Genomic DNA, 111,938 nt, shown 5'->3' on the forward strand with positions numbered 1-111,938 from the left:
CCGGTGCCGCCGACTACCACGATCTTCATGACGAACCTTTCTGTCCGCCGGGGCACCCTTGGCCAACCGGTCGCCTGCTAGGACAGGAAAGCCTCCGGACCTGTGACAGCCCCCAGCAGAGCGTCTTCGGGCTTCGCCTTCAGCGTCCCTCGTCCTGTCTCTCCTGCCACACACCCGGCGGCAAACTTTCAGCAACCGTCACCAACGTCCCTCCCTGCGGGACGTACAGCCGCGCGGCCATCGGCGACCCGAAGTGGGTCGACGCCATTCCCCTGGGGGCTGATGGTCGTGTGCCGAGCAGATCGTCAGGACCTGTGGATCAAGATCTTCTAGGCTGCTGCGGACGAGAGCTGGTGGGCGCGCTCGCGGAGGGGGATCGACATGCCTGACGGATGGCAGTGGGACAGCACGCTGTTCCAGGGAAGCGCGGCCTACTACGAGCGCGGCCGGTTGCCGTATGCCCCGGGCTTCGCCGAAACGCTGGCCACGGCCCTCGGCCTGGACGGCCGGGGCAGGCTCCTCGATGTCGGCTGCGGGCCGGGGATCGTGACCCTCGCCCTGGCGCGGCTGTTCATCGAGGCGGTCGGCGTCGACCCCGATGAGGACATGCTGGCCGAGGCCGAGCGGCAGGCCAAGCGCCGCGGGGTGGTCAACGCACGCTGGGTGGCGGCCCGCGCCGAGCACCTGCCGGCTGGTCTGGGTGAGTTCCGGGTCGTGGTGTTCGCCCAGTCCTTCCACTGGACGGATCGGGATCGTGTGGCCGAGATCGTGCTGGAGATGCTGGAGCCGGGAGGTGTGTTCGTCCACATGAGCGACCTCAAGAATCCGCCCGCCGAACCGGCGCCGCTGCCGCTGCCCGCTCCTCCGTACCCGCAGATCAGCGACCTGGTGCGTCGATACCTCGGCCCGGTGCGCCGCGCGGGGCAGGGAACACTTGTCAACGGCACGCCGGACCGGGAGGACCTCGTTCTGGCGCGGGCCGGGTTCGAGAGTTTCGAACGGCATGTCGTGCCGGCCGGGGAAGTGGTCGACCGCGCCGCGGACGACATCGTGGCGTGGGTGTTCTCCCGATCCGACTCCGCCCCTCATCTGTTCGGCGACAGGCTGGAGGACTTCGAGCGGGACCTGCGCGCGATGCTGCGACGGACATCACCTGACAACCGCTTCGCGGAGCGCCTTCCGGCAACCGAGATCATGACCTGGCGCAAGCCGCATGCTGGGCGGTGACTACAAGGTCGCGACGGCCTGCCGCCCGGCCCGGCGGTCAGCCGCGCCGGTGCCGCGGCAGCAGCAAGCTGACCACGGCGATGGCCAGGCCGAGCCCGGCCGCCATGAGGAAGACCAGGTCGTAGCCGACGGCGAGGGCGTCGACCGGGGAACGCCCGTCGGCCTCCGACGCGGCTGTGGTGCCGGCGGCCGTCGCGAGCACCGCCAGGCCGATCGACCCGCCCACCTGACTGGAGGTGTTCGCCAGGCCGCCGATGATCCCCGCGTCGCCTTCGGGAGCGTCGGCGGTCGCCGCGGCCATGAGGGTGGGGAAGGTCAGCCCGATGCCGACCGCGATGAGCAGCGTAGGCCCGAGCACGCTGGTGACGTAGCCGCTGTCGGCGTGGGCCAGGGAGAGCCAGCCGAAGCCGGTCAGGAAGCAGGCGCTGCCGGCCAGCACCAGGGGGCGCACACCGGTTCGCGGCAGCAGGGTGGCGGCCCATCGCGCGATCACCATGAACGTCACCGCCGCGGGTGTCTGCCCGAGGCCGGCTTGAAGCGCGCTGAAGCCGAGGACGTTCTGCAGGAAGAGCGACGTGAAGTACCACATCGCGATGGCAATGCCGCCGAACAGCAGCAGCATGGCGTTGCCGACGGCCACCCCCCGGATTCGGAACAGCCGCAGGGGCACCATCGGCTGGCCGGCGAAACGCGCCTCCACCACGGTGAAGACGACGAGCAGGAGCAGGCCCGCCGCTACCGGCCCGACGACCGGCCCGGACGACCAGCCGTGATCGGCGCTCTGCATGACCCCGTAGATCAGCGCGGCCAGCCCCGCCGTCCCCGTGAACGCGCCGGTGAGGTCGAGCGACTCCCGCCGGCCGGTTCGCGTGCCGGCCAGCGACATCATGGCCACGACGATCAGCACCGCGCCGATCGGCACGTTGATGAGGAAGACCCACCGCCACGACAGGCCGGTGGTGATGGCACCGCCCGCGACCGCGCCGGCCATCCCGCCCACACCGCCCGAGGCGGACCATGCGCCGAACGCCTTGGCGCGAGCGTTCGGCTCGGTGAACGACGTGTTGATCACGGCCAGCGTCGCCGGGGCCATCATGGCCGCTCCGATGCCCTGCGCGACGCGGGCCGCCACCAGGACCCCAGGAGCGGTCGCCAGACCGCCGGCCAGACTCGAGGCGGAGAACAAGAACAGCCCGGCGATCAGCATCCGGCGCGGGCCGAACAGGTCGGCGGCGCGGCCACCCAACAGCATGAAGCCGGCGAAGCTGAGCAGATAGCCGTTCACCACCCAGGCCAGGCCGGTGGGTGTGAATCCGAGCTCCTCGCGGACCGAGGGCAGGGCGACGTTGACGATGGACGCGTCCAGGATCACCATGAACTGGCTGGCACACGCCAATGACAGGACCAACCAGGCGGGGCCGGTGTGCGACCTGGCTCGCTGCGTTGTGCTGGTGCTTGTCATGACTGCCTCCTCTCTGATCCGCCGCTCACGCGGTCTGGGAGATCGTTCCGGCCATGGCTTCGCTGGAGTTCCCGTCGGCATCGGTGCCGCGGCCGCTCTCCAGCAGCCGGGTCGTGATCCGGGCCAGCCGCCGTCCCTGGTACCTGGCCGCTTCCAGCGCCGCGGCGTCCGGGCCGTCTCCGGTCGGGCCGGTCACGAACGACGTGCCGTAGGGGTTGCCGCCGGCGGCGTACACGACCGGATCGGTGAATCCGGGCGGGACGATCAGCGCCCCCCAGTGGTAGAAGACGTTGCCCAGCGACAAGATCGTGGCCTCGCTGCCGCCGTGCCGGTTGAACGCCGAGGTGAACGCCGTCACCGGCTTGTCGGCCAGCACGCCTTCCCGCCACAGGCCGCCGGCCTGGTCGATGAACTGCTTGAGCTGCGCGGCCGGCGCGCCGAACCGGGTCGGCGTCCCGAACGCGAACGCGTCGGCCCACGCGAGGTCCTCGACCGAGGCCTGGGCGATCGACGTGGCGGTGTCGGTGTGCCGCCGCCACAGCGGGTTCTGGTCGATCACGCTGTCGGGTGCCAGCTCGGCGACCCGCCGCAGCCGCACCTCGGCCCCGGCCGAGGCGGCGCCATCGGCGACGGCCTGCGCGAGTGCGTGCACGGCGCCTGTCGCGCTGTAGTAGATGACTGCGACCTTCACGGTCATGCCAGACTCCTCGAAGTCGTGTAGATTAGTTATGCGAATAACTATTATGCGCATAACTAATCTGTCAAGGAGAACTCGTGGACTTCGAGCAAGCCGACGCACTCAACCAGGCCATCCGCCTCCTGAGCCTGCGCCACCGGGCCAGGGCCGCGGCGCTGCTGGCCCCGCTCGGCCTGCACCCTGGACAGGAGGCGCTCCTGCTCGAGCTCGCCCGGACCGGCCCGACGATCCAGGCCCAGCTCAGCGAGGCGCTCGGCTGCGAGCCGCCCAGCGTCACGCTCATGACCCGCAAGCTCGAAGCCAGCGGCCACATCCGCCGCAAACCCGCCCCCTCCGACAAGCGCGCCAGCATCGTCGAACTCACCGACAGCGGAAGGGCCCTGGCCGAGCAGGTCAAGCAGCTATGGTGCGCCCTGGCGGAGGAGACCGTGACCGGCCTGCCCGCCGCGACGGTGGCGGAGCTGCCCGGCGTCCTCAGAACCCTGACCGGCAACGTGGACACCAGGCGCCCCCGCCACCCACACGGCGCCCGCGCGGTCTAGTCACGGAATCGCGACGAGCCGGGCACGTTGCGAGCGTGTCCGGCCGGGTCAGCGAGCACGTCGAGCAGATCGTGCGCACCGGCACGACCGACGGCGTCACGAGCAGCGGCCTGGCGAACACGCGCGAGACCGCCGCTCCGCCATGGGAGGTCAGCCGAACGCCGCCTGGGCGATCGTCAGGCCGACGAACACCGCGCCCAGGCCCGCCACCACCGAGGCGACGACGTTGGCGACGGCGAAGAAGACCGCGCCGGTCTCGGCCAAGCGCAACGTCTCGTAGGAGAACGTCGAATACGTGGTCAGCGCCCCGCAGAAACCGGTGCCCAGGAGCAACTGCAGTGCAGGACCGGCCACGCCGGACAGCGCCGCCCCGGCCAGCACGCCCAGGATCAGCGAGCCGACCACGTTGACGGCGAAGGTGCCCCACGGGAAGACGGTGTCGTGGCGGGCTTGGACGGCCCGGTCGGTCAGGTAGCGCAGCGGTGCGCCGACCGCGCCACCGACCAGCACCAGCAGCCAGTTCACCGTTCCTCCTGCTGATTGGTCTGCCGGCCGCGGTGGTGGACGACCTCGACCTCGTCCAGCACGGCCAGGCCCTCGATGAGCAGGTCGTCCAGCTGTGGCAGGAACGCGCGGATCCGCTCTTCCGCGTCGATGATCACCACGGCAACCGGCAGGTCGTCGGCCATCGACAGCAGCCGGGTGGTGTGCACGACCTGGGTGGCGCCGAACCCTTCCACGCCGCGAAAGACCGATGCCCCGGCCAGCCCGGCGGCGTGCGCGCGGTGCACGATCTCGGTGAACATGGGGCGGTGGTGCCAGGTGTCGGTGTCGTCGAGGAAGACCGTCAGCCGCAGCGCCCGTCCGAACATGATCATCGTGCTCTCCTCGCCGCTCGTCTCGCCATCCCGGCCGCCAGGACGCGGCGGGTGATCCACGTTCCGGCTGTGACCGCCACCAGCGCGGCGGCGACCGTGCCCGCCAGATAGGCCAGCGCCGGGCCCGGATGCCCTGCGGACACCAGGCGCTGGATGTCCACGCAGTAGGTGGAGAAGGTGGTGAACCCGCCCAGCACGCCCGTGGCGAAGAACGGCCGCACCCATCCCGGCGCGGTCCAGGTCTCGCTCACGACCACGAGGAAGACGCCGATCACCAGGCAGCCGACGGCGTTGACGCCCAGGGTGGTCCACGGAAACGCTCCGGCCGCGGTCGGCCACAGCAGCGCCGCCCCATACCGGGCGGCGGTCCCGATCATGCCACCCGCGGCGACGGCCGCCAGCACGCGGTAGTGCGAGCGGCGCAGCTCCCTGCGCTGGCGCGCATCCGACAGATCGACATCGGGGTCGACGGGCTCGGTCACTGCCGCGGGCCTCACCTCAGCTGAGCGCATGTCTCCCCTGCACGTGGGCGTCCGCCGGAGGCGGGCGCGAGCTGTCACGAGCAGGGACCGTTGGCGGCGGTACGACACCGCGGTTCGGGTACGGCGGGCCCCACCGCCGCAGGGCGCCTCGCGGCCCTCTCACCCGCGCGGCACCCTCACACCCGTTCAGCCTAGCGCCACATCACCCTCATCGACGCCGAGGACAAGATCCGCGCCTTCCTGCCCCAGCTCGACGATCTCGTGACCGAAGGACTGGTGGTCATGGACCAGGTCGAGGTGATCCACTACCTCGATCGGCCCGTTCAGCAGGCATCGCTGGACGCCACCGGCACCGGCGGCGCTTTCCCGCCCCACCCCTGACCTCGAACGTCACTCACCCGGCCGGTCCTGGCGCGGAAGGCCCTGGGCGGTGGGCGGGGGCCGGCCGAGGCCGCACCGTCCAGGCGTGTGGTCAGCCGAGCCGGGAGACCTGGTAGTGGCTGATGAGCCAGTCGTCGCCGATCCGGCGCACGATCACGCTGAGATTCACCGTCACCGCCGGCCGGTCGGTGAAGGAGAAGTCGACGCTGAGGTAGCCGAGGACCAGATCGTCGGCGAGGTGCCGGGTTTCCCTGATGTCGTACGAGGCGGACAAGCCGATGGGCTGCGAGTCGTAGTACGCGGCGACGCCCTCGGGGCCGACGCTGTACGGGCGCAGGCCCTGGAAGATCGCGTCTTCGGTGAACAACGACGCGACGCGTTTCGGGTCGTGGGCGTCGACGCCGGACTTCCACTGGTCGAGAACGGTTCGGAGGATCTCAGCTTCTGTGCCGGTCATGGGTGGCCTCCCTTGCTGGATGGGTGAGCGGGTGGGTCAGAGCCGTCCGGCCAGCCGGTTCATGATCGCTGCTGCCGGTTCGGCGGTGGCGTGCCGGAATCCCGTACCGGCCCACAGGTGTACGCGTTCGGGGTCGCCCGCGGCCGCGGCGGCTCTGCGCATGCCGCTGGTCAGGTGGTGCAAGGCCGGGTAGCCGTAGGGCGCGAGAGCGCTGTACCGGTCGGTGAACTCGTTGCGCAGCGCCCGCGCGGGCCGGCCGGTGAACGCATGCGTCAGCTCCGTGCCCGTACGGGCCGGGTCGGCGAGCGCGGCCTTGTGGATGGCCGAACTGCCGGCCTCGTCGCTGCGCAGCAGGACGGTGCCGACGGCGACGGCCTGCGCCCCTGCCCGGAGGGCGGCGGCCACGTCGTCCGCGGTCGCCAGGCCGCCTACGGCGATCAGCGGCAGGTCGACCGCGCGCCGAACCGCGGCGACGAGGTCGTTGATCGGGGTGTCGGCGATCGGCCGCGTCGGGGTGAACGTGCCGGAGTGGCCGCCGGCCGCAGCGGCCTGTACCGCCAGCGCGTCGACGCCGGCGTCGGCCGCGGCTTCGGCTTCGGCGACGGTGGTGACGGTCTGCACGAGCAGCGCCCCTGTGGCACGGAGCACCGCGAGGTCGTCACGGCTCGGAATGCCGAAGGTGAAGCTCACGACGGGCACGGGATGGGCGCGAAGGACGTCGAGTTTGTCGTGCCAGTGGTCGTCGTCCTCCGTCGGCGAGTCGGCGTCGAGCGCGATCCCGTAACGCTCGGCCTCGCCGGCGATGAGATCGGCGTAGCGGCGGAAGGCCGCGAGATCGACAGGAACCGGGTTGGGGACGAAGAGGTTGACGCCGAACGGCACGGAGTCCCCGGCCATGGCGGCGATCTCGTCGGCGACGGCCTGCGGGGTCTTGTATCCGGCGGCCAGGAATCCGAGGCCGCCGGCGCGGGCGGCCGCACGCACGAGAGCCGGTGTGCCGGGGCCGCCCGCCATCGGCGCGGCGATCACTGGAAGATCGAGACTGAGCATGCAGTCGAGTGTGATGGGCATCCGCGCTCAACTCCCGGCGAGGGTGGTGTGGGTCCGGCCGGCCTGAACCGGCGACGCTGTATCGCCGGATATCCCGTCCCACGGCGGGCGGGCCGGTGGCTTCGGGTGCGGACTCAGTGGCCGGCGCTCTGGCCGCCGTCGACGTGCAGGATCTCGCCGGTGACGAACGGGGCGTTCTCCAGATAGGTGATCGCGTCGACGATGTCGCCGATCTCGCCCAACCGGCCGACCGGGTGCAGGCCGGCGAGGGCTTCGTGGGTCTCGGGCGCGTGCATCGGCGTACGGATGACGCCCGGCGACACCGCGTTGACCCTGATGCCCCTGGTGGCGTACTCGATCGCCAGGGACTTGGTGACCGCGTTGAGGCCGCCCTTGGTCAGCGACGCCAGCGCGGACGGCACGTTCGCGTTGGCGTGGTCGACCAGGCTGGTCGTGATGTTGACGACGTGCCCGCCACCCTGGGCGAGCATCGCCGTGATGGCCCGCTTCGAGACCTCGAAGAACCCGCGCAGGTTCACACCGGTCACCAGGTCGTAGTCCTCGTCGGTGTAGTCGGTGAACGGCTTGGCCACGAAGACGCCGGCGTTGTTGACCAGCGTGTCGATGCGGCCGAACGCCGCCAGACCCTGCTCGATGACGCGGGCGCCGACGGCGGGGTCGGCGATATCGCCCGCGACGGTCAGGATCAAGGGGTCGTCGGACGGCGCGATGGAACGGGAGTTCGCGACGACCGCGTAGCCGAGCTTGCGGTACGCGGTCACGAGCGCTTCCCCGATGCCTTGGGACGCGCCGGTGATGACGGCGACTTTCTGCGGACTCATGGTGTCTCTTTCCTTCTCGTGCGGACGAGGGCGTGCGCCACCCGCACCGCTGTGATGCGGCGCCGCACGGGGTCTGCCTGTTCAGAAAGTGGTCGCCGCTCCAGGCGCGAGGCTCAGGAGACGGCAGGTCAGCCAGGTCGGCGGCTGAGGCCCGCCTAACTCGATCGACGCGGTGGGTCCGCCGATCGGAGGCATCCGCACCGCGGCCTTCCCCGCTGTGGTGCTCATACGTGAATGGTGCCCCCTACCAGGGGTTGTGCGCCACGACCTGGTCGCTCTCTGCTGAGAGGCGCTCTCTCCTACCGCACTAGGATGGGCGGGTGGAGCTACGCCAGCTGCGCTATTTCGTCGCGGTGGCCGAGGAGCTGAACTTCGGTAGGGCCGCCGTACGGTTGCGCATCGCAGGCCCTTCGCTCTCCCAGCAGATCAAGGCGCTGGAACGGGACCTGGGCGTACGCCTGTTCAACCGTGACCGCCGCTCGGTCACCCTCACCGCCTGCGGCGAGGCGCTGCTGCCGCGGACCAGGGCGCTGCTGGAGCAGGCCGACGAGTTGCGCCGTTCCGCGGCCGGCATGTCGGCGAGCGAACCGGTACGGCTCGGCTATGTCACCTGGTGCCCGGCCGAGCTGGCCGCCCGCGCGTCCGGCGTCGCGCACCTCGTCGGCGACACGTGGGTCATGCCCTCGCACGTCCAGGTGAGCAGGGTCGCCGACCGCAGCCTCGACCTGGCGATCTCCTGTGTGCGAGCCCAGGACCTGGTCACCTACGGCCTCGAGGCGCGGCTGATCGGCGTGGACCGGCTCTTCGCGATCGCCGCGGGGTCCGCCACGTCCGAGGTCCAGGCGAAGAACACCGTGGTACTGGTGGACGCCGACACCGCCACCTGGTCGTCATGGAACCTGTACGCGAAGGAGTTCGCCCGCGACACCGGCGCCCGCATCGTGGACATCAACGACGGCGGCATCACCGGCCCCGCCTTCTTCGATCACGTGCGCAGGCTCGGCCGCCCGGTCATCAACTCGCCGAAGGGCCAGACCACGCCGGTGCCGCCCGACCTCGCGCAGCGGCCGGTCGTGAACCCGTCGCCGTACTGGACGTGGTCCCTGGTGTCGCGGCGCGACGATACCCGGGCGGCCGTGCGGGCCACCATCGAGGCGCTCACCCGTGACGTCGGCCCGCTCCGTCTCGACCCCGACACGGCTTGGATCCCGGCGCATGACCCGTACCACCTCACCGATCCGGCCGGCCGGGGTCACTCGGGCGCGGTGACGACAGCGTGAGCGAGTCGTGCCGCTGCACGCTCCCTTCTGTACCCGGTCGAGCGTTCCGCGCCCGCCTTCCCGCGGGTGCCACGGCCGACTATCCGCAGATCTTCTGGCAGGCGCAGAGGGCCACGCAGAAGGCCCGCCGCCAGAGTGGCAGGCCTTCGCCTTCGTGAGGAGAACCACGTCTCAGCCGGGCCGTGGCTTGGCACGCGTGGGGGAGCAGGGCCGGGCACGCGCCGTGCCCGTCCGCTCGGCTCGTCGTGATGTTGCGCAAATGTGCGCACGATGAGTCTTGCTCGATCGTTTCCGCGCATGGTACGAATGGCGCAATATCGGTCTGGCCCGTAATCGGTCAGGCCTGGCTGTGCTCGTTCCAGAGAGGAACGCGTCATGCACCTGCGCCCCGCCTTAGCCCGTGTGCTCTGCCTGGCCGCCCTGCTCGCGACCGCCCTTGTCATCCCCTCCGCAGCCCGAGCCGCCGACATCGTGATCGCCAACCACGGCTTCGAGGAAGGAACCTCGTCGCTGACCGGCTGGACCCAGTCGCACGGCACCACGGGCGTCTCGCCCAGCACCGAGCGGGCCTGGCGCGGCGCGCGAAGCGCGCGCCTCACCGACGGCTCCACCGATGCCGCGGTCGGCCTGCAGAGCGGGCAGGTGCCCGTCACCGCGGGCAAGACCTACGCCGCCTTCGCCAAGGTCTACCTTGCCGCCGGACGCGCCGACCTCTACCTGCGCTTCTGGAACGGCGCGACGCTGGTGCACTCCGCCTACACCCAGGTCGCCGCGCCCCTGAACCAGTGGAGCGACGTGCGGGTCGTGGCCGCCGCGCCCGCGGGCGTCACGCGTGCGAGCGTTCTGCTCTACTCGGGGGTCGGCGGCACCGGCACCAGCTTCTGGGACGAGATCCTCTTCACCGCGCAGGTCACAGACCTCGGAGTCCAGGTGGAGAACTCCGCGCCCAACGGCACGACGTTCGGCGTCGGCCCCGATCAGGACAAGATCTACGCCATCTACACCGGCACCCAGAACGACACCCCGCAGCTCGCGGTGATCGACGCCGACACCGAGAACGCCGTACAGCGCGTGCCGATCCCCGGCGCCACCGGCGGCTGGGCGGCGACGACGGCCACGGACGGCACCGTCTACCTGGGCACCTACAGCAACGCGGGCGTCTACCGGCACACCCCGGGCTCCGGCACGGTCAGCCTGGTCGGCGAGGCGGCGGGCACCGCCTCGTTCGTGTGGTGCCTGACCCCAGGACGCGACGGCAAGGTCTACGGCGGCACCTACGACACCGGCGCGTTCTTCAAGTACGAGCCGGGCGACAGCGCGCTGACCCCCATCGGCTCCACGCCCATCCAGGCGGGCAAGAAATACGTGCGCAGCATCGCCTACGACACCGCCGCCAACGTCACCTACCTCGGCACCGGGACGAGCGCGGCGCTGGTGCGCTTCGACAACACCTCGGGCGCCAAGGCCGACCTGCTGCAGTCGCTGCCCGCGCGGCTGCGCGCCGGGTCCATGGTCACCACGCTGAAGCTCACCGGCGGCAGGCTGTTCGCCAGGATCGACACCACGCTGATCGTGCTGTCGATGTCCGGCGCCACTCCGACCCTGGAGGCCGAGATCACCGGCACCTCGGCCGACCTGTCCGACGAGCGCGACGGCAAGGTCTACTACGCCAAGGGCAGCGCCCTGTACGCCTACGACATCGCCTCGCGGACCGAGCACGCGGTCGGCGTCGACCTGGGCATGGACCCGACCGCCTTCGGCTGGGTCAAGCTCGCAGGCGACGCCGACCACACGCTGGTCGCGCTGGGCGCCGCCGCCAACAGGACCCGCCTGTTCAAGTACCGCCCGGCCGACGGCGTCACCCGCTCCGTCGAGGTGGCGGGCACGCCCGTGCTGCCCGCCGCGATCAACGCGATCGCAGGGGGACCCGACGGGAAGATCTACAGCGGGGCCTTCTTCACCGGCGGCATGGGCGTCCACGACCCGATGCGCGGCGACGACGACGACCTGCGCGCCGACCTGATGCACCGGGCGGGCTTCTCGCAGACCGACTCGATGCTGAACCACCAGGGCCGGCTCTACGTCGCCACCTATCCGGGCGCCAAGGTCTACGAGTACGACCCGGCGAGCCCATGGGACTTCGGCGCGAACCCCAGACTGCTGTTCGCCCTGGCCGGCGACCACCAGTCGCGGCCCTACGCGCTCGCGGGCGCGCCTGACGGCAGGATCTTCGTCGGCACCGTACCCGACTACGGGCGTTACGACGGCGCGCTGACGATCTACGACCCTGCCACCGGTTCCGTCACCGTCCACAGGAACATCGTCCCCGACCAGTCCGTGGTCACGCTCGCCTACCACGGCGGGCTGGTCTACGGCGGCACCTCGACCAGGGGCGCGCTCGGTACCGGCGATCCCCTGGCGGAGGCCGCGGTGTTGTTCGTCCACGACCCGGCCACCGGCGAGACGGTGCCGAAGCGGCTGCCGGGCGCCGCGGCCGACGCCACCACCATCACCGACCTCACCGTGGTCGACGGGAGGATTTGGGGCTTCGCCGAGGGCTATCTGTTCGTCTTCGACCCCGCCGTCGGCGACTTCGTCTACCACGCGAAGAAGTTCTCCGACGTCGGCACCGAGAAGTGGCGTGACGCCGACCTGCGCACGGTGGCCAAGGATCCCGCCCACGTCTACGGCACCGCGGGCGACCACCTGTTCAAGATCACGAGGTCGACCTACGCGGTCACCGAGCTGATCCCCAAGACCCCGGGGCTCGACGGTCTGGCCACGGACGACCTCGGCAACCTCTATTACAAGATCGTCGGAAGGCTGTACCGCTATGCCTTCTGAGCACCACACGAGAGGCACATCGATGAGAAAGACACGGTTCGCCGCTGTGCGGGCGACGGCGCTGGCGACGGCGCTGGCGACGGCGCTGGCCGTCGGCCTGACCTGCCTGCCCGCCTCGGCCGCCGCCGCGCCGGTGATCGAGGACCTCGGCCCCGCTTCGGAGGTGACCTCGATCAGCGCGGCCGAGTTCGTGGGAGACCGGCTCTACCTGGGCACCGGCGGCATCAAGCCGACCAGGATCGGCGCCTACGACCCCGCCCAGCGGAAGGTGACCTCGATCGCCGAACTGCCCACGGGCGACGGCACGTGGGCGGCGGCCGCCGTCGGCACCGACCTGTACGTCGGCACCTACACCCCCGGCGACATCCACAAGGTCGACACCCGCACTGGTACGGCGACGAAGGTCGCCGACGTGAAACCGGACAACTTCATCTGGTGCCTCGACGCCGCCCCCGACGGGAAGATCTACGCGGGCACCTACCCGCGCGGGCGCGTCGTCGAGTACGACCCCGCCACCGGGCAGACCCGCGACTTCGGCCAGGCGGTCGCGGGCGAGCAGTACGTGCGCAGCATCGCCGTCGACGAGACCACCGTCTACGCCGGCGTGGGCGCCAAGGCGCACCTGATCGCCATCGACAGGGCCACCGGCGCCAAGCGCGAGCTCCTGCCCGCCGAGCTGGCAGACCGCACCTTCGTCGGCACGCTGGCGCTGGAGGGCGGCCTACTGGCGGCCGGGCTGTCGGCCACCGGTGATCTGATGCTGATGGAGACCGCCGATCCGTCGCGCCACGTGCTGGTGGACGCGCCGGGCGACTCCTACGTCACGGCCATCGGGATCGACGCGCCCCACAACGACGTCTACTTCGGCACCAGGCCGTCGGGGACCCTCTACCGCTACGACCGCGACACCGCCAAGCTCGACAAGCTGGCTGTGCCGTACGACGGGGCGTCCTTCAACCGCATCTTCGTGGGCGACGGCAAGCTGACGGGCGTGCTCACCAGCTCGGTCGTGGAGTACGACCTGGCCACGGGCGAGCTGACCGGCGTCGACCTCACGCAGGCGGGCATGCCGCCCGCCCCCGAACTGCCCATGGCCGTCACGGCGACGCGCGACCAGGTGCTGGTCAGCGGCAAGGCGGGTGTCCAGGTGCACGACCTGGCCACCGGGGCGAGCACGCGCACGTTCCTGCCTGGCGAGGCCAAGGCGATGACGGTCGTCGGCAAGCAGGTCTACCTGTCGGTCTACACGCTCGCCTACCTGTTCGGGATGCGGCCCGACGGCAGCGACCTCAGGCGGCTCACCCGGGTGGGCGAGGAGCAGAACCGCCCGCTCGACGCCCACTACGACCCGCTGTCCGGGCGGCTGCTGGTCGGCACCCAGCCGGAGTACGGCCTGCACGGCGGGGCCCTGGCCCTCTACGACCCGCGCCGCGACAGGATCGAGACGTTCAGGAACGTCGTGCGGAACCAGTCGATCCGATCGGTGACCAGCATGCTCGGCACCGCCTACGTCGCCAGTGAGATCGCCGGCGGCCTCGGCACCACGCCCGTCGAGAAGGAGGCCGAACTCGCGGCCTTCGATCTGCTGACCAAGCGGGTCCGCTGGTCGACCGTGCCCGTGCCGGGCGCCACGTCGATCTCCGACCTCGTCGCGCACCGCGGCAGGCTGTACGGCATCGCCGACACCGGCGTGCTGTTCGAGTTCGACCCGTGGCGCAAGAAGGTGACCCGCACGGTCCAGGTGCCGATCAGCGCGGCGCGCAGCGGCACGCTCGTGGAGACGCGCGGACGCCTGTACGGCACCGACGGCAAGGCGATCTACCGGCTCGACCCGTCGGCCATGACGATCTCCACGGTGGTCGAGGGGCTCGACGCCCAGGCCTACGGCACCCAGCCGCTGCTGGCCGCCGCTCCCGACGGACGCGCCCTGTACGCCCTGCGCGCCAGGAACCTGGTACGCGTCACCCTCTGAAGGGCGATAAGTATGGCGGATGGATCCGCACCTGCTCAGAACTCTGGTCGCCGTCGCCCGCTGGGGGTCGTTCTCGGCCGCGGCCGAGGAGCTCGGCTACACCCAGTCGGCGGTCTCCCAGCAGATCGCCGCTCTGGAGGCCGATCTCGGGCTGCCGCTCCTGCACCGCCGTCCCGTCGTGCCGACCGAGGCCGGCGCGCGGCTGCTTGAGCACGCGGGGCCGCTGCTGCTGCGCGTGGAGGCCGCCCGAGCCGACGTGCGCCGCGCGGCGGCCGCCCCCGCCCACCGGTTGACGGTGGCCGCCTCGCCGCTGTCCGTGACTCCTTCGATCGCGGGACGGCTGGCCCGCGCCCGCGCCGCCCACCCCCGCCTCGACCTCACGCTGGTCACCTTCGACCGGGACAAGGTGGCGGGGGAGGTGGCGGCGGGACGTGCCGACCTCGGCATGGCCGACGGCATCGCGGCGCCCAACGACCCCCTGCGCCTGCCCGACGTGGGTCCGCTGACCGCCGTGGGGATCGCCGAGGAGAACCTGCTGGTCGCCCTTCCCGCCGGCCACCCGCTCGCCGACCGGGCGGGGCTGCGTCTTGCCGATCTGGTCGACGCGGTATGGCTGCAGACCACGCTGTGCCCGCTCGAACGGCTGCGCGACCTGCTGGGTGACGGCTTCCGTCCAGGTCTGGCCTACACCGGCGACGATGTGCACACCGTGCTGAACCTGGTCGAGGCGGGACATGGCCTGACCCTGCTGCCCGCCTCGGTGGGCCACGGCGTCCCCGTTGTGGCGCCGCGTCTGTCCCATCGCGTGGAGCTCCTCCACGGAACCCTGCCGCCGGGCCCCGCCGCCGCGGTGGCCGCCGCTCTCAGTCCTTCCCCTGCCGGGTGACCGGGCGCAGACGTTCGGCGGCCGACCTGGTCCTGTCCCGCATCGGACGGCGGCGCAGGGCCTCCAGGGTCTCGTCCACCAGGCGGCTGAGCGGGTAGGGCAGCTCGGACTCCAGTTCTTCCACGGCGGTGTTGACGGCCGCCCACTCCACGGCCATGGCCGGCAACAGGGACTCGGCCTTCGGCGTGAGGTGCACGATGCGCTGGCGGGCGTCGGCACCGGGGGAGAGGGTGACCAGGTCCTCCTTGGCCAGCTGCGCCACCGTCTGGCTGGCGGCCGAGTGCGTCACGCCGATCGCGCGGGCCAGGTCGCGGATGGAGCTCGGCCCTTCGGTGGCCAGGTTGCGCAGAACGGGCGTGTAGCGCGGGCGGAAGCCGTCCAGGCCGAGCGCGGGGTAGAGGGTCGTCACCCCGTCGTCGAGCAGGTCGAGCAGCAGCCGCAGGCGCGTGCCCAGCACCTCACGGGATTCCATGGCGCTAATATAACAGCGCTGTTGGATTTTTGACGGAGAGGACCCGGCGTGTATCCCCCTATCGAGCCCTATGACCATGGCCATCTCGACACCGGCGATGGCCACCTCGTCTACTGGGAGGTCTGCGGCAATCCCGAGGGCAAGCCCGCGCTCGTCGTCCACGGCGGCCCCGGCAGCGGCTGCTCGCCCAACCATCGCAAGACCTTCGACCCCGAGCGCTACAAGATCATCCTGTTCGACCAGCGGAACTGCGGCAGAAGCCTGCCCCACGCCGCCGATCCCGCCGCCGACCTCAGCACCAACACCACCCACCACCTCGTCGCCGACATGGAGCGGCTGCGCGAGCATCTCGGCATCGACAAATGGCTGCTGTACGGCGGCTCCTGGGGCTCCACGCTGATGCTCGCCTACGCCGAGGCCCATCCTTCACGCGTGTCGGAGATGATCATCGTCGCCGTGACCATGACGCGGCGGTCCGAGACCGAATGGCTCTACGAGGGCGTGGGCAGGTTCTTCCCCGAGCAGTGGCAGCGCTTCAGGGAGGGTGTGCCCGAGGCCGACCGCGACGGCGACCTGCTGGCCGCCTACGCGCGGCTGCTGTCCGACCCCGACCCCGACGTGCGCGCGAAGGCCGCCAACGACTGGGCCGCGTGGGAGGACGCGGTGATCTCTCTGGAGGTCAACGGCAAGCCGAACGCCTACAGCGACAGGCCGCCCGCCGCGCTGGTGGCCTTCGTCAGGATCTGCGCGCACTACTTCTCCAACCACGCGTGGCTGGAGGAGGGCGTCCTGCTGCGCGACGCGCACAAGCTGGCCGGCATCCCCGGCGTGCTCATCCACGGCCGCTTCGACCTGGGTTCGCCACTGGGGACCGCGTGGGAACTGGCCCAGGCGTGGCCCGACGCGCGGCTCGTGGTGGTCGACGACTCAGGGCACACCGGCAGTGACACCATGCGCAAGGAGATCCACGCCGCCCAGGACGCCTTCGCGGGCTGACGCCGCCCTCGCCGCTCCGCGCCCCTCCCGGGCGCGGAGCGTCCCGCGTCCTAAGCTTCCGCCGCGGCCTCGACGCCGTCCAGCAGGACGGCCAGCCCCGACCTGAACGCCTGCCGCGCCGCCCGCTCGAGGTACGGCTCGCCGCCATCGGCCTCCCACGACGTTTCGCCGCCGCTTTCCAGCCAGAGCGCCATCGGGAACCGGTCGGCGAAGTCGGGCGCGATCTCCTGCAGCAGCGCCGAGCGCGCCTGCCACCACTCCTCGTCCGACACGCCGGTCTCCGACGGCGCCCGCCGTGCCTCGGCGATCGTCCTGGCCGCCCCCCGCACCACGTCGAACAGGGCGGCCACGATCCCGCGCAGCACCTGCGGCGCCAGCCCCGTCGCCGCGAGGATCCGCGCGAGCGTGTCCAGGAGGGCGAACTCGTTGGGCCCGAGCACCGGGCGGGCCTGCGAGACCTGCAGCACCCATGGGTGGCGCACGTAGAACTCGCAGATGTCCTCCGCCCACCGCGTCAGTGCCGCCCGCCAGCCGTCCGACAGGTCGTAGCCGGTGGGCAGGCTCGCCAGCGACCTGTCGTACATCAGGTCGACCAGCTCGCCCTTGTTCGGCACGTAGGTGTAGAGGGCCATCGCCGTACGGCCGAGCCGCTCGCCCACGGTGCGCATCGACAGTGCCGCCATCCCCACTTCGTCGGCGACCGCGATCGCGGTCTCCACGATGAGGTCGACGCTCAGCCCCGGCTTCGGGCCCGGCTTGGCGCGGGCTTCGCCCTGCGCGCGCCATAGCAGCGCCATCGAGCCCTGCCCCGCGTACACCGTCACGCCGTCACTCCTGCTTCCGGGCCGACTCTTTATGGCATAAGGATATGGGGCCGCGGGACGCGACGCAGATCTTCTCCCTAACCCACAAAAACGGCATATACCGCATATCGGCACTTATAGCGCATAGTCACCGGACGGAGGGGCAGGTTTCCTCCTGCCAGGCGGAACACAAGGCTGGAGGGGGGAACCTGAGCCATGAATCCTGACGATTGGAGAAGGGGACTGGTCGACGCCTGGACGGCGATCGTCACCTTCGTACCCAAGTTCATCGCGTTCCTGGTGATCCTGGTGATCGGCTGGCTGATAGCCAAGCTGCTGCAGAAGGCCGTCGAGAAGGGACTGGAACGCGTCGGGTTCGATCGATGGGTCGAGCGCGGCGGCATCGGCCGGATGATGGAGCGCAGCCGCTATGACGCCTCGAGCCTCATCGCGAAGCTCATCTACTACGCGGTGCTGCTGATCACGCTGCAGATCTCGTTCTCGGTGTTCGGACCCAACCCGATCAGCGCGCTGCTCGGCGGCGTGGTGGCCTGGCTGCCCAAGGCCGCGGTCGCGATCATCATCGTCGTCGTGGCCGCCGCGATCGCCAACGCGGTCAAGGACATCGTCGGCGCGGCGCTGGCCGGCCTGTCCTACGGCCGCCTGCTCGCGACGATCGCGCAGGTGTTCATCATCGCCCTCGGTGTGATCGCCGCGCTCAACCAGGTCGAGATCGCCACCACCGTCACGATGCCGGTCCTGATCGCCTTCCTGGCCACGGTGGCAGGCATCCTGATCGTCGGACTCGGCGGCGGCCTGGTCAAGCCGATGCAGCAGCGCTGGGAGGGCTGGCTGCACAGGGCGGAGGCCGAGACCGGCGCCATCCGCACCGAGGCGGCGGCCTACGACCGCGGACGCCAGGACGCCATCGCGGGCACCGAGGCACCCGCCCGGCCTCCCGCCGGCGCCCGGACCGGCGCGCCGGAGTCGGCGCAGCCCGCACCCGGCGGCTACCAGTCACGCCCCGGCGAGGCCGGCGGCTACCAGTCACGCCCGGGGGAGCCGCCTCCTCTGTAACCGCTCCAGTGCCGCGGAAGGCGGCTCAGGTCAGGCGGCCTGCGCGGGCGCGAGCATCAGGCACACAGCGCTCATTCGCAGCGTCGCGAAATCGAGAGGGTGGCCGGGTTCGGGGGCCCGCCACCCTTTCTCGTGCGCGCCGTCCCAGAAGCCGATCAGGTAGCTGAGCAGCGACGTGTGGCCCACATGCGCACCGATGGAGCGGATGGCGTGCCGTACGGCCGCCACGTGCTGGTCGAGGAGCGCGCCGACACCGGGGTGTTCGGCGGGCAGCTCAAGCACCCAATGCGCGAACTCCGCTCGAATCCGCTCTACCCACGCAAGATCAGACACCAGACGCCCCGAATGATTTGCCGCACCGTTACTCCGTCAACCATAAACGCTGACACGAGCAGAAACTATTTGCCGTCCCCGATGCGGATCTGAAAGATATTGTCGGGTGATCCGAGTCGAGAGGTTGACCAAGGTCTTCCGCCGCCCTCGGACCTTCACCGGTCCGCTGGGCGCCATCCGCACACTTCTGACCCGCCAGTACGACGAACGCACCGCCGTGGACGGCATCACCTTCGACATCGCCGAAGGAGAGGTGGTCGGCTATCTCGGCCCGAACGGCGCCGGCAAGTCCACCACCGTCAAGATGCTGACCGGCATCCTCACCCCCACCAGCGGAGTCGTCGAGGTCGCCGGACGGGTGCCCTGGCGCGAGCGCAACGCGAACGCCCGATCCGTCGGCGTCGTCTTCGGCCAGCGCAGCCAGCTGTGGTGGGACCTGCCGCTCATCGAGTCGCTGCGCCTGGTCGGCGACCTCTACGACGTCCCTGCCCCCCGCTTCGCCTCCTCGCTGAAGAGGATGCGCGACCTGCTCGGGCTCGACGACTTCCTCGACACCCCCGTCAGGCAGCTGAGCCTCGGCCAGCGCATGCGCGGCGACCTGGCGGCCGCGATGCTGTACGAGCCTCCCATCCTCTACCTCGACGAGCCCACCGTCGGCCTCGACGTGCTGGCCAAGCAGGCGGTGCGCGAGTTCATCGTCGACACCAACAGGGCAGGGCGCACGACCGTGCTGCTGACCACCCACGACCTGGCCGACGTCGAGGCGCTGTGCAAGCGGATCATCCTGATCGACAAGGGCAAGGTGCTCTACGACGGCGGCATCGACGCCCTGGTCAGCGCCTACGCGCCGCCCCGCCGCCTGGTCGTGCACGCCGACGACGGCAGCCACGCCTACGAGCTCACCGAAGGGCTGGAGGTTCCCGACCTGCTGGCCGCGCACACCATCCGCGACCTGTCGATCGAGGAGCCCGACCTGGAGAGCGTGATCAAAAGGATCTACGCCGCATGATCCGGTCCTTACGCGGCATGGCCCGCATCGGGCTGCGCTTCCAGCTCGCCTACCGCAGCGAGGTCATCATGACGTCGCTGACGCTGATCGCGCAGGTCTTCCTCCTGCGCATGGTGTGGACCTCGGTGTACGGCCAGCGCCAGCAGGCCATGGGCCTCACGCTGGAGGCGCTGCTTGCCTACCTCACGCTCGCCAACCTGCAGACGTTCGCCACCATGCCGGTCATCACGCGGATCGCCCACTTCAGGATCCGCACCGGGATGGTGTTCTTCGACCTGGCCAGGCCCGTCGGCTACCTCCCGCAGATGGCGGCCTTCCAGGCGGGCCACACGGCAGGGGCGGTGCTGCTGCTCGCGCCGGTCGTGCCGGTGGTGCTGCTGGTCGGCTCGATCACGCCGACGGCGCACGCGCTGCCGTACGCGGTGACCCTGGCCCTCGGCTACGTCGTCGGCGTGCTGATGGCGCTGCTGATCTGCCTGATCGGCTTCTGGACGATGGAGACCGGCGCCATTTCGCTGCTGTACCGCCTGGTCAGCCAGTTCTTCGCGGGCACGATGGTCCCGCTGACATTCTTCCCGGGGGCGCTGCGCACGCTGGCGGAGGCGCTTCCGTTCAAGTACATGGGCTACGTGCCCGCCGCCATCTACGTCGGCCGGCTGTCCGGTGCGGAGATCGTCCGCGCGCTCCTGGTCGAACTCGCGTGGATCGCGGCGCTCAGCGCCCTGCTCTGGGCGGTGTGGCGGGTCGCGCACCGCAGGGTGGTGATCAACGGTGGCTGAGCTGACCCGCACGCTGCGCCTGTACTGGCGGCTGCAGCGCGCCACCATGCGCGGCGCCATGCAGTACCGGCTCAACACCGTCATCAGCATCCTGACCGGCGCGATCTACCAGGGCAGCGGCTTCGCCTTCATCTGGGTGATCATGCACACCTTCCCCGCGATGGCGGGGTGGAGCCTGCCCCAGATCGCCTTCCTGTACGGCCTGCGCCTGACCGCCCACGCGCTCTGCATGCTCCCGCTGAGCAGCCTGATCGGCATCGACTGGCTCGTGCGCGAGGGCGAGTTCGACAGGATCCTGCTGCGCCCGCTCAACCCGCTCGTCCAGCTCATGACCAAACGCATGGGTGTGGGACAGCTCGGCGACCTGCTGGTCGGCGTGGTCCTTCTGGTCGTCGCGGCCGACGCCGCCGACGTGGCGTGGACGCCTGGCCTCGTCGCCTTCTGCGCGGCCGCCCTCGTCGGTGGCGCGCTGGTGGAGGCCTCCTTCTTCCTGGCGCTGTCGTCGATGGCGCTGCGGATGCTCGACACGTTCGCGCTGAAGGTGTTCGTCGACGACGTGTTCAGCAAGTTCGGCTCCTACCCGATGAGCGTCTTCGGCGGCGTCACCCAGTGGCTGCTGACCTACGTGCTGCCCGTCGCGTTCGTCGCCTACGTGCCCGCCGGCGTCGTGCTGGGCAAGCTGGTCATGCCGCTCGCCTACGCCAGCCCCCTTCTGGGCGTCGCGCTGTTCGCGGTGGCCTACCTCATCTGGACACGCCAGCTGCGCCACTACCAAAGCGTCGGCACCTAGCCTGACCGCACCGATCACCGGACCGGTCTCCTCGAAACGCCCTGCCGGCCGTTCGCGCTCATCCCGAGTGTCACATTCCGTCCTCGCGAGACGTCTTGGAGGTAAACCCCCGAATCCAGCCGATGCGACCGGGAGACCGACTCCCCGACCGAGCCCATGTGGAGAGAACATGACGCCATCCGCCCTTCTCACCGGTGCGGGAGCAAGCAGCATGCACAGTGAGCCACGACGGGCGGGTCAGGGCCAGGGTCTCCTGCCCGGCGGCGAGAACGGCTCGCGGGCCTCCTGGAGTCAGGCGTTCACGAGGCCGCGTGCGATCGAGCGGCCCCGTGACCCGCGCGACGTGGTCCACTGCCCGGTCCTGGGCTGACACGCCATGCGGCCGCCACGTGTCGTGATCGTCGGAGCCGGGCTCGCCGGCTACCACGCCGCCTCCGCTCTGTCTCGCCGTATGCGGGACAGAGCGGAGGTGGTGCTGGTGAACCCGACCGACTTCACGCTCTGCCTGCCCCTGCTGCCCGACGTGGCCGCGGGGAACCTCGAGCCGAGCCGGGTCACGGTACCGCTCAGAACGCTGCGCGATGTGCGCGTCGTCCTCGGCACCGTCAACCGCGTCGACACCGCCTGCCGGCGCGTTCACTACGTCGACGCCGACGACGTCGCGGGCCGGCTCGACTACGACCGGCTCATCGTCACCGTCGGCAGCGTCACCAAAGTCCGGCCGGTCTCGGAGGTCTCGGCGCACAGCTTCGGCTTCCACGACGTCGCCGATGCCCTCGACCTGCGCGATCACATCCTGCGCCAGCTCTATCTGGCCGCCACCAGCGACAACGCCACCGAACGCGCCGCACGCAGCACGTTCGTCGTGGTCGGCGCGGGACACGCCGGCACGGAGATCGCCGCGGCCGGGCAGCTCATGTCCAGGCAGATCGCACGCCGCCACTCCCTTCTCGAAGGACGGTCGATCCGGTGGATCCTGGCCGAGCCCGCCGAGCACCTGCTGCCCGACATGCATCCCCACCTGTCCAGAACCGCGACGCGAGTGCTGCGACGACGGGGTGTGGACGTGCGGACCCGCACCTCGGTCGGACAGGTCACCACTGGTGGACTACGGCTGACCGACGGCGAGTTCGTCCCCACACGGACGATCGTCTGGAGCTTCGGCGTTCGGCCCGACCCCCTGATCAACGGGCTCGGGCTGGCGGTCGAGCAGGGGCGGATCAGGGTCGATGAGTACCTCACCGTGCCGGGCCACCCCGAGATCTCCGTCTGCGGGGACGCCGCGGCCGTCCCCGACCTCACCAGACCCGGCAGGATCACCCCGATGAGCGGCCGGCACGCCGTACGGCAGGGCAGGCTGGCAGGCCGCAACGTCGCCGCATCCCTCGGTTACGGCAGGCGCAAGCCCTACCGGCACGACAACCGCGGCGTCGCCGTGGACCTGGGCGGCCGGCAGGCGGCGGCAGACCCGCTGGGTATCCCGCTTTCCGGCATCGCCGCCAAAGCGGCGACCCGCGCCTACCGCCTGTTCACCATCCCGGCCAACCGCATGGCCATCGTCAACGACTGGCTCGTCAACGCGCTGCCGCCTCGGCGGAGCACCCGGCACTGGCCGGCTCCCGCGTCGTCGACGCCACTGCATCTCACCGAGGAGAAGCGATGAAGGCAAGCGGGCTGGCCAAGGCGCTGGACGAGCGGGTCGGCGGCGCGGGATGGCTGAACAAGGCGATGCGGAAGGTCTTCCCCGATCACTGGACGTTCCTGCTCGGCGAGATCGCCCTGTACGCCTTCCTCATCGTCTTGCTGACCGGCGTCTTCCTCAGCTTCTTCTTCAAGCCGAGCATGACCGAGGTGGTCTACGACGGCTCCTACGTGCCGCTGCGCGGGGTCGTGATGAGCGAGGCCTACGCCTCCAGCCTGGAGATCAGTTTCGACGTGCGCGCGGGGCTGCTGATGCGCCAACTGCACCACTGGTCCACCCTGGTCTTCCTGGCCGCGATCTGTGTCCACATGCTGCGCAACTTCTTCACCGGCGCCTTCCGCAAACCACGCGACCTGAACTGGGTGATCGGCGTCGTGCTGTTCACACTGGTGCTGCTCAACGGGCTGTTCGGCTACTCGCTGCCCGATGACGCTTTGTCCGGTGCGGGGCTGCGCATCCTGCACGCCACCATCCTGTCGGTGCCGCTGGTGGGCACCCACGCCGCGATGTTCCTGTTCGGCGGCGAGTATCCGAGCGACGACATCGTCTCGCGCCTGTTCAGCATCCACACGCTGCTGATCCCGGCCCTGCTGCTGGCCCTCATCCCGCTGCACGCGGTGGTGCTGACCTGGCGGCAGACGCACACCCAGTTCCGGGCCAAGGGCCTGTCCAACCGGGTGGTCAGGGGCGCGCCGTTCTTCCCCGCCTTCATCGCGAAGACGACGGCGTTCTTCCTGTTCACGTTCGCGGCCGTCGCCCTGCTGGCCACGCTCTTCCAGATCAACCCGATCTGGCTGTACGGTCCCGCTCGTCCCAGCGTGGTCAGTTCAGGCTCCCAGCCCGACTGGTACATGGGCTTCCTGGAGGGCGCCCTGCGCATCATGCCCGGCTGGGAGATCACCGTCTTCGGCCACACGCTGACGCTCAGCCTGCTCATCCCCGCGCTGATCGCTCCCGGCCTGCTGTTCACCGGCCTGGCCGTCTACCCGATGCTGGAGCGCCGCTTCACCGGGGACACCCGCGTGCACAACCTGCTCGACCGGCCACGTGACGTGCCGTGGCGCACCGGCCTCGGGGTCGCCGGCATCGTGTATTACGGCATCCTCTGGGCCGCCGGCGGCAACGACGTCCTGGCCTCCGCCTTCGGCGTCTCGCTGTACGCCACCACCTGGTTCTTCCGCGTCGCGATCTTCGCGGGACCGGTGCTTGGTCACCTGATCGCCTACCGGATCTGCCTGGGCCTGCAGGAGCGCGACCGGCACACCGTCACGCACGGGGTGGAGACCGGCGTCATCGTCCGCGGCACGCACGGCGGCTATGCCGAGCTCGAACGTGCCGTCACCGAAGAGGAAGTCGCGCTCCTGCTCGCCGGCCACCACAGCCCTGAACCTGGTTCGGACGCGCTGAGCAACGGGCCGGGCGATACGACGGCTCGATTGACGTAGGGCGCCCCCGCCGGCTGACGCTGAAACCGGGGCAAGTCACCACGGCAAGAACTTGCCGGTCGCGCATCTTTGCGCATCGCGCAAGATTGTGTACTGTGGTCGTGTGAGCATCGAGGGCGTGCGCGAAGGACTGCGCGAGCGAAAGAAGCGCGAGACCCGCATCGCGTTGAGCTGGGCGGCCATCCGCCTCTGCGCGGAGCGGGGGCTGGACAACGTCCGCGTGGAGGACATCGCGGCCGAGGCCGGCGTCTCGCCCCGCACGTTCAACAACTACTTCTCCAGCAAGGGCGAGGCGATCGCCTTCCGGCATCTGGAGCGCGCCCGGCAGATCACGGAGGAACTGCGCACCCGGCCGGCGACCGAGCCGCTCTGGGAGGCGATCGCCAATGCCGCCCTGACCCGGTTCGGGCTGGGACAGGAAGCCGACATGGAGGACGTCGACGTCCAGCAGTGGATCTCCGGGCTCCGCCTGATGTTCGCCGAGCCGGTCCTGCAGGGTGAGATCTACAAGGCCGAGGCCCAGGCCGAGGCCGAGCTGGCCGCCGCCATCGCGGAGCGCACCGGGACCGACCTCGTCCGCGACCTGTATCCCCACCTGGTGGCCGCCGCCGTCGGGGCCACCATCAGGGCGGTCACCGGTCACTGGATGCGCACCGGCTCCCTCGCCCCGATCACCGATCTCATGACCGACGCCCTCCGGCAGATGTCGGAGGGGCTGCCCGTCCCCTGACGCGAACCCAGCAAACGCACTGTGAGCAACCGGCACACCACCGGTCGATGCCCCATGCCCATTTTCAAGGAGGAATGCCATGTCTGCCGATGTCGTGATCGCCGGAGGCGGCCCGAACGGGCTGATGCTGGCCTGCGAACTGAGCCTCGCCGGCGTACGGCCGGTGGTGCTGGAGCGACTGCCCGAACGCACCAGGGAGAACCGCGCCAACGGCCTGGTCGGCCAAGTGGTGCGGGTGCTCGAACGGCGCGGCCTGTACGAGCGCCTCAGCGGCTCGAAGGAGCCGCCGCACCCCGCGCCGGGCTTCGTGTTCGGCGCGCTCCCGCTGGATCTGAGAGTACTGGAGGACAATCCGCTCTATCTGCTACAAGTGCCGCAGCTTCGCATCGAAGAGGTCCTGGAGGAGCGCGCGGTCGAGCTCGGCATCGAGATCCGCAGGGGACACGAGATCACCGGGCTGTCGCAGCAGGACGACACGGTCACGATCGAGGTCGCGGGACCGGCCGGACCCTACCGGATGGAGGCCGCCTTCCTGGTCGGAGCGGACGGCGGCGGCAGCCTGACGCGCAAGCTGGCCGGCATCGGCTTCCCCGGAGTGCGCAGGGACGCCACGGTCTCCCGCACCGTGCACGCCACAGTGCCGGACTCGATGGTCGATCCGGCCACGGGCGGGCTGAACGTGCCCGGCTACGGGCACATCCCGCCGTTCATGCACCACCGCACCGAGCGCGGGCTGTTCGTGTACGCCCCGTTGCCCGGCAAGCCGCCCCTGATGACCACGATGGAGTGGCCCCAGGACCTGCCCGGCGACGAGCGGCCGCCGACCCTGGACGAGATGCGTGCCAGCGTCCGCCGGGTACTCGACGCCGACCTGCCGCTCGGCGAGCCTGACGGCGAAGGCCCCTTCCTGCGGCGCACGTTGGTCGGGGGCAACACGCGGATCGCCGACCGGTACAGGGAGCGCAGGATCCTGCTGGTCGGCGACGCCGCGCACGTGCACAGCGCGATCGGCGGGCCCGGGCTCAACCTGGGTCTGCAGGATGCGGTCAACCTGGGCTGGAAGCTCGCCGCCGAGATCCGCGGCTGGGCTCCGCCCGGACTGCTGGACAGCTACGAGGCCGAGCGGCGGGCGGCCTCCGAACGGGTGGTCATGCACACGCAGGCCCAGTCGGCGCTGATCGCCCCGGGCGGCGAGGTCACGGCGCTGCGCGAGCTGTGGACCGAGTTGCTCGGCGACCGGCGCAACGTCCAGCACATCGCCGACATGATGTCGGGTGCCGACATCCGTTACCACACCGGAGCGGTCGACGGCCACCCCTTGGTCGGCCAGTGGGCCCCCGACCTGCTGCTGGACACCGAAACCTGGCGCGTCCGGCTCGCCGAGCTGACCAGGGACGCCCGGCCGCTGCTGCTGGACCTGACCGAGGAGGGATCGCTCGCCGGGGAGCTGCTCGGATGGCGCGACCGGGTGGACGTCGTCACGGCCCGCCTCCACGACCCGGTCACGGCACGCTCGCACGACCCTGCCCCGCCGGTCACCGCCCTGCTCCTGCGCCCGGACTGCTACATCGCCTGGGCCTCGGCCTCGCCCCGGCCCGGATCCGACGACCGCGAGGGCCTTCGCTCGGCCCTGTCGCGATGGTTCGGGGCACCGCTCGCGGCGTGATGCCGCCCCCACGGTCTGCCGGCGACCCCCGGCGGACGGCCGGCGGTGCCCCTTCTAGCTCCTGCCGTTGCGCCGCAGCACGTCGACCGCGTGGACGGTGATCGCGCCCCGCCAGTCCAGCGCGCCCGCGGGCGAGATGGTCGCGTAGTCGACCGTCCAGCCGCCGTCCTCCTGCTGGAGAGCAGCCAGCCTGTCCAGGTCGGCGTCCACCGACTCCTTCGTGAACAGCCGCCGCGACGGCAGATCCGGGTAGGGCGAGAAGTCCAGCGGGCGCAGCATCTCCGTCTCCGTGCCGCCTTCGACGTGCAACTCGCCGTCCGGCGGGACGAACGCGCCCAGCCTGTCGAGCAGTGCGGCGTGCTCGGGCTGGGTGTCGAGGAAACGGACGGCGAACGCCAGCACGTACGCGTGCGGCCGCTCGTTCAGGGACGCGATGGTCTCCAGGCAGTAGGTGGTCGCGCGGGCCAGCCACGGATGCCTGCCGACCACGCTGTCGCGGGCGGCCGCGCGCCACGCGGCGGCCGCCGTCACCGCCGTGATCTGCAGCGACGACGTCGTGGGGTCCGCGCCCCGCCACCACGGTGCGGTGGCGGCCTCGACCGTCAGCGGCAGCGCGAACGGCAGCCCGCCGTCGGGCAGCGTCACCGTCTCCAGCCAGTCGCACAGCTCGGCCGCCCGCGGGCTGGGCGCCTGCTCGAACACCTCGAAGGCGTGCAGTGCCGCTCCCGGTTGGCTCTCGGGCGAACGCAGGTCCGGTTCGAGCCCCCAGCCGTACCCTCCGTCGTCGTTGCGATACCCCTCCAGCGCGGCCAGGGCGGCCTCCGGCGAGCCCGTGCCGGTCAGCAGCTCGAAGCGGCGGCGATCGAGTGGCCGCGCATGACCGGCCATGAACGAGGTGATCTTGTCGATGTCCATGACTCCATCCTTCCCACGCACCCGGCCTTCGGTCTTGTACGGATCGGCCGCGCCCGCGACACTCCGCAACAGCAAAGGAAAACCACGATCAGCCATCGCAGATGTGATGAAGCTCCTCGGGCCTGCGCCGGCACTCCTTCACCGGCCCGCTGCTCCTCGACGTCGCCAGGGCCGCGCAGCCCCGCTTCGACCCGCTCGAGCGCAAGGACCGGCTGCGCTTCCTGATCTCGGCACCCGGCCGCGACGGCCACCACGCCGTACTGTCGTGGGGCGAGATCGACCCCGAGTTCGGCAACACCGCCGCCGTCCTCGGGGTCCACATGGACGGCGACGGCCTCGACGAGCAGGGCCCTCACCTGGTGGTGCCCGGCGACCGGTGCGGAGGCAGGCACATCAGCAGGATCGCGGAGATCAGGATCTGCGCCGACGACCATCTGTGGGGCCAGCTCACCGATCACACGCGCAGGCAGGCGGGGTGTCCGCCCAGTGCAGCGCGATGTACGGCTCGGCCTGCCCCACGTAGCGCACCCGCTCCTTGGTGATGCGGTAACGCGCCCGGATCACGGGCTCGGACGGCGACCGGCGGGGAACGACGACGGCCAGCGTGCCGACCTCCTGGTCGATCTGCGTCAGAAGACCGTGACACGGCCCGCCCAGGCAGATGGCGTTCATGCCCGGTACGCGTGGGTCTCCGTGGCCTTGACCGACGCCCAGATCCCCTGGCCGGGCGTCAGGTCCAGGTCGGCCACGGCGGCCGGGGTGATGTCGGCGAACGCGATGATCGGCCCGTCGAGATGGACGCGGACGTTGTCGCCGTGCCGTTCGATGCCCTGGATGCGGCCCTGCCACAGATTGCGCGGGCTGCCGTCGGGACGCGAGCGGTAGAGGGCCACGGCGGAGGGTGGGAAGGCGACGAAGGCGGGCCCTTCGAGCTGCTCGGTGGTGTTGAACAGCAGCTCGCCGACCTTGACCCGATGCCCTTCGGCCGCGCCGCGGTAGAAGTTGAGGCCGACCAGGCGCGCGACATAGTCGGTGCGCGGCCTGCGGGCCACCTCGGCCGGAGCACCTTCCTGCACGACGGCGCCGTCCTCGATGACCACGAGCCGGTCGGCCAGCACCATCGCGTCCAGCGGGTCGTGGGTCACCAGGACCGTGGCGCCGTCGAAGTCCGCCAGGTGGTGGCGCAGCTGGGAGCGGATCTCCAGCCGGGTGTGCGCGTCCAGCGCCGCGAGCGGCTCGTCGAGCAGCAGCAGACGGGGCCGTACGGCCAGCGCCCTGGCCAGGGCGACGCGCTGGGCCTGCCCGCCGGACAGCTGGCGGGGCCTGGCGCCGGCGTGCCCCGCCAGGCCGACGCGTTCCAGCCACGCGCGGGCCGTACGGCGGGAGGCGGCCTTGCCCTCGCCGCGGCAGCGCAGCCCGAAGGCGACGTTGTCCAGCGCGGACAGGTGAGGGAAGAGCAGGTAGTCCTGGAAGACCATGCCGATCGGGCGGTGCTCGACGGCCACGCCGTGCAGTGGCCGCTCGTCGAGCGTGATGTGCCCGCCGGCCGACAGGCCCGTCAGGCCCGCCAGGGCGCGCAGGGCGGTGGTCTTGCCGGCGCCGTTGGGCCCGAGCAGGGCGACGACCTCTCCCGCCGCGACCTCGAGCGGGAGGTCGAGGCCGAAGGCCGCCCTGGTGACGACCAGGCGCGCGCGCAGGGTCACGGGCTGCTCACCCACCTGTCACGAAGGCCGGCAAGGATGATCACCGAGACCGCCAGCAGGACGAGGCTGAGCACGATGGCCGCCTCCGGCTCGGTCTCCAGCGCCAGATAGACCGCCAGCGGCATCGTCCTGGTGGTGCCGGGGAAGTTGCCGGCGAAGGTGATGGTCGCGCCGAACTCGCCCAGCGCCCTGGCCCAGCACAGCACCGCCCCCGCGACGACGCCGGGCATGATCAGCGGCAGTGTGACGCGGCGGAAGATGGTCCAGCGGGAAGCGCCGAGCGTGGCCGCGGCCTCCTCGAAGCGCTGGTCGGCGGCCCGCAGCGCGCCCTCGACGCTGATCACGAGGAACGGCATCGCCACGAACGCCTCGGCGATGACGACGCCTGTCGTCGTGAAGGGCAGCGTGATGCCGAAGGTGGCATCCAGCCACTGCCCGATCAGGCCGCGCCTGCCCAGCACCAGCAGCAGGGCGACGCCGCCGACCACGGGCGGCAGCACCAGCGGCACGGTGACCAGGGCTCGCACCAGCCGCCGGCCAGGGAAGGAGACCCTGGCCAGCAGCCAGGCCAGCGGCACGCCGAACAGCAGGCACACGACCGTCGCGATCGTCGAGGTCACCAGCGACAGGCGCAGCGCCTCCAGCACCTGCGGCTCGGACAGGCGATCCAGCAGCGTCGGCCACGGCGCGCGGATCAGCAGACCGGCCAGCGGCAGCACCAGGAACGCGAGACCGAGCACCGCGGGTACCACCAGCAGCCATGGCAGGCGGCCGGTGGTTCGGCGTCGCTCGGCGCCCTGGACGGATGCCGTGGTGGTGGGAGTCATCGCGTCAGGGTGCCTCGAATCCGGCCTTCGTCAGCACACCCTTGCCCTCGGCCGACAGCACCAGGTCGACGAACTGCTTGGCCAGGTCGGGCGCCGGCGCCTTGGACAGCGTCGCCACCGGGTAGTCGTTGATCGCCTTGTCGGCCTCGGGGAAGGCGATGCCCTTCACCTTGCCGCCCGAGGCGATCACGTCGGTCTTGTAGACCAGGGCGGCGTCGACCTCGCCGAGTTCGACCTTGGTGAGCGTGGCCTTGACGTCCTGTTCGAGCGTGACGGGGGTGACCTTCAGCCCCGCGGCGTCCAGGGCCTTGACGGCGGCGGCGCCGCACGGCACCTGTTCGGCGCAGAGCGCCACCTTGACCTTCGCGTCCGTCAGGTCCTTCAGGTCGTCGACCTTGGCCGGGTTGTCGGCCGGCACGGCGATCTCCAGCTTGTTGCGCACGAACGTGGTCGGCGCGCTCGCCAGGCCCGCGTCGGTGACGGTCTTCATCGTGGCGGGGCTGGCGGCGGCGAACACGTCGGCGGGCGCGCCCGCGGTGATCTGCTGGGCCAGCGTGGCGCTGGAGCCGAAGTTGAACTTCACCGTCGTGCCAGGGTGGGCCGTCTCGAAGGACTTGCCGAGTTCGGTGAACGTGCCGGTCAGCGAAGCGGCCGCGAACACCGTGACCGTGGTGGCGCCGCCGCCCGCGGGCGAGGAGGGGGCGGAGGCGGCCGCGGAGGCCGCAGGCGCGGCGGTTCCGCTGGAACCGCAGCCTGACAGGCCCGCGAGAGCGACGACGAGGGGGAGGGCGACGGCCCACCTGGATTGACGCCTGAGCACCAAGGACTCCTTACTGACTCACAGTGCGAGTGTGGTCGGGGATCTCCACGACGACGTTGGTGGACTTGATCACAGCGACCGCCACCACCCCCACCTGAAGGTCCAGCTCGTCGGCGGCCTGGCGGCTCATCAGCGACACCACGCGGTAGGGGCCCGCGGCGATCTCCACCTGGGCCATCACCGCGTCCCTGATGACCTCGGTCACGATGCCGCGGAAGCGGTTACGCGCCGAGGACAGTCCAGAGCCGTCCTCCGCCTCGATCTGGGCGCGGGCGAAGGCGGCCAGCTCGGCGCCCTTCACCCGCCGGTGGCCGTTCTCGTCCCGCTCGGCCGCCAGCCGGCCCGCGTCCACCCATCGGCGTACGGTGTCGGAGCTGACCCCGAGCAGGGCGGCGGCCTCGCTGATCCGGAACGTCGTCACAAGCAATCACCATACCTTCGCAGATTCCAGCCTGGATACCCGGATGCCTCCGCAACAGCGGGACAATCCACGGTTATGTCATGGCATTCACGAGATCGACCCCGACCGCGGGACCGGCCGTGGCGGCCACTGCCGGGTCAGCCGGGCCCGGCCAGCGCGCGCAGGGCCTCGGCGGTGAACTCGTCGAGCGGATAGAACAACTCGATCGCCAGCTCCGACAGCGTCACGTCGGCCGGGGCGCCGAACGTGGCCATCGTGCCGAACATCGACAGCTCGCCGAACGGCGTGCGGATCCGCAGCGGCACCTCGAAGGGGCTCGACCCGAGCTCCGTGCCCTCCTCCTCGTCCGCCGGCGCGGGATAGCCGCGCACCTCCTCGTACAGCAGGCGCAGCTCGTCGTCGCCGGTGGCGTTGACCTGCCGTCGCAGCCGGTCGAGGAAGTGCGACCTGACCTCGCCCAGGTTCGCCAGATGCGGGGCGAGCCCCTCGGGGTGGAGGGTCAGCCGGAAGACGTTCGGCAGCGGCTCCTGCAGGTGGGGCGGGATGCCGGCCATGAGCACGGACATGGCGCGGTTTCCCGCCACCACGTTCCAGAGCCGGTCGACGACGACGGCGGGGTACGGCTCGTGCGCGGTCAGCATGGTGTCGAGCACGGCACGGACCGAGCCCATGTCCTCGTCGCTGAGGCGGCCCTCCCGGTAGGCGGGCGCGTAGTCGGCGGCCACCAGCAGGGTGTTGCGCTCGCGCAGAGGCACCTCCAACGCCTCCGACAGGCGCAGCACCATCTCCCTGCTGGGGCGCGCCCGGCCCGTCTCGACGTACGACAGGTGCCGGGCGGAGGTGTCGGCGAGGAGGGCGAGGTCGAGCTGGCTGAGCCTGCGCCGCTGTCGCCACTCCCTCAGCAGGACGCCCACGCGCGACGGCTGATCCTTGGTCATTGGCTGAAGGGTAGACCACCGGCAGGTCACGGCCGCCATGACCTGTGAGGTCATTGAGTCCATGAGCCACGGATGGCACCGTCTCCCACGACCTCGGCCCGTCATGGAGAAGGAGACCCTTGTGACCGACTCGAGCCTGCTGCGCACGATCCTGCGGATCGACGGCTGGAGCACCGCCGTCTTCGGCGTCGTCATGCTCGCCGGGGGCCAGGCGCTCAGCGGCCCGCTCGGCCTGCCGACCGCCTGGTCCGTCCCGTTGGGCGTCGCCATGCTGGGGGGAGCCGCCGCCCTGGGGCTCATCGCCGGCTATCCGAGGATCCCCGCTCGCCTGGGCGGGTACGTGGTCGCGGGCAACGCGCTGTCGTGCGCGGGCCAGCTCGTGCTCGCCTTCGCGGGCCTGATCCCGTTGACCGGTTGGGGTGTCGCGTTCATGCTGGCCGGAGCCGTGGTGGTCGCGGTCTTCGCGATCTTCCAGCTCGTCGGCCTGCGGCAGTCGTTGCGCGCGGGTGGAGCGGCGGTCGCGGCGTGAGGCTCACCGGGTTGTGCGGCCGCCGTACCTGACCGACCGGACGAGGCTCGATGAGCCGCGCTCACGCGCTCCACTCGCCGGGTCCACCGGGAATCGGCGCCCGGGGGTCGTACGGCTCCCGTGTGAAGATGAAGGTGTTCAGATCGAGGAACCCCTCGCCCACCCTGAGCACCTCGCCCGCGTAGTAGCCGTCCAGGCCCAGCCAGGTGCCGTCGTCCTGCGGCACGAACCGCGAGGCCCTTCCCTGTCCTGTCGCCGGCGTCAGCGAGAGTCCTCGGTCGGGCAGCAGCCTCAGCAGGTACGGCGCGGGCCCCCAGTGCCACAGCCCCGTCAACGCCAGCAGGTCGGGGTCGGCGGCGACCGGCTTCCACGGCTCGGGCAGGCGCGGCTCGTGCTCGTCGAGGATGGCCAGCAGCTCGACCAGCAGCGTGCGGCTCACGCCCGAGGTGGTGTTGGCCATGAACAGCACGCCCACTTTGTCGGCGGGGTCGGTCCAGACGGTGGCCAGGAAGCCCGGCATCGATCCCGTGTGTCCCGCCAGGCGACGGCCGCCGGCCCGCGCCAGTTGGAGGCCGAGGCCGTACCCGGAGGTCCACGCGTCGCCGTCGTCCACGGTGGCGGGCTCGCGCATCTCGGCCAGCGTCTCGGGCCTCAGCACGCCCCGCGTGGAGCCGGTCAGGAAGGCCGCCCACCTGGCCAGGTCGGCGGGCGTCGACCAGAGCTGGCCGGCGGGCGCCATCGACACCGCGTCGTGCTCGGGCTCGGGCAGCAGCACGTCGGCGAACGGGTGCACGGCGTAGCCGGTCGCGTGGGGGGCGCGCGGCCTGGGGGTGGTGTCGTTCATCCCGAGCGGCTCCAGAACCTCCCGCCGCACCGCCTCCACCCAGGACATGCCGCGATGGCGGGCCACCAGCTCTCCCAGCAGGCCGTAGCCGACGTTGGAGTAGTGGAAACGGCGGCCCGGCCGGTGCCGGGAGGTGTCCGGGCCCAGCCGCGCGATCAGCTCGTCGACCGGCAGGCCGGGCGTGCGCTCCCACCACGGCGTCGGCGGCTCGGCCGTCAGCCCGCCGGTGTGCGACAGCAGCTGGGCGACCGTGACCTGGTCGAACGCGGTCCCCTCCACGTGCTTGCCGAGCGGGTCGAGCAGGTCGACCAGGCCCTCGTCGCGCAGCCTCATCACGACGGTGGCGACCATGCTCTTGGTGATCGAGCCGAGCCTGTACTGCGTGTCGAGGGTCGGTTCACCGTCCCCGACCTGGCCCCTGCCGCCGAACCACGCCACCTCGCCGTCGCGCACGATCGCCGCCGTCAGCGACGGCACCCTGGATTCGGCCTGCTCCACGGCCAGCCTGCGCAGGAGCGCCTTGGCCGCCGTCTCACCCACTTCGCTCATACCGCGGAAGGTTACCGAGAGTTCGCGGCAACCCCGCACGCCTCACGGTCCCTCGCCGTTTCGCGGCCGCGGGCAGGACGGCGGGGAGTGCCGTGCCGCCGGCCGGTTCAGAAGCCGAGATCACTCAATCCCGGATGCCCGTCCGGGCGGCGCCCCAGAGGCCAGTGGTACCTGCGGTCCGACTCCCTGATGGGAAGGTCGTTGATGCTGGCGTGCCGCACGCGCATCAGCCCTTCCTCGTCGAATTCCCAATTCTCGTTCCCGTAGGAGCGGAACCAATTCCCCGAGTCGTCGCGACATTCATAGGCGAAACGCACGGCGATGCGATCGTCCTTGAAGGCCCACAATTCTTTGATGAGCCGGTATTCCAGTTCCCGCTTCCATTTTCTGGTGAGAAACGCGATGATCTCGTCACGCCCGTCGAGGAACTCGGCACGGTTCCTCCAGTGGGAGTCCACCGTGTAGCCCTGGGCCACCCGCTCGGGGTCCCGGGTGTTCCACGAATCCTCCGCCAGCCTGACCTTCTCGATCGCGTTTTCCAGGGTGAACGGAGGGAGTGGAGGACGTGCCATGCAGATCATCCCCTTGGTCGTTTCTTGGAGTGCGAAAGCCCGTCGATGGCATCGGGGCGTCATTAATGCCTGTGCGATCAAATGCACCTTACGAAATCGGCCGGTCGGCTGCGCATCATCGACGTATTCATTGGGTCGATTCTTGGTATTGCCGCCGACGCGGCGATCGGCCATGCGTCGCGGGTTCCCCCGCGCCTTCGCGTCCACGCCGACCCGCTCGCCGTCCTCGGGCACGGGCGTGAACACGGCACGCTCCTGGCCCACCGTTCCTGGACCTCTGGTCAGGCATCGCACCGAGCGGCGACGCGGCCTGGGCTCGACACTTTCCGGTGCTGCCGGCTTCGGACCGACCACCATCGGGATCAACGACCGCCCGTCGCTGCTCTACCCTGGCCGGGAAAGGTCGGGAGAGAGGGTATTCCGTGAACGCTGGCTCGGACGGCTCCCTCGGTGCCTCACTTGACGCCGTCCTCGAACGGATCACCTACGCCAACGAGGAGACCGGCTACACCATCGCGCGAGTCGCGACCGAGCGTTCGGGCTCCGAACTGCTGACCGTGGTGGGACCGCTGCTGGGCGCGCAGGTCGGCGAGTCGCTGCGGCTGACCGGCAGGTGGACCTCACATCCCCGCTATGGCAGGCAGTTCGAGGTCTGGTCCTACGCCACCGTGCTCCCGGCCACCGTCCAGGGCATCCAGCGCTACCTGGGATCGGGCCTGATCAAGGGCATCGGCCCCAAGATGGCCGAGCGCATCGTCGACCATTTCGGCACCGACACCCTCGACATCATCGAGACCGCGCCCGAACGCCTGGTCGAGGTGCCAGGACTGGGCCCCAAGCGCACCAAGCTGATCGCGATCGCCTGGGAAGAGCAGAAGATCATCAAAGAGGTCATGATCTTCCTGCAGGGCGTCGGCGTCTCGACGTCGATCGCGGTCCGCATCTTCAAGCAGTACGGCGAGGCGTCCGTCTCGGTGGTCAGGAGCCAGCCGTACAAGCTGGCCGACGACGTGTGGGGGATCGGCTTCAAGACCGCCGACACCATCGCCCAGGCCGTCGGGATCCCGCACGACAGCCCCGAACGTGTCAAGGCGGGCCTGCGCTACACCCTGTCCCAGGCCGCAGACGACGGCCACTGCTACCTGCCCGCGCCCAACCTCGTCGCCGACGCGGTCAAGATCCTCGAGGTGCCGGCCGAACTGGTCAGGACGTGCCTGGACGAGTTGGTCGCCGAGGAGGGCGTGGTCCGCGAGGACATCCCCGCCGGCGAGAACGTCGTGCCCGCCGTGTACCTGGTCCCCTTCCACCGCGCCGAGCTGTCCCTGGCGGGCACCCTGCTCGGCCTGCTGCGTACCGGCCGCGACAGGCTGAAGGCCTTCGCCGACGTCGACTGGGTCAGGGCGGAGGACTGGCTGCACCGCCAGAGCGGCGCGGAGCTGGCCGCCGAGCAGCGCCAGGCCGTCCGCCTGGCCCTCACCGAGAAGGTCGCGGTGCTGACGGGCGGCCCCGGCTGCGGCAAGTCCTTCACCGTCCGCTCGATCGTGCAGCTGGCCCGCGCCAAGAAGGCCAAGGTGATCCTGGCCGCGCCGACGGGCCGGGCCGCGAAGCGCCTGGCGGAGCTGACAGGCCATGAGGCCACCACCGTCCACCGGCTGCTCCAGCTGCGTCCCGGCGGGGAGGCCACCTTCGACCGCGACAACCCGCTGGAAGCCGATCTGGTCGTGGTCGACGAGGCCTCCATGCTCGACCTGCTGCTGGCCAACAAGCTCGTCAAGGCCATCGCGCCCGGCGCGCACCTGCTGCTTGTCGGCGACGTCGACCAGCTTCCGTCGGTCGGCGCGGGGGAGGTGCTGAAGGACCTGCTCGCCGCCGACGACATCCCCCGGGTGCGGCTGACGCAGATCTTCCGGCAGGCCCAGGAGTCGGGCGTCGTGGTCAACGCCCACCGCGTGAACACCGGTCGGCATCCCGTCCTGGAGGGCATGAAGGACTTCTTCCTGTTCCCCTGCGAGGAGCCGGAGGAGATCGCGTCGCTGACCGTCGACGTCGTCGCCCGCCGTATCGCCCGCAAGTTCGGCCTCAACCCGCGACGCGACGTGCAGGTGCTGGCGCCCATGCACCGCGGGGCCGCAGGGGCGGGCGCGCTCAACACCGCCCTGCAGGAGGCGCTGACCCCCGCCCGCGAGGGCATGCCTGAGCGCAGGTACGGCGGGCGGGTCTTCAGAGTCGGCGACAAAGTGACCCAGCTGCGCAACAACTACGACAAGGGCGCGGCGGGGGTGTTCAACGGCACGGTCGGCGTGGTCACCGACATCAGGCTCGACGAGCAGAAATTGACCGTCCTGACCGACGAGGAGGAAAGCGTCGACTACGCCTTCGACGAACTCGACGAGCTGGCCCACGCCTATGCCGTCTCGATCCACCGCTCGCAGGGCAGCGAGTACCCGGCCGTGGTGATCCCGCTGGCCACCAGCGCGTGGATGATGCTGCAGCGCAATCTGCTCTACACCGCCATCACCAGGGCCAAGAAGCTGGTGGTCATCGTCGGCTCGCGGCGCGCGCTGGCCCAGGCGGTCAGGACCAGAGGGGCAGGAAGGAGACACACGGGCCTGACTCACCGCTTGTCAAGCTGTTGACGGCCCACTGTGTCCAAAATTGAGCGAACTCTCCCATATGATTCAGCATCCAACAGGTATGGCCATTAAGGTTTTTGGGTGCACTTTGCTGGTATGGGGGAGAACACTGTGTTGAGCATTGCGCCAGCTTGGCGGAAGCCCGTTGCCGGGGTCGCGGTCATTGTCGCCGCGGCCATGACCGCCTCGTGCTCCAGCGGATCGGCCCCCGCCGGAGCTCCGGAGGCGGCCGGTGAGTCCGCCACGGTGTCCGCCACGCCGGCGCCGCAGATCAAGATCAGCCCTGCCGAGGGCAGCGCCAAGGTGAAGCCGAACAAGAAGGTCGTGGTGACCGCCTCGGGCGGCGTGCTCGACGAGGTGGTCGTCCAGGGCGGCGGCAAGCAGCTCGAGGGCGACTTCAACGCCGACAAGACCAAGTGGGTCTCCAAGGATCCGCTTCGGCCCACGAGCAGTTACAGCGTGTCGGCCAAGGCGGGGAAGACCACCGCCGCGGCCAGCTTCAAGACCCTCAAGCCCGAGATCGAGCTCGAGGTCGCCGACGTGACGCCGAACCAGAAGGGCGAGGAGGTCGGCGTGGGGGCGCCGATCATCCTGACCTTCAACAACCCGGTGTCCGACAAGGAGGCCGTCGAGGGGGCGCTGGAGGTCGAGGCCGAAAAGCCCGTCGAGGGCGCGTGGCGGTGGATCAACGACAAGACCGTCATCTACCGCACCGCCACGTACTGGCCGGCGCACCAGACGGTGAAGCTGACCGCACGCCTGAACGGCGTGCAGGGCGGCCAGGACATGTACGGGGTGAAGGACTACACCACCTCGATCGAGATCGGCGCCAAGCAGATCAGCAAGATCAACACCAAGACCCACATGATGTACGTCTACCGTGACGGCAAGAAGGTGCAGACCATGCGGATCAGCGCCGGCATGGCCACCACGAGGGAGTACACCACCACCTCCGGCGTCCACCTGACCATGGAGAAGGGCAACCCGGTCCGGATGATCTCGCCTGGGCGCAAGAAGGGCGACCCCGGCTACTACGACGTGATGATCAATCACGCGGTGCGGATCTCCAACTCGGGCGAGTACGTCCACGCCAAGGACAACGTCTGGGCCCAGGGCAGGCAGAACGTCAGCCACGGCTGCATCAACTCCCGGCCCGACCAGGCCAAGTGGTTCTTCGACAACATGCAGCGCGGCGACGTCGTCGACATCAAGGGGACCACCCGCAAGCTGGAGTGGAACAACGGCTGGGGCTTCTGGCAGATGCCGTTCAAGGAGTGGAAGAAGGGCAGCGCCCTCTAGCCTTCGATCCGGCGTGGGCGGTGACCGCCTCGCCCACGCCGGATACCGACGCTCCGGGGCATCCTCTCTCCGTGCCCGCTGTCGGCGACCGTGCTCGTCGCCGCCGTGCGTCCGTTCCCTCACATTTCCTCCGTTCGGCCGACGACCCGGTGGCCCGCAACGCGCCGCCCGCCACCTGCGCCCGCGATCCGGGTGTCGCCCTGGGTGGTCGCGACCGGCGCCCCGCCAAGCTCACCGAAGGCCTCAGACCGCCGCGGCCCGCCCTGGTGAACGAGTCCGGCGCCACCTTCCTGCTCCACCCCTGCCCCAAGGGCGTCACCGGCCGCCGGAGTGGGACCGCAGGAAGCCGGCCGCGCAGATGACGAATGCGGCGGATCGGTGCGGGCAGGTTCTCGTCGTCGGCGATGGGACCGGCTCGCACCCGGCCAGCGGCGCGGCGGTCACGCGCCGGTGCGCCGGGTACCGCAGCGACCGGGGAGCGGCGGGCGATCGTGACCTCCCCGCACGGTTCGATGACACGACCCTCCCGGATGGGGCCTCACACTCCGGTGCGCTGTCTCGTCGACCCGATGAGGGTAGATGCGACCAAGGGAGCCAGCGGTACCATGACCACCCCATCCGAACCAGGACAAGTCCGGCCCGATCCGAGCCTGAGCGCGATCATGAGCGAGCGGCGTCAGCTGATCAATCTCGCCTACCGGCTGCTCGGCTCCCTGGCCGAGGCCGAGGATGCGGTACAGGAGACCTACGCCCGCTGGTACGGCATGTCCCGCCGGCAGCAGGAGGCCATCGAATCCCCCGGCGCCTGGCTGACGACGGTCGCCAGCCGCATCTGCCTGGACCTGCTCGGCTCGGCACGGGCCCGGCGCGAGCGCTACGTCGGCCAATGGATCCCCGAGCCGCTGCCCGGCCGCACGGAGTGGATCCACGACAGGACGGCCGGCACCACGGTCGACCCGGCCGACCGGGTCACCCTCGACGAGTCGATCAACATGGCCTTCCTCGTCGTGCTCGAATCGATGAATCCGGCCGAGCGCGTCGCGCTCATCCTGCACGACGTCTTCCACTACACCTTCGTCGAAGTGGCCGAGATCGTCGGCCGTACCCCGGCGGCATGCCGCCAGCTGGCCTCCTCGGCCCGCCGCCGTGTCCGTGCCTCGCAGGCTCCCGTAGCCCCGACGGCCCGCCACGCCGGCATCGTCAGGGACTTCAAGCAGGCGTGGGAAGCCAAGGACATCGACGCCCTCATCGGTCTGCTCGACCCCGACGCCACCGCGATCGCCGACGGCGGCGGCCTGGCCAGCGCCGGGCTGCGTCCGGTCGAGGGCTGCCGGCAGGTCGCGCACCTCTTCGTCGAGGTCGCAGGCCGGGCACACGGTCTGACGATCCTGGAGCGTACGGTCAACGGTCAGCCCGGTCTGGTGGCCCAGCAGGACGGCGTCACCGTGACGGTGTACGCGTTCGAGGTCGCAGGCGACCGGATCAAGCACATCTGGGCGGTGCGCAACCCCGAGAAGCTCCGGCCGTGGACGACGGGCCCACAGGGGCAGGAGGCGTAGGTCACTTACGGGTCTCTCACACTTTGCCGGGCTGCTTCGTCGGTGGGGGTAAGAGCGGAAACGCAAAGGAGAACAGCATGGACGCCCGTTTTGACCACCACAGCAACCCGGTCGGGGCCAAGGTCGTGAAGTACATCGTCTCGGCGGGCAAGGCCGTGGCGGACTCGACGCTGCCGGCCGCGACGCGGCACCTGGTGGAGATCCGCGCCAGCCAGATCAACGGCTGCGCCGTCTGCATCGACATGCACGCCAAGGACGCCGCGCACGCCGGGGAAACCTCGGTGCGGCTCAACCTGGTGGCGGCCTGGAGGGAGGCCACGGTCTTCACCGACGCCGAGCGGGCCGCCCTGGAACTGACCGAGCAGGGCACCCGCATCGCCGATGCCGCCGGTGGTGTCACCGACGAGGCCTGGGCCGATGCCGCCAAGCACTATGACGATGACCAGCTCGCCGCCCTGGTGTCCCTCATCGCCCTCATCAACACCTGGAACCGGTTGAACGTCATCACGCAGCAGCCCGCCGGCGACTACCAGCCCGGCCAGTGGGGATAGCGACACCGCTTCGCCTCGGCCCCGGTGGGACGACCTGCAGCGGCCCGATCCCACCGGCCTGACCCCCCACCCCGGAGCCACCGGCGCTCACCCCTGACCCGTGGCAGCGGCGACCCCGTAAGCGTGACCGACCTCAGTCCTCTCCGGGGCTGAGGTCGATCTCGGGCCACCGCCACAAGGTCCACCCGACACGCGCACGTCGTCAGCATGCTCGAAACCGTGATCGCGCCACACGGCACCGTGCTCGACGACGTGATCGTCGGCACAAGAACCCGACCACATCCAGAAGAACTCAAGGGAGCAACGATGCCCGCCGACCTGATCGAGGTTCCCGGCTACGTAGCCGGCACCTGGTCGATCGACCCGACCCACTCCGACGTAGGCTTCGTCATCCGGCATCTGATGATCAGCAAGGTGCGCGGCCACTTCACCCGCTTCGAGGGCCGCATCCTCACCGCCGAGGACCTGCTGAAGTCCGAGGTGACCGCCACGATCGACATGACCTCGATCGACACCGCCAACGCCCAGCGGGACGAGCACCTGCGCAACGCCGACTTCTTCGAGACCGAGAAGTACCCCACGATGACCTACCGCTCCACCGGCATCAGGTCTGACGGTGACGACTTCCTGATGGAGGGCGAGCTGACGCTCAAGGGCGTCACCCTGCCGGTCCCGCTGAAGCTGGAGGTCAACGGCTTCGGTGTCGACCCGTTCGCCCCCGACCCGGCCGTGGGCGCCCGCGCCGGGTTCACCGCCACCGGTGAGGTCAACCGGATGGACTTCGGCGTGAGCTACAACGGCCCGATCCCCGGCGGCGGCGTCGCCCTCGGGGAGAAGGTCCAGATCATCCTGGAGATCGAGGCCGTCCTGCGATCTCGATAGTGCCGTTGTCGCGGCCGGGCGACGTCGGCGGTTCCGGCGAGGTCAGCGCTTGCCCACCGGCAGCCGAGCCCGGCGACCGCACGCCGAGCGCCGGCCCCGGCCACCACCTCCAAGAACGTGCAGGTATGAAAGCCTGTCACCATGCGGAGAAGTGCCGAGCAGGAGGCGGCCACCCGTCATGACCTGCTGGTCGCGGCGCTGGCGGAATTCGCCGCCTCAGGGTACGCGGCGGCCACCCTCGCGGCGGTCGCCGCGCGGGCCGGGACGACACGCGACGCGGCCTGCCAGCACTTCCCCGACAAGGCCACGCTCTATCTGGCCGCCGTCCAGGAACTCGGGGCCGAAGCGGCCACGCCCGTCTGGAGCAGACTCGACGGTCCCGAGCCGCCCCTGCGCAGGATCGCCGACTTCCTCGTCGCGTTCTTCACCGCGCTGGAGCGCGACACGACGCTCCGGGAGGTGTACTCCCTGGCGATGCGCGGCGCCGAGGGCGCACCCGAGCTGGAGCCGGGCCTGAAGGACAAGCAGGCCATCATGGAGGGCCGGCTGCGGCACATGGCCGAGCTGCTGCGCACGGCCGATCTCCGCCCCGGTGTCAGCCCCGGCACCGCCGCACTCACGATCACCACCGCGGTCAACGGCACCGCCGCGACCTGGCTCGCCTGCCGCGAGCTGTTCTCTCCCGCCGAGCAGGCCCGGCCACTGGCCGACGCCATCCTGTACGGCCTGGCCGAGCCTCGCCTCACCGAGCCGGACGACCCCGCGAGGTCCGTCCCCCTGGTGCGCGAGACGCGGGAAAGCGCGCCGGAGGACTCGGACACCGGCACGACGGCCGGGTAGCCGGGGCCACCCCGGCCCGCGGGAGGCCCCACCACGACCCCGTGGCCGGGCGCGAGCGCGCTCAGGTGAGCCGCTGCTCGAGGTGGAAGGTCACCTCGACGCCCGCCCGGTCCTTGCCGATGAGCTTGCACAACGCCGCCTTCATGGGCAGCCAGTGCGGACCGTCACCCGACGGCATGAGCGTGGCGGTGAACGGGTGGCCGTCGATCGTTCCCGCGACCTTCACCGGACGCCTCGTCCCGAGCAGTTCGGCGGAGCCGGGCACGGTGACGAACGTGGCGAAGGCGCCGTCCTTCTCGATCCGCGTGGTGAAGGTGTGGTCGAGCGGTTGCGTGGTCTTCTGGGTGGTCATCGTCATCTCCTGACGTCGTCTCCGACAGGTGTCGCGGTCAGCCCGGACCGCGGCCGGGAGGCGCCCGACGACGGTGGCGGGCGCTGCCGCCGTGTGGTCGACGGGGATCCTCCTGGCCTGGGGTCGTCCGGTCGAAGAGGTGACTCCCGCGACGGGTCGGAATCATCGCTCAGGGGCGAAGATCTTCCGCACGGCCGAACCGGCGGTCCCACGCCCGAACGCCCTGATCGCCACCGGCGGGTCAGGGGATGAGGGAGACCTCGGGAAAGCGGGTGTCGGGGGCGTCGAAGAGCCGGCTCGGCCGCCTGTTCAGGTGCAGGTCGAAGAAGGCCGAGACGTAGGCCCGCTGGGCCGAGACGGACCGGCCGGGGTCGATCGTGCCGACGAAGTCGGCGACGGGCACCTTCGGCAACGCCGCCGCGATCTGCGGCAGCAGCGCCTGCAGGTCGGTGAACGAGCCGTGCGCCGCGCCCGCGAAGCGCAGCTCCCTCTTCCAGCCGGTCGAGGCCTCCCAGAAGGACTTCCAGCTCGGTTCGCCCGCCCGGGTGTGCGCCTCGGCCGCGATCTGCAGGAACGGCCTGGCGACGCCGGTCTTGGCCACCCGGCCGACGTAGCCGCCGTCGAGGTTCACTCCCGCGTCCACGCGTGGGTCGTCGTGGACGAGTTGGGCGGCCACCGACCCGCCGAGGGACTGGCCAAGCGCTCCGACCCGGGACAGGTCCGGGGCGCCGCGCAGCCCGGCGGGCAACGGCCCGCTCTCCTCGCCGAGGCCGTGGTCACTGCCCAGCGCGGCGATCCTGTCCAGGACGAACCGCATGTCGGCAAGGCGGGCCTGGGAATGCTGCGCGAGCAGCTTGGCGATGACGCGTGGAGTCAGCTTCCGCGGCAGGGGCAGGGCTCGCACGACCCGCCCGTCCGGGAACTCCACCTGGTCGGCCTCGTAGGTGTGGTCCACGGTGACGACCAGGTAGCCGCGGGCGGCCAGGTCCTCCACCAGGGCGGTGCCGAGTGTGCGCGTGCCGCCGTCCCCGGAGCCGAAGAGCACGACCGGCAGCCTGCCCGCCCGACGGTCCACCGGCGCGCCGGCGCGGGCATGGGTAGGGGTGGCGGCCCAGTCCACCGCGCCGGTCGGGATGCCCATGGGCGGCGCGGAGTGGCGGTCCCAGTCGGCCGCGGCCAAGGGCGCCATGTGGGGCGCGACGGGCAGGGCCCCGCCGGTCTCCTTGGCCGGGTACCACAGGCTGACCATCAGCTCCCGGTAGGGCTTGGACCTGACCAGGGGGTCGCGGCGCGACCGGTCGACCAGGCGCACGGCGAGGGTGCCGACGGGGTACGGCCCGCCCGGCGCGGGCAGGGCCATCGTGACGCGTTGCCCGGCCGGCGCGTGATCGGCCATGACGGCGGGGACTGCCGTGGGGAGAGCGGGGGCCGTGGCGGGCGCGGTGACCGCGGCCAGCGCAAGCCCGGTGACCGCCGCGGCGATCGTGACGAAGGACATGTGAGGCTCCCTGTGAGCTGCGGATTCCTGTGCCCGACGAGGCTGGCAGCGGGGCGCGGCCTCGGGCTAGCGGCATACGGTTGATCCACACCTACGACTTCTGGCTGACATGCCCGGATGTTCATCCTGCAGGAGGATGGGGAGCGAACCCGCAGGACAACTAGGGTGAACGGCATGAAACGAGGCGACCGTCCCGTGGCCCGCCTCGCAGCGCCCCCTCGATGGTCGTCCATGCCAGCCGACGCGCTGCTGGCGGCCGTGATCTTTCTTGCCACGCTCGGACCTGGCCAGGTGCCGGCACGCGGCGAGCCGGTGCCGCTGCTGCTCCAGGTGGCCCTGGCGACGCCCCTGGTGTGGCGGCGGCGCGCGCCGCTGACGGTGTTCTGCGCGATCGCGGCGGCGGCCGCCCTCCAATGGGTCGCCGACGTGCAGCTTCCTGCCGACGCCGCGCTGCTGGTCGCCGTCTACACCGTCGGCGCGCGCGGCACCTGGCGGCAGGCGCTGGCGGCCGGGCTCACGCTGGAGGCCGGGGCGCTGCTGGCCGCGGCGCGATGGGCGCCACCCGGCCAGTTCCCTTTCACAGTGGCCGCGCTGACCGCGATGGCCGCCGCCGCCCTCACCACTGGCCTGTGGACGCGGGCCCGGCGGGCGTACGTCACCTCGCTGGAGCACGACCGCGACCAGCGGGCACGGCTCGCCGTCGCCGAGGAACGCGCCCGGATGACCCGCGACATGCACGACCTCGTCACCCACAACCTGTCGGTCATGGTGGCCCTGGCCGACAGCGCGGTGTACGTGCGGCACGGGGCGCCCGAGCAGGCGGCCGCCGCGATGGAGCAGATCGCGGCCACCGGGCGGCAGGCCCTGGACGACATGCGACGCTCTCTCGGCGCCGTCGAGCACGACGAGCCCGGCGAGCCCGGCGAGCCGCTCCATCCGGCGCCCGGGATCGCCCAACTCGGTCCCCTCACCGACAGGATGCGCGCGGCCGGGCTGCCGACCCGCCTGGAGGTCAGCGGTGACCCGGAGGCGATCCCCGCCGTCGCCCAGCTCACCATCTACCGGCTGGTCCAGGAGGCCCTGACGAACGCGCTCAGGCACGCCCCAGGGGCGACGGCCGAGGTCCTGGTCCGCCTGACGCCGCGGCACGCCGCGGTGGAGGTCGTCGACGACGGCCGCCCGGGGCACGCGCCGGCAGACACGCACGGGCGGGGCCTGGTCGGCATGCGCGAGCGTGTCGCCGCCTACGGCGGTACCCTCCAGGCCGGTCCGCTGCCCGGCGGCGGCTGGCGGGTGGCGGCCGGTCTCGACATCGGCGGCGACAAGGCAAGGACGGCAAGGCGAGAAGGGGTACGGCGTGACGATCCGGCTGCTGATCGCCGACGATGAGTCGTTGCTGCGCATGGCGTTTCGCATGGTGTTCCAGGCCGAGCCGGACATCGAGGTGGCCGGCGAGGCGGGCGACGGCGACGAGGCCGCCCGGATGGCCCGGCTGCTGCGTCCCGACGTCGTGCTGATGGATGTGCGCATGCCCGGCATCGACGGGATCGAGGCCACCCGCATGATCGTCAAGGACTCCCCGCGCTCGCGGGTGCTCATCCTGACCACCTTCGACCTGGACGAGTACGCCTTCGCCGGGCTGAAGGCCGGGGCCTCGGGCTTCCTGCCGAAGAACACCCGGCCCGAGGAACTGCTGGCGGCGATCCGCAGCGTGGCGGCGGGCGACGCCGCGCTCTCCCCGCGGATCACCCGCCGCCTGCTGGAGAAGTTCGCCCCCCAGCTCATGCCCGGCGTTCGTGAGCGCGACGAGCGGCTGTCCCTGCTCACCTCCCGCGAGCACGAGGTTCTGGTCCAGGTGGCGCGCGGGCTGTCCAACGCCGAGGTCGCCGCGGCGATGCAGCTGGCCGAAGCCACCGTCAAGACGCACCTCAGCCGGGTCCTGCTGAAGCTGGGGCTGCGCGACCGGGCACAGGTCGTGGTCTTCGCCTACGAGAGCGGACTCATCCGCCCGGCGACGCCGCATGAGGCGTGAGACGACGGCGAGAGTCGCCCGCGAAGGAGCGCCACGGCGCAGGCGTCCAAGGAGGGCGTGGCTCCGGCCGGTGCCGCTGCCAACAGCGGGCGGCCACCGCCGTCACGCCCGTCAGGGGCTCGGTGGGATGTTGTGCGAGCGGCCCAGGACGTTGTCCGGGTCCCAGGTCGCCTTCACCCCGGCCAGCCGCGCGTGGTCGTCAGCGGTGTAGGCGGCCGCGGTCCTGGCCGGGTCGAGCAGGAAGTTCAGGAACGAGCCGCCCGTGGCGTAGGGCCGCATCCAGCCGGTCACCTCACGCATCCGCTCGTCGACCTCGGCGATCTCGCGGGAGCCGTCCAGCATCGCCGTGGTGATCACCGAGTACGGCACGTCACGATGGCCGACGGGACCCGCCCCCTGCGCGGGACGCGCCATCGCCCCGCCCCAGTGGCGCAGCTCGATCGCGCTCACCGGCTCCTCCGCGCTCTTCACGATCACCTCGATCGCCTCGTCGGGCACCTGCCTGAGCAGGTCGAGATGCTGGCGTACGGCCATCGGCGGCGGAGGCGGCCCGCCGAACACGGTGGCCGCCTCCGCGAAGCTCATCGCCGCGAAACCACCGCCGAGCGCCGGCCCCGCGGCGTCGAGCAGCGGCTTCAGGCAGCGCTCGGCCTCCTCGGCGGAACCCGCGTAGAAGGCCCGTACGGCCAGCACCCACCCGCCCGAGCCGGGCGTCCGCATGAGAATGATCGAGGTGTTCGACTCGTCCGGCTCGCTCGGCGCCCACTGGAGGTAGCGGGCCAGCGTGCCGGCCGCCCGCTCGATCGGGAACATCGCGATACCCGCGTACACGTCGGTGACGGGGTGCAGCGCGAACTCCAGTGACGTCACCACCGCGAGGTTGCCGCCCCCGCCGCGCAGCCCCCAGAACAAGTCGGGGTGCTCGCCTGCGCCGACCGTGAGGATCCTGCCGTCGGCCGTCACGACCTCGGCGCCGAGCAGGTTGTCGGCGGCGTAGCCGTACAGGCGGGACAGCCACCCGGTGCCACCGCCCAGCGTGTAGCCGGCCACACCGATCGCAGGAGTGCCCGACACGGGCGCCAGCCCGTACGGCGCGGCGGCGGCGATCACGTCGGACCACACCGCGCCGGCCCCGGCGCGCGCGGTGCGCCGCTCGGGATCCACCCGCACCTCGGCCATGCGCGAGGTCTTCACCACGATGCCGCCGTCGGCCGGCACGAGGGTGCCGTGCCCGGTGGACTGCACGGCGAACGGCACGCCGTGCTCGCGGGCGACGGCGAGCGCGGCCCGCACGTCACCGGGTCCCTCGGCCTCGACGACGACGGCGGGACGGGAGTCGATGGTCGTGTTCCACGCTTTGCGTTCGCTCTCGTAGCGGTCGTCGCCGGGGGTCAGGACAGTGCCCTTGACAAGGGCGCGAAGCTTGTCTTCCATGCTGTGATCGTCTCTGCCGGACCCGCCCGGCGTCGTCGTACGAGGGGAGGCTCCTGCCGGTACGGCGCAGGAAGTAGGCCCCAGTCACATGACTGATTCCTCGCATTCGGCGCCCTCCTAGCGTGGTGGTCGTCAAGATCTCCCCCTCGTCCGGCTGGAGGAAGCCATGTCGTTCCATGTCCTGGTCATCGGTGGCGGTATCGGCGGGCTCACGCTCGCCCAGGGTCTGCGCAGGTCTGGTGTCAGCGTCGCGCTCTACGAGCGTGACCGCGCCAAGGACGACAGACTGCAGGGCTACCGCATCCACATCACGCCGAAGGGCTGCGCGGCTCTGCACGAGTGCCTGCCCGCCGAGCTGTACGACCGGTTCGTCGCCACCTCGGGCAAGCCCAACACCACGCTCGGCTTCTACGACGCGCACCTGAAGGAGCTGCTGGTCATCGGGGAGGAGAACGCGCCCGAGCACTACATCGACAGCTTCAAGTCCGTCAGCCGCATCTCGCTGCGCGAGGTCCTGCTGTCGGGGCTCGACGACGTGGTCGCCTACGGCAAGACCTTCACCCGCTATGAGCCGCTGCCCGGCGGGCGGGTGCGCGCCCACTTCGAGGACGGCACGCACGCCGACGGCGACCTGCTGGTGGCGGCGGACGGCGCCAACTCCAGGGTGCGCCGGCAGTTCCTGCCGAACGCCGCCCGGCTGGACACCGGCGCGCTGTCGGTGTCGGCGAAGGTCCCGCTCGACGACGAGACGCGCAGGCTGCTGCCGCGCCAGCTGTTCGCCGGTTCCGGCTTCCTGTTCGGCCCGCAGGGCAAGACGGTGTTCATGGCCGCGCACGAGTTCCGCTCGCGATCCTCGCTCGCCCGCGACCAGCGGCCCGGCCAGCTCATGGACAACACCGCCGACTACGTCATGTGGAACATCGTCAGCACCTGGGGCAGGCTCGGCGACAGGGAGAAGCTGGAGCGTATGAGCGGGGCCGAGCTGCAGCAGGTCGCCTTCGCCGCGACCGAGGGCTGGGCCCCCCAGCTGCGCGAGCTGATCGCGCGCAGCGACCTCGACAGTCTCTCGATCTTCCCGCTGAAGACCTCCACCCCCGTCAAGGGCTGGGAGAGCGGCAACGTCACCCTCATCGGCGACGCGATCCACAACATGCCGCCCACCGCGGGCGTGGGCGCCAACACCGCGATCCTCGACGCCCGCCTGCTGACCCGCAACCTCGTCGAGCACGTCAACGGCAGGATGTCCCTCACCGAGGCCGTCGGCGGCTACGAGGCCGAGATGCGCGAGTACGCCTTCAAGGCCGTCGCGCTGGCGATGCGCAACCTGAAGATGGGCGTCAGCGCCAACCCGGCGCAGCGGGCCTTCACCAAGACGCTGTTCCGCTTCTTCAACGCGGTGCCGCCGATCCGCAGGAGCATGGCCGCCGCGATGATGAAGTAGGCGGCGGCCATGCGAAGAGTTCTGCCCAGCCTGCTGCTGGTGCTCCTGCTGGCCACGCTCGACACCACCATCACCGGCACGGTGGCCCCCGCCCTGGTCGCCGACCTCGGCGGCGGGGAGCGGGTGCCCCTGGTGGTCGTGGCCTACACCCTCGCCTCGACCCTCGCCCTGCCGTTGTGGGGCAGGGCCGGTGACCTGCTCGGCCACAAGCGGGCGCTGCTGGCGGCGCTGGCGGTCTTCCTGCTGGGTTCCGCGGGGTGCGGCGCGGCGCAGGACATGCTCCAGCTCGTCGCGGCCAGGGCCGTGCACGGGCTCGGCGCGGGCGGGCTGATGGTCGGCGTCATCGCGGTGGTGGCCGCGCTGGTGCCGCCCCGCGAGCGCCCCCGCTACCAGGGGCACGTCACGGCCGTGACCGCGCTGGCGATGGTCGGCGGCCCGCTGGCGGGCGGGATGCTCACCGACCTGCTCTCCTGGCGCCTGGCGTACCTGATCAACCTGCCGCTCGGCGGCGTGGCGTTCGCCGTCCTCGTGATCAGCCTACGACTCGCGCCGCCCCAGCCCGGCGGAAGGCGGCCCGCCGACTACCTGGCGGTGCTGCCCGTGCGGCTGCTGGCCGTCCGCAACTTCGCCCTGGCCGCGCTGCTCGCGCCGCTCCAGGGAGCGGTGATGTTGAGCGCGGTGACGTTCCTGCCGCTGCATCTCCAGCAGCGCCAGGGCGCCTCGGCCACCGGCAGCGGCGTGCTGCTGCTGCCGCTGCTGGCCGGCGCGGTCGCCGCGTCGTTCCTCGCGGGGCGGGTGATCGGCAGGACGGGCCGCTACAAAGCGTTCCTGGTGTCGGGCACCGCACTGACCGCGGCCGGTACGGCGGGCATCGCGCTCGCCGGGGTGGCGCCGGCGTGGATGCTGCTGATCGGCCTGGGCGCGGGCATGCTGATGCAGCTGGTGACGCTCGTCGCGCAGAACAGCGTGCCGTCCGCGGACGTCGGCGTGGCCAGCGCGGCCGGGCCCTTCCTTCGCCAGCTCGGCGGTGTCGCGGGTGTCTCGGCCGCGGGCGCGCTGTACGAGGCCGGTTCGATCGAGGCGGTGTTCGCCGTCTCGACGCCGGTGGCCTGCGCGGCCGTCGTGGTGGCGTGCCTGGTCACCGAGACGCCGCTGCGCGTCACGACAGAGTGAGAGCTGCCAACTCGGTTCTCGTGGTGACGCCCAGCTTCGGATAGGCCTTGTACAGATGGTGGCCGACCGTGCGCGGGCTGAGGAACAACTGGGCGGCGATCTCCTTGTTGGTGGCGCCCTTGGCGGCCAGCCGTACCACCTGCAGCTCCTGCGAGGTGAGCCTGCCGAGCAGCTCCACGCCAGGATCCCTGGTCAACGTCTCGCCCGTGGCGCGCAGCTCTCCGCGCGCCCGCTCGGCCCACGGCCCGGCGCCGAGCCGGTCGAAGGCGTCGGCGGCCTCCCGCAGCGGTGTCCTGGCGTCGTGCTTGCGGCGCTCGCGACGCAGCCACTCACCGTACAGCAGCTGGGTGCGGGCGCGGTCGAAGGGGCGCTCGTCGGCCGCGACGGCGCGGGCGAAGCGCTCCTCGTCGTTGGACAGCAGCGCGTGGCAGCGCTCGATCAAGGCCACGGCCCACGGCCTGCCGGCCGCGGCCGTCCACTCCTCCAACCACGCCAGCGAGCGCGCGGCCCGCTCGGGCGTGCCGAGCCTTACCGCCGCTTCCACCAGGTCGGCGACCGCGGCGGCCTGGTGCGTGACCACCTGGTCGAGCCGGTCGAGCGCCTGGTCGTAACGGCCGAGCCCGAGATCGAGCAGGCCGAGCGCCCACTGCGCCCACGCCGCGCCGTACGGCCGGCCCCCGGCGCGCGCCGCCATCTCCCTGCACTCGCGCTCCCGGCCCGCCGCCGCGCTCAGCCACGCCCGCACCCCGCACAGCTGCGCCTCCAGGTGCGACTGGCCCGTCTGCCCCGCGATGGCCTCGCCCGCGGCGGCGGTGGCGGCCGCGTCCAGGTGGCGGCCCAGGTGCAGCTCAGCGGCCGCCTGCACCAGGTTGACGTGCGGCAGCCAGCCGATCATGCCGCGCGCGGCGCACTCCTCGGCCAGGGTCCTGGCGATGTCCAGCGCGGCCTCGTGGTCGCCCACGAGCAACGCCACCTGGGCCGCGTTGTTGCGCAGCCCGTGCAGGTCGTGGCGGACCTGCCTGCCGCCCTCGACCACCTCGCGCAGCAGCGGCATCGCCCGCGCCGGCCTGCCCGCGAGCAGCGCGGACATGCCGCGCGCCATGGCCGAGGCGGGACGGCGCGGGTCCTCCAGGCGTGGAAGCCTGTCCAGCCTGGCGGCCGCCTCCTCGGCCTGCGCGGGGTCGCCGGCGTACCAGCTGTTGCGGATGACCAGCAGCAGCATCGTCCTGGCAGGCGCGGGATCGGTCGCGGCGACGGCCTGCGAGGCGGTCATCAGCGTGGCGCAGGCGGCCTCCAGCGCGCCTCGCTCGAAGTCGACGTCGGCCCTGATCATGGCCATGCGCGCCGTCAGCAGCGGATCCGTGGAGCGGGTGGCGGCCCGTTCGGCCAGCTGCCTGCCGCGGTCGAACTGGCCCGAGTCGATCGCGGCCTCGGCCGCGGCCGCCAGGCGGCGCGTGCTGTCCGCTTCGTCCGGGGTGAGCGCGGCGGCCCGTTCCAGCGCCGCCGCGGCGGCGGCGTGACCGGTACGGGCCCGGAAGCCTTCGGCCGAGCTCTCCAGGTCGGCGGCCAGCCGCTCGTCGGGCTCGGTCGCCGCCGCGGCCAGGTGCCAGACGCGCCGTTCCTGATCGCCGACCTCCGCCAGCGCCCTGTGCACGGCGCAGCGGCGGGCGAACCCGGCGGCCTGGTAGACGGCCGAGCGGGCCAGCGGGTGGCCGAAGACCAGTCTCGTCCCCTCCACGCGGACCAGGCCGGCCCGCTCGCAGGGCTCCAGCGCGTCCTCGTGCACGCCGAACGCGCGCGCCGCGCGCAGGATCAGCGCGAGCTCGCCGGTGTCCTCCGCCGAGGCGACCAGCAGCAGGGTCCGCGCCTGCTCCGGCAGGCCCGCGCCCTTGTCGGAGAAGGCGTCCTGCAGGCGCCTGGTCAGCGGCAGCGGGCCCAGAGGGAAGGGCGTGTGGTCGGCCGTGGCGGGCAGCTCGATGAGGCCGAGCGGATTGCCGCCCGCCTCCGCCAGCACCCGCTCGCGCACCTGGGCGCTCAGTCCCGGGACCCGCTCGTCGAGCAGGGCGGCGGCGGCCGCGCCTGCCAGCCCCGACAGCGGCAGTTCGGGCAGCCCCGCGGGCGCGAACTCCTCGCGCCCTGCCAGCACCATCGCGACCCCTTCGGCGCGCAGCCTGCGCGCGGCGAACAGCAGGGCGTCGGCGGAGGCCTTGTCGAGCCACTGCATGTCGTCGACCAGGCACAGCAGCGGGCCTGCGCCCGCCGCCTCCGCCAGCAGCGACAGGGCGGCCACCCCGACGAGGAAGCGGTCCTCGCCGGGACCCTGCACCATGCCCAGCGCGGCCCGCAATGCCGTGGCCTGCACCGCAGGCAGTTCGTCGACCAGATGAAGCACCGGTAGCAGGAGCAGGTGCAGCCCCGCGTACGGCAGCTCGGCCTCGGACTCGACGCCCGCGCCCCGCAGCACGGTGAACCCCTCGGCCGCCGCTTCGGCGTGCTCCAGGAGCGAGGACTTGCCGATTCCCGGCTCGCCGCGGATCAGCAGTACGCCGCTGGCACCCGTGCGGGCCTGACCCAGCAGCCCGTCGACCGCCCGCAGTTCGCCCTCTCGTCCGTGAAGCATCCCGCGATCGTACTTAGCCGCTCACGGCCACCACCACCAGCAAGATGACTGATTCCGCCCCGAGCGCTGGTCCGTAGCGTCGTGATCACGACATCGTCCCTCAGGAGGAATCATGAACACGATCGCATTCGTCCCCAGCGCCGCGGGCATCACCATCGGCTCGGACGCGAAACTGGAGACGCCCTACCGGGCCGGCTTCGACGGCGTCCTGCCCGACGTGCGCGTCCACGGCGGCACGGTGACCGTCGTCTTCCCGCGCAGCTTCCACGTCCGTGACCGGCGCAGGGCGGGCGAGGTGGTGCTGAAGGGGACGGAGCCGTGGCGCATCGAGGTGCGCGGCGGCACCTCCCGCCTGACCGCCGACCTGCGGGGGCTGCGAGTGACCGCCCTCGACCTGCAGGGCGGTGCCGAGCAGGTCGCCGTGGAGCTGCCCGCCCCCGAGGGCTCGGTGCCCGTGCGCATCGCGGGCGGCGCCTCCCACGTGCGCTTCGGCTGCCCGACCTCCGTGCCCGTACGGCTGTCGCTGATCGGCGGCGGCACCGGCATCACCTTCGGCGAGCGCCACCTCGGCGCGGTCGGCGCCGGCACCACGCTGGCCGACCCCGGCTGGCAGGACGGCACCGACCGCTACGACATCCTCGTCACCGGCGGCGCCGACACCCTCACGGTGGAGCGGTGGTAGACGGAGCGACGCGCCGGGTCGACACAACCCGTTGTCCGCGGTCGCCCCCGTCTGTTGTCCTCCGACCGAGAAGCTGCTGTGGGACAGGATCGCCGAGGCCGCCCGCGACGGCAGCGCCCCGTGACGCTCCTGGTGGTCTCGCACAGGAGGGCGGCGCCCGCGCGGTTCGACGAGCCGGCTCCCACGGGTTGCCGCCGGCTGCCCGACGCTCGAATGTTGACCCCATGGACGAGCGAGAACTCCACAAGCGCCTCACGACCCTGACCACCGCGCATCTGGCGGACGCGTGCATCAGGGCGGGGATCCCGGTCCGTTGCGTCTGCCTCCAGGCGGTCGTGCCGGGCGGCCGCGTGGCCGGACGGGTGCGTCCGGCGCGGCATGCCGGCAGCGTCGACGTCTTCCTCGAGGCCTTCCACGAGGCCGGGCCGGGCGAGGTGCTGGTGGTCGACAACGGCGGACGGCTGGACGAGGCGTGCGTGGGCGACCTCGTGGTGCTCGAGGCGCAGGCGGCCGGGCTGGAGGGAGTCGTGATCTGGGGCCTGCACCGCGACAGCGCCGACATCAGGGCGATCGGGTTGCCGGTCTTCAGCCTGGGCGCGATCCCGACGGGGCCGCAGCGTCTGGACGAGCGTCCCCCCGGCGCGCTGGAGTCGGCCACCGTGGGGGAGTGGAGCGTGGGGCCCGAGGACGTGGTGCTCGGCGACGACGACGGCGTGGTGTTCGTGCCCGCCGACCGCGCCGAGGAGCTCCTCGCGCTCGCCGAGGCGATCCGCGACACCGAGCGCCGCCAGGCCGACCGCATCCGCGCGGGCCACACCCTGCGCGCCCAGGTGGACTTCGACGCCTTCCTCGCCGGGCGGCGGCAGCGGCCCTCTTTGACCTTCCGCGAGCACCTGCGCTCGGTCGGCGGCGCCATCGAGGAGTGAGCGCCCTGCGAGGGGCCGTCGCAGGGCCCCCGCCGCCCAGAGCGCGGCTACTCGGCCGGAGTCGCGCGGTAGGCGAGCCGGATCAGCAGGTAGATCGGCAGCGCTACCGGCGACAGCAGGATCGTGAGCACCAGCGTCGGCGCCATGACCAGCGGATCACCTGTCGCTCGCGGCTGTCGAGCTACAACCACCGCCCGAGGAAGAGGTCCCGCGCGGTGCCATCGCAGCATGCCCTCCCAACTCGGGAGTGGATAGTACTACTTATTACTATCTATAGTTAGCCATCCGCATCCGACAAGAGGGGTTCGACGGCGTGCGCATGGCGGAGCTGAGCGAGAAGACGGGCATCCCGGTCCCGACGATCAAGTACTACATCCGGGAGAACCTCGTCGCGCCCGGCCGGCCGACCGGACGCAACCAGGCCGACTACAGCGACGAACACGTGCGCAGGCTCAAACTCGTGCGGGCCATGATCGAGTACGGCGGACTGTCCATCGCGGTCATCCGTGACCTGATCGTGCGGATCGACAACCCGGAACTCGAGGCGTTCGACCTGCTCGGCGCGGCACAGCAGACCGTGACCCAGGTGAAGGACGTGCCGCCTGGGCCGTACAGGGACAGCGCCGAGCGCCGCCTGCGCGACCTGCTCGCCAAGCGGGGCTGGCGCCTCAGGACCGGCGATCCCGCCTACCGCACGGCCGTCGGGGTGCTGGCCACCCTGGACGAGGTCGGCCGTCAGGACATGCTCGAGGCCCTGGACGACTACGCCGAGGCCGCCGAGCGATTCGCCGAGATCGACCTGAGCCTGGTCGGCGACGTGAGCGACCGCGAGCGCGCTGTGGAGATCGTGGTCATCGGCACCGCGGTGGGCGACACCCTGATCGCCATGCTGCGCCGGCTGGCGCAGGCCACCCTCGGCGAGCGGCTCCACACCTGAGGACGGGGGCCAGCACGCGAGGGAAGCTGAGCGTTCCACTATGCCCGCGTCTCGACGACCAAGCAGTCCCTGGATCGACAGCTCGACGCCCTGGCGAGGCAAGGGATCCCGGACGAACGGATCTTCGTGGACAAGAAGACCGGCTCCTCCGTCGAGCGCGGCGGCCTGAAGTGGCTACTCACCTACGCCCGACCCTGCGATGTCATCGTGCTGCACACCCTGGACCGCCTCGGCCGCAACCTGCGCGAGGTCCTCAATCTCGTCCACGAGCTGGCAGAGCGGGGCATCGGCGTGCGCACGCCGGCCGATCCGCTGCCCGTCAACACCGCCGAGGAGGGCATGGCGCGCATCGCCTTCCTCCTCCTGGCCTCGTTCGCCGAGATGGAGCGCATCTTCACCGCCGAGCGCGCCGCCCACGCCCGCAGCGTGGCCGAAGCCCCGGGCAAACACGTGGGAGGCCCCATCGCGCACCCCGCCGAGAAATTCGACTACGCGCCTGCTCAAGGCCGAAGGCGACTCGCTGGCGCAGATCGCCGCCACGACCGGCATTCCCCAGACCTCGCTTCACCGGTACCTGTTGACCACGCGCCATTACGGCTGACCTGGGAGGTGTCGTCCTTCTGTTATGGCGGCAAAGCCAAGATCACCGATGAGATCGGCGCGATGCTGCCGGGGACCCCCTGCGTCGAGCCGTTCTGCGGATCTCGGCACAGCGGGTCACGGCGGTCTCTCGCTCCACGCGCGACAGCTTCTCGGGATTGCGCACGTGGTAGGCGCCGGTGACGTAGCCGTTCTCCACGCGCACCGCCACCACTCCGTCGATCTCCCCGTCGACCCGAACGAGCAGCCCGGGGCCGCCATTGATCTGAACCAGCTCGACCGACCGTTCTGCGTCGCGTTTCCACCAGCCGACGGCCAGCAGTCGAGCCACGTTGTCGATCCCCACGACGGGCCGCAGCAGGGCGTGCTTGACTCCGCCGCCGTCGCTCAGGGCGACGACGTCCGGCGCGAGGACGTCGAGCAGGCTCTGCAGCTCGCCGGTTTCGACCGCCCGCTGGAAGGCCTGGAGCGCGGCTCGGGTCTCGGCCGGGGAGGCGATGCCGCGGGGTCGGCGGGCGGCGACATGTGCCCGCGCCCGGTAGGCGATCTGGCGTACCGCGTTCGGGCTCTTGTCGACGGCTTCGGCGATCTCGTCGTAGTCCAGATCGAACACCTCGCGCAGCACGAACACCGCCCGCTCGGTCGGCTGCAGCGTCTCCAGCACCAACAGCATCGCCATCGAGACGCTCTCGGCGAGCTCGACGTCCTCGGCCACGTCGGGCGCGGTGAGCAACGGCTCGGGCAGCCACGGCCCGACGTAGGACTCCTTGCGCCGGCCGAGCGCGCGTAGCCGGTCCAGCGCCTGCCGGGTGACGATCCGCACCAGGTAGGCGCGCGCCTCCCGCACGGTGCCGAGATCGACGTCCACCCATCGCAGCCAGGTCTCCTGCAGGACGTCTTCGGCGTCGGCGGCCGAGCCGAGCATCTCGTAGGCGACGGTGAACAGCAGGTTGCGGTGGGCGACGAACGCCTGGGTGGCGGAGTCGACGTGGTCGGCACGATCGAGCGGCTCGGCTGGGTCCGCACTTCGTTCGCTCCGCTCGGTCATGCCCCGCTCCTGCCTGTTCGTTCTCAGCACTGCCACACGCACAAGACGTGGGTCCCCACCGCTTTGTAACAGCCGCAGCCATGTGGCCTATGTCACGTGGCTGCGGCTGTTACGGGGATCGGGGCGCCGGCGTCTCGTGGTCGTCAGGACGCAGCGCGGACGATCCGTACGGCGCTACGACGAGCTGAGAATGAGAAGGGAAGTCTTCCCCATGTCCACGCCCACGACGACCGGCCAGCGGTCGCGCATGCCCAACCCCCTACCCTTCCTCCCTGAGATGGCGGAAGTCGGCGAAGGTCTGCACAGAGCCCTCCAGAACGGCGCGATTCCGCAGGCCACCATCCACCTGCTGCAACTTCGCGCCGGGCAGATCCTCGGCAGCACGTACTTCGCCATCAGGGAGACCGGCAACCTCCGCCGGTCGGGGGAATCGGAGGAGCGCATCACCGCTGTGGCCACCTGGCGGGACGCCACGTACTTCACCGACGCCGAACGGGTCGCGCTGGAGCTGGTGGAGGCGGTCCTCACCCCGAACCCGTCCGGGGAACGCGTCCCCGACGAGCTGTACGCCAGGGCGTCGGCGCACTACGACGACAGGGCGATGTGGTCGCTCATCATGGCGATCGCCCACATCGGCTTCTTCACCCCCGCCGCTCTCATCGCCAAGCCCATCCCCGGCATGCCCCCCGGCCAGAACTACAGCGCATAAGAAAGGCAGAACAAGATGAGCATCACCACGTTCGCGGTGGCGGGAGCGACCGGGCGGCTGGGCCGCCACGTCGTCGACGTCCTGACCGAACAGGGGCACCAGATCGTGCCGATGTCCCGCGCCACCGGCGTGGACATCATCACCGGTGAGGGCCTCGCCGAGGCCCTCACCGGGGTCGAGGTCATCATCGACGTCGCCTCCTGGCACTCCTCCGACCAGGACGCCGCGACGGAGTTCTTCCATACGTCGGCCCGCAATCTGCATGAGGCCGGCCGGAAGGCGGGGGTCGCCCGGATCGCCATGGCGTCCATCATCGGCGCCGACAAGGCCACCGCCGGTTTCCTGGCCGCCAAGAAGGTGCACGAGGAACTCCTCCTGTCCGGCCCGCTCCCCGTCCGCATCCTGCGGGCCGCGCAGTTCCACGAGTTCGTCGGCCAGCTCCTGGACTGGCAGCAGGGCGACGTCGCCTACCTCCCGGCCCTGCCCACCCAGCTCGTGGCCTGCCGCACCGTGGCCGAGGAACTGGTCGAGCTGGCCACCGCCCCCGCCGCCCCAGGAACACCGATCCCCGAGATTGCCGGACCTCGAAAGGAGATCATGGCCGAGGCGGCCCAGCTCCTCGGCGCCCGCCGAGGCATCAAGGTCGTCGGCGTCGACGGGTCCGGCATGCCCGATGCCGAGATCGCCGCCAACGGCGGGTTCCTGCCCAGCCCGCACGCCAAGCTCGCCGGACCCACCTTCCAGGAGTGGCTCGACACCCAGCCCTGAGCCGACCTTGCCCTTGTTCTCGGAACTCCACCACCCCGGGGCCCCGAGAACAAGGGCTCCCCGAGCCTCACCCTCGGAATCTTCGGACGACATCCTCAGAAAGGGGGCTCACTCATGCCCGACACCACGACCGCATCGGTCCTCATCGACCTGCAGAACCTCGTCGTCGGCCTCCCCACCATCCCCTACACCGGCTGTGAGGTGGTGGCCTGTGCGGTCGAACCGGCTGACGCCTTTCACCACCACGGTGCTCCGGTTGTCCTGGTCCGGCTCACGGCCAGCGCGGACGGATCAGATGCTGCGCCAGGACGCACCGAGATCCCGCGCCCGTCCGGCCCTCTGCCCGCGCGTGACGCGGTTGAGCACCAGGCCGCGTGCTCTCGGCGTTGGCACCGAAATCGATCAACGTGGTCGGTGTCTTGAGGAACCCCGACACGGTGGCAATCCGCGAGGCCAGCAGCGCCCGCATCTCACCGTCGGCATCGACGTCGGGCGGCGGCACCATCTCGGTCCCCGGGGCGGCGCCGGCCTCACGCCGCGTTCGCGGACAGCCACAGGCGTCTTGACAATTTTATTTGTCGGTGGGACGGTGAGGCCATGAACCGCCAATGGATCGGCCTGGCCGTGCTCGCCTCCGTCGCCCTGCTGCTGTCACTCGACGTCAGCGTCCTCTATCTCGCCCTGCCGCAGCTCAGCGCCGATCTCGGCGCCGACGCCGCCCAGCAGCTGTGGATCATGGACGTCTACTCGTTCATGCTCGCCGGGTTCCTCGTCACCATGGGGACCCTCGGCGACAGGATCGGCCGCCGCAAGCTCCTCATGATCGGCGCCGCGGCCTTCGGCGTCGCCTCCGTGCTGGCCGCCTACTCCACCAGCGCCGAGATGCTCATCCTCACCCGCGCCCTGCTCGGCATCGCGGGCGCCACCCTCATGCCCTCCACCATGGCGCTGCTGCGCACCATGTTCCCCGACCCCAAGCAGATGAGCGCCGCCATCGGGCTGTGGTTCTCCTGCTTCATGGCGGGTCTGGCGCTCGGCCCGCTGGTCGGCGGCCTGCTGCTGCAGCACTTCTGGTGGGGCTCGGCGTTCCTGCTCGGCGTGCCGTTCATGGCGCTGCTGCTGATCGCGGGCCCGCTGGTGCTGCCCGAGTACCGCGCCCCGCAGGCCGGGCGGCTCGACCTGACCAGCGTCGCGCTGTCGCTGGCCGCCATCCTGCCGCTCATCTGGGGCCTGAAGGAGGTGGCCAGGAACGGCTGGCACGCCGCGCCCGCGCTGGCCGTCGCGGCCGGGCTCGCCTTCGGCACCGGCTTCGTCCGCCGCCAGCGCCACCTGCCGCACCCGCTGCTGGACCTGCGCCTGTTCGGCAACCGCGTCTTCACCATCACCATGACGATCATGACGGTCGGCGGCGTGGTCATGGCGGGCACCACCCTGCTGTCGACCCTGTACCTGCAGCTGGTGGCCGGCCTGTCACCCCTGGAGGCGGGCCTGTGGCTGATCCCGCAGAACATCGCCATGATCGCCAGCATGTCGCTGGCGCCGCTGGTCGCCCGCAGGATCCGCCCCGCCTATGTCATCGCCACCGGACTGCTGCTCGGCACCGCGGGCTTCCTCCTGCACACCCAGGCCGTCGCGGTCGGCGGCCTGCCTCTGGTCGTGGCGGGGCTGGTGCTGGCCTCCGCCGGCATCGCGATGCCGATGGGCGTCGGCAACGGCATGGTGATGTCGGCCGCCCCGCAGGAGAAGGCGGGCTCGGCCGCGGCCGTCACCGAGACCGGCGGCGAGTTCGGCATCGCGCTCGGCCTGGCCGCCCTCGGCTCCCTGGCCACCGCCGTCTACCGCGGGCAACTACCCGACGGCTTCCCCGAGGCGGCCAGGGAGGGCATCGCCGCCGCCGCGAACCTGCTCGCCGAGGCGCCCGCCCGCTTCGCCGTCGCGGCCGAGGCCTTCACCACCGGCCTGAACGCCGCCGCGTGGGTGTGCGCGGCGCTGTTCGCGGCGCTGGCCGCAGTGGCGGTCCTCACGCTGCGCGGCGTACGGCTGGAGCCGCCCGCCTCCGAGCACACCCTGCCCGAGCACTCTGTGCCCGAGCAGACCGCGGTGGAGCCGCCTCAGGCGTTCGAGCCGGCCGAGACCCTGCGCTCGAGCACCTGACCGGGCCACTCGCCGACCTTGAACTCCTCGGTACGGCGGAACCCGCAGCTTTCGTAGTAACGCACCAACCGCCCGTCATCACCGGCGTAGCAGTCCACCCGCACCAGGTCCACACCCTGCTCGGCGGCCTCGGCCACCGCCTGATCCAGCAGCGCCCTGCCCACCGCGCGCCCGTGGAAGTGCTGGTCGATGACCAGCCCCTGGACGTACACCTCGGGCTCGGGCGCTGCGGCCACGTAGGCGACAGGTTCGCCGAGCGTCATGCACCCGGCCGGCCTGCCGTCGAGCTCGGCGATGCGCATCCCCTCACCCCCGGCCCATCCGTTCACCATCTCCACGCGCTTGGCACTGGCGGAGAAGGGCTCGCTGCCCCACTGCCCGGTCCGCCCCTGCGACACCAGCCACTCGATCGCACTGTCGAACATCGCCAGCACCGCCGCCACGTCGTCCGGCCCACCTTTGCGAATTTTCATCCCGGAATCCTACGACCGGCCGGTCGAGAAGCCGCCCTCGGATCCGACCTACCGGCGAAAGGGCACCTCGGACAGGGGAGCGCGGCGTTGCGCGGCCCCTCCACCGCCGACGAGCACGCCCTGGCCTTCGCGCCGCTGTGGCGCGCCACCCCCAAGGCGGAGGGCTCCGGCTGATCCTCCGCCCGCGCAGCGCCTGAGCCTGACCCTGGTGGAGACGCGCACCTTCCTGCCGTGCTACCGACGCTGAGCTCAACCGCCGATCCTGGCCAGCTTGTCGGGGTTGGTCACGGCGTAGACGCCGCACACCTGCCCGCCATCCGCGCTCAGCTCCAGCACGATCACTGCGAACGGCGAGCCGCCCGACATCAGCAACGCCGACAGCTCCCCGTTGACCCGCACCAGCCGTACCCCGAGGTCGGGCACCGGCCGCCGCCTGGAGTCGCCGATGATCAGTTGCGCGACCCTGTCCCTGCCGTGGACGGGGCGCGCTCCGGCGGCCCTGGCCTTGCCGCCGCCGTCGGCCCAGAGCGTCACCTCCGGCGCCAGCACAGCCATGAGGGCGCCGAGGTCGCCGCCCGTCACCGCGGCGAGGAACCGTTCGGTGACCTGCCGCCTGAGAGCCGGATCGGGCCGGTGGCGGGGGCGGCGGGCCTGCACGTGCTCCCTGGCCCTGTGCGCCAGCTGCCTGATCGCCGAGGGGCTGCGCTCCAGGATCGGCGCGATCTCGGTGTGGGCGTAGCCGAACACCTCGTGCAGCACGAACACCGCCCGCTCCAGCGGCGTGAGCGTCTCCAGCACCACCATCAGCGCCATCGACACCGACTCGGCCCGCACGGCCGGATCGGACTCGCCCGCCTGGACGGGGGAGACCAGCGGCTCGGGCAGCCAGGGGCCGACGTAGTCCTCCTTGCGGCGGCTGATGCTCACCCTGCGGGCCAGCGCGGCGTTGACCGCCACCCTCACCAGGTAGGCGCGCGGGTTGGCGATCGGCTCGCCCTGACGGCTCCTCGGCGCCCAGACCAGCCACGTCTCCTGCAGCACGTCCTCGGTGTCGGCGACCGTGCCCAGCAGGTTGTAGACGAGCGAGAACAGCAGCTCGCGATGGTCGAGGAAGATCTTCGTCGCGTCCAACGTCGGTCCCTTCGGGGCGGGTGTCACCTCATGAGAGCGACGCCCGGCCCGGAATGTGACATCAGCCGTCACGCCAGCAACCGCGGCCGACCGGATACGGCCGGCTCGGCGCGTGCTCGCGCAGGCCTCAGACCAGGGCGAGCTGGTCGGCCTGCGGCGGCCTGCCCGCCGGAGCGGGGGTGGGACCGCAGTGCATGCCGTAGGAGCGGGCCAGCTGCGCGATCTGCCCGGTGATGCGCTCCTCGTAACCCGGCGAAGGCATCCCCGCCTTGTCGTACAGCTCGGCGTAGCGCTCCACCAGCGCGGGATGGGCCTGCTCCAGCCACGACAGATACCACTGCCGCGTGCCGTACGGCAGGCGCAGCACCACCGGCCGCACCCCCGAGGCCCCCGCCGAGGCGATGCGCCGCACGGTGGCGGCCAGCTGGTCGGCCGCGTCGCTCAGCAGCGGCAGCACCGGCGACATCAGCACCTGGCAGTCCACCCCCGCCTCGCACAACGCCGCCACCAACTCCAGACGCCGCTGCGCGGTCGGCGCGCCGGGCTCGACCGCCCGGCGGATCTTCTCGTCGACGAACGCGATCGACACCGCCACCCGCGCCCCGGCGGCGGCCAGGATCCCGGCATCGCGCAGCACCAGCGGGCTCTTGGTGTAGACGGTGAAGGCGACGCCCGCCTCCGCCAGCGCCGCGACCATGCCGGGCATCAGCCGGTAGGTGGCCTCGGCCTCCTGGTAGCAGTCGCCCGTCACGCCGATCGCGACCGGCTCGCCCCGCCAGCGGGCCAGCTCGGCCCGCAGCCGCACGGCGGCGTTGGCCTTGACCACGATCCTGGTGTCGAAGTCGCGCCCGGCGTCCAGGCCGAGCGAACGGTGCGCGCGCCTGGCCCCGCAGCCGCGGCAGGCGTGCGCGCACCCCCGGTAGGGGCTGACCGCCCACCGTTCGGTGACCCCCGAGGTCGGAGGCACCTTTTCGATCATCGTTCGGGCCTGCGTCTCGTAGAACCCGCCGCGCACGACGGCACGCCGCTCTATCGCGGGGCGCTCGTCTGCGACGTCCACGAGCGGAAGCGCGTCCCAAGCCACAGACCCATAGAACACGCATTCGACACCCGTTTCAAGCAGAACGGCACAAGGACACGGGCGGGCCTTCGGCGCCTGCCGCCCGTCTCAAGGCCGCCCCCTGGTCGTCGCGGCAGGCCAATCACTAAACTGGTACGGTCGTCCCAATTCATGGAAGGTTCGCTCATGGCCTGGCTGCTGCTCTTCGGCGCGATCGCGACAGAGGTCGTGGCGACCTCCGCACTCAAACTCAGCAACGGCTTCAGCCACCTCGGCTGGAGCGTCGTCGTGGCGGCCGGCTACATCGCCTCCTTCGTCCTGCTGGCCCAGGTGCTGAAGATGCACATGGACGTCGGCACCGCCTACGCCGTCTGGTCCGGTGTGGGCACCGCGGCCATCGCGCTCATCGGCGCCCTGTTCCTCGGCGAGAGCCTGACCCTGGTCAAGGTCGCCGGGATCCTGCTCATCATCGGCGGGGTGGTCGTGCTCAACCTGGCCGGTGGCCATTGACCGGCCGGGCGGGACGGCCGGTCGTACCGGATGAGGAACCGGAACGGCCGCAGCCGGGCCAGCCGCAGCAGACCCGCGCCCGCAGGCGCAGGGCGGCGCTGCTGGCGGCGGCCGTCGAGCTGCTCACCGAGGGAGGGTTCGCCGCGGTCACCCACCGCGCGGTCGCCCAGCGCGCGGCCCTGCCGCTGGCGGCCACCACCTACTACTTCACCTCCCGCGACCAGCTGCTGGCCGAGGCGTTCGGCCTGCTCGTCGACTCCGAGCTGGCCACCACCCGCCAATGGGTGAGCACTCACGGGCTGCGCGCCGTCCTGGAGGAGGTGGTCGAAGCCGACCGCATGCGGCAGCTGGCCCTGTGGGAGCTGTACGTGCACGCCGGTCGCGACCCCGTGCTGCAGCAGATCGCCCGCCGCTGGACCGACGGCTGCGTCGCCGTCATCGCCGAGGCCCTCGAACTGCCCGCATCCGAGACCCGGGTGCGGCTGCTCTACACGACCGTCTCGGCGCTGTGGCTGGAGCACGTGGTCGAGCAGCGGCCCGCCGACGACGCCCGCGTCCTGCTCGACCTCGCGCTGCGGGCCGTCACCTAGACCCGCCGCCCGTCAGCGGCACGCCGGGCCGTCCACGGCGTGATCTTCCGCCCCCGCGGCTTCGCCCCGCCCGCGGGCGCCTCGATCGCGGCACCCGCGAACCCGCGGGCACGCCCTCGCTGCCGCTGACGCGGATCCGTGTCCTACCTCTCAACCTCGCGCACGTGACGCATGCCGGTGGCACGAGGTTGAGAGCTGGATGCCAGGGCGTCAGGGGCAACCCGCGCCGCTGGCGGGATTGGTGCAGGAGTCGATGCCGAGTCCACCGTTGTTGACGTTGATGCCCGCACCGCCGCTGAGATTGTCGTCGCCGGGGCCGCCACTCAGGAAGTCGTTGCCCGCACCGCCGCTGAGATTGTCGTCGCCGGGGCCGCCACTCAGGAAGTCGTTGCCGGCGCCGCCGTCGAGGGTGTCGTTGCCGGTGCCGCCGTCCAGGGCGTCGTCACCCAGGCCCCCGAGCAGAGTGTCGTTGCCGCCTCCGCCGCTCAGGATGTCGTTGCCGCCCAGGCCGCAGATGACGTCGTTACCGGAGGTGCCGACCAGCAGGTTGTTCCCGGCTGTCCCGGTGATCGTGCAGACGACCGGCGGTGCGACGCCCCAGTCGGGCTCGCGGTCGTCGGCGGGGTTGTCGGTGAGGTTGACCGGCCCGCTGCCGTCGGCGTTCATCGAGTAGATCTCCCCGTTGCCGTCCCTGTTGCTGAAGAAGGCGATCTTGGTCCCGTCCGGTGACCACGCCGGCATGCTCTCGCCCGCGGGGTTGTCGGTGAGGTTGACCGGCCCGCTGCCGTCGGCGTTCATCACGAAGATCTCCCCGTTGCCGTCCCGGTCGCTACGGAAGGCGATCTTCGTGCCGTCCGGGGACCACGCCGGCTCGAAGTCGATCGCGGCGTTGTTGGTCAGGCGCGTCTGCGCGCTGCCATCGGCGTTCATCACGTACACCTCCAGGTTGCCGTCCCTGCTACTCGTGAAGGCGATCTTCGTGCCGTCCGGCGACCATGACGGGTCGAAGTCGCTCGCGGCGTTGGCGGAGAGGTTGGTCTGCGCGCTGCCGTCGGCGTTCATCGCATACACCTCGAGGTTGCCGTCCCGGTCGCTACGGAAGGCGATCTTCGTGCCGTCCGGGGACCACGCCGGATTGAACTCGCTCGCGGCGTTGTTGGTCAGGCGCGTCTGCATGCTGCCGTCGGCGTTCATCGCGTAGATCTCCGCGTTGCCGTCCCGATTGGAGGAGAAGGCCACCCTGGCCGCGTTCGGGGACCACACCGGGTCGACGTCGCCGGCGGGGTTGTTGGTGAGGTTGGTCTGCGCGCTGCCGTCGGCGTTCATCGTGTAGATCTCCGCGTTGCCGTCCCGGTCACTGGCAAAGGCGATCTTCCCGTTGACGCCCGGGACCACCGCCCCGGCCGGCACCGCCGACATCCCGACGGCCGTCACAGCCGTGACCACAGCCGTGAGCACGGCTGTCACCGCCCGGCCTGCGATCGTCCCGGCTCCGCCTCGCGTTTTGCGTGCGCCTGCCGTCCGCCCGACGACGGCCGTCCCCGCCTGAGCAACGTCCTTGCTGTACATGGCCTCCCCTTACGTGCTTCGTTTCGCGCATCCGTGTGTCCGGTTCGCAGAACATGTGCCGGGGGTGATCCACAAGACTGTCGCCCAAGCTCACGGGAGTGATGTGGGGGGGGTGTGGTGACCAGCGTAAGTGGTGGAACCAGTGAGCATGCAGGTAGCTGAGAGGTTCTTTGCGAGTGCTGTGAGCTGGCACGATGCAGGTTCGGCAGAGTGGTTGATCTTCATACTCCCGGGTGGTGGAGAACGGGGCGTGCGCGGCGGTATCGAAGGCGCCGGTACCGACGGACCGGTCGTCAGCCCCCACCCGGCCGTTCTCCCGCCGGCACCTGCTCGGCCCGCCTACCGCCCGGCTCCGCGCCCGTTCGCGGCGCCCGGTCCGCGCCGGTAGCCGGGACCAGGAGGGTCACGGCAAGGACGAGCAGCCCGCAGCCGGCGACCAGGAGCCAGCCGGGACGCAGTGCCTGGGCGAGGTGCGCGGGTGGCGTGTGGGCGAGGAGGCTGCCTGCGATGGCGATGCCGAAGGCTGAGCCGAGCTGGCGGGCGGTGGAGGTGATCCCGCCGGCGACGCCGGCACGGGCGGGGGGCAGGCCGCTGACCGCGGTGTTGGTGATCGGCGCGTTCGCGAACCCGAACCCGATGCCGACGAGCAGGTAGGCCGCCGACAGCAGCCGGACGTCGGTGTGGTCGCCGACGATCACGAGGCAGAGGCCGCCCGCGGTGAGGAAGCCTCCGGCGAGCCCCAGCGGCGGGCGCGGGCCGTAACGCCCGACGAGCACCCCGGAAAGCGGCGCGCACACGGTCGCGGCGATCGCCATCGGGAGCGTGACCACCCCCACGTCCATCGGGCTCATGCCTCTGGCGTGCTGGAGGTAGAGGGTGTTGAGCAGGAGGGTCGCGTTGAGGGCGATGAACACCACGGCCGCGCCCACGACGGCGGCGGCGAACGGCGGCCGGCCGAACAGCCGAGGATCCACCAGCGGCTCGGCCCGTCGCGACTCCACCAGCCCGAAGGCGGCCGTGGCGGCGACGATGACGACGTAGCCGGCGACCATCACGGGCGAGTCCCACCCGATGTGCGCTCCCTCGATCAGTACGGCGACCGAGCAGCCGACCATCACGGTCAGCAGCAGCTGCCCCGGGCCGTCGAGCCGACGCGGTCGCTGTGCGCGCGACTCCGGGACGAAGAGCGCGGTCAGTGCCAGCGCCACGGCGACGACCGGCACGTTGATCCAGAAGATCGACCGCCAGCCGGCCCCCGAGACCAGAGCGCCGCCCACGAGCGGCCCGGCGGCCATGCTGACGCCGAAGACGGCCGCCCAGACGCCGATCGCGCGCGCCCGTTCCTTCGGCTCAGTGATCACGTTGACGACGATCGCGAGCGCCACCGGGCTGAGCATCGAGGCGCCGACCCCTTGCGCCACGCGCGCCGCGACCAGCACGCCGACGTTCGGCGCGAGCGCGCACGCCACGGACGCGGCGCCGAAGACGACCAGCCCGAGCCGGAACACGCGTCGCCGTCCGATGCGGTCGGCCAGCGCACCGGAGGAGATCAGCAGGCTGGCCAGCACGAGCGTGTACGCGTCGACCGTCCACTCCAGACCGCGGGTGCCCACCCGCAGGCCGGCGCCTATCGATGGCAGACCGACGTTCACGATCGTCGTGTCCAGTCCGACCAGGAACAGGCTCAGACAGCAGATCGCCAGCACCGTCCGACGTCTGCGCGCGGAGGGTTCGGAATCCATGGTTGCTCCTTCGTGGTGCTTGGCGGGCGCTCGTGGGATCGAGGCCCGCAGGAGCAATGTCGGGGCGCAGGCCGCCCAACGGGTAGGGATTTTGCGGAAACTGCAAAGAACCCGTCCGGCAGGCCACACTGGTAGGCGTGGATGTCGAACTGGAGCAGGTCCTCGCCGCCATCGGACCCCGGCTGCGCTCACTGCGCCGCGACCGCGGCATGACCCTCGAAGCGCTGTCGGCGGAAACCGGCATCTCGGTCAGCGGCCTGTCCCGGATCGAGTCCGGCAAGAGACGCCCGACCCTCGAGCTGCTCATACCGCTCGCGCGAGCACACCGCGTCGCGCTCGATCAGCTCATCGCCGCCCCGGCGACCGGCGACCCACGAGTTCACCTGACCCCACTGCGGCGACGCAAAGGGAGCGTCCTTGTGCCTCTGACGCAATACCCGGGCCGCCTCCAGGTCTTCAAGCAGGTGATCGCGCCCTGCCCTCGCAGGCTCGTCACCCACGCCGGCTACGAGTGGCTCTTCGTCCTCGCAGGGGAACTGCTGCTCGTTGTCGGGGAGCGCGAGCTCACGCTCCGTCCCGGCGAGGTGGCCGAGTTCGACACGGCCGAGCCGCACTGGTTCGGCCCCGGCGGCGACCACCCCGTCGAGATCCTCCACATCTTCGGCAAGCACGGTGACAAGGCCCGGGTGCGCGCACGCCCGCCCGGCCACCCGGCCGACTGAGCACGCCCCTGCCAGCCGGGACGGGCGACCACGCCTGTCCGCAGGTCAGCGAGGGCAGGCACCCAGGGCACGGGCCAAGGAATCCAGCGCCGCCGCCGTGGCCTCGTCGGCCGCCAGGTACACCACCAGGCGCTGCTCGTCGCTGTCCGCCAGCTCCATGCTCTCGTAGGCCAGCGCCAGCTCCCCCGCCTCGGGGTGCGACCACCGCTCGACGCCCGTGCGTGACGGCAGCGCCGCCGACGCCTCGAACCTGCCGCGGAACCGGGCGCCCGCCACAGCGGTCAACTCGTCGGCCAGGCGTCGCGCGTGGACGTCACCGAGGGAGGCCGCGGCCCGCACCTCGGCGGCGCGCTCGTCGGCCACCCGCTCCCATTCGGGGAAGGCCGACAGCGCGCGGGCATCAGTGAAGACGAAACGGGACAGCACGGGAGCAGAGCCCTCCAGCAACCCCACAGGCCCCGCGAGCCGCTCGAACCCTGCCGTCCAGGCCAGCAGCTCCCCGACCCGGTCGACCACCACCGCCGGCGCCGGCTCCAGCCGGTCGAGCAGCGCCCGCACGGTCGGACGCACCTCGCGCACGGGCCGCCCGCCCTCCTGGCAGACACCACCGCTGCTCGCCTTGACCAGCCGGTGCAGGTGAACCCGCTCCTCGCCGGACAGGCGCAGCGCGTCGCCGAGCGCGGCCAAGATCTCGGGAGAAGGACGGCGGTCACGCCCCTGCTCCAGCCGGGTGAGGTACTCCACGCTGACCCCCGCCAGCGTGGCCAACTCGGCGCGCCGCAGCCCGGGCGTACGGCGGCGCGGCCCGTCGGGGAGCCCCACGGCGACGGGCGTGATGCTCTCGCGCCTGGCACGCAGGAACGCGCCCAGTTCGTTGTCTCCCACGCTCGGAGTCTAGTTCGCACGCCGTGAGCCTGGCCCCCGCAGGGCCAGCCTCACGGCGGCCTTCCTCCACCGGCCCCCAGCCGGGCAGGCTCGGATCCATGAGCGCATTCACCGACGACGAAGTGGCGTACCTGACCAGCCAGCCGCTGGGCCGCCTGGCCACGGTCGGCCCGGACGGCAGGCCTTCGGTCAGGCCGGTGGGGGTCATCTACGACCCCGCCTCCGGCGGCCTCGTGATCGGCGGGGTCACCGGTTCGGACATGGCGGGCAGCAAGAAGTTCCGCGACGCGCGAAGCCACCCCGACGTGGCGTTCGTCGTCGACGACCTGGCGGCCGTCGACCCGTGGACGCCGCGCGGCATCGAGATCCGCGGCCACGCCGAGACGCACACCGAAGGCGGCGAGCAGGTGGGGGAGCGCCTGGACGCGCCGTTCCCCTTCGAGCCTGCCTGGATCCTGATCCGCCCGCGCCGCATCCTGACGTGGGGGATCGGCACAGGCGCCTTCGAACTGACCGCCCGCGCGGTCGCCTGACAACGGCAAGAGAGGAACCCCCAACGTGCGTTACCACCTGCTGGGCAGAACCGGCCTGCGCGTCTCGGAGCTCTTCTTCGGAGCGATGACCTTCTACGAACGCGGCGGGGCCGTGCCGGAGCACCGCGCCATGCTGGAGGCCTACGCCGACGCCGGAGGCAACGTCATCGACACCGCCTCCGCCTACGGCCAGAGCGAGGACATCGTCGGCGAACTCCTCACCGGACGACGCGACCGCTTCGTCCTCGCCACCAAGTACACGCTCTCACGCGACCAGGGCGACCCGAACGCCGCGGGCAACCACCGCAAGAACCTCGTCCTGTCCCTGGAGCGGAGCCTGCGCCGGCTGCGCACCGACTACATCGACCTCTACTGGGTGCACATCTGGGACCGCCACACCCCCGTCGAGGAGACGATGCGGGCACTCGACGACGCCGTACGCGCGGGCAAGATCCTCTACGTGGGCATCTCCGACGCCCCGGCGTGGCTGGTCAGCCGGGCCAACACCCTGGCGGAGTGGCGAGGCTGGACACCGTTCGCGGGCTTGCAGGTGCCGTACAACCTGCTCAGAAGGGACGTCGAGCGCGAGCTGCTGCCGATGGCCGAGGCGTACGGCATGAGCGTGGCCGCCTGGGGGCCGCTGGCCGGAGGCGTCCTGTCGGGCAAGTTCACCTCCACCGGCCACAACGCCCCGCCCGGCGGCACCCGCGTCGACCCCGGCACACTGACCCCGCGCGACCACGACGTGGCGCGCGCCGTCCAGGAGGTAGCCCTCGATCTCGGCGCGACCCCCGCGCAGGTAGCGATCGCCTGGACCCGCGCCAGGTCCGCCGCCGTGCATCCGATCGTCGGCGCCAGAGACCTCAAGCAGCTCACCGACAACCTCGGCGCGGTCGACGTGGTCCTGCCCGAGGAGGCGGTCCGCCGGCTGGAGTCGGCGTCGACGTTCGAACTCGGCTTTCCCGGCGACTTCATCGCCGAGTGCGAGGCCGACCCCTGGGCGTTCGGGACGGGAACCGTCTCCTGAGGCGGACTCCTCAGCCGATCAACCGGCGTCGACGTCGCCCTTCACGCGCAGCCGCTCTCCCGGCAGCCGGCCACGGCGCCCTGGACGTGCACAGTCGGGTCGCCTCCTCCAGTCCTGAGGGCGCGAAGCGTGTGAACGGGTAAGGGGATGCGCGCAGCCGCCAGTCTCGGTTCCCGGGTGACGATCAGGGCGCCTCGGATCTGCTCGCAGATCATCTAGAACGTGGCTTCAGCAGACCACACCGCTCGATATCGTCCACCAGGTGTCCGGGCCCACCGCAGTGCGGCTGGAGGCGGCCCGGTTCGCCGCTACCGGCACCGCTGGGACGGCCATAGCGCACGGCAACGGCAGCGGCTACACCACCCTCGCCTACGAACAGATCATGCAGTGGGCGGGGCTCTGACCGCTTCGGGCATCGTCAGCGACAGCGAGGCCGTACCCTGCGGCCCTATCTGCAGGTGAGAGATCCGGGAGCACCTCGGCCTTCCTGCGCGCGACGGGCCCGCGGATCGAGCGGGCGACCCGCATCACCGACGCAAGCGGCAGGGTGACCTTCACCTGGTCAGGCGGCTTCACAGGCCCGCCAGTGGTGGCGGTCGGCCTCGAGGCGAGCGCCGGCTTCCGCTCCCATCGCATCGCTGCCAACTCCGCGACGTCCACCACGGTTCACGTCCTGGCCGCCTCGGGGGTGACGCTTCCTGGCACAGGCGTTCTGGCGGCCGGCCAGGACGCCGCCGGCGTCACCGTGCATGCGGTGGCAGTCGGCGCCTGATCGTTCATCGTGGCGGCGCGGCTCCTCCGCTCCCTTCAGGACCCGGAAGAGCCGCTCCCCACTGTGCGTGCGAATCCGCTAGTAGTAGTAGACCAGCCGCCACTTCTGGCTGGCGCTGTTGTAGTTGTCCCACAGCTGCATCGGGGTGCCGTTGCTGCCGATGTTCTGCCACACCGGATCGAGCACCCGGCCTCCTGCTGCCGAGATGGCGCCTGTCGGGTTGCCGTTCGGTCCGACGTACCAGAGCTGGTTGAGGTTGTTGAACTGGTGGTAGCAATCCCAGGCGACGACCCATGTGCCGTTACCGCCGTTCCACACGGCATCCACGCACTTACCGTCCCAGGCGTTGACCAGCAGGAACCGGTCGTAGCGCGGGTCCTTGCGCAGATACCACTGCTGGTTCCACTGGCCACGGCCGTAGCAGTCCCACAGCTGCAGACGCGTGCCGTTGGGGGCGGGCTGGCCGCCTGGTTGCGCGGGAGAGTCCAGACATCGGTCGTTGTAGACGTTCCGGATCTGGAAGGGGCCGACGCTGCCGGGAGGCGGAGCGACCGGGCCGGCCGAGCGGACGGAGGCCTGTGCAGGAACGGGAACAGCCACACAGGACAGCAAGAGCACCATCAGGAGAGCGCGCTTCAAGGGGTTTGCCTCCTCTCATCGGGGGGTTTCCTGACGAGCATCGGCCTGGCCACGCTCGCCCGCATGAGTAAGGCCTACTCAGACGAACCGACTCTCCTCCGCCATCGGGCAACAAATCATGCCTTGTGGACATGCCGCGCGGGCCAGGCTCCCAGACGGTCCTGGACCGGGAGGGCAACATCGGCGAACTGCCTTGACATGGGCCTTGACAGCAGGTTACTGGCGGGTAACCATCAGGTTCCCGCCACGTGACAGCGTGGTCATCCCCCAGAGGACGGTGCCATGAGAGTGTCCGTGCTCCTCTCGCTGCTCATCCCGCTCATCCTCCTCCCCACGCCCGCCAAGGCCGCCTCGGTGACCGCAGGAGACGTCATCTCCGCGCAACCGACCACGGTCTACCTGCTGCCGGGCAAGCTGCTCGAAGTGCCTGTCAACGCCTGGCACCTGCTCTACCGCTCCACCTCGGCGACCGGCTCACTGAACGCCGTCTCCGGGACCCTGCTCGTGCCCAAGGCGAGCTACCCCTTAGGCAGGCGGCCCATCATCGGGTACGCCGTGGGCACCCACGGGCTCGGCGACCAGTGCGCCCCGTCCGTCAGCATGAGGGAGGGCCGCGAGGCCGAGCTCGCGCTCGTCAGCCTCTTCCTGCTCAAGGGCTTCGCGGTGGCCATCACCGACTACGAAGGCCTCGGGACGCCGAGCCAGCACACCTACATGGCCGGCATCTCGCAGGGGCAGGCGGTACTCGACTCCGTCAGAGCCGCCACCAGGCTGCCCGCGTCGGGACTGTCGCCCAGCGCGCCGATCGGCATCATGGGCTACTCCCAGGGCGGCGCCTCCGCCGCGTGGGCGGCACAACTTCAGCCGACGTATGCGCCCGAGCTGCGGCTGCGCGGCGTCGCCGCCGGCGGGGTACCCGCCGACCTCAAGGCGGTGGCCGAGCACCTCGACGGCACCGCGAACTTCGGCCTGGGCGCGGCGGCCGGCGTCGGCTTAGACGCGGCCTACGACGAGCTCGACCTGTTCAACGACCTCAACGACCGCGGCAAGGCGCTGATGGCCGACGCCGCCGACGACTGCGTGGGCGACCTCGGCAAGCTCGCCGGGCTGAGCTTCGCCGACCTGTCGCCGATCGACCTGCTCAACCAGCCCAAGTGGGTGGCGCGGCTGACCGAGAACCGGCTCGGCGCGCGTTTGCCGCAGGTGCCCATGTTCCTGTACCACGCGCGGGGGGACGAGACGATCCCGCACGCCGTGGGCGCCACGCTTCGCTCCGAGTACTGCGCCGGCGGCGTGAACACCCGCTGGGCCTCCCTGTCAGCCGGCAGTCACGTGCTGGGGGCGGTGGAGGGTGGGCCGCTGGCCATCGAATGGCTGGCGCTCCGCATCTACGGCCTCCCGGCGTTCGGCAACTGCTGACATCTCCGACGGCGGCGGGCGCTCTTCCCTCTCCGCGCCTGCCGCCTCACCCACCGGCCTTACCCCTCCGGGCTGAACCTTGGACGATGGCTGCTATGCGTGGATCGAGCAGAGCCCCATGCTTGCCCCGCAAGCCAGGTTTGCTGCTGGGGCCTGGCGAAGAACCGTGCACAGAGCCGGTGCTGCCGCGGGCGGCGTACGGACCGGGCTGGTACCAGCTCGACCCGGACGGCGGGGCGGTGTGGGTCGGGTCGACGCCGTGGCTCTCATGGTGAAAGCCGAACGCCCCAGAACTCTTAGTTCTGGGGCGCTTTGTTTATCGGCGACCAATCACGGTAGCCGAGCGTCTTCGGATCGGGCTGCCGCCGGCCGGTCCGAGGAATGTCACCCCCACATGGTCGCGTGAGAATCGAGGGGTCGAGGACTGCCACGACCTGGCCCGCCGCTCACTTCCTGAAATAGGCGCGCGCCGACGGCAGCACGAGCAGGACGATGACGACCAGCGAGACGACAGGCGTGACGATCAAGCGTGCGTCGGACACCGCGAGCAACCAGGCGGGGTAGACGCGATCGCTCACGTCGAGGATCGCCTGCGCGTCCACGCCTTCGCCCAGGATGGACTGCAGGTACTGCGTCTGCGACATCTGGCTGGTGAGGATGAAGACGTCCAGGGCCAGGAAGAGCGGCTGGAAGATCAGGGTCAGGATCCGGCCCGCACGTCTGCCTGCCAGGTTCAGCCAGGCCAGGACCACGGCGATCAGGGCGCTGGTGCCGGGCAGCACCAGCGCGTAGCCGCCCTCGTCGAAGTGGAGGTTGTCCTCGGCCAGCAGGGAGGGGGACAGGCCCTGCCTGACGAGTTCGGCCTCGGCCGCGGCCTGGACGTCGGCACCGTAGACGAGACCGGCGACGGGGGCGATCAGGAAAGCCAGGGCGAACAGCAACTGCAGGACGCCCGCGACGGTGACGGTGCGGGGGCGGGGCCGGATGTCGGTGAAGTTCATGCCGGAGACCCTCTCGTCCGCCGCGGACACGGCGCTGTCGCGGCGCTGTCACGGCGCCGGCGGCCATGACAGCGACCGAGCACGGGCGCCCTCTGCGCGGCCGTTCGACCCGATCCCCGTACGGCCGGCGCACGCGCGTTCGTCCGCGCACCTCCGCCCGCGCACCTCCGCCCGGCACAATCGGTCATGTGCGGACCGCGATGTGGGGGCCACTGGAGATCCGGGCCGGCCGATCGCACGGTCGCGGGCCAGTGGCCGCCGTTCTACGGCACGTAGGTACCGCTTCTGCTGGCGTGCGTCCAGGGCGCGGGGCGCGAGCTTGGGGGCGTCATCGCGACGCACCACGGCGGGGCCGAGCCCGAGCTGGGCGAAGAAGTGGTCCAGCGCGGTCAGATGGGCGTTCACGGTGTTCGACGCCCGGCCGAGGACGGACTTCATGTGGGTCTTGTAGTCGCGGACGGCGAAGTCACGGTCGTGGCTGTCGGTGAGCGGGTCGCCGTCCAGGCCGCTGGCGTCCAGCCAGGCGAGGAAGGTCCGGACGCGGGAGTCGTAGGCGCGTCGGGTGTCGCCGTCCAGCGGGGCCCGTTCGAGGGCCGTGGCGTAGGCGGCCTGGACCGTGGTGAACGTCTCCGGTACCGCTTGGTGCTGCCGCCCCACTGCCAGCCAGCAAGTCGCATTACTCCGGAACAAGAACCGGGCACCCACGCATACGCCGTGCTTCTGCTCAGCAGAGCAAGGCCACGCCACACCGCAACTTCGCGATCAGGCCAGGCGATATCGTCGTCATGTGATCTTTGAGGGCGTCGACGACATCCGGTGGGGCGAGCTCACCTACGCTTACTGGGGCCGCTGCGATGTTCCCGCCCTCCTGCGGTCCCTCCTCACCCGCGATGAGGCGTTCGAGGCAGCCGACGAGCTCCTCAACGAGCTTCACCACCAGGGCGGTTTCGTCTGCACAGCCGCGCCGGCGATTCTGCCGTTCCTCGTGGAGGTCGCCGGGTCGCCTCGCGTCCCGTGCCGCCCGGAGGTGCTGGAGATCATCGCACGCCTCGCGGGGACGGCTGCGGTGGCCGCCGCCCGCTTCGTGGCCGCCGACTGGCCTCGGGCCTGGGCACGGGCGCGCCCAGGCTTGCTCGCCCTGCTCGGTGATCAGGACCCTGCCGTCCGGACGGGCGCGATCTGGGCTCTTGGCAATGACACCCAAGACCCTGACGAGGTTGCCCAGGCGCTCGTCTCTGGGTGGCCCGACCCCGATGCCTCCGTCCGAACCGACGCGCTGCTCGCCCTCGGCAGTCTCGTAAAGCGTCTTTCGGCGGCCGTCCTGCCCGAAGTCCTCATATTCCTCCGCGACCAGGAAAACGGCGCCGACGCGCACCACGGGACATACGCAACCCTTGCTCTGGCCAGGGCGCTCCCTGGCCGCCCGGTCCCCACCGCCCAGATCATCGCCGGACTCATCGCTGAACCCGTCCCGCTTCCACACAGCAACCTCGCCTCGCGGGACCCCGACCACACGACCGCAAACGTGCTGCGCAACCTCGACCGGCGCAGCACCGAATCGGTCTGTGTCGCCCTGCTCGCCCGCCCCGAACAGCGCCTGCGCGTCGCGGCCGTCAGCGCCGCATGCGAAGCGCTCGTCCACACGCGCGCGCCCGGCCTGCTCGCCGCGCTGCGGGGTTGCGTGGATACCTTGGAAGATCCGGCTCCCGCCCTGGGAGTCCTCGCCGCGCACGCCCGTCGCGAGGCCGCTCACGACGCCGACCTCATGGCCGCCCACCTGGACGGGCCCACGGCGAACATCGCCATATGGGGTCTGGCCTGGTCTGGCGACGACCGTGCTGTCCCCGGACTCCTCGGCCAGCTCGCCCAACGGAAGACCGCCTTCACGCTCCACGGACAGCGCGCCGGGAAGCTCAGCTTCTGGCCAGGCGCGCCCTCGCTCGCTGAGCTGCTGACGCCCTGCGCGCCCTGGGTGGGCTCCTTGATCCCCGCGGTCTCCCTGCATCTGCGGCCGGACTCCGCCGACGACCTCCGGCGGTCCCTGCTGGAGATCCTCGCGGCGTGGGCCGCTACGCGGGCCGACGGGGTCGCGCGGGTCGTCCCCGAGCTGACCGCGCTCCTCGACCGCGACGAGTGGGGCCGGTCCGCCGGAGTAGTCGGCGCGATCGGCCCCCAAGCAGCGCAAGCCGCCCCCAAACTGGAACGGCTACTCGGTACGGGCGAGCGGCGGGCGCTCATCGAGATCGCATGGGCGCACTTCCAGGTAACCGGAGATCCCGAGCCCGCCCTGCGGATCCTCGGCCCCCGCCTCGGCGAGGACCACCACGTCTCCCGCCGCCTCGGCGACCTCGGCTCCCACGCCACTGCCCACGTTCCGACGCTGCGCCTCCTGGCCAAGGCCCGCGACCGCTGGACGGCCCACGAGGCCGCCCACGCCCTCATCAAGATCACCGGCGATCCGGGCGAGGGCGCCCACATCCTGATTCGCCCCATCGCCGAACTACTCGAAGGCCGCCCGCTCCCCGTCGCGTCGGCCGCTGCCCGAGCCCTCGCAGGCATCGACGGTCTACCAGAAGGCCATCTCGCCATCATGAGGGACGTCCTGGCCGACGACCGCCGCCACAGCTACTGGGGCGGCGTCGCCGCGATCAGCGAGGACCTGGAGCTGAGAGCCCTGCTCGCAGAGCGGATTTCACGCACCTGAACCGCCTGGCGATTCATATCGCCGGAAGATCAGACAGTTCCAGGCGTCGGTCGGTACGCAGCTGTATCTCCCCGTACGGCGTCATGTTCGTGTGGAACAGCGGGGTGAGACCGCGCCGGTTGACGTCGGTGAGGACGTCCGCCCACTCTGGCAGCGCCAGGGTGTCCTGAATCATCAGGGCGTTGATCATCCCGAGGCAGGACTGGAGGATGTGCAGGCACAGCATCCCGAGCTCTTGCACGAGTCTTACCGACACCCCGCTTCCCTCCTAGTGCCCCGCCATCGGTGACCACGGCCACGCCACCAGCCCCCGGTGTCAGGTCACAGGGCGCGCGGGATGAGCACGGGGCATGCGCCGTGGATGTCAGGATCTCGGTGGTACGAAACGAGCGCGCAAGGCCCCCAGAACTCCCGGAGTACCCTCGCGCCGCAGACCGGACCACCCCTTCTCGGCTCGCAGCCCGGACCACCGCTCCCCGCAGGCCTCGGGGGAGCGACACGTCCGGGACGTGGAAGCCTTCGTCGTCCGGGCCGGCGCTCGCAGGGGGAGTAGCCCACATCCGTCCCGAACCGCGCCACCCGGACACCGTCAACGCCGTCGCACCGAGCCCCTCAACCGAGCCACTCGGTCGAGCTCGCCACACCCCTGGCACAGCCGCCCACCTCCAGCTCGCGGTTGGCCCGGCCGGCCATGTCGACGGAGCGGGTGAACACCCCGGCCCGCTCACCAGAACCCTTGGAGAACTCGCCACACCCCTGAGACCCCGCCACCGAGACCCGCCGCCGAACTCACGCCCGCGCAGCCCCCACCCAGCGGCCGGCACCCCGACCCGCCCCGCTAACGCGACAACGCGGCCCACTCAGAGCCGAGCATCGCGTACACGACCTCATCGCTCCACTCACCCTTGACGAACTCGTTCTCCACCAGGTGAGCCTCACGGCGCATCCCCAGCTTCTCCAGCACCCGAGCCGAAGCCGTGTTCCGGCCGTCCAGCCGCCCCACGATGCGATGCAGCCCCAACTCCTCGAACCCCAGCCGCAGCATCTCCCTGCCGGCCTCCGCCGCATACCCCTTGCCGAAGAAGTCAGGATGCAACACGTAACCGATCTCACCCTGCTCATGCTGACGACTGGTCCAGTTCAGCAGCACCTGCCCGATCACCCGCCCCGACTCCCGCAACGTCACAGCCAGATCGAGCACATCGCCCTCCTCCTGCAACGCCACCCGCGCCACCCGCTTGTCCAGCATCTGACGCGACCCCTCAAGATCACGCGGCTCCCAGTACAGGAACCGAGCCACCTCAGGCAAACACTCCCACGCATGAATGGCCTGCAGATCATCGAAGGTGAACGGACGCAACGACAGCCGATCGGTCACGACCGGAAAGGAAGGCTTGAGCATCCCCGCAGTGTAGGAACCCCCACCCACGAAAGCGACGCATTTTCCCGCCTGCCTAAGCTGACCGGCATGCACCTCGACGCCGCCCGCAAACTCTGGCAACCCACCCCGGGCTGGCTCAACACCGCCAGCTACGGCCTGCCACCCACCCCCGCCTACGACCAGCTCCACACCGCACTCACCCAATGGCGCCACGGCAGCACCGACTGGCAACCCTGGGACGACCAGGTCACCCGCTCACGCGCCGCCTTCGCCACCCTCATCGGCGCACCCACCGAAGACATCACCGTCAGCTCCACCGCCTCCCAGATCATCTCCCAGATCGCCACCGCCCTCCCGCCAGACGCCCGCATCCTGATACCCGACATCGAATTCACCAGCAACGTCTACCCGTGGGCCGTAGCCGCCCACGTCGACACCGCCCCACCAGACCGGCTGGCCGACGCCATCACCCCCCGCACCACCGCCGTCGCCTTCAGCCTCGTCCAGTCCGCCACCGGACAACTCGCCCCCCTCGACGACATCATCCAAGCCGCCCACGCCCACGACACCCTCGTCATCGCCGACGCCAGCCAAGCCTGCGGCTGGCTACCCGTCACCACCCACGGCCTCGACGCCCTGGCCTGCGCCGCCTACAAATGGCTGATGTGCCCCCGCGGCGCCGCCTTCGGCTACCTTTCACCCCGCCTCCGCGAACGCATGACACCCACCGCCGCCAACTGGTACTCCGGCACCAGCATGTACGGCATGCCGCTCACCCACCACCCCGACGCCCGCGCCTTCGACCTGTCGCCCGCCTGGTTCTCCTACGTCGGCGCCGCACCCACCCTCGACCTGCTCAACCAGCTCGACACCGACGACATCCGCCGACACAACCTCGCCATGGCCAACCGCTTCCGCACCGGCCTTGGCCAACCACCAGGAGACAGCGCCATCGTCTCCCTCGACACCACCCACCCCGACACCCCGCAACGACTCCAACGAGCAGGCGTCCGCATGGCCGTACGCGCCGGCAGACTGCGCGCCAGCTTCCACCTCTACACCACCGAACTCGACGTCGACCTCGCCCTGGAGGCCCTCACATGAGCGTCCTGCACATCGCCTACGCCACCGACTGGCACCACGCCCAGCACACCGGCGAATACCGCATCTCCACCCGCGGCCGCACCCTCGAACAAGAAGGCTTCATCCACCTCAGCACCGACCGCCGCCAAGCCCAAGCCGTCACCGACCGCTTCTACGCCGACGTCACCGAACCCCTGCTCCTGCTCGAGATCGACGCCACCGGCCTCGACATCCGCTACGAAACACCCCCGGGCAGCGACGAGACCTTCCCCCACCTCTACGGCCCGCTCCCGACCAGCTCAGTGACCTCCGTTCACGAACACAACACCCGCTGAATCCGCCGCGACGCCACCCACAACCCCAAAGCCGCCAACGCCACCAGATACAACGCGTGCCCCGCCGACGCCCACTCCACCCGACCCAACGCCAGCCCCCGCACCAACTCCACCGCGTGATACAGCGGCGTCACCTGCACCACCGCCGCCAACACCGGCGGATAACCCCCCACCGGCGCGAACGTCCCCGAAAACAGGAACAACGAGAACTGCGCCGCCGTCATCAGATCGAAATCCTGCCATCCCCGCAAGAACGTCGACATCGCCATCCCCGCCGCCCCGAACGCCACCCCCACCAGCATCGTCGCCGGAAAAGCAGCCAACGCCCACCACGGCTCGGCCAACCCCATCACAGCCATCACCAGCAGGAACGCCGCCGTATAGAACGAGCTGCGCACCATCGCCCACGTCAGCTCACCCAGCGCCACCTCGATCGGCCGCACCGGCGTCGCCAAAATCGCCTCGAACGTCTTGGCGTACTTCATCTTGAAGAAGAAGTTGAACGTCGTCTCCGCCAACGCACCGTTCATCGCCGAAGCCGCCAACATCGCCGGAGCCACGAACACCGCATAGGACACCACCCGCCCGTCACCCAGTGGAATCCGCCCCACCAACGCACCCACGCCGACCCCGATCGACAACAGGTACAGCAGCGGCTCGAAAAACCCCGACACCAGCACCAGCCAGTACGAAGCCCCGCTCCGCAACGCCCCCACATTGCGGCCCACCACCGCACCCACCCGGCCCGCCGACACCCGCCGAGCCACCGCCAACGTCACCATGATCAGTCCTGAAGTCGCTTACGGAAGGCATACGCGGCCCAGCACAGCCCCGCCACCCCGAACACCAGCAGATAACCCACATGCACCCACACCGGCCACGGGGGAGCGACCCCCAACGTCGCCGCCCTGCACAACTCCACCCCATGCCACAACGGAGACGCATACGCCAACGGCCGCACCACCGCAGGCAACTGCTCCACCGGAAAGAACACCCCGGCGAACAACGTCGAAGGAATCATCACGAACCGAAACAGCAACGCGAAGTAACTGTCATGGTCGATCGACGCCGAGAACGCCGACACAGGAGCCGCCACCGCCACCGCCAGCACCGCGACCACCGGCAACGTCACCACCGACCACACCGACGACAAAGCCCCGAACCCGGCCACCACCGCCAGGAACACCACCGCCGCCACCATCACCCTGAACACGATGTAGAGCATCCAGCCCCGCACCATGTCCCACGCCGACACCCGCGTCGCGAACATCGCGTGCGCGCCCCGCGTCCACTTGAACTCACTCAGCACGCTGTAGGTGCACTCACCCACCGCCATCTGGAACGCCGTCGAGGCGAGCACCCCCGGCACGATCCACTCCACGTACGGCACGCCCCCCACCGTGCCCACATAACCCCCGACCCCCAGCCCGATACTCGCCAGGAACAGCAACGGCAGCAGGAACGTCGAAAACAACGACGCCCGCCACAACCGCTTGTACAACGTCAGATGCCGCTCCAGCACCGCCACCGTCGGATGCGCCATCAGTCCACCAACGTCCGGCCGGTCAGGTGCAGGAACACATCCTCCAGCGACGAGCGCCGCACCAGCACACTCGACGGCGCCAACTCCCTGCGATGCACCTCCGACACCGCCTCATCGCCGTCCTTCGCATACACCAGGATCCGATCAGGCAACACATCCACCCGATCACCCACCCCCGACAACCGCTCCACGAACCCCTCCAACGCCTCGGCCCCGAACCGCAACTCCACCACCTCGGCAGAGGAATACGTCTCGATCAGCGACCGCGGCGACCCCTCGGCCACGATCCGCCCGCCGTCCATCACCACCAGCCGATCACACAACTGCTCGGCCTCGTCCATGTAGTGCGTCGTCAACACCAACGTCACCCCACGCTGCTTCAGCCGGAACAACCGCTCCCACAGCAGATGCCGCGCCTGCGGGTCCAACCCCGTCGTCGGCTCGTCCAGCAACACCAGATCAGGCTCGTTCACCATCGCCCGCGCGATCGTCAACCGCCGCTTCATCCCACCCGACAGCGGCTCCACCTTGCTCGAGGCCTTCTCCGTCAACTGCGCGAACTCGAGCATCTCCTCGGCCCGCTCCCGCGCCTGCGACCGCGACAACCCGAAATACCGGGCATAGGTCGTCAGGTTCTCCCGCACCGTCAGATCAGGATCCAGATTGTCCAGCTGCGGGCACACACCCAGCCTCGCCCTGATCGCCGGCCCCTCCCGCACCGGGTCCATCCCCAAGATCCGCAACTCGCCCGCCGACGGCATCGACACACACGAGATCATCCGCATCGTCGACGACTTACCCGCCCCGTTGGGACCCAGGAAACCGAACGCCTCGCCAGGCGCCACCTCCAGATCGATGCCGTCCACCGCGGTGAACTCACCGAACCGCTTGACCAGCCCGCGCGCGTAGATGAGAGGTTGAAGAGCCACGAGCCGGAACACTAACCAACCGCACCGACAAAACCGCAAGCGATTAAATCAGCACCATGGACACCCGCACCGCCGCCCAACGCTTCGCCGACACCTGGCAGCACGGCTGGACCCACCACGACCTCGACGCCCTGGCCACCCTCTACGCCGACCACGCCGTCCACACCAGCATGCCCTTCCGCCCACCCCACCATGGCAAGGCCGCCATCCTCGACTACATCCGCTGGTCCTTCGACGGCGAGACGCCCATCACCGTCACCTTCCAGCGGCCCCTCGTCGACGGCGACCGCGCCGCCATCGAGTTCCGCGTCCACGCCCTCGACGGCCACCAGCCCACGATCCTCGCAGGATGCGTCTTCGCCCGGTTCGACCCCGACGGCCTCGCCGTCGAAACCCGCGACTACTGGCACACCGAACCGGGGGAGAGCGATCACACACAGTGACCAACCGTGACAGACCAAGCGCCCCGCCGTCCGGCCGGACGGAACCGGCCACCAGGCCAACGGGGGAGAGGAGCCCCGGCATGCGCAGCCGGAAGGGCCGTCGCGGGGGAGGCGGGGCGGATTCAGGCGCGTGGCCACACCCTCACACACGACAGGGCCCGCGGCGCACCGTCCGCAGGCCCACAACGATCACGGGGGAGCAGCCCCCGAACTCCTACGAGCTCAACACCCGGACACCGGGCGGCTGCGGCATCGCCACCGGCGCCTGCCGTACCACCTCGACCGGCTGCTGCTGGTGCTGCTGCTGCCGCAGCGCGACCCGCTCGACGCACCCGCCCTCGCAGTAACCGTTGGTCACGATCAGCCGGCCACGGGCCGTCGTATACGCCTCACGGCCGCTAGCGGGAAGAACCCCCTGGCACACCTGGCACAAGACCCCGTCGTTCCCCACGTGTGCTCCCTTATCCGACGTACGGACTCCCTACACTATGCGACCCCATCATTCAGGGGCGCTCTTTCCACGATTCGTCAAAGGTTCCGTCAGGAGAGGGTTCCATCACCTCTACTTGACATAATGTTCATTATCGAGCAAACGGCTGGGGATACGATCACGGCATGCCGAACATCGGACCGGCCGAACTCCTCATCGTCCTCGCGGTCATCGCCGTCGTCGCGCTCCTGGTGACCCTCGTCGTCACCGCCGCCGTCCGCGCCGCCCGCCGACCCGCCACGACGCCGCCACCCAACCGGCCGGTCGCGCCGCACGACCTCGAAGCCGCCCTGCGCGACCTGGTCGCCGGCGGCCGCCAGATCCACGCCATCAAGCTCCTGCGCCAGCACACGGGACTCGGCCTCAAGCAGGCCAAAGACGTCGTCGACGCCATCGCCGCAGGCCACAGCCACCCCATGCTCCAAAGCCTGCAGCGCCCACCCGCCGGCGCCCGCCCCGACCTCGCCACCCGCGTCCGCGAACTGAAGGCGGCCGGCCGCGCCGAGCAGGCCGTCCACCTGGTGATCGGCGAGACGGGCATGGGCCAGGGTGAAGCCGAGTCCTTCGTCCAGACCCTGTGATCGATGCGGGTGATCCGGTTACGATCGGGTCATGCCGACGAGCCTGGGTTCCCTCGTCCTGCTGACCGTGCTCGTGACCGCCGTGATCCTGTTCCTGATCTTCCTGGCCGTACGGTTGACGCGGCGGCCGCGCAACCGCCTCATCCCCGCACTGGACGTCACCGATCAGGCTCGCGAGCTGAAGGCGACGGGCCAGTTCCAGGAGGCGGTCTTCCTGGTGCGCGGCGAGACGGGCATGAGTCATCGCGCCGCCACCCGATTCGTACGAAAGCTGTGAATCGACGCTAAACCGGACAGAAGGTGAATTCTGTTTGGTTTAAGAATCCGGGGCGAGGCGGACGGGCGCCGTGCGCGCGCGGGCGCCCCGCCTGTCGCCGTGACGCAGCACACACGACACCACGTCTCCCCTGATCGGCGATCGCCGGAACGTGCCGTGTGCGGCCCCGCCGGCGAGCCTCTCCCCCGATGTCATCGATCTTGCCTTCTCTTCCTTTCTGGGCTTAATCTCCCCTTTTGTCCCTTATGCCCGAATTTCAATGTCGGGAAAATCGGGAATTTGCGCGTTTCTGTCACTCGGGTTTGCTCAGGCGTGTCAGCATCACTTTCTTAGTCGAAGGTTCAGCTCTGAAGGATGCTCCAAAGTGCGGATTCTGCTTCTTGTCTCGGCGTTCAACGGCCTGACCCAGCGTGCGTGGATCGAGTTGCGCGAGGCGGGTCATGAAGTGACCGTGGAGCTCGCGATCTCCGAGGAGGTCATGCTCGAGGCCGTGTCGCTGGCCAAACCCGACCTGATCGTCTGCCCCTTCCTGAAGGACAGGGTGCCCGAGCGGCTGTGGCGCGAGCATAGGGTGATCATCATCCACCCCGGTCCGCGCGGCGACAGGGGTCCGTCCTCGCTGGACTGGGCGATCCTGGAAGGCGAGCGGCGCTGGGGCGTGACGGCGTTGCAGGCGGTCGAGGAGATGGACGCGGGCCCGATCTGGGGGTGGCGGGAGTTCGCGCTGCCCGAGGATCCCGCGCGCAAGAGCAGCCTGTACAACGGTCCGGTGGCGGACGCGGCGACCGAGCTGGTGCTGGAGGTCGTGCGCAAGGCCGAGGACCCGTCGTTCGTGCCGATGCCGCTGGATTACGGGCGGCCGGAGGTGTGGGGGCAGTTGCGTCCGGCGATGCGTCGCGCGGATCGGGAGTTCTCGTGGGCGGAGTCGTCGGATCGGGTGGTGCGGCGGATTCGGGCCGCTGACGGGTCGCCGGGGGCAGCGGCGGTGTTGTGCGGGATGGATGTGCGGGTGTTCGACGCGCGGGTGGGGCCTGTGCTGATGGGTCAGCCTGGTGCGGTGGCGGCTCGTCGTGGTGGGGCGGTGCTGGTGCACACCGGTGACGGGACGGTGTGGGTGGGCCAGTTGCGGCGTGAGGACCGTGGTGGGGTGAAGCTGCCTGCGGTGTCGGTGCTGCGGCGGCGACTGGGGCGGGCTCCGTCGTCGCAGCCGGGGTTTTCGGAGATCACCTACCAGCGGGCCGGTCGGGTGGGGGTGGTGAGTTTCGACTTCTACAACGGGGCGATGGCGACCAATCAGTGCCGGCGGTTGGTGGAGGCGCTGCAGTACGCGGTGGCGCAGGACACGCGGGTGTTGGTGGTGCGTGGGGGTGAGGTGTTCTCCAATGGGATCCACCTGAATGTGATCGAGGCGGCGCGCCATCCGGAGATGGAGGCGTGGATGAACATCAACGCCATCAACGGGGTGTGCCGGGAGATCATTTCGTGTACGGGGCAGTTGGTGGTGACGTCGATGGCGGGCAGTGCCGGTGCCGGCGGGGTGATGATGGGGCTGGGCGCCGACCGGGTGTTGGTGCGTGAGGGGCGGGTGTTGAACCCGCACTATCGGACGATGGGGTTGTTCGGTTCGGAGTATTGGACGTATGTGCTGCCCGCGCGGGTGGGTGCGGAGACGGCGCAGTCGCTGACGCAGGAGGCGTTGCCGGTGGGGGCGGCTCAGGCGGTGTCGATGGGGTTGGCCGATCGGGTGTTGAAGGGGTCTCGGGAGGAGTTCGAGCAGGAGGTCCTGGAGTTCGCCGAGCGGTTGGCGGAGCGTGATGACTACGCGGAGCTGGTGCGGGTCAAGCGGGAGCGCCGGGAGGAGGATGAGCGGCGTAAGCCGTTGGACGCCTATCGGATCGAGGAGTTGGCGGAGATGAGCCGGGACATGTTCGATGATCGGCGGGGGTTCTCGGCGGCGCGGCGGGATTTCGTGGGTAAGGCGAAGGCGTTGGTGACGCCGGAGAATGTGGCGTGGCATCGGGGTGTGTCCGGTCTCTAAGGAATCTCATATGTGAGATATGTTGCCTGTTGTGGCAGATGACTATCTTGTGCGGATCGGCAAGCTGATCAGGGACGCGCGGCAGCACCGGGGTTGGACGCAGCTGCAGCTCGCGGAGGCGCTGGCGACGAGCCAGAGCGCGGTCAACCGCATCGAGAAGGGCAATCAGAACATCAGTCTTGAGATGATCGCCCGCATCGGTGAGGCGCTGGACAGCGAGATCGTTTCGCTCGGTTACGCCGGTCCGATGCACCTGCGGGTGGTGGGCGGCCGGCGGCTGTCGGGCAGCATCGAGGTCAAGACGAGCAAGAACGCGTGCGTGGCGTTGCTGTGCGCGTCGCTGCTGAATTCGGGGCGGACGATCCTGCGGAAGGTGGCGCGGATCGAGGAGGTCTACCGGATTCTGGAGGTGCTGGCCTCGATCGGGGTGCGGGCGCGGTGGATCAACGGCGGCGGCGATCTGGAGATCGTGCCGCCGGCCGAGCTGGATCTGGCGTCGATGGACACCGAGGCGGCGCGCCGTACCAGGAGCGTGATCATGTTCCTGGGGCCGTTGATGCATCGCACGGACCAGTTCGAGATCCCGTACGCGGGCGGCTGCGATCTGGGCACGCGCACGGTGCAGCCGCACATGAGCGCCCTGCGGCACTTCGGGCTCGAGGTGGCGGCGACGGGCGGGATGTACCACGCCAAGGTGGACGCGTCGGTCTCCCCCACCAGGCCGATCGTGCTGACCGAGCGGGGCGACACGGTGACGGAGAACGCGCTGCTGGCCGCGGCCCGCCATGACGGGGTGTCGGTGATCCGTAACGCCTCCTCCAACTACATGGTGCAGGACCTGTGCTTCTTCCTGGAGGAGCTGGGTGTGAAGGTGGAGGGCATCGGCACGACGACGTTGACGGTGCACGGGGTGCCACAGATCGAGACGGATGTGGACTACTCCCCCTCCGAGGATCCGGTGGAGGCGATGAGCCTGCTGGCTGCGGCGGTGGTGACGTCGTCGGAGCTGACGATCTGCAGGGTGCCGATCGAGTTCCTGGAGATCGAGCTGGCGGTTCTGGAGGAGATGGGCCTGGACCATGACCGGTCGGCGGAGTACCGGGCGGCCAACGGCCGTACGCGGCTGGTGGATCTGACGGTGCGGCCGTCGAAGCTGGTCTCCCCCACCGACAAGATCCACCCGATGCCGTTTCCCGGGTTGAACATCGACAATGTGCCGTTCTTCGCGGCGATCGCGGCGACGGCTCAGGGCTCGACGCTCATTCATGACTGGGTCTACGACAATCGGGCGATCTATCTGACGGAGCTGACGCGGCTGGGGGCGTCGGTGAAGCTGCTGGATCCGCATCGGGTGCTGGTGGAGGGGCCGACGCGGTGGCGGTCGGCGGAGATGATGTGCCCTCCGGCGTTGCGGCCTGCGGTGGTGGTGCTGCTGGCGATGATGGCGGCCGAGGGCACCTCGGTGCTGCGCAACGTCTATGTCATCAACCGGGGGTATGAGGATCTGGCGGACCGGTTGACGGCGCTGGGCGCGCGGATCGAGATCTTCCGCGACATCTAGGGTGCCTGCTCGATGAGGTCGGCGGCGCGCTGGGTACCGCCGTCGGCCTGGAGCTGGCGCTGGATGGTGTGCAGGCGCTCGGCGACGGCGGGATCGGAGCTGAGGTCGAGCAGCGCGGTGCGCAGGATGTCGAGCTGGGGTACTCAGTGGTGGATCTCGGCGCCTGCGGGCAGGTGCCCCAGTGTTGACGGCTCGACGTGCGCGCCGATCTGCAGGACGAGGTGCCGGCCGGGCAGGTCGCCGAAGGCTTTGAGGCATGCGCGGCAGAAGGCGGGCTGGTTGGTGAAGGCCGAGCCGAGCGAGACCAGGATCATCTTGTCGGTGCCTGGGGGCGCTGCCAGGTGCCTTGGCCGGGTGCGGGAGCCGATGCGGGGGCCGACGAAGGTGTAGCGGGCCCCGGTCGACGCGTACGGCGTGGGGTTGCAGGGCGCGCGGGATGAACAGGCAGGCCTCGGGGCGGCCGACGAAGTCGGCGTGCGGGGTGTGGATGCCTTCGTCGTCGAGCAACCGCTGGGCGCGGCGGAAGTGGTCGGCGCCTTCGGGGGTGGCGGCGAGCCGGTCGAGCGTCGGCGCCATGTCCTGTTCGTAGCCCTTGCATGCCACGTACGTGGGCGACAGCTGGATGGCGGGGATGCGCCACTGGGTGGCCAGGACGCGGGCGGGTGCGGCGGCGATGTCGTGGAGGAACAGGTCGGGCCGGTCGTGGTCGTCGGCGCGGCGGAGCTGGGGGGTCATGGCCTGGTTGTCGAGCAGGAACAGCTCGAGCTGGTCGATGGTGTCCTCGGGCCAGCCGTCGGGGCTGTCGTGGGCGGCAGGGTGGAGGTGTTTTTGTCGGTGGCGCTCGATACGGTCTTGCCGCGGATCTTCTAGGCGAGGAGGGGCATGCGGCCTGCGGAGCTCAACAGGCTGACGGTGGCGCAGGCGGCTGACCGCTATGTGGAGCTGGTGCGCGCCAAGACGCTGACGGGGGCGTTGTCGGCCTCGACGGCGGAGGTGTACGCGCGTGACGCCGCGACGCTGGTGGCCTTGGCCGGTGAGGGCACGGTGCTGGACGATCTGACGGGCGAGGATGTGGATGCCATCCTGCTGGCGTTCGCGCGCAAGCCCGACGGGCGGCGGGCGACGGCGGGCGGGGGGTTGCAGAGCGCCTCGTCGCAGGCGCGCTTTCGGCGTTCGATCTCGGCGCTGTTCAAGCACGCGGCGCTGGCGGGGTGGGTGCAGATCAATCCGATGGCGATGGCGACGGTGACGGCCAAGGAGCGGGGCGGGTTGCGGCCTGAGCGGCGGGCGTTGACGCGTGAGCAGGCGCAGGGGCTGATCGGGGCGGCGCAGGCCCTCAGGCCTGAGCGGTCCGAGCCGGTGGCCGAGGGGCGGCGCAGGCCGCGCAGCGATCAGCGGACGGAGTTGCGTGATGCGTTGATCGTGCTGTTGCTGTCGACGATGGGGCCGCGGGTCTCGGAGCTGGTGCGGGCCAACGTGGAGGACTTCTACACCAACGACGGGGTGCGCTACTGGCGGATCTTCGGCAAGGGCGGCAAGACGCGGGATGTGCCGTTGCCCGGTCTGGTGGCCGAGGCGTTGCAGGCGTACCTGGACGGGGGTCGTCCCGAGACGGCCGACAAGGCGTTGCTGCTGTCGTGGCGGGGCCGGCGGCTGGCGCGCGGCGATGTGCAGGCGGTGATCGACAGGGTGCAGCGGGAGGTGGATCCGTCGCAGCGGCGTTCGGTGACGCCGCACGGGCTGCGGCACACGACCGCCACGCATCTGCTGGCCGACGCGGTCGACATGGACGCGGTGCGCAGGGTGCTGGGTCACAGTGATCTGGCGACGCTGGGGCGCTACCGCGACGAGTTGCCTGGTGAACTGGAGGTGGCGATGCGCGCCCATCCGTTGCTGAAGCCGCCGCCGGAGCAGCGCGGGTGAGCCTCGTGCCGAGAGCTGTGCCGAGAGCTGTGCTCGGTGCTGTGCTCGGTGCTGTGCCTGGCGTCGCGTTCGGTGCTGTGCCGGGGGTGCTGTTCGGGGCGGTGTCGCAGGAGGCCGTACGGCACGCGGTGGCCGGCCGCCGTGCTGGGCGCGTGGTCGGCCTCTGTCCAGGGGTACGCGTGCTCGGGGGCGCGTGCCCGGGGTCGGCGACGGAAGGCATCATGGGGGCATGACTTCGGCTTTGTTGTCGTTCGCGCTCGTCGCGGCGTTTCTCACGATCGTTCCAGGGTTGGACACGGCGCTGGTGCTGCGTTCGGCGTTGACGCAGGGCAGGCGGCAGGCGTTCGCGACCGCGCTGGGCATCAACACGGGCGTGCTGGTGTGGGGTGTGGCGGCGGCGGCCGGGTTGTCGGCGTTGCTGACGGCTTCGCAGGTGGCTTTCACGGTGTTGCGGTACGCGGGGGCGGCCTACATGGTGTGGTTCGGCGTGTCGATGATCGTCAGGGCGCGGCGTGAGGGGCCGGCCTCTGCGGTGGGGGCGCCCGCCGCGCGGGAGGGGGACGGCGGTGTGGTGGCGGCGTGGGCCAGGGGCGCGTTGACGAACCTGCTCAACCCGAAGATCGGTGTCTTCTATGTGGCGTTGTTGCCGCAGTTCCTGCCGCAGGAGGCGCCGCCGCTGGTCGGTGGGCTGCTGCTGGCGCTGGTGCACAATCTCGAGGGCATGGTGTGGTTCGCGCTGCTGATCGCCGGGGCGGGGGTGGCACGCTCGTGGCTGGAGCGGCCCTGGGCGCGCCGGGTGATCGACGGGGTGACCGGTACGGTGCTGGTGGGTTTCGGGGTGCGGCTGGCGCTGTCGCCGCAGTAGCACGGCGGGGCATGGGGGTATGGCGGAGGTGCTGTCCGGCCGGTGAGGTTCGTCCTCTGGGTATGGCGGCGAAGGTGCTGTCCGGCTGGCGACGTCGCTCCCCTGCCGTGGGGTGCTGTTCGCGGGCGGGCGTCAGCTGCGGATGGCGGGGGTGAGGCGCAGGGCGAGCTGGTTGTGGGATCGCTCCACAGTGGGTGCGGCCGACCGCCGTGCGGCATGCCCGGCTTCCCCACCGCGGCGGCGGCCATGATGGGGAAGCCGGGTACCGGCCTGCCTCGAAAGGAGCCCTCGGCGAGCCGCGCTGGCAGCGGCCGGGCCAGGTGGGCAAGCGGTCAGATAAGCAGGCGGGCAGGTGCAGGTGGTCAGCCGATGGCCGCCGCGCTCCTGACAGGCTGGCGCAGCACGGTGCGCATCTTGGCGGGGTCGCTCTCCCGCAGGTCCGACAGGTAGACCTCATGGTGCAGGCCGTTGGGGACCAGGCCGTTGGCGTCCATGTACTCCTGCATGGCCGCCAGCGTCACGTGCTCCTCGCTGTAGGGGCCCTCGTGCATCAGTTCCACGCACTCCCCCTCGGTGAAGGTGACCACCTGTACCCGGTCGACCGCCGCGCCGGAGGGCCGGGCCGACTCCCTGGCCGCCTCCATCGTGCCGGGCTCGGGCGCCGCGGGCAGCGGCAGGTGCAGGTGCCAGCGCCACTGCTCGCGCGGCACGCTCAGCGGGGGCCTGGAGTCCTCGACCCACCAGCGGCCCTCCATCGGGCCGATGGGGGCGTTCATGGCGCCGGCGACGGTGTAGAGGGCGGAGATCGCGGCGGCGTGCTCGGTGCCGCCTGGTTCGCCCACACCGGTGACGGTCAGGGCGGTGACGGGGCCGTAGCTGGTCAACATGGTCGTTCCTCCAGGGGAATCTGTATGTGGGTGATGAGCTGGTCAGGTGGGGTGCGGCCGGGGTCGGAGGCGTACACCTCGCGGATCGGGCCGCTCACCGGGTGGCCGCGTTCGGCGCACCACGACAGCAGGGCGTGGGAGGTCAGCGCGATCTGGTCGTAGGGGCCGACGTGGGTGACCTGGGCGAAGCGGCCTCCCTGCAGCACGCGCGGGATCGCGCCCGCGACCGGTGCACCGGTCACCAGCGCCACCTCGACCGTGCAGGGTTCGGCCAGTTCGACGGGGAACAGCCCGATCAGCTCGGGCCCCCGCTCCCCCGCCTCGCCTGTACGGCCCGGGTCCTGCGTGCCTTCCTGGGCGCCTGTGACGCCCGTCGCCCAGGTGGCCACGAGCCTGGCCACGCAGGCCGAGGTGGCCCTGCCGATGTCCAGGTCGCCGGCGGCCTGCTCGGCCGTCACCGCCACCAGCAGCGACGGCACCTCCACCTCGACGACGCGGGCGGCGGGCAGTCCTTCACGCATGAGCCGTTCCAGTGAGGCCAGGGTGCGCCGCCGCCGCTGCAGCTCGGCTTCCAGATCGTCGCGGACGTGGCCGAGCGCGCCTGCCGTACCTGACAGGACCTGGCCGATGACCGCCAGTGGCACGTCGAGTGAACGCAGCAACCCGATCGACAGCGCCTGGCGGGCCTGTGACGGGTGGTAGTAGCGGTAGCCGCTGTCCTCATCGACGTGGGCGGGCGTCAGCAGGCCGAGCTCGGCGTAGTGCCGCAGCTGTTTGACGCTGAGCCTGCTGAGACGGGCGAACTGCCCGATCGGCAGAAGATCCATGGCTCAAGCATGGACTCTCCTGTGATGGGAGAGTCCAGCGGCGGTTGACCCTCACGTTGGGTGAGGGTTCATGCTGGGGGCATGAGCTTCTCCGTGGGGCAGGTCGCGCGCCTGGCCGGGGTGACGGTCCGCACGCTGCATCACTACGACGAGCTCGGGCTGCTGTCGCCGTCCGAGCGTAGCGGCGCGGGCTACCGCCGCTACGCCGAGGCCGATCTGGAACGGCTGCAGCAGGTGCTGTTCTACCGGGAGCTCGGGTTCGGGCTGGAGGAGATCGCGGCGATCCTCGATGATCCCGCCAGCGACGAGATGACGCATCTGCGGCGCCAGCACGAACTGCTGACGCTGCGCATCGGCAGGCTGCGCGACATGGTGGCGGCGGTGGAGATCGCGATGGAGGCGCGCAGCAGGAACATCGCGCTGACGCCCGAGGAACGCTTCGAGGTGTTCGGCGACTTCCGTCCCGAGGAGCACGAGGCCGAGGCCGAGCGGCGCTGGGGCGGCGGCGAGGAGTACGCCGAAAGCCGCCGCAGGGTCGCCGCCTACACCAAGGCCGACTGGCTGCAGCTGCAGGCCGAGGGGGCCGGCATCGTCGCCGATCTGGTGGCGGCGATGAAGGCGGGCCTGCCCGCGGACGCCGAGCAGGTGATGGACCTGGCCGAACGGCACCGCGGGTACATCAGCCGCTGGTTCTACCCGTGCACGCCCGCCATTCACCGGGGGCTGGGCCAGCTGTATGTGAGCGATCCGCGCTTCACCGCCACGTTCGAGGCGATGGCGCCGGGCCTGGCGGCCTACCTGTGCGCGGCGGTCGAGGCCAACGCCGCCCGCCTGTGACCTGACGGCCGGGCAGGCGGGCGGCGCGCCGGGTCACGGGAGGGGGGCGGTTCCGATGACGACGGTGGCGTACAGCTCCTCGCAGGAGGCCTCGCGGGCGTGCAGGCCGTTGCCGGTGAAGGTCCGCACGGCGTGCGGCGCCTGCCTCCCGCTGGTCTCCACCAGCAGGCTCCCTCCTGGCGCGAGCCAGCCGGGCGCGGCGGCCGTCACCCTGCGCATGACCTCCAGGCCGTCGGCTCCGCCGTCGAGCGCCACCCGCGGCTCGTGGACGCGGGCTTCGGCCGGCAGCAGTTCGACGTCGCGGCTGGGGACGTAGGGGACGTTGGCGATCAGGACGTCGACGCGGCCCATCAGGTGCGGGGGCAGCGGCTCGAACAGGTCGCCCTGGTGGACGTGCCCGCCGAAGTCGGCGAGGTTACGGCGGGCGCAGCGTACCGCGGCCGCTTCGATGTCGGCGGCGTGCAGTTCGATGTCGGGGACGGCGGTGGCGACGGCGGCTCCCAGGGCGCCGGACCCGCAGCACAGGTCGACGACGACCGCGGGGCGGCCTGGGCGGCCGGCGGCCTGGGCCAGTTCGATCGCCTGGCGGGCGAGGAACTCGGTGCGGCGGCGGGGGACGAACACGCGGGGGTCGACGGCCACGCGCAGGCCGCAGAACTCCGCCCAGCCCAGGACGTGTTCCAGCGGCAGGCCGGCGGCGCGCCGCTCGACCATGGCGGTCAGTTCGGCGGGGGTGGTGGCGGCGGTCAGGAGCAGTTCGGCCTCGTCCTCGGCGAAGACGCAGCCCGCGGAGCGGAGGGTGGAGACGATGAGGGACAACGATGGTGCCGGCATGAGCGCCTTTCGGAAAATGCCTGTGGGCGCTCCCTCCGGTGTCACGCGCGGGTGGCGGACCGGACGGCTGTGAGGTGGGAGCACCCAGCCTGATGTGGCGAAATGGGTCTCACCTCCTCGGTCGGAGCACTCTCGTTCGGAGCACTGCTGGGGTTCGTCACCATACCGGAGGGGTTGGCGCGCCGGCGCGCGGGGGTGTCCGGAGGTCGGCGGTCACCGACGCGGCGGGCTCACAGCAGCCGTCGCAGGGTGTCGGCCGCCCGTCGCGCATCCGAGGGGGTGGTCCGCCAGTTGCTGAAGGCCGCCCGCAGCGCGGGGACGCCGTCCAGGACGGTGGGGGTGAGGAAGACCTCGGGGGCCGCCGCCTCGGCCAGGGCGGCCAGGCGTTGCGATGTCGGGTCGTGCTCCAGGGTGAAGCAGACGACGTTCAGCCGTACGGGGGCCAGCAGCCGCAGCCCGGCGGTTGCCTCGACGGCCTGGCCGAGGGTGCGGGCGCAGGCCAGGCAGCGTTCGACGATCTCCTTGTGGCCCTCGCGTCCGTAGGCGCGCAGGGTGAACCAGGTCGCCAGCGCGCGCATGCGGCGGGAGTTCTCCGGGCTCAGGTGCACCAGGTCGGGGGTGTCGCCGAGCGGCCCGAGGTAGGCGGCGGCGTTCTGGAAGACGCGGGCCTGCAGGTCGCGGCGGCGGGTGAAGTGCACGGCGCTGTCGTAGGGGACGTTGAGCCATTTGTGCAGGTCCACGCAGACCGAGTCGGCCTGGTCCAGGGCGGCGAGGAGGTGGGCGTGCTCGGCGGACAGGGCGGCGAAGGCGCCGAAGGCGGCATCGACGTGCAGCCAGAACGCGTGCCGTCGTTTCAGGTCGGCGACGGCGCGCAGGTCGTCGAAGTCGACGGTGTTGACCGTGCCGGCGTTGGCGACGACCACGCAGGGCCCCTGCGCCTGCTCCAGGGCGCGTTCGAGCGCGGCGGGGTCGACGGCTTCGCGGCCGGGCAGCAGCGCCACCGTGGTCAGGCTGTCGCGGCCCATGCCGAGCATGGACAGCGCCTTGGCGATGCTGGAGTGCGCGCTGCCGGACAGCACCCGCACGGGGCCGAGCGCGGCCGTGCCCGCGTCGGCGACCGAGACGCCCCGGCTTTCGCCGAGCCATTCGCGGGCGATCGCCAGGCCGACGGTGTTGGACATGGTGGCGCCGCTGACGAAGACGCCCTGGTGGGCGGGGCTGAGGCCGAACAGCTCGCGCAGCCATCCGACGGTTTCGCGTTCCAGGTGCTGGCCGGTGGGGTCCAGCGACGACATGGCGTTCTGGTCGACGGTGGCGGTCAGCCAGTCGCCGGCCAGCGCGGCGGGGGTGACGCCGCCGGTGACGAAGCCGAGGTAGCGGGGTCCCGCGCTGGCCGACAGCCCGGGTTCCCAGCGCCGTGCGAACTCCTCCAGGGCGCCCTCCAGCCCGATCCCCGTGGACGGCAGCGCCGTCGGCTCGGGGGCCGGCCACGCGGGTACGACCGGCCGCTCGGCCAGGCCGTCCAGGAACGTGGTGGCGCGTCGGCGGGTGCTGTCCAGCAGGGCCGGCAGCCGGGCGAGGTCTCCGGCCAGGTGCGAATCCACGTGCGGTGCTCCTTACAGGTCGTTTCGGTTGCCGACCATAGCCGCCGGTCCCGCCCACGGCCTGGTCCAATCATGGGAAACTGGACCAATGCAGGCGGGTGAGGAGCGGCTGGTCGCGGCGCTCGGCCAGTGGCGGCGGCCAGGGGTTGTGCTGGTGGCCGCGCTGGCCGCCGCGGTGCGCGAGGCGGTGCTCGACGGCAGGCTGCGAACCGGCGGCCGTCTGCCCGCCGAGCGGCGCCTGGCCGCCGCGCTCGGCGTCAGCCGGGGCACCGTGGTCGCCGCCCTGACCGAGTTGCGCGAGGGCGGCTGGGTGCGGACGCGGCAGGGCAGCGCCAGCACGCTGCGGCTGCCGCCGCCGTTGGCCGAGCCGATCGCGCCGGTGTCGGCCAGCGGCGCCATGGGGGTGATCGACCTGCGCAGGGCCGTGCCCGCCGCGCCGCAGGAGGCCTTCCATGCGGCGATGCTGCGCGTGTGTGAGCAGGCGGGTCCCGTCCTGGCCGAGGACGGCGAGCCCGGCCCGGGCCTGGCCTCGCTGCGCTCGCTCATCGCCCGTCGCTACACCGGGCAGGGTCTGGCTACCCTGCCGGAGCAGATCCTGATCACCTCGGGGGCGCGGGCGGCTTTCGCGCTGCTGTGCGCGTACCTGCGGCCCCGGGTGGCCGCGGTCGAGAGCCCCACCTTCTTCGACGTGCTGTCGCTGCTGCGCGGCGCGGGGAGCACGGCGATCACGGTGGCCCCGTTCGGGGTCGGTTCGCAGGGGTGGGATCTGGACCAGCTGGCCGACGCCTTCGCCGCCGCGCGTGGCGGGCTGGCCTATCTGACGCCCGACTTCCACAACCCGACCGGCGCCCTGATGACGGTCTCGGCGCGCCGTACGGTGGCCGAGCTTGCCGCGCGCGAGCGGATCACGCTGATCGCCGACGAGACGCTGCGCGAGCTCGACCTGCGCGCCGATCCCGCGCCGCCGCCCAGGATCGGCGGGGCGGTGCTGATCGGGTCGGCCAGCAAGACGCTGTGGGGCGGCTTGCGTATCGGCTGGGTCCGCGGTCCCGCTTCGCTGATCGGGCGGCTCGGCGCGCACCCGCTGTGCGGGCCGTTGAGCGCGGCGCCGACCCAGCAGTTGCTGGCCGTGGAGCTGCTGGCCGGACTCGAGCCTCTGCTTGTGCGGCGCAGGGCCGAGCTGCGCCGCAGGCGTGATCATCTGGCCGGCCTACTGGCCGGTGACGAGCGCTGGCACTTCGCCCTTCCGCAGGGCGGGCTGGCGCTGTGGCTGCGGTTGAGCGGCGCGCGGGCCGACGAGGTGGCCGCCGCGATGGGCAGGGAGGGAGTGAGCCTGACGCCCGGGCCCCGCTTCGCGGCCGACGCGACGCTCATCCATCATCTGCGCGTGCCCTACACCCCGGCGCTGCCTGCGCTGGAGCGGGTGGCCGCCGCCCTGGCCGCCGCGTGCTGAGCGCCCCACACCGATCGATAGTGAACGTTGCGTCTCCAAAAGGTGAAGCGTAGCCTCCTTAGAGAACGAGCCGTTTCCTAAAAGGGGTCGTGATGCGCCGATCGGTCGTCCTCGTCCTGCCAGGACTCGTGCTGGCCATGCTGCTCGGCGCCCTCGACCAGACGATCATGACCCCGGCGCTGCCGTCGATCGCCGCCGACCTCGGCGGCCTGCACCAGATGCCCGCCGTCGTCACCGCCTACCTCGTCGCCGCCACCGTCGTCATGCCCGTCTACGGCAAGCTTGGCGACCGCTTCGGCCGCAAACCCGTCATGCAGGCCGCGATCATCGTCTTCGTGGCCGGCGCGCTGCTGTGCTCCCTGGCCTCCTCCATGCCGCAGCTGGTCGCCTTCCGAGCGCTGCAGGGCATGGGCGGCGGCGGCCTCATGATCGGCGCGCAGGCCGTCATCGGCGAGCTCGTCTCGCCCCGCGAACGCGGCCGCTATCTCGGCTTCATCGGCGCCGCCTACGTCGTGGCCGCCGTCGGCGGCCCGCTGCTCGGCGGCTTCTTCGTCGACCGGCTCACCTGGCGGTGGATCTTCGCGATCTATCCGCCCCTCGGCCTGCTGGCCTTCGTGCTGCTGACCCTCACCCTGCACCTGCCCCGCCCCACGACGAACTCCACGATGAGCTCCACTGCGAGCTCCGCTGGGCGGCCGCCGATCGACTACGCCGGCACCATCGCCCTGGCGGCGGCGGTGGTCGGTCTGGTGCTGCTCGGCCAGACCCGCCACCCGGCCTGGCTGACCGTGGCCCTCGCGGGCGCGGCCGTCTGGCTGGTGACCGCCAGACGGGCCGCAGACCCCGTACTGCCACTGCGGCTGTTTCGCCGGCGCGCCTTCGCCATCCCGGTGGCCATCAGCTTCCTCATCGGCTTCGCCCTGTTCGGCACCCTCACCTACCTGCCGGCCTTCCTGCAGATCGCGCTCGGCGCCGGCGCCGCCCAAGCGGGGCTGGTGGTGACCGCGCTGATGGCCGGGGTGCTGGCGACCACGATCGCCAGCGGCCGCCTGATCACCCGCACCGGCCGCTACAAGCCCTACCCAGTGGCCGGCACGGCACTGGCCGGCGCGGGCCTGGCCCTGCTGTCCCTCCTGTCGACCGGCCTGTACAGCGCGCCCCGGCCCGGCGCGCTCGCCGCCGTCGCGGCGGCCATGGCGCTCGTCGGGCTCGGCGTCGGCCTGGTGATGCAGGTGATGGTGCTGGCCACGCAGAACGCCGTCGACTACGCCGACCTCGGCACCGCCACCTCCTCGGTGACCTTCCTGCGCCAGATCGGCGCCTCGGCGGGCGTCGCGGCGGCCGGCACGCTCATCACCTGGCGCATGGACGGCGGCCACAGCCAGGCGGCGGCACTCGGCCAGGCCATGCCGCTGGTGTTCGCCCTGATGACGCCGCTGCTGGCGGCGGCGTTCGCGCTGGCGATCCTGCTGCCCGTGCGGGAGCTGCGCACCAACGCCCACGTGGAGGAGCGCGTATGAGACCACTGGCGCGCCTGAAGGACGTCGGCGGGGACGCTCGCGAGGATACGGTGGCGCCGGCCGCAGGCAAGGGCGCCAACCTGGGTGAGCTGATCGGCGCGGGGCTTCCCGTCCCTGACGGCTTCGTCATCACCACCGACGCCCACGCCGGGGTCGCCGCCCAGGTGCCGGCCGAGCCGTCCGCCGGCGATCGTCGCGGTGCGCTCCAGCGCCTCCGCGCAGGACCTGCCAGGCTCGGCCTTCGCCGACCGGCAGGACACCATCCTCAACGTGGTGTTCACCGGCGACCCCGTCACCGTCAACCCCGTCACCGGCGCCCGCGACCGGATCGTGGTGGAGGCCAGCAGGCGTCCTGTCCACCGGGCAGGTCGTCACCGTCGACGGGCGCGCGGGACTCCTCACCGTTCCTAGGATCTAGACATGGTCACCGACCACCGCAAACAGCCCCGCCGACGCGGCGACAAGCTCAACGCCGCCATCTTCGAGGCCGTGCTCGCCGAACTGGCCGAGGTCGGCTACGCGGGGATGACGATGGAACGGGTCGCCGAACGGGCGAGGACCGGCAAGGCGTCGCTGTATCGGCGCTGGTCCAGCCGCATGGAGCTGGCGATGGAGGCCGTCTACCACGCCATGCCCGACCCATCGCGGCCCGAGGAGACCGGCAGCCTGCGCGGCGACCTGCTTGCGCTGCTGCGCCGCAACGCCGACCTGCTGGCGGGGCCCGCCGGTGAGGCGCTGCGCGGGCTGCTGTCGGAAGGGCTGGCCGACCGGTCACGCATGGCCGAGCTGCGCCGCCTGTCGCACGGCAGCAGCCGCATGGCGATGGCCGAGGTGGTACGCAGAGCCGTCGAGCGCGGCGAGATGGACGCCAGCGCGGTGACCCCGCGCAGACTGGAGGCGGGCCAGGCGATGCTGCGCCACCAGTTCCTGTCCCACGGCGTGCCCATCCCCGACCAGGCGCTCGAGGAGATCGTGGACGAGGTGCTGGTTCCGCTGCTGCTCAGCCCTGCCACGCCTACGGCCGGCCTGCCAGCCACTCCGTCAGCAGCGCCGTGACCCGCTCGGGCCGCTCCAGCGGCGGCAGGTGACCGGTGGCGGGCAGGTCGACGCGGCGGGCCCCTTCGATGCCCGCCGCCAGCAGGTCCGACACCTGCTGGATGCCCGGCACGTCGGCCAGCCCGTTGATCACCAGCGTCGGCGCCCGCACCTTGCCCAGCCTGCCGGCCGCCGGCGGGTCCAGCAGCCGCTCGGGCAGGGCCGGGCCGCGCCACAGCCGCTCGAAGACGCCCTCGCACATCGTCACCGCCCGCTCCCACACCTGCCGCGACAGGTCCTCGCGCCCCCGCTCGGGGCCGGCGACCTGCCACAGCACCTGGGCCCGCGCCATCGCCCGCGCGTCACCCTCCTCGACGTCGGCGCCGCCCTGCCGGTAGCGGGCCAGGCGTTCGGCCGGCACCGCGCTGTGCACGCGCTCGCGGGCCTGGGCCAGCATGTCCTGCGGCCAGACGTGCCCGGCCAGGCCCGAGGCGATCAACGCCAGGGCGCTCACCCGGCCGGGGGCGGCCAGCGCCGCCTCCACCGCGTACGCGCCGCCCATCGAACAGCCCACCAGCGCCGCCCGCTCGACGCCGAGCCCGTCCATCAGCGCCAGCAGGTCCTCGTGGTGGCACAGGTCCTGCCCGGGATCCTGCGACAGGCCGTAGCCGCGCCAGTCGTAGCGGATGACCCGGTGGGAGGCGGCCAGCGCGGCGAACTGGTGGTCCCACATGCGCCGGTCGGCGATGCCGGCGTGGATCAGGATCACCGCGGGCCCCTGACCGGCCTCGTCGTAGCTCAGCATGCCCGCAACCTAGCTCCCCCGCGCCGCTGCCGCGATCATGTTCGCTGCCGGCTTGCGCGCGGGCGACTCAGGCGGCCGCCTGTGACGGGCTCAGCGCCGCGCGCGTCAACGCCCTGGCCCTGGCGGGCACGGTCAGCACGTCCACGCTGTCGCACAGCTGGTCGACGCTGCCCGTCGGCGGCAGCGCGCCGACCTGCGGGTCACGGATCGACTCCAGCAGGGACGCGGCGAACCGGTCACCGCCGATCACCTGAAACGGCCGGGAATGAAAACCCCGCACGCCCGGATCCAGCGGCGCGGTCAGGGCGATCCTGTTGTGCACGGCGGCCAGCCGCTGGTACGCCTCGCACAACGCCTGCTCCCTGTCACGGTAGGAACGGGCCTGCAACGCCCCCGTCAGGGACCGGCCCAGCTCGGCGGCCCCCGACAGGCGAGCCAGCGCGCTGCCCAGCCACTTGGCATACGGCGGATACCGCTTGCGCTGCAGCAACGCCAGCCGCATCACCTGCCGCACCAGCCCGGCCGCCAGCGCCGCCGAACCCAGCTCGTCGCCCACCTCCGCGCACCGGCCGGGAAAGGACTCCTCCGCGCCGATACGCCGCCACTGGCAGGCCAGCACATACCGCCACACGTCCTCGGGATACCAGCGCAGCGCCCGCCGTACGGCGTGCAGCTCGCCGAGCCCGTCATGGAAGACCTCACCCCCGGTGACCTCGGCCAGCGCCTGCCAGCTCGCCGACAACCAGTCCAGCGCCGTGATCGGCTCACGCGGATCGAAGCCGAGCCGTCCCCTCAGCCACCCGCCCAGCTCCTCCACCCGCACGCCATGGCGCAGCGCCCCCCGCTGGGCGAACACCGTCGGATACCCGCCGAAGGAGGCAGGCAGACCCGCCGTCACCCGCGCCTCCACCTCGGCGACCGCCTCCGGCTGCACGAACAGCAACACCCGCGGCCCCCAGTCGTGGTCGGCGCTGCGCTCGGTGTCGAACGCCTGCACCTCCGACCCCGGGCCGATCAGCGCGGCACTGTGCGCCACCCCGGCCGCCAGCGGCGAGACCACCTCGGCGTAGAAGGCGCGGCTCAACTCAAGACCAGGAACAAATCCAGACATCACTATGTCAACTGTGCCTGACCGCAACCGGAACCTCACCCGGTTTTCCCCGCCCCCGCCGACCAGCCCGCACACCGCCCGAAGGGGCGCCCCACCCTGCCGTTAGGCTGGCTCGCGGTCAACCGACAACCCAGCGAAAGGGCATAGTTGTGCTGCGCCTGTTCCGTGCCGTCGCCATCGCCGAGGCCTTCTCCTGGGCCGGCCTGCTGGTCGGCATGTACGTCAAGTACATCGCCCAGGCCGGCGAGGTGGGGGTGAAGGTGTTCGGGCCGATCCACGGCGGCCTGTTCCTGCTGTACGTGGCCGCCGTCGTGCTGGCCAGCCGCGAGCGCGGCTGGTCGCGCTCCACCATCGTGGTGGGCCTGGCGTGCGCGGTGCCGCCGTTCGCGACGATCTGGTTCGAGCGCCGCCGGATGCGCCACGAACGCGCCGCCCAGCCCACCGCCCAGCCCACCGCCCAGCCCACGGTGCAGGGTGCTCAGCCCGACACGGCCGCCACCGCCACCGGCCGCCGGCGGTAGCCGAGCGCCGAGTACAGGCCCAGCGCGGCGGCATTGTCGTCATCGACCATCAACGCCGCCCTGCCGTGCGCGGCCACCAGCCGCCCGCTGACCCACCGGCACACCCGCCCCGCCAGCCCCCTGCCGCGCAGCCCCGAGGCCGTGGCCACCCCCGCCATGAACCCGACCGTCGGCGCGCTCCAGGCATCGGCGGCGACCGCCGCCAACGCCCCCTCCACCCGCGCCCCGGCCCACCTGGCCACACCCGGCCTGCCGGGAGCGGCGTAGGAGTCGGGCGCGTTGGCCGCCAGCAACCGGGTGATCTCGCCGTCGAAAGCGCCCTCCAGCCACGACACCCCGTCACTGGGACCGATCGGCAGATGATCCAGGCTCATCCAGGAGAACGCGGCCACCCGCCGCAGCCCCTCCACCCGTCCGGCCACCTGCTCGATCAGCTCCGCATCACCGAAAGGCCGGAACGTCGGGCCCGACTCGGCCAGCGCGTGCCGTAACAGATCGGCCGCATCGGCCGGATCCCCCCACACCGCGATCCGATCGCGGCGGCAGACGTCGGACGCCGCGGCCAGCACCGCCCCGCCGCCCGCCCACGCCCGCGCCCCGCCCGACAAGCCCTGCGCCACCCACACCACGAGATCGTCGTCGCCGCAGGCCTGCGCGACCTGCCGCGCGGTCCGAAGCTCGTAGATCACAGGATGGCGCCGGGAGCGTAGGCGGCCGCGTGCGGATAGCGCGCCACGATCCGCCCCACCTGCTCGCAGACCGCCTCCACCTGGCCGGAAGCCGCACCGGTGAAGGAGACCCGGTCGGCCAGCAGCCCGTCCAGCTGCGCCCGGTCCAACGGGAAACGCTCATCGGCCGCCAGCCGCTCCAGCAACGCGTTGGCCGCCCCCTGCGAGCGCATCGCCAGCGCCGACGCCACCGCGTGCTCCTTGATCAGTTCGTGCGCCTGCTCACGGCCCACTCCCGCACGCACGGCCGCCATCAGCATCTTCGTCGTCGCCAGGAACGGCAGATACCGGTCCAGCTCCGCCGACACGACCGCAGGGAAGGCGCCGAACTCGGCCAGCACCGTCAGCATCGTCTCCATCAGACCGTCGAAGGCGAAGAACGCATCCGGCAACGCCACCCGGCGCACCACCGAACACGACACATCGCCCTCGTTCCACTGGTCACCGGCCAGCTCGGCCGTCATCGACGCATAGCCTCGCAGAATCACCGTCAGGCCGTTGACCCGCTCGCACGAGCGGGTGTTCATCTTGTGCGGCATCGCCGACGAGCCGACCTGCCCCTCCTGGAACCCCTCGGTGACCAGCTCATGCCCCGCCATCAGCCTGATCGTCTTGGCCAGCGAGCTCGGCGCCGCCGCCAGCTGCACCAAAGCGGTGACCACCTCGAAGTCGAGCGAACGCGGATAGACCTGCCCGACACTGGTGAAACGCCGCTCGAAGCCCAGATGAGCGGCCACCCGCTCCTCCAGCGCCGCCAGCTTGTCACGATCGCCGCCGAGCAGATCCAGCATGTCCTGGGCCGTGCCCACCGGACCCTTGATGCCACGCAGCGGATAGCGGGCGATCAGCTCCTCCAGCCTGGCGAAGGCCACCAGCAGCTCATCGGCCGCCGTCGCGAACCGCTTGCCCAGCGTCGTCGCCTGCGCGGCGACATTGTGCGAACGACCCGCCATCACCATCGACTCATGCTGCTCGGCCAGCCCCGCCAGCCTCGCCAGCAGCGCCACCACACGCTCGCGCACCAGCAGCAGACTGTCGCGGATCTGCAACTGCTCCACGTTCTCGGTCAGGTCACGCGAGGTCATGCCCTTGTGGACGTGCTCGTGCCCGGCCAGCGCGTTGAACTCCTCGATGCGGGCCTTCACATCGTGCCTGGTCGTCCGCTCCCGCTCGGCGATGGAGGCCAGATCGACGTTCTCCAGCACCTTCTCGTAGTCGTCGACGGCCTGCCCCGGCACCGCCACCCCCAGCTCGGCCTGCGCCTTCAACACCGCCAGCCACAACCGCCGCTCGGCGACGACCTTCGACTCGGGAGACCACAGGCGAGCCAGCTCGGCGGAGGCGTAGCGGGCGGCCAGAACGTTCGGGATGCGCGGCTTGGAAGTCACGTTGCCCCAGTGTATTGGCCCACCCGCCCCCGCCGTGTCAGCGGGGTCACACCGCAGGACGCCGCCACCCACCCGACCACGCGAACGCCTGGGCGGCCACCGACCTCATCGCCGGCAGCCGCCCACGGCCACACCCCGGCTAGGCGGGCGCGCCCACCTTCTCCTCGGCCGGAACCGCCGCCGCAGGCCCACCCCGGCGCAGCCGCTCCTTGGTCCGCTCCACCATCGTGTACAGCGTCGGCACCAGCACCAGCGTCAGCAGCGTCGAAGAGATCAGCCCGCCGATCACCACGATCGCCAGCGGCTGCGAGATGAACCCGCCAGAACCCGTCACCCCCAGCGCCATCGGCGTCAGCGCGCAGATCGTCGCCACCGCCGTCATCAGGATCGGCCGCAGCCTGCGCCTGCCGCCCTCGATCACCGCCTCCACCACACCCAGGCCCTGATCCCGGTACTGGTTGATCAGGTCGATCAGCACGATCGCGTTCGTCACCACGATCCCGATCAGCATCAGCATGCCGATCAGCGCCGGAACACCCATCGGCGTACCGGTCACCAGCAGCAGCCCCAGCGCGCCCGTGGCCGCGAACGGCACCGACACCAGCAGGATCAGCGGCTGCACGAAACTCCGGAACGTCGCCACCATGATCATGAACACGATCGCGATCGCCGCCAGCATCGCCACACCCAGATCAGCGAAGGCGTCGGCCTGGTCGGCCGACACACCGCCGATGGTGAAGGACGCGCCCGCCGGCAACGCCAGCCCGTCCAGCTTCGTCGTCAACGCCTGGGTGAGGCTGCCCAGATCGCTGGCCGAAGCCTTGGCCGACACCGTCGCCGACCGCTCACCGTCGATCCTGGTGATCTGCGTCGGCCCGTCCACCTGCGACACCTTGGCCACCTGCGACACCTTCACCGCGCCGACCTTGAGCTTCTCCACCTCCTCGACATCCTCAGGCGCGTCACCGGAGCGCAGGATCAGATCACTGGAGAGGCCGTCCAAGGTCAGCTGACCCAACGCAGCGCCACGGAAGGCCTGCGCCACCACCTGCCCGACCTGCGCCTCACTGACGCCCTTCTCCGCCGCCTTCTTCCTGTCGACGACGACCTCGATCCGCGGCGCGCTCGACTCCAGGTTGGAGGAGACATCCCGCAACCCCGGCACCTGACCGACCGACTGCGCCACCTGCTCGGCCGCACGAGCCAACGTCTCAGCATCCGGCGCCTGCACGATCACGTCGATGGAGTCGGAGCCGAAACCGCCGCCCTGCCCGCCGACGGTCACCTCCCCGATGTCCGACAGGCCCTTCAGCTCCCCACGCAGCCGCTCCTCCACCGCCGCGCTGTCGGCGCCCTCGGCCACCGTCACCGAGTAGGAGGCCCGGTCGGCGCCGCCGCCCGCCCCACCACGCATGGCATTGCCGCCACCCACGTTGACCTGGTACGACTCCACACCGTCCAGACCCGCCAACACCTTCTCCACCTGCTTGGCCGCCGCGTCCGTGACCGCCAGATCCGTGCCCGCCGGCATCTTCTGGCTCACCGAGATCGTGTCCTGACCGGAGGAGTCGATGAAGTTGGTCTCCAGCCTGCCCGCCAGCCCCATCGTGCCCGCGAACACCACCACCCCGATCAGCAGCGTCACCAGCCGCCTGCGCGTGGCGAAACGCAACACCGGCAGATACATCCGCTGCAGCGGGCTGCGCAGCTCCTTGGCCTCGGCCGCCTCCCGCACCGCCCGCACCTGCTCCGGCTCCAACGCCGGCGCCTTCAAGAACCAGTAGGCCAGCACCGGGATCACCGTCAGCGACACCAGCAGCGAGGCCAGCAACGCCACCGTCACCGTCATCGCGAACGGCGCGAACAACTCGCCCACCATGCCGCCCACGAACGCGATCGGCGCGAACACCGCCACCGTCGTCAGCGTCGAGGCCGTCACGGCCCCCGACACCTCCCGCACCGCCGCCGTCACCGCGGTCCGCTTCGGCTCGCCGTAGCCGAGATGACGCTTGATGTTCTCCAGCACCACGATCGAGTCGTCGACCACCCGCCCCACCGCGATCGTCAACGCGCCCAGCGTCAGCATGTTCAGCGAGTAGTCGCCCGCCCACAACGCGATCAGCGCGATCACCACCGACAGCGGGATCGACACCGCCGTCACCAGCGTCGAGCGCACCGACAGCAGGAACACCAGGATCACCAGCACCGCGAAGGCCAGCCCCAGCAGACCCTCGGTCGTCAGATCCTCGATCGAGCGCTCCACGTACGGCGCCTGGTCGAAGATGACCGTCGCCTTCGCACCGAGCGCCGACTCCATCGCCGGCAGCTTCTCCCGTACGGCATGCGAGATCGCCACCGCGTTGCCGTCCGGCGTCATCGTCACCGACACACCCAGGCTCGGCTCACCGTTGGTACGCGTCAGCGTCGTCGCATCGCTCTTGCGCCGCTCCACCTCGGCCACCTCGCCGAGCTTGACCGGCTTGGGCGGCTTCGGGGCGGCCTGCACCGGCGCCTGACCCTGACCGGGCGGCATCCCCCTGCCCTGCGCCTGCGCCGGGACAGCGGACTGCGCGGGCGCGGCCGGCACCAGATACAGGTCCTTCAACGCCTGAACCGACTCGATCCGCGAGCCCACCTGCACCGTCAGCGCCTTGCCCGACTCGTTCAACGTGCCCGCCGGCACCGGAGTCCCGTTCGCCTTCAGCACCTCGGGAATCTGCGCCGCCGACACGCCCTTCTTGGCCATCTTCTTGGCATCGGGCGTGATCACCACCGTCTCGTCCCTGGCGCCGGTGACCTCCGCCTCACGGACCCCGTCGATGCCCTGCAGCTCCGGCACCATGACCCGGCCCAGCTTGTCGGCCATCGCCCGCTCGTCGCCACCGTCTCCCACCGCCAGCACCAGCACCGGGATGTCGTCGGTGTTGCCCGCCACCACCTGAGGATCGACGCCGTCGGGCAACTGCGCCCTGATCCTGCCGACCGCCGTCTGCATCGTGGCCACCGACTCCTCGATGTCGGTGCCGTAGGCGAAGGAGACCTGAACCTGCGCCAGACCCTCCTTCGACGTCGAGGTCATCTCCTCCAGACCGTCGATACCGGAGAAGGAGTCCTCGATCGGCTTGGTGACCAGGTCCTCCACGATCTCGGGAGAGGCCCCGGGGTAGGACGCGATGACGAACGCGCCGGGGAACGACAGCGACGGCAGCAACTGCTGCTTCAGCTGAGGGATCGTGAAGGCGCCGAACGCGCTCAACACGATCGCCACCAATATGACGAGACTGCGGTTGGCAAGGCTCAACCGGGCCAGAGCTGTCATCCGGGTCCTCACAGGGCAAGCGGCAAAGAATTCGCCCAAGACTAACACTTTGCCTTGAACGAATATTTAGCCACATGCGCCTTTCCTGATAACCTTCTCAGGAAGCGAGAGGTGAGAGTGGACCACGAACGCGACGACCTGATCCGACAGATCAGCGACACCCAACGCGCCCTCGGCCGCGTCTTTGCGCAGGACCGATCCTCACCCCTGTTCAGCTCCAACCTCACCATGCGCCAGCTCAAAGTCGTCATCCTGCTGGCCTGCACCGGCTCCGCCTCAGGCCAGGACCTCGCCACCAACCTCGGCGTCGGCCTGGCCACCGTCACCGGCATCGTCGACCGACTCATCGGCCACGGCCTCGTCACCCGCCACGAAGACCCCCACGACCGCCGCGTCCGCCGCGTCGAACTCACCGACCAAGGCCGCGCCCTCGTCGAACAGATCAACGACGTCGGCCTGCGCCACTACCGGCGCATCATGCAACACCTCGACATCGACACCCTGCGCACCCTCGCCGACATCACCAACAAGATCGCCGACATCGCGGCCGAACTGCCCCCCTGGGACGACGACGACACCCAGCGCATCCCCGCTCAAACCGACCCAGGCCGCACCGCCGCCAGATAGGCCACCAACGCGTCCCTGTTACGCGACAAACAATCGATGCGCGCCTGAATCCGCCCCACCTCCGCCCGCAACAACCCCTCCAACTCCGCCGTCACACACGCCGGAGCCACATGAATCACCTCAGGCCCATCCAGGAACGGCAGAATCCGCCGGATGATCTCCGTCGTCAACCCCGAATCCAGCAATCCCCTGATCTGCTGCACCCGCACCACCGCCGCCTCGCCATACCAGCGATACCCGTTGTCCGAACGCTGCGGATCCAGCAAATCCTGCTCCTCGTAATACCGCAGCATCCGCGTCGGCACCCCGGTACGCCGCGACAACTCCCCGATCCGCACCACCGACCACCCCCTACTTGCCTTCACACTGATGTGAAGGTCCAACCATGGTCGCATGCCGGCCCCACTCCCACTCGGCGGACTCCTGGCCCTGTTCACGGCCGCCTTCACCGCCGTCATGACCGAACTCCTCCCCGCAGGACTCCTCCCCCAGATCAGCCACGACCTCCACACCACCCCCACCGCCACCGGCCTCTTGGTCACCGGCTACGCCATCACCTCCTGCGCCGCCGCCATCCCCGTCACCGCCGCCGTCCGCACCCTGCCCCGCCGCCCCGTCCTGCTCACCGTCCTGGCCGGATTCGCCGCCTTCAACCTCCTCACCGCCCTGTCCACCTCCTACCCCCTCACCTTCACCGCCCGCCTGCTCGCCGGCATCATGGGCGGCACCCTGTGGGCCATGCTCGTCGGCTACGCCACCCGCATGGTCCCCGCCACCCACCGCGGCCGCGCCATCGCCATCGTCTCCGCCGGCATCACCATCGCCCTGTGCGCCGGCATCCCCGCCGGCACCGCCCTGGCCCACACCCTCGGCTGGCGCACCACCTTCGCCGCCCTCGCCGCCCTCGCCCTCCTGCTCATGGCCTGGGTACGCCTCCGCGTCCCCGACTACCCCGGCGAAAACGCCGCCCACCGCCTGCCACTACGCCACGTCAGCCGCCTGCCCGGCATCAGACGCGTCCTCACCCTCACCCTCCTCGTCCTCCTCGCCCACCAGGCCACCTACACCTACATCGCCCCCTACGCCCAGCACACCGGCAACCGCACCGACCTGGCCCTGCTCGTCTTCGGCATCGCCACCGTCGCCGGCATCTGGATCACCGGCACCCTCATCGACCGCCACCCCCGCGCCACCCTCCAAGCCGCCATCGCCCTGCTCACCATCGCGATGCTCACCCTCGCCCTCCTGCCCGCCGCACTCCTGCCCGCCACCGCCCTGTGGGGAACCGCCTTCGGCGCCCTCCCCACCCTCCTGCAAGCAGCACTCGTCAACGCCTCAGGACCCGAACACGCCGACACCGCCACCTCCATGCAGACCACCGTCTACAACCTCGGCATCGCCGCGGGCTCCCTGACCGGCGGCCTCGTCCTGCAAGGCGCAGGACCGGCCGCACTGCCATGGACCACCCTGCTCATCGTCACCGCCACCTGGCTCATCCTCCCCTCACGCGCGCCCGACCCTCACCGACGACCCACCACCACACCCACCAGACCCGCACCCGAAAACCCTGCTGAAATAGCCCCATGAACCCCGAACACGTCCTCGCCCTGTACGACGACCAACTCCGCCGCCACGCCCAACCCGACGACCCCCACACCACCCTCGAACTCACCCACGGCGTCCTGCGCCAGACCAGCACCACCCACGGCTGGAACGGCGTCATCTGGTCCGACCTCGACCACACCACCGCCGACGCCGCCATCACCGCCCAACTCCGCCACTACGCCGGCCGCCCCTTCGAATGGAAGCTCTACGCCCACGACCAACCCACCGACCTCGGCCAACGCCTGCAGACCGCAGGCTCGACCCCCGAACCCACCGAAACCCTCATGGCCGCCGACACCCACGACCAGCCCACCACCATCGACCTGCCCGAAGGCGTCCACCTCCAGCCCGTCACCGACCCCACCGGCATCGACCTCATGCTGGAAGTCCACCGCCAGGCCTTCGGCACCAGCCCCACCCACCTCGGCCACCACCTGCGCACACAACTGGCCCAGGCACCCCACACCATCGCCGCCGTCGTCGCCATGGCAGGCCAACGCCCCGTCAGCGCCGCCCGCCTCACCCTCCACCCCGGCACCGACTTCGCCGGCCTCTGGAGCGGCGGCACCGCACCGGACTGGCGAGGACGCGGCATCTACCGCGCCCTGGTCGCCTACCGCGCCCGTATCGCGGCCGAACGCGGCTACCGCTACCTGCAGGTCGACGCCTCCGACGACAGCAGGCCCATCCTGGAGCGCCTCGGCTTCGTCCCGCTGACGACCACCACGCCGCACTTGTTCTTTGGTGAGAGTCTTTAGTCCTTCAATGGTGGGCGACCGAAGGTCGCCCCGCCCCACTCCTTTACAAAGTAGATTTCATACGTCCGAGAACCTCGGGCAGCACGTCCTCGTAGACGACGGTCAGCCGCCTGGTCGCCCTCGTCATCGCCACGTACAGGTCCCTGGCCGACTGGGCGAGGATCCCCGCGGGATCGACCACCACCACGGAGTCGAACTCCAGCCCCTTCGACCGCGTGACCGTCAGCACCACCACCGGCGCGTCGAGGTCGTCGCCTCCCGGCAGCAGCGCCGCCACCGCCGCGTGGACGGCGTCCGAGGCCACCACCCCGACCCTGCCCTCCCCGATCTCGCCGCGTTCTCGCTCCACCAGCGCCGCCACCTCATCCAGCCCCGCGCGCACCGCCAGCGGCCGCGCGCCGCCCCGCCGTACGGACTCGGGCGGCTGCAGGGCGGGATCGACGGCATGCAGGACGTCGGCGGCCACCTCCATGATCTCCACCGGCGTGCGGTAGTTGACCAGCAGCCGCTCCTCCCGCCAGCGGCCGGCCAGGTAGGGATCGAGCATCTCCCCCCACGAGCGCGCGCCCGCGGCCGAGCCGGTCTGGGCGACATCGCCCACCACCGTCAACGACAGGGCGGGCACCCTGCGCATGACCATGCGCCAGGCCATCGGTGACAGCTCCTGAGCCTCGTCGACGATCACGTGCCCGTACGCCCACGTGCGATCGGCCGCCGCCCTGTCGGCCGTCGTCAGCCCGTCGCCGTCGCCGCCGTGACGGTCGGCCAGCGCCGAGGCGTCCATCAGTTCCCTCT

115 protein-coding genes and 3 pseudogenes (2 of these 118 only partly in view) are annotated in these 111,938 nt (G+C 70.9%); 63 read left to right on the plus strand and 55 right to left on the minus strand.

From position 1 onward, the window contains the following. On the minus strand, positions 1–29 hold the start of the coding sequence (locus AC3EO4_RS18380) for an SDR family oxidoreductase (protein ID WP_431896741.1). It extends 727 nt beyond the left edge of the window; the window shows 29 of its 756 coding nt (coding positions 1–29); the start codon lies at positions 27–29; its stop codon lies off the left edge, out of view. A gap of 352 nt (positions 30–381) precedes the next feature. Between AC3EO4_RS18380 and AC3EO4_RS18385 the strand changes: the two genes are divergently transcribed. Beyond that, positions 382–1,227, plus strand: coding sequence for a class I SAM-dependent methyltransferase (locus AC3EO4_RS18385; protein WP_431896743.1), 846 nt, complete (start codon positions 382–384; stop codon positions 1,225–1,227). A 37-nt stretch (positions 1,228–1,264) separates the two neighbouring features. Here AC3EO4_RS18385 and AC3EO4_RS18390 read toward each other — a convergent pair whose 3' ends face one another. Together AC3EO4_RS18390 and wrbA are read right to left on the minus strand one after the other, a co-directional pair. After that, complete coding sequence (locus AC3EO4_RS18390) at positions 1,265–2,689, minus strand: MFS transporter (RefSeq protein ID WP_379572367.1); 1,425 nt, start codon at positions 2,687–2,689, stop codon at positions 1,265–1,267. Between the two features lie 25 nt (positions 2,690–2,714). Then, a complete protein-coding gene (gene wrbA, locus AC3EO4_RS18395) occupies positions 2,715–3,386 on the minus strand; it encodes an NAD(P)H:quinone oxidoreductase (protein WP_431896746.1) in 672 nt (223 codons plus the stop codon). Positions 3,387–3,463: 77 nt separating this feature from the next. Between wrbA and AC3EO4_RS18400 the strand changes: the two genes are divergently transcribed. Then, on the plus strand, positions 3,464–3,928 hold the full coding sequence (locus AC3EO4_RS18400; RefSeq protein ID WP_431896748.1) for a MarR family winged helix-turn-helix transcriptional regulator: 465 nt from the start codon (positions 3,464–3,466) through the stop codon (positions 3,926–3,928). 150 nt (positions 3,929–4,078) lie between these two features. Here the strand turns inward: AC3EO4_RS18400 and crcB are convergent, their stop codons facing one another. Genes crcB through AC3EO4_RS18415 form a run of 3 tightly spaced genes read right to left on the minus strand, consistent with a single transcriptional unit; the run spans position 4,079 to position 5,288 of the window. Beyond that, positions 4,079–4,453, minus strand: a complete 375-nt coding sequence (gene crcB, locus AC3EO4_RS18405) for a fluoride efflux transporter CrcB (RefSeq protein WP_379572370.1) — start codon at positions 4,451–4,453, stop codon at positions 4,079–4,081. After that, positions 4,450–4,806, minus strand: a complete 357-nt coding sequence (locus AC3EO4_RS18410) for a DUF190 domain-containing protein (protein WP_379572371.1) — start codon at positions 4,804–4,806, stop codon at positions 4,450–4,452. Before AC3EO4_RS18410 ends, crcB begins: the two co-directional genes overlap by 4 nt. Continuing rightward, entirely contained in the window at positions 4,803–5,288 is a 486-nt protein-coding gene (locus AC3EO4_RS18415) for a fluoride efflux transporter FluC (protein ID WP_431896751.1), read from the minus strand. The genes AC3EO4_RS18410 and AC3EO4_RS18415 overlap by 4 nt, the downstream gene beginning before the upstream one ends. Positions 5,289–5,498: 210 nt before the next feature. Between AC3EO4_RS18415 and AC3EO4_RS18420 the strand changes: the two genes are divergently transcribed. Beyond that, positions 5,499–5,669: a DUF190 domain-containing protein gene (locus AC3EO4_RS18420; RefSeq protein WP_379572557.1), complete on the plus strand. Its 171-nt coding sequence runs from the start codon at positions 5,499–5,501 to the stop codon at positions 5,667–5,669. Between the two features lie 91 nt (positions 5,670–5,760). Here AC3EO4_RS18420 and AC3EO4_RS18425 read toward each other — a convergent pair whose 3' ends face one another. From AC3EO4_RS18425 to AC3EO4_RS18435, 3 genes are all read right to left on the minus strand, one after another. Continuing rightward, positions 5,761–6,126, minus strand: coding sequence for a YybH family protein (locus AC3EO4_RS18425; RefSeq protein WP_379572373.1), 366 nt, complete (start codon positions 6,124–6,126; stop codon positions 5,761–5,763). A 36-nt stretch (positions 6,127–6,162) separates the two neighbouring features. Further along, complete coding sequence (locus AC3EO4_RS18430; RefSeq protein WP_431896753.1) at positions 6,163–7,176, minus strand: nitronate monooxygenase; 1,014 nt, start codon at positions 7,174–7,176, stop codon at positions 6,163–6,165. A 134-nt stretch (positions 7,177–7,310) separates the two neighbouring features. Then, the gene (locus AC3EO4_RS18435; RefSeq protein WP_379572375.1) at positions 7,311–8,018 is read right to left on the minus strand and encodes an SDR family NAD(P)-dependent oxidoreductase; all 708 of its coding nucleotides are present in this window, start codon (positions 8,016–8,018) and stop codon (positions 7,311–7,313) included. A 320-nt stretch (positions 8,019–8,338) separates the two neighbouring features. Here AC3EO4_RS18435 and AC3EO4_RS18440 point away from each other — a divergent pair, with 320 nt between their 5' ends. The 4 genes from AC3EO4_RS18440 to AC3EO4_RS18455 all read left to right on the plus strand — a co-directional run bounded on the left by AC3EO4_RS18440 (position 8,339) and on the right by AC3EO4_RS18455 (position 15,000). Further along, positions 8,339–9,298: a LysR family transcriptional regulator gene (locus AC3EO4_RS18440; RefSeq protein ID WP_431896756.1), complete on the plus strand. Its 960-nt coding sequence runs from the start codon at positions 8,339–8,341 to the stop codon at positions 9,296–9,298. A 375-nt stretch (positions 9,299–9,673) separates the two neighbouring features. Continuing rightward, positions 9,674–12,142 (plus strand): ligand-binding sensor domain-containing protein, encoded by a 2,469-nt coding sequence (locus tag AC3EO4_RS18445; RefSeq protein WP_431896758.1) that lies wholly within the window; start codon positions 9,674–9,676, stop codon positions 12,140–12,142. Positions 12,143–12,164: 22 nt separating this feature from the next. Then, positions 12,165–14,114 (plus strand): ligand-binding sensor domain-containing protein, encoded by a 1,950-nt coding sequence (locus tag AC3EO4_RS18450; protein ID WP_431896760.1) that lies wholly within the window; start codon positions 12,165–12,167, stop codon positions 14,112–14,114. 19 nt (positions 14,115–14,133) lie between these two features. Further along, positions 14,134–15,000, plus strand: coding sequence for a LysR family transcriptional regulator (locus tag AC3EO4_RS18455; RefSeq protein WP_379572379.1), 867 nt, complete (start codon positions 14,134–14,136; stop codon positions 14,998–15,000). Here the strand turns inward: AC3EO4_RS18455 and AC3EO4_RS18460 are convergent. Beyond that, entirely contained in the window at positions 14,978–15,472 is a 495-nt protein-coding gene (locus AC3EO4_RS18460; RefSeq protein WP_431896762.1) for a MarR family winged helix-turn-helix transcriptional regulator, read from the minus strand. The two genes, AC3EO4_RS18455 and AC3EO4_RS18460, sit on opposite strands and share 23 nt — an antisense overlap. Before the next feature lie 48 nt (positions 15,473–15,520). On the opposite strand from AC3EO4_RS18460, the gene pip reads away from it, so the two are divergent. Continuing rightward, positions 15,521–16,468, plus strand: a complete 948-nt coding sequence (pip, locus tag AC3EO4_RS18465) for a prolyl aminopeptidase (protein WP_431896764.1) — start codon at positions 15,521–15,523, stop codon at positions 16,466–16,468. A 50-nt stretch (positions 16,469–16,518) separates the two neighbouring features. Here the strand turns inward: pip and AC3EO4_RS18470 are convergent, their stop codons facing one another. After that, positions 16,519–17,292 carry a TetR/AcrR family transcriptional regulator C-terminal domain-containing protein gene (locus AC3EO4_RS18470; protein ID WP_431896766.1) on the minus strand — a complete coding sequence of 258 codons (774 nt, stop codon included), beginning with the start codon at positions 17,290–17,292 and terminating at the stop codon, positions 16,519–16,521. Positions 17,293–17,487: 195 nt separating this feature from the next. Between AC3EO4_RS18470 and AC3EO4_RS18475 the strand changes: the two genes are divergently transcribed. After that, positions 17,488–18,348 (plus strand): mechanosensitive ion channel family protein, encoded by an 861-nt coding sequence (locus AC3EO4_RS18475; protein ID WP_379572383.1) that lies wholly within the window; start codon positions 17,488–17,490, stop codon positions 18,346–18,348. Between the two features lie 30 nt (positions 18,349–18,378). Here the strand turns inward: AC3EO4_RS18475 and AC3EO4_RS18480 are convergent, their stop codons facing one another. After that, positions 18,379–18,630, minus strand: a complete 252-nt coding sequence (locus AC3EO4_RS18480) for a DUF6401 family natural product biosynthesis protein (protein WP_379572384.1) — start codon at positions 18,628–18,630, stop codon at positions 18,379–18,381. Between the two features lie 157 nt (positions 18,631–18,787). On the opposite strand from AC3EO4_RS18480, the gene AC3EO4_RS18485 reads away from it, so the two are divergent. From AC3EO4_RS18485 to AC3EO4_RS18515, 7 genes are all read left to right on the plus strand, one after another. Further along, positions 18,788–19,690 carry an ABC transporter ATP-binding protein gene (locus tag AC3EO4_RS18485; protein WP_431896769.1) on the plus strand — a complete coding sequence of 301 codons (903 nt, stop codon included), beginning with the start codon at positions 18,788–18,790 and terminating at the stop codon, positions 19,688–19,690. Further along, positions 19,687–20,469, plus strand: coding sequence for an ABC transporter permease (locus AC3EO4_RS18490; protein WP_431896771.1), 783 nt, complete (start codon positions 19,687–19,689; stop codon positions 20,467–20,469). The genes AC3EO4_RS18485 and AC3EO4_RS18490 overlap by 4 nt, the downstream gene beginning before the upstream one ends. Beyond that, entirely contained in the window at positions 20,462–21,259 is a 798-nt protein-coding gene (locus AC3EO4_RS18495) for an ABC transporter permease (RefSeq protein WP_431896773.1), read from the plus strand. The genes AC3EO4_RS18490 and AC3EO4_RS18495 overlap by 8 nt, the downstream gene beginning before the upstream one ends. 376 nt (positions 21,260–21,635) lie before the next feature. Beyond that, positions 21,636–22,922, plus strand: a complete 1,287-nt coding sequence (locus tag AC3EO4_RS18500) for an NAD(P)/FAD-dependent oxidoreductase (protein ID WP_431896775.1) — start codon at positions 21,636–21,638, stop codon at positions 22,920–22,922. Then, a complete protein-coding gene (qcrB, locus tag AC3EO4_RS18505; protein ID WP_431896777.1) occupies positions 22,919–24,406 on the plus strand; it encodes a cytochrome bc1 complex cytochrome b subunit in 1,488 nt (495 codons plus the stop codon). Before AC3EO4_RS18500 ends, qcrB begins: the two co-directional genes overlap by 4 nt. Positions 24,407–24,509: 103 nt before the next feature. Beyond that, entirely contained in the window at positions 24,510–25,136 is a 627-nt protein-coding gene (locus tag AC3EO4_RS18510; protein WP_379572389.1) for a TetR/AcrR family transcriptional regulator, read from the plus strand. Positions 25,137–25,215: 79 nt separating this feature from the next. After that, positions 25,216–26,802 (plus strand): FAD-dependent monooxygenase, encoded by a 1,587-nt coding sequence (locus AC3EO4_RS18515; protein ID WP_431896780.1) that lies wholly within the window; start codon positions 25,216–25,218, stop codon positions 26,800–26,802. Positions 26,803–26,856: 54 nt separating this feature from the next. Here AC3EO4_RS18515 and AC3EO4_RS18520 read toward each other — a convergent pair whose 3' ends face one another. From AC3EO4_RS18520 to AC3EO4_RS18555, 8 genes are all read right to left on the minus strand, one after another. Continuing rightward, positions 26,857–27,717 (minus strand): hypothetical protein, encoded by an 861-nt coding sequence (locus tag AC3EO4_RS18520; protein WP_379572391.1) that lies wholly within the window; start codon positions 27,715–27,717, stop codon positions 26,857–26,859. Then, positions 27,642–28,175: a hypothetical protein gene (locus tag AC3EO4_RS18525; protein ID WP_431896782.1), complete on the minus strand. Its 534-nt coding sequence runs from the start codon at positions 28,173–28,175 to the stop codon at positions 27,642–27,644. Before AC3EO4_RS18525 ends, AC3EO4_RS18520 begins: the two co-directional genes overlap by 76 nt. Then, a complete protein-coding gene (locus tag AC3EO4_RS18530; protein WP_379572393.1) occupies positions 28,165–28,389 on the minus strand; it encodes a hypothetical protein in 225 nt (74 codons plus the stop codon). Before AC3EO4_RS18530 ends, AC3EO4_RS18525 begins: the two co-directional genes overlap by 11 nt. Continuing rightward, positions 28,386–29,420, minus strand: coding sequence for an ABC transporter ATP-binding protein (locus AC3EO4_RS18535; RefSeq protein ID WP_379572394.1), 1,035 nt, complete (start codon positions 29,418–29,420; stop codon positions 28,386–28,388). Before AC3EO4_RS18535 ends, AC3EO4_RS18530 begins: the two co-directional genes overlap by 4 nt. After that, positions 29,417–30,247: an ABC transporter permease gene (locus AC3EO4_RS18540; RefSeq protein WP_379572395.1), complete on the minus strand. Its 831-nt coding sequence runs from the start codon at positions 30,245–30,247 to the stop codon at positions 29,417–29,419. The genes AC3EO4_RS18535 and AC3EO4_RS18540 overlap by 4 nt, the downstream gene beginning before the upstream one ends. Before the next feature lie 4 nt (positions 30,248–30,251). Next, positions 30,252–31,070, minus strand: a complete 819-nt coding sequence (modA, locus tag AC3EO4_RS18545) for a molybdate ABC transporter substrate-binding protein (RefSeq protein WP_379572396.1) — start codon at positions 31,068–31,070, stop codon at positions 30,252–30,254. Between the two features lie 7 nt (positions 31,071–31,077). Further along, on the minus strand, positions 31,078–31,488 hold the full coding sequence (locus tag AC3EO4_RS18550; protein WP_358141251.1) for a TOBE domain-containing protein: 411 nt from the start codon (positions 31,486–31,488) through the stop codon (positions 31,078–31,080). A 137-nt stretch (positions 31,489–31,625) separates the two neighbouring features. Next, positions 31,626–32,426: a helix-turn-helix domain-containing protein gene (locus AC3EO4_RS18555; RefSeq protein ID WP_379572397.1), complete on the minus strand. Its 801-nt coding sequence runs from the start codon at positions 32,424–32,426 to the stop codon at positions 31,626–31,628. 121 nt (positions 32,427–32,547) lie between these two features. Here AC3EO4_RS18555 and AC3EO4_RS18560 point away from each other — a divergent pair, with 121 nt between their 5' ends. Further along, a complete protein-coding gene (locus AC3EO4_RS18560; protein WP_379572398.1) occupies positions 32,548–32,955 on the plus strand; it encodes a hypothetical protein in 408 nt (135 codons plus the stop codon). A gap of 61 nt (positions 32,956–33,016) precedes the next feature. Here the strand turns inward: AC3EO4_RS18560 and AC3EO4_RS18565 are convergent, their stop codons facing one another. Further along, positions 33,017–34,348, minus strand: coding sequence for a serine hydrolase domain-containing protein (locus tag AC3EO4_RS18565; protein ID WP_379572399.1), 1,332 nt, complete (start codon positions 34,346–34,348; stop codon positions 33,017–33,019). A 107-nt stretch (positions 34,349–34,455) separates the two neighbouring features. Then, entirely contained in the window at positions 34,456–35,166 is a 711-nt protein-coding gene (locus AC3EO4_RS18570) for a nuclear transport factor 2 family protein (RefSeq protein WP_379572400.1), read from the minus strand. Between the two features lie 176 nt (positions 35,167–35,342). Between AC3EO4_RS18570 and recD2 the strand changes: the two genes are divergently transcribed. From recD2 to AC3EO4_RS18600, 6 genes are all read left to right on the plus strand, one after another. After that, positions 35,343–37,556 (plus strand): SF1B family DNA helicase RecD2, encoded by a 2,214-nt coding sequence (gene recD2 / locus AC3EO4_RS18575; protein WP_379572401.1) that lies wholly within the window; start codon positions 35,343–35,345, stop codon positions 37,554–37,556. 174 nt (positions 37,557–37,730) lie between these two features. Continuing rightward, positions 37,731–38,852 carry a L,D-transpeptidase gene (locus AC3EO4_RS18580; protein ID WP_431896787.1) on the plus strand — a complete coding sequence of 374 codons (1,122 nt, stop codon included), beginning with the start codon at positions 37,731–37,733 and terminating at the stop codon, positions 38,850–38,852. 605 nt (positions 38,853–39,457) lie between these two features. After that, complete coding sequence (sigJ, locus tag AC3EO4_RS18585) at positions 39,458–40,411, plus strand: RNA polymerase sigma factor SigJ (protein ID WP_431896788.1); 954 nt, start codon at positions 39,458–39,460, stop codon at positions 40,409–40,411. 77 nt (positions 40,412–40,488) lie between these two features. Then, the gene (locus tag AC3EO4_RS18590; protein ID WP_431896789.1) at positions 40,489–40,962 is read left to right on the plus strand and encodes a carboxymuconolactone decarboxylase family protein; all 474 of its coding nucleotides are present in this window, start codon (positions 40,489–40,491) and stop codon (positions 40,960–40,962) included. Between the two features lie 306 nt (positions 40,963–41,268). Then, positions 41,269–41,844, plus strand: coding sequence for a YceI family protein (locus AC3EO4_RS18595; RefSeq protein WP_431896791.1), 576 nt, complete (start codon positions 41,269–41,271; stop codon positions 41,842–41,844). Positions 41,845–41,985: 141 nt separating this feature from the next. After that, positions 41,986–42,684, plus strand: coding sequence for a TetR/AcrR family transcriptional regulator (locus tag AC3EO4_RS18600; protein WP_431896792.1), 699 nt, complete (start codon positions 41,986–41,988; stop codon positions 42,682–42,684). Positions 42,685–42,745: 61 nt separating this feature from the next. On the opposite strand, the gene AC3EO4_RS18605 is transcribed toward AC3EO4_RS18600, so the two are convergent. After that, the gene (locus AC3EO4_RS18605) at positions 42,746–43,036 is read right to left on the minus strand and encodes a DUF1905 domain-containing protein (protein ID WP_431896794.1); all 291 of its coding nucleotides are present in this window, start codon (positions 43,034–43,036) and stop codon (positions 42,746–42,748) included. A 241-nt stretch (positions 43,037–43,277) separates the two neighbouring features. Then, the gene (locus tag AC3EO4_RS18610; RefSeq protein ID WP_431896796.1) at positions 43,278–44,534 is read right to left on the minus strand and encodes an alpha/beta hydrolase family protein; all 1,257 of its coding nucleotides are present in this window, start codon (positions 44,532–44,534) and stop codon (positions 43,278–43,280) included. A gap of 231 nt (positions 44,535–44,765) precedes the next feature. On the opposite strand from AC3EO4_RS18610, the gene AC3EO4_RS18615 reads away from it, so the two are divergent. Together AC3EO4_RS18615 and AC3EO4_RS18620 are read left to right on the plus strand one after the other, a co-directional pair. Then, the gene (locus AC3EO4_RS18615; protein WP_431896798.1) at positions 44,766–45,923 is read left to right on the plus strand and encodes a sensor histidine kinase; all 1,158 of its coding nucleotides are present in this window, start codon (positions 44,766–44,768) and stop codon (positions 45,921–45,923) included. Beyond that, positions 45,892–46,566 (plus strand): response regulator, encoded by a 675-nt coding sequence (locus AC3EO4_RS18620; RefSeq protein WP_431896799.1) that lies wholly within the window; start codon positions 45,892–45,894, stop codon positions 46,564–46,566. The genes AC3EO4_RS18615 and AC3EO4_RS18620 overlap by 32 nt, the downstream gene beginning before the upstream one ends. Positions 46,567–46,677: 111 nt before the next feature. Here the strand turns inward: AC3EO4_RS18620 and AC3EO4_RS18625 are convergent, their stop codons facing one another. Beyond that, positions 46,678–48,000, minus strand: a complete 1,323-nt coding sequence (locus AC3EO4_RS18625; RefSeq protein WP_431896801.1) for an FAD-binding oxidoreductase — start codon at positions 47,998–48,000, stop codon at positions 46,678–46,680. Between the two features lie 166 nt (positions 48,001–48,166). On the opposite strand from AC3EO4_RS18625, the gene AC3EO4_RS18630 reads away from it, so the two are divergent. After that, on the plus strand, positions 48,167–49,441 hold the full coding sequence (locus AC3EO4_RS18630; RefSeq protein WP_431896803.1) for an FAD-dependent oxidoreductase: 1,275 nt from the start codon (positions 48,167–48,169) through the stop codon (positions 49,439–49,441). Between the two features lie 9 nt (positions 49,442–49,450). Next, positions 49,451–50,614 carry an MFS transporter gene (locus AC3EO4_RS18635; RefSeq protein WP_431896805.1) on the plus strand — a complete coding sequence of 388 codons (1,164 nt, stop codon included), beginning with the start codon at positions 49,451–49,453 and terminating at the stop codon, positions 50,612–50,614. Here AC3EO4_RS18635 and AC3EO4_RS18640 read toward each other — a convergent pair. Beyond that, the gene (locus tag AC3EO4_RS18640) at positions 50,601–53,234 is read right to left on the minus strand and encodes an AAA family ATPase (RefSeq protein WP_431896807.1); all 2,634 of its coding nucleotides are present in this window, start codon (positions 53,232–53,234) and stop codon (positions 50,601–50,603) included. The two genes, AC3EO4_RS18635 and AC3EO4_RS18640, sit on opposite strands and share 14 nt — an antisense overlap. A gap of 112 nt (positions 53,235–53,346) precedes the next feature. Here AC3EO4_RS18640 and AC3EO4_RS18645 point away from each other — a divergent pair, with 112 nt between their 5' ends. After that, positions 53,347–53,916: a hypothetical protein gene (locus AC3EO4_RS18645; protein WP_431896809.1), complete on the plus strand. Its 570-nt coding sequence runs from the start codon at positions 53,347–53,349 to the stop codon at positions 53,914–53,916. A gap of 224 nt (positions 53,917–54,140) precedes the next feature. Next, positions 54,141–54,842, plus strand: coding sequence for an RraA family protein (locus AC3EO4_RS18650; protein WP_431896810.1), 702 nt, complete (start codon positions 54,141–54,143; stop codon positions 54,840–54,842). A gap of 47 nt (positions 54,843–54,889) precedes the next feature. Here AC3EO4_RS18650 and AC3EO4_RS18655 read toward each other — a convergent pair whose 3' ends face one another. Then, positions 54,890–55,033 carry a hypothetical protein gene (locus AC3EO4_RS18655; protein WP_431896811.1) on the minus strand — a complete coding sequence of 48 codons (144 nt, stop codon included), beginning with the start codon at positions 55,031–55,033 and terminating at the stop codon, positions 54,890–54,892. Positions 55,034–55,161: 128 nt separating this feature from the next. Here AC3EO4_RS18655 and AC3EO4_RS18660 point away from each other — a divergent pair, with 128 nt between their 5' ends. Both AC3EO4_RS18660 and AC3EO4_RS18665 read left to right on the plus strand, forming a co-directional pair. Continuing rightward, positions 55,162–55,779 (plus strand): MerR family transcriptional regulator, encoded by a 618-nt coding sequence (locus AC3EO4_RS18660; protein WP_379572418.1) that lies wholly within the window; start codon positions 55,162–55,164, stop codon positions 55,777–55,779. A gap of 90 nt (positions 55,780–55,869) precedes the next feature. Next, a pseudogene (locus tag AC3EO4_RS18665) lies at positions 55,870–56,166 on the plus strand (recombinase family protein); the annotation flags it as partial. 256 nt (positions 56,167–56,422) lie between these two features. On the opposite strand, the gene AC3EO4_RS18670 reads toward AC3EO4_RS18665, so the two are convergent. Continuing rightward, positions 56,423–57,427 carry an RNA polymerase sigma-70 factor gene (locus tag AC3EO4_RS18670; RefSeq protein WP_431896812.1) on the minus strand — a complete coding sequence of 335 codons (1,005 nt, stop codon included), beginning with the start codon at positions 57,425–57,427 and terminating at the stop codon, positions 56,423–56,425. 190 nt (positions 57,428–57,617) lie between these two features. Here AC3EO4_RS18670 and AC3EO4_RS18675 point away from each other — a divergent pair, with 190 nt between their 5' ends. The 3 genes from AC3EO4_RS18675 (at position 57,618) to AC3EO4_RS18685 (ending at position 61,058) form a co-directional block, all read left to right on the plus strand. Then, positions 57,618–58,136 (plus strand): carboxymuconolactone decarboxylase family protein, encoded by a 519-nt coding sequence (locus AC3EO4_RS18675; protein WP_431896814.1) that lies wholly within the window; start codon positions 57,618–57,620, stop codon positions 58,134–58,136. A gap of 15 nt (positions 58,137–58,151) precedes the next feature. Next, on the plus strand, positions 58,152–58,904 hold the full coding sequence (locus AC3EO4_RS18680) for an SDR family oxidoreductase (RefSeq protein ID WP_431896816.1): 753 nt from the start codon (positions 58,152–58,154) through the stop codon (positions 58,902–58,904). A 597-nt stretch (positions 58,905–59,501) separates the two neighbouring features. Further along, positions 59,502–61,058, plus strand: coding sequence for an MFS transporter (locus AC3EO4_RS18685; RefSeq protein WP_431896818.1), 1,557 nt, complete (start codon positions 59,502–59,504; stop codon positions 61,056–61,058). Here AC3EO4_RS18685 and AC3EO4_RS18690 read toward each other — a convergent pair. The 3 genes from AC3EO4_RS18690 to AC3EO4_RS18700 form a co-directional block, all read right to left on the minus strand. Next, positions 61,016–61,531 (minus strand): GNAT family N-acetyltransferase, encoded by a 516-nt coding sequence (locus tag AC3EO4_RS18690; protein ID WP_431896819.1) that lies wholly within the window; start codon positions 61,529–61,531, stop codon positions 61,016–61,018. The genes AC3EO4_RS18685 and AC3EO4_RS18690 overlap by 43 nt on opposite strands. Before the next feature lie 249 nt (positions 61,532–61,780). After that, complete coding sequence (gene sigJ / locus AC3EO4_RS18695) at positions 61,781–62,662, minus strand: RNA polymerase sigma factor SigJ (RefSeq protein WP_431896820.1); 882 nt, start codon at positions 62,660–62,662, stop codon at positions 61,781–61,783. 127 nt (positions 62,663–62,789) lie between these two features. After that, the gene (locus AC3EO4_RS18700) at positions 62,790–63,722 is read right to left on the minus strand and encodes a radical SAM protein (RefSeq protein WP_379572426.1); all 933 of its coding nucleotides are present in this window, start codon (positions 63,720–63,722) and stop codon (positions 62,790–62,792) included. A gap of 186 nt (positions 63,723–63,908) precedes the next feature. On the opposite strand from AC3EO4_RS18700, the gene AC3EO4_RS18705 reads away from it, so the two are divergent. Together AC3EO4_RS18705 and AC3EO4_RS18710 are read left to right on the plus strand one after the other, a co-directional pair. Further along, entirely contained in the window at positions 63,909–64,232 is a 324-nt protein-coding gene (locus AC3EO4_RS18705) for a DMT family transporter (RefSeq protein WP_379572427.1), read from the plus strand. Further along, positions 64,229–64,822, plus strand: a complete 594-nt coding sequence (locus AC3EO4_RS18710) for a TetR/AcrR family transcriptional regulator (protein WP_431896823.1) — start codon at positions 64,229–64,231, stop codon at positions 64,820–64,822. The genes AC3EO4_RS18705 and AC3EO4_RS18710 overlap by 4 nt, the downstream gene beginning before the upstream one ends. A 210-nt stretch (positions 64,823–65,032) precedes the next feature. On the opposite strand, the gene AC3EO4_RS18715 is transcribed toward AC3EO4_RS18710, so the two are convergent. Together AC3EO4_RS18715 and AC3EO4_RS18720 are read right to left on the minus strand one after the other, a co-directional pair. Continuing rightward, entirely contained in the window at positions 65,033–66,280 is a 1,248-nt protein-coding gene (locus AC3EO4_RS18715; RefSeq protein WP_488186344.1) for a hypothetical protein, read from the minus strand. Between the two features lie 404 nt (positions 66,281–66,684). After that, complete coding sequence (locus AC3EO4_RS18720; RefSeq protein WP_379572430.1) at positions 66,685–68,133, minus strand: MFS transporter; 1,449 nt, start codon at positions 68,131–68,133, stop codon at positions 66,685–66,687. Positions 68,134–68,270: 137 nt separating this feature from the next. Here AC3EO4_RS18720 and AC3EO4_RS18725 point away from each other — a divergent pair, with 137 nt between their 5' ends. Next, positions 68,271–68,855, plus strand: a complete 585-nt coding sequence (locus AC3EO4_RS18725) for a helix-turn-helix domain-containing protein (protein ID WP_431896827.1) — start codon at positions 68,271–68,273, stop codon at positions 68,853–68,855. A gap of 45 nt (positions 68,856–68,900) precedes the next feature. Here the strand turns inward: AC3EO4_RS18725 and AC3EO4_RS18730 are convergent, their stop codons facing one another. After that, on the minus strand, positions 68,901–69,740 hold the full coding sequence (locus tag AC3EO4_RS18730) for a helix-turn-helix transcriptional regulator (RefSeq protein ID WP_379572432.1): 840 nt from the start codon (positions 69,738–69,740) through the stop codon (positions 68,901–68,903). 98 nt (positions 69,741–69,838) lie between these two features. On the opposite strand from AC3EO4_RS18730, the gene AC3EO4_RS18735 reads away from it, so the two are divergent. From AC3EO4_RS18735 to AC3EO4_RS18750, 4 genes are all read left to right on the plus strand, one after another. Next, entirely contained in the window at positions 69,839–70,273 is a 435-nt protein-coding gene (locus AC3EO4_RS18735; RefSeq protein WP_431896829.1) for a PPOX class F420-dependent oxidoreductase, read from the plus strand. A 25-nt stretch (positions 70,274–70,298) separates the two neighbouring features. Continuing rightward, positions 70,299–71,300 (plus strand): aldo/keto reductase, encoded by a 1,002-nt coding sequence (locus AC3EO4_RS18740; protein ID WP_379572434.1) that lies wholly within the window; start codon positions 70,299–70,301, stop codon positions 71,298–71,300. A gap of 262 nt (positions 71,301–71,562) precedes the next feature. After that, positions 71,563–71,703 carry a hypothetical protein gene (locus tag AC3EO4_RS18745; RefSeq protein WP_379572435.1) on the plus strand — a complete coding sequence of 47 codons (141 nt, stop codon included), beginning with the start codon at positions 71,563–71,565 and terminating at the stop codon, positions 71,701–71,703. Between the two features lie 144 nt (positions 71,704–71,847). After that, positions 71,848–72,072, plus strand: a complete 225-nt coding sequence (locus AC3EO4_RS18750) for a hypothetical protein (RefSeq protein WP_379572436.1) — start codon at positions 71,848–71,850, stop codon at positions 72,070–72,072. Positions 72,073–72,150: 78 nt separating this feature from the next. On the opposite strand, the gene AC3EO4_RS18755 is transcribed toward AC3EO4_RS18750, so the two are convergent. Beyond that, entirely contained in the window at positions 72,151–72,711 is a 561-nt protein-coding gene (locus AC3EO4_RS18755) for an RICIN domain-containing protein (RefSeq protein ID WP_379572437.1), read from the minus strand. A gap of 282 nt (positions 72,712–72,993) precedes the next feature. Here AC3EO4_RS18755 and AC3EO4_RS18760 point away from each other — a divergent pair, with 282 nt between their 5' ends. Further along, complete coding sequence (locus AC3EO4_RS18760) at positions 72,994–74,130, plus strand: lipase family protein (protein ID WP_379572438.1); 1,137 nt, start codon at positions 72,994–72,996, stop codon at positions 74,128–74,130. Between the two features lie 446 nt (positions 74,131–74,576). Here the strand turns inward: AC3EO4_RS18760 and AC3EO4_RS18765 are convergent, their stop codons facing one another. Further along, positions 74,577–75,131, minus strand: coding sequence for a hypothetical protein (locus AC3EO4_RS18765; RefSeq protein WP_431896832.1), 555 nt, complete (start codon positions 75,129–75,131; stop codon positions 74,577–74,579). Between the two features lie 48 nt (positions 75,132–75,179). Continuing rightward, the gene (locus tag AC3EO4_RS18770) at positions 75,180–75,788 is read right to left on the minus strand and encodes a hypothetical protein (protein ID WP_431896834.1); all 609 of its coding nucleotides are present in this window, start codon (positions 75,786–75,788) and stop codon (positions 75,180–75,182) included. Between the two features lie 427 nt (positions 75,789–76,215). On the opposite strand from AC3EO4_RS18770, the pseudogene AC3EO4_RS18775 reads away from it, so the two are divergent. Both AC3EO4_RS18775 and AC3EO4_RS18780 read left to right on the plus strand, forming a co-directional pair. Continuing rightward, positions 76,216–76,395, plus strand: a pseudogene (locus AC3EO4_RS18775) (HEAT repeat domain-containing protein); the annotation flags it as partial. Between the two features lie 261 nt (positions 76,396–76,656). Further along, positions 76,657–77,835: a hypothetical protein gene (locus AC3EO4_RS18780; RefSeq protein ID WP_379572561.1), complete on the plus strand. Its 1,179-nt coding sequence runs from the start codon at positions 76,657–76,659 to the stop codon at positions 77,833–77,835. Positions 77,836–77,848: 13 nt separating this feature from the next. Here the strand turns inward: AC3EO4_RS18780 and AC3EO4_RS18785 are convergent. Further along, a pseudogene (locus tag AC3EO4_RS18785) lies at positions 77,849–78,073 on the minus strand (hypothetical protein); the annotation flags it as partial. A 600-nt stretch (positions 78,074–78,673) separates the two neighbouring features. Then, on the minus strand, positions 78,674–79,237 hold the full coding sequence (locus tag AC3EO4_RS18790) for a GNAT family N-acetyltransferase (protein WP_431896837.1): 564 nt from the start codon (positions 79,235–79,237) through the stop codon (positions 78,674–78,676). Positions 79,238–79,303: 66 nt separating this feature from the next. On the opposite strand from AC3EO4_RS18790, the gene AC3EO4_RS18795 reads away from it, so the two are divergent. Both AC3EO4_RS18795 and AC3EO4_RS18800 read left to right on the plus strand, forming a co-directional pair. Continuing rightward, on the plus strand, positions 79,304–80,320 hold the full coding sequence (locus tag AC3EO4_RS18795) for an aminotransferase class V-fold PLP-dependent enzyme (protein ID WP_379572443.1): 1,017 nt from the start codon (positions 79,304–79,306) through the stop codon (positions 80,318–80,320). Then, positions 80,317–80,634, plus strand: coding sequence for a DUF952 domain-containing protein (locus AC3EO4_RS18800; RefSeq protein ID WP_431896839.1), 318 nt, complete (start codon positions 80,317–80,319; stop codon positions 80,632–80,634). The genes AC3EO4_RS18795 and AC3EO4_RS18800 overlap by 4 nt, the downstream gene beginning before the upstream one ends. Here AC3EO4_RS18800 and AC3EO4_RS18805 read toward each other — a convergent pair. The 3 genes from AC3EO4_RS18805 to AC3EO4_RS18815 are packed head-to-tail and all read right to left on the minus strand — an operon-like array spanning position 80,613 to position 83,043. Next, the gene (locus tag AC3EO4_RS18805; protein WP_379572445.1) at positions 80,613–81,416 is read right to left on the minus strand and encodes an ABC transporter permease; all 804 of its coding nucleotides are present in this window, start codon (positions 81,414–81,416) and stop codon (positions 80,613–80,615) included. The two genes, AC3EO4_RS18800 and AC3EO4_RS18805, sit on opposite strands and share 22 nt — an antisense overlap. 2 nt (positions 81,417–81,418) lie before the next feature. Then, a complete protein-coding gene (locus tag AC3EO4_RS18810) occupies positions 81,419–82,177 on the minus strand; it encodes an ABC transporter permease (RefSeq protein ID WP_379572446.1) in 759 nt (252 codons plus the stop codon). Beyond that, positions 82,177–83,043: an ABC transporter ATP-binding protein gene (locus AC3EO4_RS18815; protein WP_431896841.1), complete on the minus strand. Its 867-nt coding sequence runs from the start codon at positions 83,041–83,043 to the stop codon at positions 82,177–82,179. Before AC3EO4_RS18815 ends, AC3EO4_RS18810 begins: the two co-directional genes overlap by 1 nt. Before the next feature lie 119 nt (positions 83,044–83,162). Here AC3EO4_RS18815 and AC3EO4_RS18820 point away from each other — a divergent pair, with 119 nt between their 5' ends. Continuing rightward, the gene (locus AC3EO4_RS18820; RefSeq protein ID WP_379572448.1) at positions 83,163–83,549 is read left to right on the plus strand and encodes a nuclear transport factor 2 family protein; all 387 of its coding nucleotides are present in this window, start codon (positions 83,163–83,165) and stop codon (positions 83,547–83,549) included. Positions 83,550–83,763: 214 nt separating this feature from the next. Here the strand turns inward: AC3EO4_RS18820 and AC3EO4_RS18825 are convergent, their stop codons facing one another. Then, a complete protein-coding gene (locus AC3EO4_RS18825) occupies positions 83,764–83,907 on the minus strand; it encodes a hypothetical protein (RefSeq protein WP_431896842.1) in 144 nt (47 codons plus the stop codon). A gap of 257 nt (positions 83,908–84,164) precedes the next feature. Between AC3EO4_RS18825 and AC3EO4_RS18830 the strand changes: the two genes are divergently transcribed. The 4 genes from AC3EO4_RS18830 (at position 84,165) to AC3EO4_RS18845 (ending at position 88,496) form a co-directional block, all read left to right on the plus strand. Next, positions 84,165–84,620, plus strand: coding sequence for a ribosomal protein L7/L12 (locus tag AC3EO4_RS18830; protein WP_431896843.1), 456 nt, complete (start codon positions 84,165–84,167; stop codon positions 84,618–84,620). A 31-nt stretch (positions 84,621–84,651) separates the two neighbouring features. Beyond that, complete coding sequence (locus AC3EO4_RS18835; RefSeq protein WP_379572451.1) at positions 84,652–84,897, plus strand: hypothetical protein; 246 nt, start codon at positions 84,652–84,654, stop codon at positions 84,895–84,897. A 364-nt stretch (positions 84,898–85,261) separates the two neighbouring features. After that, on the plus strand, positions 85,262–86,935 hold the full coding sequence (locus AC3EO4_RS18840; protein WP_431896846.1) for an enoyl-CoA hydratase-related protein: 1,674 nt from the start codon (positions 85,262–85,264) through the stop codon (positions 86,933–86,935). Between the two features lie 31 nt (positions 86,936–86,966). After that, positions 86,967–88,496, plus strand: coding sequence for a helix-turn-helix domain-containing protein (locus tag AC3EO4_RS18845; protein WP_379572453.1), 1,530 nt, complete (start codon positions 86,967–86,969; stop codon positions 88,494–88,496). Between the two features lie 143 nt (positions 88,497–88,639). On the opposite strand, the gene AC3EO4_RS18850 is transcribed toward AC3EO4_RS18845, so the two are convergent. Continuing rightward, on the minus strand, positions 88,640–88,810 hold the full coding sequence (locus AC3EO4_RS18850; protein WP_431896847.1) for a hypothetical protein: 171 nt from the start codon (positions 88,808–88,810) through the stop codon (positions 88,640–88,642). Between the two features lie 100 nt (positions 88,811–88,910). Between AC3EO4_RS18850 and AC3EO4_RS18855 the strand changes: the two genes are divergently transcribed. The 3 genes from AC3EO4_RS18855 (at position 88,911) to AC3EO4_RS18865 (ending at position 91,284) form a co-directional block, all read left to right on the plus strand. Then, positions 88,911–89,366: a hypothetical protein gene (locus AC3EO4_RS18855; RefSeq protein WP_431896849.1), complete on the plus strand. Its 456-nt coding sequence runs from the start codon at positions 88,911–88,913 to the stop codon at positions 89,364–89,366. 12 nt (positions 89,367–89,378) lie between these two features. Continuing rightward, a complete protein-coding gene (locus tag AC3EO4_RS18860; protein WP_379572456.1) occupies positions 89,379–90,419 on the plus strand; it encodes a tyrosine-type recombinase/integrase in 1,041 nt (346 codons plus the stop codon). Positions 90,420–90,648: 229 nt separating this feature from the next. Further along, a complete protein-coding gene (locus AC3EO4_RS18865; protein ID WP_379572457.1) occupies positions 90,649–91,284 on the plus strand; it encodes a LysE family translocator in 636 nt (211 codons plus the stop codon). Positions 91,285–91,646: 362 nt separating this feature from the next. On the opposite strand, the gene AC3EO4_RS18870 is transcribed toward AC3EO4_RS18865, so the two are convergent. After that, the gene (locus AC3EO4_RS18870) at positions 91,647–92,171 is read right to left on the minus strand and encodes a GyrI-like domain-containing protein (RefSeq protein WP_379572458.1); all 525 of its coding nucleotides are present in this window, start codon (positions 92,169–92,171) and stop codon (positions 91,647–91,649) included. Next, a complete protein-coding gene (locus AC3EO4_RS18875; protein ID WP_431896851.1) occupies positions 92,165–92,998 on the minus strand; it encodes a MerR family transcriptional regulator in 834 nt (277 codons plus the stop codon). The genes AC3EO4_RS18870 and AC3EO4_RS18875 overlap by 7 nt, the downstream gene beginning before the upstream one ends. Before the next feature lie 81 nt (positions 92,999–93,079). Between AC3EO4_RS18875 and AC3EO4_RS18880 the strand changes: the two genes are divergently transcribed. Then, positions 93,080–93,835, plus strand: a complete 756-nt coding sequence (locus tag AC3EO4_RS18880) for a MerR family transcriptional regulator (RefSeq protein ID WP_431896853.1) — start codon at positions 93,080–93,082, stop codon at positions 93,833–93,835. A 33-nt stretch (positions 93,836–93,868) separates the two neighbouring features. On the opposite strand, the gene AC3EO4_RS18885 is transcribed toward AC3EO4_RS18880, so the two are convergent. Together AC3EO4_RS18885 and AC3EO4_RS18890 are read right to left on the minus strand one after the other, a co-directional pair. After that, the gene (locus AC3EO4_RS18885; RefSeq protein WP_431896855.1) at positions 93,869–94,669 is read right to left on the minus strand and encodes a putative protein N(5)-glutamine methyltransferase; all 801 of its coding nucleotides are present in this window, start codon (positions 94,667–94,669) and stop codon (positions 93,869–93,871) included. 230 nt (positions 94,670–94,899) lie between these two features. Next, positions 94,900–96,273, minus strand: coding sequence for a pyridoxal phosphate-dependent decarboxylase family protein (locus AC3EO4_RS18890; protein WP_431896857.1), 1,374 nt, complete (start codon positions 96,271–96,273; stop codon positions 94,900–94,902). Between the two features lie 88 nt (positions 96,274–96,361). On the opposite strand from AC3EO4_RS18890, the gene AC3EO4_RS18895 reads away from it, so the two are divergent. The 4 genes from AC3EO4_RS18895 (at position 96,362) to AC3EO4_RS18910 (ending at position 100,302) form a co-directional block, all read left to right on the plus strand. Next, positions 96,362–97,726 (plus strand): aminotransferase-like domain-containing protein, encoded by a 1,365-nt coding sequence (locus AC3EO4_RS18895; RefSeq protein ID WP_379572463.1) that lies wholly within the window; start codon positions 96,362–96,364, stop codon positions 97,724–97,726. A 92-nt stretch (positions 97,727–97,818) separates the two neighbouring features. Then, positions 97,819–99,246 carry an MFS transporter gene (locus tag AC3EO4_RS18900; RefSeq protein ID WP_431896859.1) on the plus strand — a complete coding sequence of 476 codons (1,428 nt, stop codon included), beginning with the start codon at positions 97,819–97,821 and terminating at the stop codon, positions 99,244–99,246. 198 nt (positions 99,247–99,444) lie between these two features. After that, the gene (locus AC3EO4_RS18905; protein WP_379572465.1) at positions 99,445–99,657 is read left to right on the plus strand and encodes a hypothetical protein; all 213 of its coding nucleotides are present in this window, start codon (positions 99,445–99,447) and stop codon (positions 99,655–99,657) included. Between the two features lie 9 nt (positions 99,658–99,666). Continuing rightward, entirely contained in the window at positions 99,667–100,302 is a 636-nt protein-coding gene (locus AC3EO4_RS18910; RefSeq protein WP_431896860.1) for a TetR/AcrR family transcriptional regulator, read from the plus strand. On the opposite strand, the gene AC3EO4_RS18915 is transcribed toward AC3EO4_RS18910, so the two are convergent. Then, positions 100,262–101,086, minus strand: coding sequence for an alpha/beta fold hydrolase (locus AC3EO4_RS18915; RefSeq protein WP_431896861.1), 825 nt, complete (start codon positions 101,084–101,086; stop codon positions 100,262–100,264). The genes AC3EO4_RS18910 and AC3EO4_RS18915 overlap by 41 nt on opposite strands. Positions 101,087–101,153: 67 nt before the next feature. Continuing rightward, positions 101,154–102,170 carry a DUF4037 domain-containing protein gene (locus AC3EO4_RS18920; protein WP_379572468.1) on the minus strand — a complete coding sequence of 339 codons (1,017 nt, stop codon included), beginning with the start codon at positions 102,168–102,170 and terminating at the stop codon, positions 101,154–101,156. 176 nt (positions 102,171–102,346) lie between these two features. On the opposite strand from AC3EO4_RS18920, the gene AC3EO4_RS18925 reads away from it, so the two are divergent. Next, complete coding sequence (locus AC3EO4_RS18925) at positions 102,347–102,718, plus strand: DUF3817 domain-containing protein (RefSeq protein ID WP_431896862.1); 372 nt, start codon at positions 102,347–102,349, stop codon at positions 102,716–102,718. Here the strand turns inward: AC3EO4_RS18925 and AC3EO4_RS18930 are convergent. The 3 genes from AC3EO4_RS18930 to AC3EO4_RS18940 form a co-directional block, all read right to left on the minus strand. Next, complete coding sequence (locus tag AC3EO4_RS18930) at positions 102,676–103,407, minus strand: GNAT family N-acetyltransferase (protein WP_379572470.1); 732 nt, start codon at positions 103,405–103,407, stop codon at positions 102,676–102,678. The two genes, AC3EO4_RS18925 and AC3EO4_RS18930, sit on opposite strands and share 43 nt — an antisense overlap. Then, positions 103,404–104,834, minus strand: coding sequence for an adenylosuccinate lyase (purB, locus tag AC3EO4_RS18935; RefSeq protein WP_379572471.1), 1,431 nt, complete (start codon positions 104,832–104,834; stop codon positions 103,404–103,406). The genes AC3EO4_RS18930 and purB overlap by 4 nt, the downstream gene beginning before the upstream one ends. A gap of 139 nt (positions 104,835–104,973) precedes the next feature. Then, a complete protein-coding gene (locus tag AC3EO4_RS18940) occupies positions 104,974–108,153 on the minus strand; it encodes an efflux RND transporter permease subunit (RefSeq protein ID WP_431896863.1) in 3,180 nt (1,059 codons plus the stop codon). A gap of 111 nt (positions 108,154–108,264) precedes the next feature. Between AC3EO4_RS18940 and AC3EO4_RS18945 the strand changes: the two genes are divergently transcribed. After that, positions 108,265–108,780, plus strand: a complete 516-nt coding sequence (locus AC3EO4_RS18945) for a MarR family winged helix-turn-helix transcriptional regulator (RefSeq protein WP_431896864.1) — start codon at positions 108,265–108,267, stop codon at positions 108,778–108,780. Here AC3EO4_RS18945 and AC3EO4_RS18950 read toward each other — a convergent pair. Further along, entirely contained in the window at positions 108,747–109,118 is a 372-nt protein-coding gene (locus AC3EO4_RS18950; protein ID WP_379572474.1) for a MerR family transcriptional regulator, read from the minus strand. The genes AC3EO4_RS18945 and AC3EO4_RS18950 overlap by 34 nt on opposite strands. A gap of 55 nt (positions 109,119–109,173) precedes the next feature. Here AC3EO4_RS18950 and AC3EO4_RS18955 point away from each other — a divergent pair, with 55 nt between their 5' ends. Further along, positions 109,174–110,367 (plus strand): MFS transporter, encoded by a 1,194-nt coding sequence (locus tag AC3EO4_RS18955; protein ID WP_431896865.1) that lies wholly within the window; start codon positions 109,174–109,176, stop codon positions 110,365–110,367. Then, positions 110,364–111,143 (plus strand): GNAT family N-acetyltransferase, encoded by a 780-nt coding sequence (locus tag AC3EO4_RS18960; protein ID WP_431896866.1) that lies wholly within the window; start codon positions 110,364–110,366, stop codon positions 111,141–111,143. The genes AC3EO4_RS18955 and AC3EO4_RS18960 overlap by 4 nt, the downstream gene beginning before the upstream one ends. 43 nt (positions 111,144–111,186) lie before the next feature. Here the strand turns inward: AC3EO4_RS18960 and AC3EO4_RS18965 are convergent, their stop codons facing one another. Then, a protein-coding gene (locus AC3EO4_RS18965) for a HelD family protein (RefSeq protein ID WP_431896867.1) crosses the window boundary here: on the minus strand, positions 111,187–111,938 show its final stretch. 1,528 nt of this gene lie beyond the right edge of the window; 752 of the gene's 2,280 nt are visible here — the last part of the coding sequence; the start codon falls outside the window, past its right edge; it ends in the stop codon at positions 111,187–111,189.

It is taken from the genome of Nonomuraea sp. bgisy101 (assembly GCF_057708945.1).

Bases quoted from the DNA above. Each gene is read 5' to 3' on its own strand.
- AC3EO4_RS18650 (WP_431896810.1), top strand. From the start codon at position 54,141: ATGGACGAGCGAGAACTCCACAAGCGCCTCACGACCCTGACCACCGCG.
- AC3EO4_RS18820 (WP_379572448.1), top strand. From the start codon at position 83,163: ATGGACACCCGCACCGCCGCCCAACGCTTCGCCGACACCTGGCAGCAC.
- AC3EO4_RS18460 (WP_431896762.1), bottom strand. From the start codon at position 15,472: ATGGAATCCCGTGAGGTGCTGGGCACGCGCCTGCGGCTGCTGCTCGAC.
- AC3EO4_RS18960 (WP_431896866.1), top strand. From the start codon at position 110,364: ATGAACCCCGAACACGTCCTCGCCCTGTACGACGACCAACTCCGCCGC.
- AC3EO4_RS18850 (WP_431896847.1), bottom strand. From the start codon at position 88,810: ATGATCCTGGTCTCGCTCGGCTCGGCCTTCACCAACCAGCCCGCCTTC.
- AC3EO4_RS18430 (WP_431896753.1), bottom strand. From the start codon at position 7,176: ATGCTCAGTCTCGATCTTCCAGTGATCGCCGCGCCGATGGCGGGCGGC.
- sigJ (WP_431896788.1), top strand. From the start codon at position 39,458: ATGACCACCCCATCCGAACCAGGACAAGTCCGGCCCGATCCGAGCCTG.
- AC3EO4_RS18860 (WP_379572456.1), top strand. From the start codon at position 89,379: ATGCGGCCTGCGGAGCTCAACAGGCTGACGGTGGCGCAGGCGGCTGAC.
- AC3EO4_RS18595 (WP_431896791.1), top strand. From the start codon at position 41,269: ATGCCCGCCGACCTGATCGAGGTTCCCGGCTACGTAGCCGGCACCTGG.
- AC3EO4_RS18490 (WP_431896771.1), top strand. From the start codon at position 19,687: ATGATCCGGTCCTTACGCGGCATGGCCCGCATCGGGCTGCGCTTCCAG.
- AC3EO4_RS18410 (WP_379572371.1), bottom strand. From the start codon at position 4,806: ATGATCATGTTCGGACGGGCGCTGCGGCTGACGGTCTTCCTCGACGAC.
- AC3EO4_RS18685 (WP_431896818.1), top strand. From the start codon at position 59,502: ATGAACCGCCAATGGATCGGCCTGGCCGTGCTCGCCTCCGTCGCCCTG.
- AC3EO4_RS18940 (WP_431896863.1), bottom strand. From the start codon at position 108,153: ATGACAGCTCTGGCCCGGTTGAGCCTTGCCAACCGCAGTCTCGTCATA.
- wrbA (WP_431896746.1), bottom strand. From the start codon at position 3,386: ATGACCGTGAAGGTCGCAGTCATCTACTACAGCGCGACAGGCGCCGTG.
- AC3EO4_RS18800 (WP_431896839.1), top strand. From the start codon at position 80,317: ATGAGCGTCCTGCACATCGCCTACGCCACCGACTGGCACCACGCCCAG.
- AC3EO4_RS18580 (WP_431896787.1), top strand. From the start codon at position 37,731: ATGACCGCCTCGTGCTCCAGCGGATCGGCCCCCGCCGGAGCTCCGGAG.
- AC3EO4_RS18910 (WP_431896860.1), top strand. From the start codon at position 99,667: ATGGTCACCGACCACCGCAAACAGCCCCGCCGACGCGGCGACAAGCTC.
- AC3EO4_RS18955 (WP_431896865.1), top strand. From the start codon at position 109,174: ATGCCGGCCCCACTCCCACTCGGCGGACTCCTGGCCCTGTTCACGGCC.
- AC3EO4_RS18660 (WP_379572418.1), top strand. From the start codon at position 55,162: ATGGCGGAGCTGAGCGAGAAGACGGGCATCCCGGTCCCGACGATCAAG.
- AC3EO4_RS18720 (WP_379572430.1), bottom strand. From the start codon at position 68,133: ATGGATTCCGAACCCTCCGCGCGCAGACGTCGGACGGTGCTGGCGATC.
- AC3EO4_RS18865 (WP_379572457.1), top strand. From the start codon at position 90,649: ATGACTTCGGCTTTGTTGTCGTTCGCGCTCGTCGCGGCGTTTCTCACG.
- AC3EO4_RS18870 (WP_379572458.1), bottom strand. From the start codon at position 92,171: ATGTTGACCAGCTACGGCCCCGTCACCGCCCTGACCGTCACCGGTGTG.
- AC3EO4_RS18435 (WP_379572375.1), bottom strand. From the start codon at position 8,018: ATGAGTCCGCAGAAAGTCGCCGTCATCACCGGCGCGTCCCAAGGCATC.
- AC3EO4_RS18635 (WP_431896805.1), top strand. From the start codon at position 49,451: ATGCGAAGAGTTCTGCCCAGCCTGCTGCTGGTGCTCCTGCTGGCCACG.
- AC3EO4_RS18625 (WP_431896801.1), bottom strand. From the start codon at position 48,000: ATGGAAGACAAGCTTCGCGCCCTTGTCAAGGGCACTGTCCTGACCCCC.
- AC3EO4_RS18645 (WP_431896809.1), top strand. From the start codon at position 53,347: ATGAACACGATCGCATTCGTCCCCAGCGCCGCGGGCATCACCATCGGC.
- AC3EO4_RS18630 (WP_431896803.1), top strand. From the start codon at position 48,167: ATGTCGTTCCATGTCCTGGTCATCGGTGGCGGTATCGGCGGGCTCACG.
- AC3EO4_RS18765 (WP_431896832.1), bottom strand. From the start codon at position 75,131: ATGAACTTCACCGACATCCGGCCCCGCCCCCGCACCGTCACCGTCGCG.
- AC3EO4_RS18610 (WP_431896796.1), bottom strand. From the start codon at position 44,534: ATGTCCTTCGTCACGATCGCCGCGGCGGTCACCGGGCTTGCGCTGGCC.
- qcrB (WP_431896777.1), top strand. From the start codon at position 22,919: ATGAAGGCAAGCGGGCTGGCCAAGGCGCTGGACGAGCGGGTCGGCGGC.
- AC3EO4_RS18670 (WP_431896812.1), bottom strand. From the start codon at position 57,427: ATGACCGAGCGGAGCGAACGAAGTGCGGACCCAGCCGAGCCGCTCGAT.
- AC3EO4_RS18530 (WP_379572393.1), bottom strand. From the start codon at position 28,389: ATGAACGCCATCTGCCTGGGCGGGCCGTGTCACGGTCTTCTGACGCAG.
- AC3EO4_RS18680 (WP_431896816.1), top strand. From the start codon at position 58,152: ATGAGCATCACCACGTTCGCGGTGGCGGGAGCGACCGGGCGGCTGGGC.
- AC3EO4_RS18830 (WP_431896843.1), top strand. From the start codon at position 84,165: ATGCCGAACATCGGACCGGCCGAACTCCTCATCGTCCTCGCGGTCATC.
- AC3EO4_RS18385 (WP_431896743.1), top strand. From the start codon at position 382: ATGCCTGACGGATGGCAGTGGGACAGCACGCTGTTCCAGGGAAGCGCG.
- AC3EO4_RS18760 (WP_379572438.1), top strand. From the start codon at position 72,994: ATGAGAGTGTCCGTGCTCCTCTCGCTGCTCATCCCGCTCATCCTCCTC.
- AC3EO4_RS18450 (WP_431896760.1), top strand. From the start codon at position 12,165: ATGAGAAAGACACGGTTCGCCGCTGTGCGGGCGACGGCGCTGGCGACG.
- AC3EO4_RS18555 (WP_379572397.1), bottom strand. From the start codon at position 32,426: ATGACCAAGGATCAGCCGTCGCGCGTGGGCGTCCTGCTGAGGGAGTGG.
- AC3EO4_RS18500 (WP_431896775.1), top strand. From the start codon at position 21,636: ATGCGGCCGCCACGTGTCGTGATCGTCGGAGCCGGGCTCGCCGGCTAC.
- AC3EO4_RS18880 (WP_431896853.1), top strand. From the start codon at position 93,080: ATGAGCTTCTCCGTGGGGCAGGTCGCGCGCCTGGCCGGGGTGACGGTC.
- AC3EO4_RS18600 (WP_431896792.1), top strand. From the start codon at position 41,986: ATGCGGAGAAGTGCCGAGCAGGAGGCGGCCACCCGTCATGACCTGCTG.
- AC3EO4_RS18900 (WP_431896859.1), top strand. From the start codon at position 97,819: ATGCGCCGATCGGTCGTCCTCGTCCTGCCAGGACTCGTGCTGGCCATG.
- AC3EO4_RS18835 (WP_379572451.1), top strand. From the start codon at position 84,652: ATGCCGACGAGCCTGGGTTCCCTCGTCCTGCTGACCGTGCTCGTGACC.
- AC3EO4_RS18790 (WP_431896837.1), bottom strand. From the start codon at position 79,237: ATGCTCAAGCCTTCCTTTCCGGTCGTGACCGATCGGCTGTCGTTGCGT.
- AC3EO4_RS18425 (WP_379572373.1), bottom strand. From the start codon at position 6,126: ATGACCGGCACAGAAGCTGAGATCCTCCGAACCGTTCTCGACCAGTGG.
- AC3EO4_RS18690 (WP_431896819.1), bottom strand. From the start codon at position 61,531: ATGAAAATTCGCAAAGGTGGGCCGGACGACGTGGCGGCGGTGCTGGCG.
- AC3EO4_RS18605 (WP_431896794.1), bottom strand. From the start codon at position 43,036: ATGACCACCCAGAAGACCACGCAACCGCTCGACCACACCTTCACCACG.
- AC3EO4_RS18810 (WP_379572446.1), bottom strand. From the start codon at position 82,177: ATGGCGCATCCGACGGTGGCGGTGCTGGAGCGGCATCTGACGTTGTAC.
- AC3EO4_RS18885 (WP_431896855.1), bottom strand. From the start codon at position 94,669: ATGCCGGCACCATCGTTGTCCCTCATCGTCTCCACCCTCCGCTCCGCG.
- AC3EO4_RS18735 (WP_431896829.1), top strand. From the start codon at position 69,839: ATGAGCGCATTCACCGACGACGAAGTGGCGTACCTGACCAGCCAGCCG.
- AC3EO4_RS18540 (WP_379572395.1), bottom strand. From the start codon at position 30,247: ATGACTCCCACCACCACGGCATCCGTCCAGGGCGCCGAGCGACGCCGA.
- AC3EO4_RS18675 (WP_431896814.1), top strand. From the start codon at position 57,618: ATGAGAAGGGAAGTCTTCCCCATGTCCACGCCCACGACGACCGGCCAG.
- AC3EO4_RS18565 (WP_379572399.1), bottom strand. From the start codon at position 34,348: ATGAGCGAAGTGGGTGAGACGGCGGCCAAGGCGCTCCTGCGCAGGCTG.
- AC3EO4_RS18805 (WP_379572445.1), bottom strand. From the start codon at position 81,416: ATGGTGACGTTGGCGGTGGCTCGGCGGGTGTCGGCGGGCCGGGTGGGT.
- AC3EO4_RS18705 (WP_379572427.1), top strand. From the start codon at position 63,909: ATGGCCTGGCTGCTGCTCTTCGGCGCGATCGCGACAGAGGTCGTGGCG.
- AC3EO4_RS18390 (WP_379572367.1), bottom strand. From the start codon at position 2,689: ATGACAAGCACCAGCACAACGCAGCGAGCCAGGTCGCACACCGGCCCC.
- AC3EO4_RS18615 (WP_431896798.1), top strand. From the start codon at position 44,766: ATGCCAGCCGACGCGCTGCTGGCGGCCGTGATCTTTCTTGCCACGCTC.
- AC3EO4_RS18455 (WP_379572379.1), top strand. From the start codon at position 14,134: ATGGATCCGCACCTGCTCAGAACTCTGGTCGCCGTCGCCCGCTGGGGG.
- AC3EO4_RS18475 (WP_379572383.1), top strand. From the start codon at position 17,488: ATGAATCCTGACGATTGGAGAAGGGGACTGGTCGACGCCTGGACGGCG.
- AC3EO4_RS18515 (WP_431896780.1), top strand. From the start codon at position 25,216: ATGTCTGCCGATGTCGTGATCGCCGGAGGCGGCCCGAACGGGCTGATG.
- AC3EO4_RS18795 (WP_379572443.1), top strand. From the start codon at position 79,304: ATGCACCTCGACGCCGCCCGCAAACTCTGGCAACCCACCCCGGGCTGG.
- AC3EO4_RS18590 (WP_431896789.1), top strand. From the start codon at position 40,489: ATGGACGCCCGTTTTGACCACCACAGCAACCCGGTCGGGGCCAAGGTC.
- AC3EO4_RS18520 (WP_379572391.1), bottom strand. From the start codon at position 27,717: ATGGACATCGACAAGATCACCTCGTTCATGGCCGGTCATGCGCGGCCA.
- AC3EO4_RS18640 (WP_431896807.1), bottom strand. From the start codon at position 53,234: ATGCTTCACGGACGAGAGGGCGAACTGCGGGCGGTCGACGGGCTGCTG.
- AC3EO4_RS18445 (WP_431896758.1), top strand. From the start codon at position 9,674: ATGCACCTGCGCCCCGCCTTAGCCCGTGTGCTCTGCCTGGCCGCCCTG.
- AC3EO4_RS18915 (WP_431896861.1), bottom strand. From the start codon at position 101,086: ATGCTGAGCTACGACGAGGCCGGTCAGGGGCCCGCGGTGATCCTGATC.
- AC3EO4_RS18895 (WP_379572463.1), top strand. From the start codon at position 96,362: ATGCAGGCGGGTGAGGAGCGGCTGGTCGCGGCGCTCGGCCAGTGGCGG.
- AC3EO4_RS18875 (WP_431896851.1), bottom strand. From the start codon at position 92,998: ATGGATCTTCTGCCGATCGGGCAGTTCGCCCGTCTCAGCAGGCTCAGC.